The organism is Streptosporangium sp. H16 (assembly GCF_051918855.1).
Classification (GTDB): Bacteria; Actinomycetota; Actinomycetes; order Streptosporangiales; family Streptosporangiaceae; genus Streptosporangium.
Window position 1 is genome coordinate 170273 of the sequence record NZ_JBPXMD010000012.1, and the last position, 91254, is coordinate 261526.

Annotated in this window: 77 protein-coding genes (1 of these 77 running past the window's edge); 41 read left to right on the forward strand and 36 right to left on the reverse strand. The window is 70.1% G+C overall.

Going from position 1 to position 91254, the window contains the following annotated elements:
• Positions 1 to 1280, forward strand: partial view of an extracellular catalytic domain type 1 short-chain-length polyhydroxyalkanoate depolymerase gene (locus tag ACTOQ2_RS21730; protein WP_440101712.1) — the 3' portion only. It extends 61 nt beyond the left edge of the window; 1280 of the gene's 1341 nt are visible here — the last part of the coding sequence; the start codon falls outside the window, past its left edge; it ends in the stop codon at positions 1278 to 1280.
• Positions 1281 to 1375: 95 nt separating this feature from the next.
• Here ACTOQ2_RS21730 and ACTOQ2_RS21735 read toward each other — a convergent pair whose 3' ends face one another.
• Positions 1376 to 2392: a hypothetical protein gene (locus ACTOQ2_RS21735; protein ID WP_440101714.1), complete on the reverse strand. Its 1017-nt coding sequence runs from the start codon at positions 2390 to 2392 to the stop codon at positions 1376 to 1378.
• 200 nt (positions 2393 to 2592) lie between these two features.
• Between ACTOQ2_RS21735 and ACTOQ2_RS21740 the strand changes: the two genes are divergently transcribed.
• From ACTOQ2_RS21740 to ACTOQ2_RS21750, 3 genes are read left to right on the forward strand one after another with little or no spacing between them, the layout of a single operon-like run.
• Complete coding sequence (locus ACTOQ2_RS21740) at positions 2593 to 2946, forward strand: response regulator (RefSeq protein WP_440069222.1); 354 nt, start codon at positions 2593 to 2595, stop codon at positions 2944 to 2946.
• Positions 2947 to 3001: 55 nt separating this feature from the next.
• Positions 3002 to 4792: a histidine kinase gene (locus tag ACTOQ2_RS21745; RefSeq protein WP_440101715.1), complete on the forward strand. Its 1791-nt coding sequence runs from the start codon at positions 3002 to 3004 to the stop codon at positions 4790 to 4792.
• Between the two features lie 40 nt (positions 4793 to 4832).
• A complete protein-coding gene (locus ACTOQ2_RS21750) occupies positions 4833 to 5477 on the forward strand; it encodes a LuxR C-terminal-related transcriptional regulator (protein WP_440101717.1) in 645 nt (214 codons plus the stop codon).
• 105 nt (positions 5478 to 5582) lie between these two features.
• Here ACTOQ2_RS21750 and ACTOQ2_RS21755 read toward each other — a convergent pair whose 3' ends face one another.
• From ACTOQ2_RS21755 to ACTOQ2_RS21765, 3 genes are read right to left on the reverse strand one after another with little or no spacing between them, the layout of a single operon-like run.
• Positions 5583 to 6407 carry a carbohydrate ABC transporter permease gene (locus ACTOQ2_RS21755; protein WP_440069227.1) on the reverse strand — a complete coding sequence of 275 codons (825 nt, stop codon included), beginning with the start codon at positions 6405 to 6407 and terminating at the stop codon, positions 5583 to 5585.
• Positions 6404 to 7324 carry a carbohydrate ABC transporter permease gene (locus ACTOQ2_RS21760; RefSeq protein WP_440101718.1) on the reverse strand — a complete coding sequence of 307 codons (921 nt, stop codon included), beginning with the start codon at positions 7322 to 7324 and terminating at the stop codon, positions 6404 to 6406. Before ACTOQ2_RS21760 ends, ACTOQ2_RS21755 begins: the two co-directional genes overlap by 4 nt.
• Position 7325: 1 nt before the next feature.
• Complete coding sequence (locus ACTOQ2_RS21765) at positions 7326 to 8645, reverse strand: ABC transporter substrate-binding protein (RefSeq protein WP_440101719.1); 1320 nt, start codon at positions 8643 to 8645, stop codon at positions 7326 to 7328.
• Between the two features lie 297 nt (positions 8646 to 8942).
• Between ACTOQ2_RS21765 and ACTOQ2_RS21770 the strand changes: the two genes are divergently transcribed.
• The 10 genes from ACTOQ2_RS21770 to sppA all read left to right on the forward strand — a co-directional run bounded on the left by ACTOQ2_RS21770 (position 8943) and on the right by sppA (position 23439).
• On the forward strand, positions 8943 to 9653 hold the full coding sequence (locus ACTOQ2_RS21770) for a FadR/GntR family transcriptional regulator (protein ID WP_440101721.1): 711 nt from the start codon (positions 8943 to 8945) through the stop codon (positions 9651 to 9653).
• An 82-nt stretch (positions 9654 to 9735) separates the two neighbouring features.
• On the forward strand, positions 9736 to 10881 hold the full coding sequence (gene dgoD, locus ACTOQ2_RS21775) for a galactonate dehydratase (protein ID WP_440101722.1): 1146 nt from the start codon (positions 9736 to 9738) through the stop codon (positions 10879 to 10881).
• 186 nt (positions 10882 to 11067) lie between these two features.
• Positions 11068 to 12036: a sugar kinase gene (locus ACTOQ2_RS21780; protein ID WP_440101724.1), complete on the forward strand. Its 969-nt coding sequence runs from the start codon at positions 11068 to 11070 to the stop codon at positions 12034 to 12036.
• Entirely contained in the window at positions 12033 to 12626 is a 594-nt protein-coding gene (locus ACTOQ2_RS21785) for a bifunctional 4-hydroxy-2-oxoglutarate aldolase/2-dehydro-3-deoxy-phosphogluconate aldolase (RefSeq protein ID WP_440069240.1), read from the forward strand. Before ACTOQ2_RS21780 ends, ACTOQ2_RS21785 begins: the two co-directional genes overlap by 4 nt.
• A gap of 202 nt (positions 12627 to 12828) precedes the next feature.
• Positions 12829 to 13503: a hypothetical protein gene (locus ACTOQ2_RS21790; RefSeq protein ID WP_440101726.1), complete on the forward strand. Its 675-nt coding sequence runs from the start codon at positions 12829 to 12831 to the stop codon at positions 13501 to 13503.
• 3 nt (positions 13504 to 13506) lie between these two features.
• On the forward strand, positions 13507 to 14751 hold the full coding sequence (locus ACTOQ2_RS21795) for a copper amine oxidase (protein WP_440101727.1): 1245 nt from the start codon (positions 13507 to 13509) through the stop codon (positions 14749 to 14751).
• Between the two features lie 360 nt (positions 14752 to 15111).
• A complete protein-coding gene (gene glgB / locus ACTOQ2_RS21800) occupies positions 15112 to 17427 on the forward strand; it encodes a 1,4-alpha-glucan branching protein GlgB (RefSeq protein ID WP_440101729.1) in 2316 nt (771 codons plus the stop codon).
• A gap of 279 nt (positions 17428 to 17706) precedes the next feature.
• Positions 17707 to 19305, forward strand: coding sequence for a glycosyl hydrolase family 18 protein (locus tag ACTOQ2_RS21805; protein WP_440101731.1), 1599 nt, complete (start codon positions 17707 to 17709; stop codon positions 19303 to 19305).
• Positions 19306 to 19452: 147 nt separating this feature from the next.
• Positions 19453 to 21567: a S8 family peptidase gene (locus ACTOQ2_RS21810; RefSeq protein ID WP_440101732.1), complete on the forward strand. Its 2115-nt coding sequence runs from the start codon at positions 19453 to 19455 to the stop codon at positions 21565 to 21567.
• A 168-nt stretch (positions 21568 to 21735) separates the two neighbouring features.
• Positions 21736 to 23439 carry a signal peptide peptidase SppA gene (gene sppA / locus ACTOQ2_RS21815; RefSeq protein ID WP_440101733.1) on the forward strand — a complete coding sequence of 568 codons (1704 nt, stop codon included), beginning with the start codon at positions 21736 to 21738 and terminating at the stop codon, positions 23437 to 23439.
• 92 nt (positions 23440 to 23531) lie between these two features.
• Here the strand turns inward: sppA and ACTOQ2_RS21820 are convergent, their stop codons facing one another.
• Positions 23532 to 24002, reverse strand: coding sequence for a flavin reductase family protein (locus ACTOQ2_RS21820; RefSeq protein WP_362845177.1), 471 nt, complete (start codon positions 24000 to 24002; stop codon positions 23532 to 23534).
• A gap of 728 nt (positions 24003 to 24730) precedes the next feature.
• Positions 24731 to 24910 carry a hypothetical protein gene (locus ACTOQ2_RS21825; RefSeq protein ID WP_440101734.1) on the reverse strand — a complete coding sequence of 60 codons (180 nt, stop codon included), beginning with the start codon at positions 24908 to 24910 and terminating at the stop codon, positions 24731 to 24733.
• A gap of 70 nt (positions 24911 to 24980) precedes the next feature.
• On the opposite strand from ACTOQ2_RS21825, the gene ACTOQ2_RS21830 reads away from it, so the two are divergent.
• Positions 24981 to 32447 (forward strand): LamG-like jellyroll fold domain-containing protein, encoded by a 7467-nt coding sequence (locus ACTOQ2_RS21830; protein WP_440101736.1) that lies wholly within the window; start codon positions 24981 to 24983, stop codon positions 32445 to 32447.
• An 8-nt stretch (positions 32448 to 32455) separates the two neighbouring features.
• A complete protein-coding gene (locus ACTOQ2_RS21835; protein WP_440101737.1) occupies positions 32456 to 32965 on the forward strand; it encodes a hypothetical protein in 510 nt (169 codons plus the stop codon).
• Between the two features lie 123 nt (positions 32966 to 33088).
• On the opposite strand, the gene ACTOQ2_RS21840 is transcribed toward ACTOQ2_RS21835, so the two are convergent.
• Complete coding sequence (locus ACTOQ2_RS21840) at positions 33089 to 34357, reverse strand: helix-turn-helix domain-containing protein (protein ID WP_440101738.1); 1269 nt, start codon at positions 34355 to 34357, stop codon at positions 33089 to 33091.
• A 684-nt stretch (positions 34358 to 35041) separates the two neighbouring features.
• Between ACTOQ2_RS21840 and ACTOQ2_RS21845 the strand changes: the two genes are divergently transcribed.
• Positions 35042 to 35386, forward strand: coding sequence for a hypothetical protein (locus ACTOQ2_RS21845; RefSeq protein WP_440101739.1), 345 nt, complete (start codon positions 35042 to 35044; stop codon positions 35384 to 35386).
• The gene (locus ACTOQ2_RS21850) at positions 35343 to 35933 is read left to right on the forward strand and encodes an ATP-binding protein (protein ID WP_440101741.1); all 591 of its coding nucleotides are present in this window, start codon (positions 35343 to 35345) and stop codon (positions 35931 to 35933) included. Before ACTOQ2_RS21845 ends, ACTOQ2_RS21850 begins: the two co-directional genes overlap by 44 nt.
• A 135-nt stretch (positions 35934 to 36068) precedes the next feature.
• On the opposite strand, the gene ACTOQ2_RS21855 is transcribed toward ACTOQ2_RS21850, so the two are convergent.
• Positions 36069 to 37103 carry an ion channel gene (locus ACTOQ2_RS21855; protein ID WP_440101743.1) on the reverse strand — a complete coding sequence of 345 codons (1035 nt, stop codon included), beginning with the start codon at positions 37101 to 37103 and terminating at the stop codon, positions 36069 to 36071.
• A 126-nt stretch (positions 37104 to 37229) separates the two neighbouring features.
• On the opposite strand from ACTOQ2_RS21855, the gene ACTOQ2_RS21860 reads away from it, so the two are divergent.
• The 3 genes from ACTOQ2_RS21860 to ACTOQ2_RS21870 all read left to right on the forward strand — a co-directional run bounded on the left by ACTOQ2_RS21860 (position 37230) and on the right by ACTOQ2_RS21870 (position 38800).
• On the forward strand, positions 37230 to 37412 hold the full coding sequence (locus ACTOQ2_RS21860) for an IS3 family transposase (RefSeq protein WP_440101745.1): 183 nt from the start codon (positions 37230 to 37232) through the stop codon (positions 37410 to 37412).
• Positions 37413 to 37629: 217 nt separating this feature from the next.
• On the forward strand, positions 37630 to 38061 hold the full coding sequence (locus ACTOQ2_RS21865) for an ATP-binding protein (protein ID WP_440101811.1): 432 nt from the start codon (positions 37630 to 37632) through the stop codon (positions 38059 to 38061).
• 106 nt (positions 38062 to 38167) lie between these two features.
• Positions 38168 to 38800 (forward strand): hypothetical protein, encoded by a 633-nt coding sequence (locus ACTOQ2_RS21870; RefSeq protein WP_440101746.1) that lies wholly within the window; start codon positions 38168 to 38170, stop codon positions 38798 to 38800.
• A gap of 39 nt (positions 38801 to 38839) precedes the next feature.
• Here the strand turns inward: ACTOQ2_RS21870 and ACTOQ2_RS21875 are convergent, their stop codons facing one another.
• From ACTOQ2_RS21875 to ACTOQ2_RS21895, 5 genes are all read right to left on the reverse strand, one after another.
• The gene (locus ACTOQ2_RS21875; protein WP_440101748.1) at positions 38840 to 39175 is read right to left on the reverse strand and encodes a helix-turn-helix domain-containing protein; all 336 of its coding nucleotides are present in this window, start codon (positions 39173 to 39175) and stop codon (positions 38840 to 38842) included.
• Between the two features lie 91 nt (positions 39176 to 39266).
• Positions 39267 to 40190: a glycine betaine ABC transporter substrate-binding protein gene (locus ACTOQ2_RS21880; protein WP_440101750.1), complete on the reverse strand. Its 924-nt coding sequence runs from the start codon at positions 40188 to 40190 to the stop codon at positions 39267 to 39269.
• A 35-nt stretch (positions 40191 to 40225) separates the two neighbouring features.
• Positions 40226 to 40897: an ABC transporter permease gene (locus ACTOQ2_RS21885; RefSeq protein WP_440101752.1), complete on the reverse strand. Its 672-nt coding sequence runs from the start codon at positions 40895 to 40897 to the stop codon at positions 40226 to 40228.
• Between the two features lie 133 nt (positions 40898 to 41030).
• Positions 41031 to 41693, reverse strand: a complete 663-nt coding sequence (locus ACTOQ2_RS21890) for an ABC transporter permease (protein WP_440069268.1) — start codon at positions 41691 to 41693, stop codon at positions 41031 to 41033.
• Complete coding sequence (locus ACTOQ2_RS21895; protein ID WP_440101753.1) at positions 41686 to 42873, reverse strand: ABC transporter ATP-binding protein; 1188 nt, start codon at positions 42871 to 42873, stop codon at positions 41686 to 41688. Before ACTOQ2_RS21895 ends, ACTOQ2_RS21890 begins: the two co-directional genes overlap by 8 nt.
• 301 nt (positions 42874 to 43174) lie before the next feature.
• Between ACTOQ2_RS21895 and ACTOQ2_RS21900 the strand changes: the two genes are divergently transcribed.
• Complete coding sequence (locus ACTOQ2_RS21900) at positions 43175 to 45343, forward strand: hypothetical protein (RefSeq protein ID WP_440101754.1); 2169 nt, start codon at positions 43175 to 43177, stop codon at positions 45341 to 45343.
• 64 nt (positions 45344 to 45407) lie between these two features.
• On the opposite strand, the gene ACTOQ2_RS21905 is transcribed toward ACTOQ2_RS21900, so the two are convergent.
• Positions 45408 to 46391 carry a helix-turn-helix domain-containing protein gene (locus ACTOQ2_RS21905; RefSeq protein WP_440101756.1) on the reverse strand — a complete coding sequence of 328 codons (984 nt, stop codon included), beginning with the start codon at positions 46389 to 46391 and terminating at the stop codon, positions 45408 to 45410.
• A 482-nt stretch (positions 46392 to 46873) separates the two neighbouring features.
• On the opposite strand from ACTOQ2_RS21905, the gene ACTOQ2_RS21910 reads away from it, so the two are divergent.
• Positions 46874 to 47959 carry a glycoside hydrolase family 19 protein gene (locus ACTOQ2_RS21910; RefSeq protein WP_440101813.1) on the forward strand — a complete coding sequence of 362 codons (1086 nt, stop codon included), beginning with the start codon at positions 46874 to 46876 and terminating at the stop codon, positions 47957 to 47959.
• 208 nt (positions 47960 to 48167) lie between these two features.
• Here the strand turns inward: ACTOQ2_RS21910 and ACTOQ2_RS21915 are convergent, their stop codons facing one another.
• From ACTOQ2_RS21915 to ACTOQ2_RS21935, 5 genes are all read right to left on the reverse strand, one after another.
• A complete protein-coding gene (locus ACTOQ2_RS21915) occupies positions 48168 to 49340 on the reverse strand; it encodes a lipid-transfer protein (RefSeq protein ID WP_440101757.1) in 1173 nt (390 codons plus the stop codon).
• Between the two features lie 98 nt (positions 49341 to 49438).
• Positions 49439 to 49849, reverse strand: coding sequence for a MaoC/PaaZ C-terminal domain-containing protein (locus tag ACTOQ2_RS21920; RefSeq protein WP_440069281.1), 411 nt, complete (start codon positions 49847 to 49849; stop codon positions 49439 to 49441).
• On the reverse strand, positions 49849 to 51024 hold the full coding sequence (locus ACTOQ2_RS21925; protein ID WP_440101758.1) for a bifunctional MaoC family dehydratase N-terminal/OB-fold nucleic acid binding domain-containing protein: 1176 nt from the start codon (positions 51022 to 51024) through the stop codon (positions 49849 to 49851). Before ACTOQ2_RS21925 ends, ACTOQ2_RS21920 begins: the two co-directional genes overlap by 1 nt.
• Positions 51021 to 52175 carry an acyl-CoA dehydrogenase family protein gene (locus tag ACTOQ2_RS21930; protein WP_440101759.1) on the reverse strand — a complete coding sequence of 385 codons (1155 nt, stop codon included), beginning with the start codon at positions 52173 to 52175 and terminating at the stop codon, positions 51021 to 51023. The genes ACTOQ2_RS21925 and ACTOQ2_RS21930 overlap by 4 nt, the downstream gene beginning before the upstream one ends.
• Positions 52175 to 53260, reverse strand: a complete 1086-nt coding sequence (locus tag ACTOQ2_RS21935) for an acyl-CoA dehydrogenase family protein (RefSeq protein ID WP_440101761.1) — start codon at positions 53258 to 53260, stop codon at positions 52175 to 52177. Before ACTOQ2_RS21935 ends, ACTOQ2_RS21930 begins: the two co-directional genes overlap by 1 nt.
• A 298-nt stretch (positions 53261 to 53558) precedes the next feature.
• Here ACTOQ2_RS21935 and ACTOQ2_RS21940 point away from each other — a divergent pair, with 298 nt between their 5' ends.
• The 4 genes from ACTOQ2_RS21940 (at position 53559) to ACTOQ2_RS21955 (ending at position 57453) form a co-directional block, all read left to right on the forward strand.
• Positions 53559 to 54167 carry a TetR family transcriptional regulator gene (locus tag ACTOQ2_RS21940; RefSeq protein ID WP_440069352.1) on the forward strand — a complete coding sequence of 203 codons (609 nt, stop codon included), beginning with the start codon at positions 53559 to 53561 and terminating at the stop codon, positions 54165 to 54167.
• Between the two features lie 275 nt (positions 54168 to 54442).
• Positions 54443 to 55600 carry a steroid 3-ketoacyl-CoA thiolase gene (locus ACTOQ2_RS21945; RefSeq protein ID WP_440101763.1) on the forward strand — a complete coding sequence of 386 codons (1158 nt, stop codon included), beginning with the start codon at positions 54443 to 54445 and terminating at the stop codon, positions 55598 to 55600.
• Between the two features lie 121 nt (positions 55601 to 55721).
• Entirely contained in the window at positions 55722 to 56741 is a 1020-nt protein-coding gene (locus tag ACTOQ2_RS21950; RefSeq protein WP_440101764.1) for an MBL fold metallo-hydrolase, read from the forward strand.
• Between the two features lie 37 nt (positions 56742 to 56778).
• Entirely contained in the window at positions 56779 to 57453 is a 675-nt protein-coding gene (locus ACTOQ2_RS21955) for a FadR/GntR family transcriptional regulator (RefSeq protein WP_440101765.1), read from the forward strand.
• A gap of 1 nt (position 57454) precedes the next feature.
• On the opposite strand, the gene ACTOQ2_RS21960 is transcribed toward ACTOQ2_RS21955, so the two are convergent.
• From ACTOQ2_RS21960 to ACTOQ2_RS21990, 7 genes are all read right to left on the reverse strand, one after another.
• Complete coding sequence (locus tag ACTOQ2_RS21960) at positions 57455 to 58639, reverse strand: RNA polymerase sigma factor (protein ID WP_440101767.1); 1185 nt, start codon at positions 58637 to 58639, stop codon at positions 57455 to 57457.
• A 50-nt stretch (positions 58640 to 58689) separates the two neighbouring features.
• The gene (locus ACTOQ2_RS21965) at positions 58690 to 59046 is read right to left on the reverse strand and encodes a YciI family protein (protein WP_440101768.1); all 357 of its coding nucleotides are present in this window, start codon (positions 59044 to 59046) and stop codon (positions 58690 to 58692) included.
• Between the two features lie 111 nt (positions 59047 to 59157).
• On the reverse strand, positions 59158 to 59391 hold the full coding sequence (locus tag ACTOQ2_RS21970; RefSeq protein ID WP_440101770.1) for a CGNR zinc finger domain-containing protein: 234 nt from the start codon (positions 59389 to 59391) through the stop codon (positions 59158 to 59160).
• Entirely contained in the window at positions 59381 to 59830 is a 450-nt protein-coding gene (locus ACTOQ2_RS21975; protein ID WP_440101772.1) for a hypothetical protein, read from the reverse strand. Before ACTOQ2_RS21975 ends, ACTOQ2_RS21970 begins: the two co-directional genes overlap by 11 nt.
• Complete coding sequence (locus tag ACTOQ2_RS21980) at positions 59820 to 60422, reverse strand: hypothetical protein (protein WP_440101774.1); 603 nt, start codon at positions 60420 to 60422, stop codon at positions 59820 to 59822. The genes ACTOQ2_RS21975 and ACTOQ2_RS21980 overlap by 11 nt, the downstream gene beginning before the upstream one ends.
• Positions 60423 to 60514: 92 nt before the next feature.
• Positions 60515 to 61450 carry an aldo/keto reductase gene (locus ACTOQ2_RS21985; RefSeq protein WP_440101775.1) on the reverse strand — a complete coding sequence of 312 codons (936 nt, stop codon included), beginning with the start codon at positions 61448 to 61450 and terminating at the stop codon, positions 60515 to 60517.
• Between the two features lie 277 nt (positions 61451 to 61727).
• Complete coding sequence (locus ACTOQ2_RS21990; protein WP_440101777.1) at positions 61728 to 62741, reverse strand: ABC transporter permease; 1014 nt, start codon at positions 62739 to 62741, stop codon at positions 61728 to 61730.
• A gap of 140 nt (positions 62742 to 62881) precedes the next feature.
• Here ACTOQ2_RS21990 and ACTOQ2_RS21995 point away from each other — a divergent pair, with 140 nt between their 5' ends.
• Positions 62882 to 63988, forward strand: a complete 1107-nt coding sequence (locus tag ACTOQ2_RS21995) for an RNA-guided endonuclease InsQ/TnpB family protein (RefSeq protein ID WP_440101778.1) — start codon at positions 62882 to 62884, stop codon at positions 63986 to 63988.
• Between the two features lie 120 nt (positions 63989 to 64108).
• Here the strand turns inward: ACTOQ2_RS21995 and ACTOQ2_RS22000 are convergent, their stop codons facing one another.
• From ACTOQ2_RS22000 to ACTOQ2_RS22020, 5 genes are all read right to left on the reverse strand, one after another.
• Complete coding sequence (locus ACTOQ2_RS22000; RefSeq protein WP_440101779.1) at positions 64109 to 65605, reverse strand: sugar ABC transporter ATP-binding protein; 1497 nt, start codon at positions 65603 to 65605, stop codon at positions 64109 to 64111.
• Positions 65605 to 66663 carry a sugar ABC transporter substrate-binding protein gene (locus ACTOQ2_RS22005; RefSeq protein ID WP_440101780.1) on the reverse strand — a complete coding sequence of 353 codons (1059 nt, stop codon included), beginning with the start codon at positions 66661 to 66663 and terminating at the stop codon, positions 65605 to 65607. The genes ACTOQ2_RS22000 and ACTOQ2_RS22005 overlap by 1 nt, the downstream gene beginning before the upstream one ends.
• 65 nt (positions 66664 to 66728) lie before the next feature.
• On the reverse strand, positions 66729 to 67475 hold the full coding sequence (locus ACTOQ2_RS22010) for an SDR family NAD(P)-dependent oxidoreductase (RefSeq protein WP_440101782.1): 747 nt from the start codon (positions 67473 to 67475) through the stop codon (positions 66729 to 66731).
• Positions 67468 to 68853 (reverse strand): L-fuconate dehydratase, encoded by a 1386-nt coding sequence (locus ACTOQ2_RS22015; RefSeq protein ID WP_440101783.1) that lies wholly within the window; start codon positions 68851 to 68853, stop codon positions 67468 to 67470. The genes ACTOQ2_RS22010 and ACTOQ2_RS22015 overlap by 8 nt, the downstream gene beginning before the upstream one ends.
• Complete coding sequence (locus tag ACTOQ2_RS22020) at positions 68850 to 69695, reverse strand: fumarylacetoacetate hydrolase family protein (RefSeq protein WP_440101785.1); 846 nt, start codon at positions 69693 to 69695, stop codon at positions 68850 to 68852. The genes ACTOQ2_RS22015 and ACTOQ2_RS22020 overlap by 4 nt, the downstream gene beginning before the upstream one ends.
• 467 nt (positions 69696 to 70162) lie before the next feature.
• On the opposite strand from ACTOQ2_RS22020, the gene ACTOQ2_RS22025 reads away from it, so the two are divergent.
• From ACTOQ2_RS22025 to ACTOQ2_RS22035, 3 genes are all read left to right on the forward strand, one after another.
• Positions 70163 to 73396 (forward strand): glycosyl hydrolase family 95 catalytic domain-containing protein, encoded by a 3234-nt coding sequence (locus ACTOQ2_RS22025; RefSeq protein ID WP_440101786.1) that lies wholly within the window; start codon positions 70163 to 70165, stop codon positions 73394 to 73396.
• Between the two features lie 514 nt (positions 73397 to 73910).
• The gene (locus ACTOQ2_RS22030) at positions 73911 to 75116 is read left to right on the forward strand and encodes a cytochrome P450 (RefSeq protein WP_440101787.1); all 1206 of its coding nucleotides are present in this window, start codon (positions 73911 to 73913) and stop codon (positions 75114 to 75116) included.
• A 204-nt stretch (positions 75117 to 75320) separates the two neighbouring features.
• Positions 75321 to 75773 carry a DNA-binding protein gene (locus ACTOQ2_RS22035; RefSeq protein ID WP_440101788.1) on the forward strand — a complete coding sequence of 151 codons (453 nt, stop codon included), beginning with the start codon at positions 75321 to 75323 and terminating at the stop codon, positions 75771 to 75773.
• Positions 75774 to 75900: 127 nt separating this feature from the next.
• Here the strand turns inward: ACTOQ2_RS22035 and ACTOQ2_RS22040 are convergent, their stop codons facing one another.
• A complete protein-coding gene (locus tag ACTOQ2_RS22040; RefSeq protein WP_440101790.1) occupies positions 75901 to 76785 on the reverse strand; it encodes a helix-turn-helix domain-containing protein in 885 nt (294 codons plus the stop codon).
• 139 nt (positions 76786 to 76924) lie between these two features.
• On the opposite strand from ACTOQ2_RS22040, the gene ACTOQ2_RS22045 reads away from it, so the two are divergent.
• Positions 76925 to 77617 carry an SDR family NAD(P)-dependent oxidoreductase gene (locus ACTOQ2_RS22045; RefSeq protein ID WP_440101792.1) on the forward strand — a complete coding sequence of 231 codons (693 nt, stop codon included), beginning with the start codon at positions 76925 to 76927 and terminating at the stop codon, positions 77615 to 77617.
• 213 nt (positions 77618 to 77830) lie between these two features.
• Here the strand turns inward: ACTOQ2_RS22045 and ACTOQ2_RS22050 are convergent, their stop codons facing one another.
• Positions 77831 to 79039: a macrolide family glycosyltransferase gene (locus tag ACTOQ2_RS22050; RefSeq protein ID WP_440101794.1), complete on the reverse strand. Its 1209-nt coding sequence runs from the start codon at positions 79037 to 79039 to the stop codon at positions 77831 to 77833.
• A gap of 354 nt (positions 79040 to 79393) precedes the next feature.
• Positions 79394 to 80422, reverse strand: coding sequence for a GDP-mannose 4,6-dehydratase (locus tag ACTOQ2_RS22055; RefSeq protein ID WP_440084449.1), 1029 nt, complete (start codon positions 80420 to 80422; stop codon positions 79394 to 79396).
• A 296-nt stretch (positions 80423 to 80718) separates the two neighbouring features.
• On the opposite strand from ACTOQ2_RS22055, the gene ACTOQ2_RS22060 reads away from it, so the two are divergent.
• The 6 genes from ACTOQ2_RS22060 to ACTOQ2_RS22085 all read left to right on the forward strand — a co-directional run bounded on the left by ACTOQ2_RS22060 (position 80719) and on the right by ACTOQ2_RS22085 (position 88486).
• Complete coding sequence (locus tag ACTOQ2_RS22060; protein ID WP_440069327.1) at positions 80719 to 81963, forward strand: glycosyltransferase family 4 protein; 1245 nt, start codon at positions 80719 to 80721, stop codon at positions 81961 to 81963.
• Between the two features lie 39 nt (positions 81964 to 82002).
• Complete coding sequence (locus ACTOQ2_RS22065) at positions 82003 to 82716, forward strand: class I SAM-dependent methyltransferase (RefSeq protein ID WP_440069329.1); 714 nt, start codon at positions 82003 to 82005, stop codon at positions 82714 to 82716.
• Positions 82717 to 82745: 29 nt separating this feature from the next.
• Complete coding sequence (locus ACTOQ2_RS22070; RefSeq protein ID WP_440101815.1) at positions 82746 to 83798, forward strand: prenyltransferase; 1053 nt, start codon at positions 82746 to 82748, stop codon at positions 83796 to 83798.
• 590 nt (positions 83799 to 84388) lie between these two features.
• Entirely contained in the window at positions 84389 to 85309 is a 921-nt protein-coding gene (locus ACTOQ2_RS22075) for a DUF1702 family protein (protein ID WP_440101795.1), read from the forward strand.
• 25 nt (positions 85310 to 85334) lie between these two features.
• Complete coding sequence (locus ACTOQ2_RS22080) at positions 85335 to 87371, forward strand: CRTAC1 family protein (protein WP_440101797.1); 2037 nt, start codon at positions 85335 to 85337, stop codon at positions 87369 to 87371.
• Positions 87368 to 88486 carry an enediyne biosynthesis protein UnbU gene (locus ACTOQ2_RS22085; protein ID WP_440101799.1) on the forward strand — a complete coding sequence of 373 codons (1119 nt, stop codon included), beginning with the start codon at positions 87368 to 87370 and terminating at the stop codon, positions 88484 to 88486. The genes ACTOQ2_RS22080 and ACTOQ2_RS22085 overlap by 4 nt, the downstream gene beginning before the upstream one ends.
• Here ACTOQ2_RS22085 and ACTOQ2_RS22090 read toward each other — a convergent pair.
• Positions 88422 to 89069 (reverse strand): class I SAM-dependent methyltransferase, encoded by a 648-nt coding sequence (locus ACTOQ2_RS22090; protein ID WP_440101800.1) that lies wholly within the window; start codon positions 89067 to 89069, stop codon positions 88422 to 88424. The genes ACTOQ2_RS22085 and ACTOQ2_RS22090 overlap by 65 nt on opposite strands.
• Before the next feature lie 76 nt (positions 89070 to 89145).
• Here ACTOQ2_RS22090 and ACTOQ2_RS22095 point away from each other — a divergent pair, with 76 nt between their 5' ends.
• From ACTOQ2_RS22095 to ACTOQ2_RS22105, 3 genes are read left to right on the forward strand one after another with little or no spacing between them, the layout of a single operon-like run.
• Positions 89146 to 89610, forward strand: a complete 465-nt coding sequence (locus ACTOQ2_RS22095) for a pyridoxamine 5'-phosphate oxidase family protein (protein WP_440101802.1) — start codon at positions 89146 to 89148, stop codon at positions 89608 to 89610.
• Positions 89611 to 89619: 9 nt separating this feature from the next.
• A complete protein-coding gene (locus tag ACTOQ2_RS22100) occupies positions 89620 to 89814 on the forward strand; it encodes a ferredoxin (protein ID WP_362696938.1) in 195 nt (64 codons plus the stop codon).
• A gap of 12 nt (positions 89815 to 89826) precedes the next feature.
• Positions 89827 to 90912 carry an alcohol dehydrogenase catalytic domain-containing protein gene (locus tag ACTOQ2_RS22105; RefSeq protein WP_440101804.1) on the forward strand — a complete coding sequence of 362 codons (1086 nt, stop codon included), beginning with the start codon at positions 89827 to 89829 and terminating at the stop codon, positions 90910 to 90912.
• Positions 90913 to 91032: 120 nt separating this feature from the next.
• Here ACTOQ2_RS22105 and ACTOQ2_RS22110 read toward each other — a convergent pair.
• A partial coding sequence (locus tag ACTOQ2_RS22110; protein ID WP_440101806.1) for a sugar phosphate isomerase/epimerase family protein occupies positions 91033 to 91254 on the reverse strand: 222 nt, incomplete at its 5' end.

The following is a 91254-nucleotide window of genomic DNA, read 5'->3' on the forward strand; positions in this document are numbered from 1 at the left end:
CGACCTCGGCAGCGTCCTCGGCGTCCTCAGCGTCCTCAGCGTCCTCGGCGTCCTCCGCCTCCCTGGTGGAGGTCACCGGCTTCGGGACGAACCCCAGCAACCTGCGGATGCACCTCTACGTCCCGGATCGGATGGCGCCCCGGCCCCCCATCCTGCTGGCGGTGCACTACTGCACCGGTTCGGGCCCGGCCTTCCACTCCGGCACCCAGTTCGCCTCGCTGGCCGACCGGTACGGGTTCATCGTGATCTACCCGTCGGCCACCCGCAGCGGGAACTGTTTCGACGTCTCCTCCCCCGAGGCGCTCAGGCGCGGCGGCGGGAGCGACCCGGTCGGGCTCATGTCCATGGTGACCTACGTCCAGCAGCGTTACACCGCGAACTCCTCACGGGTCTACGTGACCGGCGCCTCCTCCGGCGCGATGATGACCGAGGTCATGCTGGGCCTGTACCCGGACGTGTTCCAGGCCGGAGCGGCCTTCATGGGCGTGCCCTTCGGCTGCTTCGCGAGCTCCTCGGGATGGAACAGCGAGTGCGCCAACGGCACGATCGTGAAAACCCCCCAGGAGTGGGGCAACCTAGTGCGGGCCGCCTACCCCGGATACACCGGCGCCCGGCCCCGCGTCCAGCTGTGGCACGGCACCGAGGACTCCACCCTGCGCTATCCGAACCTGGGTGAGGCGGTCAAGCAGTGGACCAACGTCCACGGCCTGAGCCAGACGCCGACCTCCACCGACACCCCCCGGGCGGGCTGGAACCGCAGCCGCTACGCCGACTCCACGGGCACCGTCAAGGTCGAGTCCTACAGCCTGCCGGGTGTCGGGCACAGCCTGCCGCAGAGCGGGATGGCCGAGTCCGCGATCCAGTTCTTCGGCCTGGACACCTCCGGTCCCTCCCCCACCCCCACACCTACTCCCACACCTACTCCCACGCCCACGCCCACGCCGACCCCCACGCCCACGCCCGGCACCTCCTCCTGCCGGGTGACCTACAGCGCCAACAGCTGGAACACCGGTTTCACCGCCAACCTGTCCGTCACCAACACCGGCACCTCGGCGATCAACGGCTGGGAGCTGAGGTTCACCTTCCCCGGGAACCAGCAGGTCACCCAGGGCTGGAGCGCCACCTGGACACAGTCCGGCCAGGTCGTGACCGGCCGCAACGCCCCCTACAACGGCACCCTGAACCCCGGGCAGTCCGCCGGGATCGGTTTCAACGCCTCCTACAGCGGCACCAACGCCGCCCCCGGCTCGTTCACCCTCAACGGCTCGCCGTGTAGCTGACCCTCGTACCCTCGCACGCAAACAGTGGGCCGGGGAGTCGACGGAGCCGATCGGCTCCGTCGACTCCCCGGCCCGCCCCCGTGCGCTCCCGGCCGTCAGGCACGCCTCGCGGCGGCCTGGGCGTTGTCGGCCCGGACCTGGTTCCGGGTCGCCGGGGTCACGCAGACGCGGTCGGCGGGAGTGGTCTCACGCCACACGTACCCCTGCTTGCAGGTGTCGGGACCGTAGGGCCCGCCGCCGGCGCGCCTGGCGGCGGCCTGGGCGTTGTCGAGCCGGGTCTGGTCCCGGGTCGCCGGGGTCACGCAGACGCGGTCGGCGGGGGTGGCCTCGCGCCAGACGAACCCCTGCTTGCAGGTGTCGGGACCGTAGGGCTTCTTCTGCGAGCCGCCCGGGTAGTACGGCGGATACGCCGGAGCGGTCCACCTGAGCTCGGTCCAGGGCGAGTAGCGGCTCCCGGAGATGCCGCCGGACCAGGAGCCCTTCACCTTGAACACGTAGGTCCGCCCCGGGACCAGCGTTCCGGTGGTCGCCCTGGTGGCCCTGCCCGACAGGTCCCACTGGGTGCCGGGGTCGTACCGGAACAGCACCTTGTTGTACTGGGAGCTGCCGTTCACCCACTGGACCGTCGCCCGGTAGTCCCCGTAGGTGACCCTCAGGCCGTACGGAGCGGGGACCGCGCGGAGCTGGCCGGTACCCGGCGGGTAGGAGGGGGCCTGGCCCGGGGGGATGGGGATGGGGTCGCTGGCGGCGCACTGCGAGACGCCGGGCCACAGGTAGCAGACGGTGACGCGTGGGGCCTGTCCCGCGTAGGACTTCACCCGGGCGGCGGAGATCGTGTGCGAGGTGGTGGCTCCGTTGTCGGTCCAGTGGCCCTCCGCGTAGGCGCCGAAGTGCACGGTCACCGACTGTCCCGGCACGCTGCCGGAGAAGAAGGTGTCCGGCCCCCACCGCACCCGGAGCCCGCCGTCGTCAGGCGTGATGCTGATGATCCTCGGAGGGCGGCGGTCGTCGGCCGAGTGCGCCGCGGGGGACGCCGCCACCGTGGTCAGGCCGGAGGCGAGGGCGCCGAGCAGGGCGACCTCAAGGGACCTTCTCGCGATCTTGCGGTTCATGTGCTCTCCTCTTTTTCCTCGGTGGGATCCGTGTTCTCCGTGGTTCTCGTCCGGGACGGGAAGTGCCGCCGGCCCGTCCTCCGGACCGTTCCAGAGTCCCCGGAGCCGGGCGCCCGCACATCGGTGCCACCACGTAATCGGAGCCGCGAATATGTGCCCGCACTGATGCGGGCGTCCCGGGTTCCGCGCGACAGTGGCCTATGGCCACCAGACGCCTGCTGATCGTCGACGACGATCCGGCCTTCCGCGAGGTCGCCCGCGCGCTGCTCGACGGGGAGACGTTCCGGGTGGTCGGCGAGGCGGAGACCGCCTCGGCCGGGCTGGCCGAGGCGGCGAGGCTGCGACCGGAGGTGGTGCTGCTGGACGTGCGGCTGCCCGACGTCAGCGGCTTCGAGGTGTGCCCGGCGCTGGTCGGGGGCGGTGCCGACGTCGTGCTCAGCTCGATCCGGGAGGCGGCCGACTACGGGCCGCTGGTGGAACGCTGCGGCGCACGCGGGTTCGTACCGAAAAGGGCGCTGTCGGTGGAGGAGCTGCTCCGTGTCCTGGACGGCTGACCACCTCGGGCGTTATCGCGTTGACCCCGGGAGGGCGCCGGGTGAGACTTCTCCCGTGAAGCCAGGGGCAGCGGGCGACCCGGCTGGATCACGGCGCTGGTGGCACGGGGACGGTGCCATGTGGGCGGTCGCCCTGTGCGGAGCGGCGCTGGGCGGGTGGACCACCCTGATCGCCGCAGGCGTGCCGGACGCGGACATCTTCCGGGTGACGGTCCACACCGTCGCCGGAGCGCTCTTCCTCGTCTCGGGGATCGTGGCGCACCACCGGCGCGCCACCAACAAGGTCGGCCTGCTGATGATGGGGGTGGGCATCGGTTTCTTCTCCGAGGACCTGCAGCTGTCGCCCGTGGCGTGGGTTCACACCGTCGGCCAGCTGACCCTGGCGGCGTCCGGCCCGTTCCTGGCCCACCTGGTGCTCGCGTTCCCCACCGGGCGGCTGGAGTCGCGCCCGCAGCGGCTGCTGGCCGCGATCGCCTACCTCGGGGCGGCGGGCAACGGCCTGCTCAACGCGCTCTTCGTGGACATGCACGCCCGCATCCCCGGCAACGCGCCCGGCCTGCTGCTCATCACCGACAGCCTGGTCATGGAAGACGTCATGAGGGCAGGGGCGCGGCTGACGGCGATCGTCGTGTCGGCCGGTCTGGTCGTGGTGCTGGCCCGCCGATGGCTGAGCGCGCGGGCGTTGATGCGCTCCCTGCTGGCACCGGCCATCGCCATCATGCTGAGCAGCGGCCTGCTCTCCGTGGTCGGGCTGGTCTTCCACGAGGACCGGGAGCTCCGCACCGCGTTCGTCTACGTGTACGACCTTCTCTTCGCGGCGTTACCCCTGGCCTTCCTGGCCGGGATGATCTACTTCTACCTGGGCCGGGGTGCGGTCGACCGGCTGCTGCGGCGGCTGCGCGATCCGAAGGAGGCCGGCGAGATCGAGGATCTGCTGGCCCGCTCGCTGCGTGACGAGTCGCTGCGGGTGGCCTTCCTGACCGGCACGGGCCCGGCCGGCCGGCACGGCGAGCCCGGCCTGGTGGACCGGCACGGCGTGCCCCTGGACCCGGCGCCGTCCCAGGCCGTCACGCCCATCGGCGGCGGTGACCACCGCCAGGCCTTCCTCGTGCACGACCCGCTGCTGTGTGAGGACCCGCACGTCCTGGAAACGGTCGCCGCGGCGGCCGGGCTCGCCCTGGCCAACCGGTCGCTGGCCGCGCAGGTGGCCGCGCAACTGGCCGAGGTACGCGCCTCACGGGCCAGGATCGTGGAGGCGGCCGACGCCGAGCGGCGCCGGATCGAGCGCGATCTGCACGACGGCGCCCAGCAGCGTCTCGTCACCGCGCTGCTCAAGGTGAACCTGGCCCGGCGCAGGCTCCAGCACGGCGACCCGGCCGTACCCGACGTGCTGGCCTCGGCCGCCGAGGGGCTGACCGCGGCGCTGGCCGAGATCAGGGAACTGGCGCAGGGCCTGCACCCCGCGCTGCTGACCGAGGCGGGGCTGGCCGTCGCGCTGGAGGAGCTGGCCGCACGGCTGCCACTGCCCGTCGAGACCGACCTGGGGCCGCTGCCGAAGTTCGCGCCGAACGTCGAGTCCGCCGCGTACTTCGTGGTGGCCGAGGCGCTGACCAACGCGATGAAGCACGCCGAGGCCGGCCTCGTCCGGGTCGGCGTACGGCACGCGGACGGCGTGCTGGCGGTGTCGGTCAGCGACGACGGCCGGGGCGGCGCGGACCTGGCGGGCGGTTCGGGCCTGCAGGGACTGGTCGACAGGGTCGCCGCGCTGGGCGGCGATCTCACCCTCGTCAGTCCCGCCCGGGGCGGGACCACGATCAAGGCGGTGCTTCCCGTTGACGCCTGCTGACCTTGCGTTGACGCCCGGCGGCGGTAGATCCCCGCGGGTCGTGCTCGCCGACGACTCCGTCTTCCTGCGGGAGGCCATCGCCGGGGCGCTGCGCGGCGAGGGCGTGGACGTGGTCGCCGAGGTCGGCGACGTGCGGAGCCTGCACGCGGCGGCGGCCGAACACGCCCCGGACGTGGCCGTGATCGACATACGGATGCCGCCGGACTTCCAGACCGAGGGGCTCCGCGCCGCGCTCGACCTGCGCCGCGAGCGTCCGGGCACCGGCGTGCTGATGCTGTCGGCGCATCTGGAGACGCGCTACCTGTTCGCCCTGCTCGACGGGGAGCCGCGCGGCGTCGGCTACCTGCTGAAGGATCGGGTCGCCGGGATCGACGCGTTCGTCGAGGCCCTGCGCCGCGTGCACGCGGGTGGCTGCGTGGTCGATCCCGAGGTGGTCGCCACGATGCTCGCCCACCGGCCCAGCCGGACCGGGTACCTCAGCGCGCGCGAGTTGGAGATCCTGGGGCTGATGGCCGAGGGGCTGTCCAACCAGGCCATCAGCGAACGGCTCCATCTGGCGCCGCGGACCGTCGAGGCGCACATCCGGCACGTGTTCGTCCGGCTCGACCTGCCGCCCGCGTCCGACTACCACCGGCGGGTCCAGGCCGTGCTCGCCTACCTGCGGCGGAACGGCCCGCCCAAGTAGGACACGAGAGCCGGCAGGTCACTCCCGGTGGAACACGACCGGCTCCGCGGTCCGGTGCCACGGCGCCCCCGCGCTCCGCCGTGACACCGTGGAGCACCCACCGCGTCACTTGACCGCTCCGATCGCGAGGCCCGAGATGAAGTGCCGCTGGAACCGCAGGAACACCAGCAGCGTCGGCACCGCGGCGATGATCGTGCCGGCCGCGATGACGTTCCAGGAGGAGACGAACTGGCCCTGCAGCCCGAGCAGCGCCGGGGTGACCGGCATCCTGGTGTCCGTACGCAGCACGGTGATCGCCCACAGCAGGTCGTTGAAGATCCAGGTGAAGGAGAGGGCACCGAGCGCGGCCAGCGCGGGCCTGGTCAGCGGCAGCACGATGCGCCAGAAGACCTGCGCGACGCCCGCGCCGTCGATGGTGGCCGCCTCCTGGATCGCGGCGGGCAGCTCGCGCATGAAACCGTGCAGGACGAAGGTGTAGAAGCCGAGGCCGAACGCGACGTGGACGGCGACCAGCGCGGCGAGCGTGTCGTACGTGCCGGTGAGCTCGGCGAACTTGGAGACAGGGATGAGCAGGATCTGCGGCGGCAGCAGGTTGCCCGCGAGCATGACCAGCAGCAGCGTGCGGCGGAACGGGATGCGGTAGCGGCCCAGCGCGAACGCCGCCATCGCCGCGAGCAGCAGGCTCAGCGCCACCGCGGGCACGGTCACCAGGAAGCTGTTCACCAGCGACTGGAGCTGGCCGCCGTCGCTCCACGCCTGGCGGTAGGTGTCGAACGTGAACGAGCGGGGCAGGCTGCCCACGCCGTTGGCGGCCACGTCGTCGAAGGTGCGCAGCGAGGTGAGCACCACCCAGATGATCGGTGACAGCCAGAGCAGCGACAGCAGCGTCATGCCCCCGTGGAAGGCACCGGTCCGAAGTCCCCTTGTCATGATTCCTCCCGGAACGCACGGACCAGGTAACCGAGGATCACGACGAGCGCGAGCGCGAAGATGACCACCGCGATGGCCGAGCCGTAACCCAGGCGCAGGCTCTGGAACGCCGCCGAGTACATGTAGGTGCTCAGCAGCTCGGACGAGTGGTACGGCCCGCCCCTGGTGAGCGCCCATACGATGTCGAAGGAGCGCAGCGAGTCGATGACGATCACCGAGAGCACGACGGCGTTGACCCCGCGCAGCTGCGGGAGGGTGACGTTCCTGAGCCGCTGCCAGCCCCCGGCCCCGTCCACCTTGGCCGCCTCGTACAGGGCCGGGTCGATCGCCTTGAGTCCGGCCAGGTAGAGCACCATGACGTAGCCGATCTGCCGCCAGAGAGCGGGCAGGATCACCGCGTAGAGCGCGGTGTCCGGGTCGGCGAGCCAGGGGCGGCTCAGGTGCTCCAGCCCGACCGCGGTGAGGACCTGGTCGGCCAGCCCGTCCGGCTGGTAGAAGACCCGCCACACCAGCGCGGTCACGACCAGCGAGAAGACGACCGGGGTGAACAGCGCCGCCCGGTAGAAGCCGACGCCCCGCCGGTCGCGCTGCAGCAGCAGCGCCATGCCGAAGCCGCCGAGCACGGAGAGCCCGCCGAAGAGCACCAGCCACAGCACGGTGTTGCCGAGCGCGCCCCGGAAGATCGGATCGCCGGCGAGCTCGGTGAAGTTGGCCAGGCCGACGAACTCGGGCGGGGTGAGCCCGTCCCAGCGCGTCAGCGACAGGTAGAGGCCCTGAACCGCGGGCCAGAAGACCCAGACGCTCTCCACCACGAAGGGCACCAGGACGAACACCGCGAGCAGCGGGGACAGGCGCTGAACCGATCGCCGCCGCTTCGCCGGTCCGGCAGGGGTCGCCTGCAAGGAGGTGGCCGTCACGTCAGCCCTTGAAGACCTTCTGCGCGGCCGTCTGCCATTCGCTCAGGATGGTGTCGATCTCGTCCGGCTCGTCCATGAACCTGGTCAGCGCCGTGTCGGCGGTCGGCTGCAGGGCGTCGCTGGAGTCGCGGTTGAAGAACTGGGTGAGGTCCGCGGCCTCGTCCAGCATCGCCTTGCCCTTGGCGACGAGCGGCGAGTCGGCCGCCTTGGCCTTGGGGTTGGCCGGGAGCACGATGCCGGAGCTGCTCGCGATGTAGAGCTCCTGCGCCTCGGCCGAGGCCAGGTAGGTGAGCAGGGCCTTGGCCCCGGCCGGGTTCGCCGACCTCGCGCTGGCGAAGAAGCCGTCGGTCGGCGCCTCCTCGACGATCGGCACCCCGGGATCGATGATGGGGAAACGGAAGAAGTCCAGGTCGTCGAGGGCGTCCTTGGGGGCGGCGTCGGCGAAGAAGGTGCCGATGAGGAACATCCCCGTCTTGCCTCCGAGCAGGGCGGTGGTCGCCTCCTGGAACGGGTACGCCTTGCCCTTCGGGTCGAAGTAGGGCAGCGCCTCGCGCCATTTGGCGAAGACGGCCTTCACCTTGGGGTCGTCGAAGCGCTGCTCGCCCGCGAGCAGCTCCCGGTGGAAGCCGGCCCCGTTGATCCGGATGTTGAGGTAGTCGAACCAGATGGAGGCCACCCACGGGGTGTCGCCCAGGCCGATGCCGATCGGCGGGATCCCCTTGCCCTTCAGCGTCTCGCACAGGGTGAGGAACTCGGCCCAGGTCTTCGGCTCCCGCACTCCCCACTTGGCGAAGTTGGACTTGCGGTAGAAGAAGCCCCACCAGTAGTTGTTCATCGGCACGAAGATCTGCTTGCCCTCGCCGTCGGTGGACAGCTCGCGCAGCGCCGCGGGGTAGTCGCCCATCGAGCCCCACACGTCGGAAACGTCGAGCAGCAGGTCCTTGTCGGCGTAGTTGTTGGCGACCGAGCCCGCGTACCAGGTGTACAGGTCGGGCGGGTTGGCCGAGGTGAGGTAGGTCGGCAACTGGGTGCGGTAGGTCTCCGAGGCGACCGTGTTGAGCGTCGCCGTCCCCTTGCCCAGCGCGTTGAACCCGTCGACGATCTTCTGCATCGCCGCCTTGGCCTGCGGCGAGGAGAGGTTGGACTGGAGGGTGACCGGCCCGGCCGGGGCAGTGCCGGACGAGGTGGCGGCGGCCGTCGCGGCGGGCTTCGTCGCGGAGGTGGCGCAGCCGCTCGCCAGCCCGGCGGCACCGAGCGCGCCCAGGCCGGCGAGCCCCATCTGCCCGAGGAACCGGCGGCGACCGGGGTCGAAGTCGCTCAAGGGTGTTCCCTCCTTCGTCGACACGTTACGTGACATTCGCTTTGTGTCGGTCATGTGAACGTCGTGAGCAGAAGGTTGCATCGGCCCTCGTCGGCTGTCAATATATTTCATAATTAATGATTTAACTGAGATCGGCGGGGCCGCGGCGGTCGCCGCCGTCGCGTTCCTCGCGTCGCCGGACGCGGCCCCCGCGACCGGCGCCGGTCCCGTTGTGGACGGCGGCCGGACCGCGGTGAAAGCCTCGGCCTGAGACATCGATCACCAACAGCGATCATCAACAGGGAAGGCGCGAGAACCTTGGCACGGTACGCACATCGCGGCGTCCACGGGCAGACCGTCGAGATCGTCGCACGGCGAATCCTCAGCGGCGGGATCGCCGAGGGCGAGACGCTCAACATCGTGGCTCTGCAGGAGGAGCTGGGTGTGAGCCTCACCGCACTGCGCGAGGCACTCAAGGTGCTCTCCGCCAAGGGCATCGTCGACGCCCGGCAGCGGCGCGGCACCTTCGTGCGGCCGCGCACCGACTGGAACCTGCTCGACGGCGACGTGATCCGCTGGCAGTTCGACGAGCACACCGATCCCCGGCTGCTGGACGAGCTGCACGAGGTACGCACCATCGTGGAGCCGGCCGCCGCCCGGCTGGCCAGTGACAGGGCCACGGAGGCGGACCTCGCCGCCCTGGACGCGGCGCTCGACGCGATGGCCGCCGCCGACGGCGACCCCGTCGCGGCCGTCGCCGCCGACCTGCGCTTCCACCGCGCGCTGCTCGCCGCCACGCACAACGAGCTGCTGGAGCGGATGGAGATCGTCATCGAGACCGGCCTGGCCGAACGTGACCTCCTCGTGCACGGCGGCGAGCACCACGACGACCCGGTGCCCAGCCACCGGGCAGTGGTCGAGGCGATCCACGGCCGCGACCCGGACGCCGCCGAACGCGCCATGCGGGGGCTGCTGGCCAAGGCCGTGCACGACGTGGCCAGGGTCCGCCGATCGAAGGAAGAACAGTGAGGACCTCGCAGGACTCGAAGCTCCCGGACTCCACCCGGACGCCGGAGAACCCCCAGGACTCGAAAGACGTGAAGGAAGCGCAGTGAAGATCGAGCGAGTCGAGACCTTCCTCGTCCCGCCGCGCTGGCTCTTCTGCCGCGTGGAGACCGACGAGGGCATCGTCGGCTGGGGCGAGCCGGTCGTCGAGGGCCGCGCCGAGGTGGTGCGGGCGGCGGTGGAGGTGCTCGCCGGATATCTCGTCGGCGAGGATCCCCTGCGGATCGAGCACCACTGGCAGGTGCTCACCAAGGGCGGCTTCTACCGGGGCGGCCCCGTGCTCTCCAGTGCCGTCGCGGGCCTCGACCAGGCGCTGTGGGACATCGCGGGGCAGGCGTACGGCGCCCCGGTCCACGCGCTGCTCGGCGGCCCGGTGCGCGACCGCGTCCGGGTGTACTCCTGGGTGGGCGGCGACGAGCCCGGCGAGGTGGCCGCGGAGGTCGCCGCCCAGGTCGAGGCGGGTTTCACCGCGGTCAAGATGAACGCCGGCGGCCGCCTCTCCCCCCTGCCCACCTCGTCCGAGATCGACGACGTGGTGCGACGGCTCGCCGCCGCCAGGGAGGTGCTCGGCGACGAGCGCGACGTGGCCGTGGACTTCCACGGCCGGGCGGGCGCGGCGGCGGTCCGCCGCATCCTCCCCGAACTCGCGGCGCTGCGGCCGCTGTTCGCCGAGGAGCCGCTGCTTCCCGAGCAGGGCCACGCCCTGCACGACGTCGTCACCTGCTCGCCGATCCCGATCGCCACCGGCGAGCGGCTGTACGGCCGCGCCGAGTTCCTCGAACCGCTGCGGGCCGGTGTCGCCGTGGTGCAGCCGGACCTCTCCCACGCGGGCGGCATCTCCGAGGTACGCCGCATCGCGGCCCTCGCCGAGACCTACGGGGCCCTCCTCGCGCCGCACTGCCCGCTCGGCCCGATCGCCCTGGCCGCGAGCGCGCAGGTCGCCTTCGCCACGCCCAACTTCCTCATCCAGGAACAGAGCGTCGGCATCCACTACAACGAGGGGGCGGACCTGCTCGACTACGTCGTCGACCCCGAGCCGTTCCGCTTCGTCGACGGGCACCTGCGCCGGATGGACGCCCCCGGCCTGGGCATCACCGTGGACGAGCGGGCGGTCCGCCGCGCCGACCGCACCGGCCACGCCTGGCGCAACCCGGTCTGGCACCACGACGACGGCTCGTTCGCCGAATGGTGACCGAACGGCTCGCCCCGGTCCCGCCGCGCCGACGTCCGCGTCCGCGTCCGCGTCGAGCCGAGGCCCGGCGCCGCGTTCGGCCTGACCGGCGCGGAACCGGCCGGCGCGGAACCGTACCCGCCTCCGGAGCGGTGACCTGGCGGCTCACCGTCTTCGCGTCCCACACCGACCACAAGGACGAATGCCATGCGAATGCCTGATGCCCAGGTATCCGACATCCTCACCCTGGGCGAGACGCTCGTCAGCCTGTACGTGCAGGGGCAGCGCCTCGACAGCGCGTCCTGCCTGGCCAAGTCGATAGCCGGGGCGGAGGCGAACGTCGCCATCGGCCTGGCCAGGCTCGGCGCGCGGCCCGCGATGATCTCGCGGGTCGGCCCCGATCCCTTCGGCGTGGAGGTCCACCGCACCCTGCGCGGGGAGGGCGTGGACGTCGGCCACGTGAAGACGGGCGGGTCCCCGACGGGGATGATGGTCAAGGAGGTGCTCGGCCCGCATCTCACGAACGTGTACTACTACCGGGCCGGATCCGCCGCGACCGAGCTGACCGGCGCCGACGTGCCCGGCGAGCTCGTCGCGGCGGCCCGCCGCGTCCACGTCACGGGCGTCACGCTCGCCCTCGGCGAGGGGCCCGCCGAGGCCGTGCGCACCCTCGTCGGCCTGGCCCGCGACCACGGGGTGCCGGTGAGCTTCGACCCGAACATCCGCCGCAAGCTGTGGACGCTCGAAGAGGCCGCGGCGGCCTGCCGCACGCTGCTGCCGGACGTCGACGATCTGCTCCTCGGCGAGGACGAGGCGCTCGCCATCAGCACGACCACCACCTGCGCGGACGCGCTGGGCGCCCTGGCCGACCTCGGCGTCCCCCGGGTCGTGATCCGTCGCGGCGAGCGCGGGTGCGTCGCCGTCGAGCGGGGCGGCGAGCCGATCGACCTGCCCGCCCACCCGGCCCCGGCCGTCGTCGACACCGTCGGAGCGGGGGACGCGTTCACCGCGGGCTACCTGTTCGAGCTGCTCCGGGGCCGGTCCTTCGCCGACGCCCTGCGGACCGGGTCGTGGACCGCCGCCCAGGTGGTGGCCCACCGAGGTGACTACGAGGGGTTCCCCCGCCTGCACGAGTATGACGCCTTCGTTTCAGGACAGGAAGGATTCGATCGATGATCGACCTGGTCAGATCCCATCGGCTGGTAGGGATCATCCGCAAGCGGAGCGAGGACGAGGCGCGCGCCGCCGCGACCGAGGTGCTGGCCGCGGGTGTGCGGCTCATCGAGATCACCATGACCACCCCCGGCGCGCTACGGCTCATCCGCGAGCTGGCCGGCGCGTGGCCGGACGCCGTGGTGGGCGCCGGGACCGTGCTCACGGCGCGGGCGACGGAGGAGGCGATCGAGGCCGGTGCCCGCTTCGTCGTCGCGCCCAACGTCGACCGCGCCGTCATCGAGGCCGCGCACCGCGGCGGGGCCGCCGCCATGCCCGGGGCCTTCACCCCCACCGAGGCGCTGACCGCGATGGGTTTCGGCGCGGACGTCGTCAAGCTCTACCCCGCGTCCGGGATCGGCCTGGCGGCCTTCGGCGACCTGTCCCGCGCCCTCGACCAGGTGCCCTTCATGCCGACGGGCGGGGTGACCGTACGGGACGCGCCGGAGTGGATCCGCGCGGGGGCGATCGCCGTCGGCATGGGCGACGCCCTCACCCGGGCGAGCACCGGCGAGCTGGCCGGCCTCCTGGCCGGGCTCGGCGGCACGGGCTGACCGGACGAGCCTCGCGGTGTCACCGACGGGACGGCCGGGAAGATCCCGGCCCGCCCTGACCCTCCGGGCCCAGAATGCGGACAAAAATCCATTAACACCAACAAGATAAATCAAAAGTGCAATACGCCTTTGGACCCGCCGGGACACTCCCCGATCGCTACTCTTCGCAATGAAAAGTCAACGGTGAGTAAAGAGGGCGTTCATGGGGCGAAGACTGATGGTGATGACGGTCGCGGGGGCGGGGGTGGCCGTCGTCGCCGGGGCTGTGCTGTTCCTCTCCGGCGAGCAGGGATCCCAGGCCGCGAGGTCCACCCTGCAGATGCCCGCGCGGGAGGACCCGCTGACCGGCCAGGAGGTCGCCCAGGCCACCACGATCGCGTCGGCGGGGTCCAGATCGCACATGGCCGCCGGGCGGATCAAGCTGCTCTACGTGGAGCGCGACGACGACAAGGACTCCTCCGACCACCGCCGCGCCGACGCGTACCTCTACGACTACGGCAACGACAGGCTCATCGTGCGGACCGTCGACCTCGGCCGCGGCGAGATCGTGCGGGAGACCGTGGCGCGGGGGGTGCAGCCGCCGCCGTCGAAGGAGGAGGAGACGACGGCCGCCGGCCTCCTGCTGTCCCACCCGGGATACGGCAAGGTCACGCGCGACGCGTTCGCCAGGGCCGGGGGCGGCCGGCTGGGGTCGGCGGCGGACCTGGGGCTGCGCGGGCTGATCTTCACCCCGTTCGGCGAGAGCGGGCCCGCCAGGCAGTGCGAGGTCCACCGGTGCCTGCGGCTGTTCGTCCGGCTGCCCGACAGCACCTGGCTGGACACCAGCCGGATGGTCGTCGACCTGTCCGCCAAGAAGATCCACACCCTGGAGTGGTAGCCCGTGTTCCTCCGTCTCACCCTCTCCTGCGCCCTGCTCGCCGGAGGGCTCGCCGCACCGCCCTCCGCACCCGGTGCGCCGATACCTCCGCTGCCGCCGCTCACGTCGGCCAGCGCGCCGCCACCGTCCAGCGCCCCGGCGGAGGCGCCGGCGACGGCACCGGGGACCGCCGCGCGACCTGCGGCTACCCCCTGCAACGCGCCGTACCGCGTCGACAAGACCCTGCCCAACGGGGCGCGCTGGCAGCTCTGCTGGGAGATGCGCAACGTCGAGGGGCTGACCCTGACCAGGATCGTCTACACGCCGAGGGGCCAGCGGCCGATCACCGTGCTGCGCAGCACCTCGCTGGCCCAGATCCACGTGCCGTACGACAGGGGCCGTCCCCGCTACCACGACATCGGGTCGCTGGGCTACACCGCCATCCCGCTGCGGGCCGCCGACTGCCCGCTCGGCGAGCGTCGCGAGCAGTTCGTCTGCGTGACGACCAGGGCTCGCGGCCACGCGTACCTGAAGGCGCTCCCCGATCAGCTGAACAAGACGGCTCAGGGGCGTGACCTGGTGGTGTTCGCCGCCTTCCAGGTCGGCTGGTACACCTACCTGGCCGAATGGGCCTTCTCCGACGACGGCGCGATCACCCCGCGGGTGGGGGCCACCGGGTCGCTCGCCGGGTTCGCCACCACGCCCGAGCACGGCTGGCCGATCGGGGTGGGCGCGAGCGGGTTCGAGGCGAGCCACACCCACAACATCTTCTGGCGCCTGGACTTCGACGTGGCGGGCCGGGCGGACGACGTCGTGGAGCAGTACGACTTCAGCGGCTCCGGCACCGCGAGCCGGAAGATCCTGCGGACGGCCTTCACGGAGGAGGCCAAGGCCGTCAGCGAACCGATGCGCTGGTGGCGGGTGGTCGACAGGAAGGTGCGCAACGCCGACGGGCACCGCGTCTCCTGGGAGATCAACAACTCCGACACCGCCCAGTACCGGGGCCCCGCCGACGAGGCCTTCACCCGGGCCGATCTCTACGTCACCGACTACCGCTCCTGCGAGCGGCTGGCGACGGTCAACCCGGCTCCCGGGTGCGCCCGGTCCGTCGACCGCTACACCAACGGGGAGCGGCTCGCCGACCCGGTGCTGTGGGTCAACGTCGGCTACCACCACGTCCCCCGCGACGAGGACGCCGACCCCATGCCGAGCCACTGGCAGGGATTCCGCATCACCCCGCGCGACGTCACCGCCAAGAACCCGCACTGACCGCGCCCGGCCGTTCCCCGCCGCGTCGTTCCGGGCCTTTGCCGGCCGCGTCGTCGTTCCCAGCGGTTCCCGGCCGCGTCGTCGTTCCCGGCGGCTCCCCGCCGTGGCGTTCCCGGCGGTTCCCCGCCGTGGCGGGAGACACCGGTCACCGGCGGCGGCCCGAACCCGCGCACGACGCGGCCCATGATCGGATACGGTCGGCGAACGAGGTGTGACCGGCCCCACATAACCGACAATCGTGACTTTAATCTCGCTTGGATCCGCACGTTTTACCAACACGCATGGTGATAGCGGACAGGGGCATGGGATGGGTCACCCGAGTAGGGCAAGGTAGGGGCTATCGATCTACGGGAGTAAGCCATGAACGCGCACTTGGACCTGGACCGGCTCGCGGGCGGAGCGCACCACGATCCGCACTCGATCCTCGGGTCGCACCTGGGTCCCGAGGGCGTGACGATCCGGACGCTGCGGCCCCTGGCGCAGAGGGTCGAGGCGCTCGTGGACGGCGAGGCCCACGACATGAGGCACGTGGCCCACGGCGTGTTCGCGGTGACCCTGCCCGGGATCGACAAGATCCCCGACTACCGGCTCCGGATCACCTACGCCGGTGCCGAGCCGTACGAGACCACGGACCCCTACCGGCACTGGCCCACGCTGGGCGAGGTGGACCTGCACCTCATCGGCGAGGGGCGCCACGAGCGGCTCTGGGAGACCCTCGGCGCGCGGGTCATGCGGCACGAGGACGTGGACGGCACGGCCTTCGCCGTGTGGGCGCCCAACGCGCGCGGCGTCCGGGTCATCGGCGACTTCAACCACTGGGAGGGCGGCGCGCACCCCATGCGCTCGCTCGGCAGGTCGGGCGTGTGGGAGCTCTTCATTCCCGGTCTCGGTCCCGGCGACCGCTACAAGTTCAGCGTCCTCGGCGCGGACGGGGTCTGGCGGGCCAAGGCCGACCCGATGGCCCGGCGCACCGAGGTGCCGCCCGCGACCGCCTCGGTGATCGAGAAGTCGGAATACGTCTGGCGGGACGACGAGTGGATGCGCCGCCGCGCGGGCGGCGACGCCCTGCGGGAGGCCATGAGCGTCTACGAGGTGCACCTCGGCTCGTGGCGGCCCGGCCTGTCGTACCGGGAACTCGCCGTCGAGCTGGTCGACTACGTGGTGGACATGGGGTTCACGCACGTGGAGCTGATGCCGGTGGCCGAGCACCCGTTCGGCGGCTCCTGGGGCTACCAGGTGACCTCCTACTACGCCCCGACGTCGCGCTTCGGCTCCCCCGACGACTTCCGCCACCTGGTCGACAGCCTGCACGAGGCGGGCATCGGGGTGCTGGTCGACTGGGTGCCCGCGCACTTCCCGATGGACGACTGGGCGCTGGCCAGGTTCGACGGCACCCCGCTGTACGAGCACGCCGACCCCGCGCGGGGCGAGCACCCCGAGTGGGGCACCTACATCTTCGACTTCGGCCGCAGGGAGGTGCGCAACTTCCTGGTCGCCAACGCCGTGTACTGGCTGCGCGAGTTCCACATCGACGGGCTGCGCGTCGACGCGGTCGCCTCGATGCTCTACCTCGACTACTCGCGGCGCGAGGGCGAGTGGACGCCCAACGAGTACGGCGGCAGGGAGAACCTCGACGCGGTCGCGTTCCTCAAGGAGATGAACGCGGTCGCCTACCGGGAGGCGCCGGGCATCGTCACCGTCGCCGAGGAGTCGACCGCGTGGCCGGGCGTCTCCCGGCCGGTGCACCTGGGCGGGCTCGGCTTCGGGTTCAAGTGGAACATGGGCTGGATGCACGACACGCTCGCGTACCTCAAGCACGAGCCGGTCTTCCGCCAGTACCACCACCACCAGATGACGTTCTCGCTGATGTACGCGTACTCGGAGAACTTCGTGCTGCCGCTCTCGCACGACGAGGTGGTGCACGGCAAGGGGTCGCTGCTCGGCAAGATGCCCGGCGACGAGTGGCAGCGGTTCGCGAACCTGCGGGCGCTGTTCGCCTTCATGTGGGCCCACCCCGGCAAGCAGCTGCTGTTCATGGGCGGCGAGTTCGGCCAGGGCTCGGAGTGGTCGGAGGAGCGCGGGCTCGACTGGTGGGTGCTCGACTTCGACGGGCACAGGGGGGTGCAGCGGCTGGTCCGCGACCTCAACCGCGTCTACAAGGAGTCCCCGGCCCTGTGGAGCGTGGACGCCTCCCCCGACGGCTTCCGCTGGATCGACGCCGACGACGCGCTGGGCAACGTGTTCTCCTTCCTGCGCTACGCCGAGGACGGCTCGGTGGTGGCGTGCGTGGCCAACTTCTCCGGCGCGCCGCACGACGACTACCGTCTCGGGCTGCCCTTTCCCGGGGCGTGGGAGGAGGTGCTCAACACCGACGCCTACGACTACGCGGGCAGCGGGGTGGGCAACCTCGGCGTCGTCGAGGCCACCGAGGAGCCGCGGCACGGTCTCCCGTACTCCGCCACCCTGCGCGTCCCGCCCCTGGGCGCCCTGTGGCTGCGCCACCCGGGCGAGCTCGCACCCGCCGTGGACGAGCGCGCGGTGGAGATCGTCGAAGCCGCGGAGCGGGAGATCGTACGGGAGCGGCTGCAGGAGCGGGTGGTGACCGAGCTGCCCGCCGCGGACGAGCCGAGGGGACCGGAGGAGCCGGAGGAGCGCAGGGAGGCCGAACCGGCCTGACCGAGCCCCCGACCTCCCCGACAGGGCCTCTGACTCCCTGACGACTCTCTGACAGGCCAGATGCGAAACGGGCCGGACGCGCGGGCGCGCGACCGGCCCGTTTCGCGCTTCACGCTTCCTGCACCCGCGCCGCCGCCCGCCCGGCCGAAAACCTTAAATCGGCCTTATATCCACGAACAAGGCATTGACCGTCGGCGAACGAGAACCTACGCTCAGAAAACTAATAGGAAACTTTCCTATGAATACGGGGACTTGGCACTCTCTGACCTGGAGCGACCCTTGCGACGAATTACCATCGGCTCCTTCATCGCGGCGGCAGCGCTGCTCGTCCCCCTGGGGATCGGCACGGCGACGGCCGCCACACCCGCCACCGCGACCTACTCGACGACTTCGAACTGGGGCTCCGGTTTCGAGGGCAAGGTCGTCGTGAAAGCCGGGACGAGCGCGCTGACCAGCTGGAAGGTCGAGTTCGACCTGCCCGCCGGCACCTCGATCGGCTCGTTCTGGGACGCCGACCTGACGAAGAGCGGCAACCACTACACCTTCGTCAACAAGTCGTGGAACGGCTCGCTCGCGGCGGGCGCCTCGACGAGCTTCGGTTTCAACGGCGCGCCCGGTGGCATCACCGGCGTGCTGAACTGCAAGCTCAACGGCGCCGCCTGCGACGGCGGCGGTACCCCGGACCCGACGCCCACCCCCACGCCCACGGTCACCCCCACGCCGACCCCCACCCCGACGGTCACCCCCACCGTCCCGCCGCCCGGCGGTAAGAAGATCGTCGGATACTTCACCCAGTGGGGCGTCTACGCCCGCAACTTCCACGTGAAGAACCTGGTCACGAACGGCTCCGCGTCGAAGCTGACGCACATCCTGTACGCCTTCGGCAACACCACCGGCGGCCGGTGCACCATCGGCGACTCCTACGCCGACTACGAGAAGGCCTACACCGCGGCCGACAGCGTCGACGGCGTGGCCGACACCTGGGACCAGCCGCTGCGCGGCAGCTTCAACCAGCTCCGCAAGCTGAAGAAGGCCTACCCGAACATCAAGGTCATCTGGTCCTTCGGCGGCTGGACCTGGTCCGGCGGCTTCACCCAGGCCGCGCAGAACCCGGCCGCGTTCGCCGACTCCTGCTACAACCTGGTCGAGGACCCGCGCTGGGCCGACGTGTTCGACGGCATCGACGTCGACTGGGAGTACCCCAACGCCTGTGGCCTGACCTGTGACAGCAGCGGCCCGAACGCCTTCAAGAACATCATCTCCGCGCTGCGCACCAAGTTCGGCCCCAACGCCCTCGTCACCGCGGCGACCACGGCCGACGGCTCCAACGGCGGCAAGATCGACGCCGCCGACTACGCGGGTGCCATCAACAACCTGAACTGGCTCATGCCGATGACGTACGACTACTTCGGCGCCTTCAACGCCCAGGGCCCGACGGCTCCGCACTCGCCGCTGACCTCCTACCCCGGCATCCCGCAGGCCGGGTTCAACTCCGACGCGGCGATCCAGAAGTTCAAGTCCAAGGGCATCCCGGCCGGCAAGCTGCTGCTGGGCATCGGCTTCTACGGCCGCGGCTGGACCGGCGTGACCCAGGCGGCTCCGGGCGGCTCCGCCACCGGCGCGGCCCAGGGCACCTACGAGGCGGGGATCGAGGACTACAAGGTCCTCAAGACCAAGTGCCCGCCCACCGGCACCGTCGGCGGCACCGCCTACGCCTTCTGCAACGGCAACTGGTGGAGCTACGACACCCCCTCCACCATCGCCGGGAAGATGACCTACGCCAAGAACCAGGGTCTGGGCGGGGCGTTCTTCTGGGAGACCAGCGGCGACACCACCAACGGTGAGCTGATCACCGCTATCTCCAACGGCCTCAAGTAATATTTCGACCACTCGACCCTCCGTGTGCGCTACGCCGCGGGGGGTCGAGCTTTTCTCCGAAGATCCTCCAAATCTGGGGCAAAGTATTCACGCGGCGCATACGGCTGCTTAGACTCCGAAACGCCCGTTTTACCCCCCGGAGGACGTGTGCGACTTCGAGCTCTCGTGGCCATGGCGTTGGTTCTCACCATCGCGCCCGCGGTACCCGCCCTCGCCGAGGACACACCGGCGCCGCCGGCGGCCTCCGCGAGCGAGAGCCCACCCGCGGCCCCGGACGGCGGAGCCGGAGGGACGGAGGGCCAGGAGACGCCCGCCGCCACACCGGCCCCGCCCCCCGCCGACGCGACGCCCCCACCGGCGCCTCCGCTGCCGAAGCTGGAGGCGGGACTCGCCTCCGACGACGACGGCGCCCGGGTCATCGTCGAGCTGGCGGCCCCCTCGGAGGCGGCGCCGGTGGCCGGGGAGGCGCGGCAGCTGCCCGACGCCCAGGTCGTCCTCGAACCCGCGGACACCTCGTTCATCGTGGTCGAGGGGACCGGCGAGTCGCTCGCCAAGCTGGCCGAGGACCCGCGTGTCCTGTCCATCCGCCGCGACCGCACGTACTCCCCCACGTCGCTGGGATCGCTGGGCTCGGCGGGCTCACTCGGCTCGGCGGGTTCGGCGGGCTCGCTGGCCACCAGCCTGCAGGTGATCGGCGCGGACAAGGCGCACGCCGCGGGGACCAAGGGTCAGGGCCAGACGATCGCGATCATCGACACCGGGATCGACGCCGCCCACCCCGACTTCGGGGGCAAGGTCGTGGCGCAGGCCTGCTTCTCCGCGACGGACGACGGCGCGCAGTCCCTGTGCCCCAACGGGCAGACGAGCGACCCCGGGTCCGCCGACGCCAACACCGCCGCCTGCGTCCACGAGCAGGTCAACCTGTGTGACCACGGCACCCACGTGGCGGGGATCGCCCACGCCGTCGCACCCGACGCGGACATCGTGGCGATCCAGGTCTTCAGCAGGATCAACGACTGCACCGACGAGGGCGGGGTCTGCCTGACCGCGTTCGAGTCCACGATCTTGCTCGCCCTGGAGCACGTCGCGAAGCTCAAGGACGAGGGCAGGAACGTCGCCGCTGTGAACCTCAGCCTCGGCGGCGGCCTCTACGAGGGAACGTGTGACGCCGAACCCGACCTGGCGGCGATGAGGAGCCGGATCGACGACCTCCGCGCCAAGGGCGTGGCCGTCGTGGCCGCCGCGGGGAACGAGGGCGTGCCCGGCGCCGGGGCTCCCGGCTGCTTCTCCGGCCCGGTGACGGTGGGCGCGACGGGCGACGACGACACCGTCCCCTACTGGTCCAATTACGGCTCCGTGCTCGACCTCTTCGCCCCCGGTCTCGAGATCGACTCCGCGGTGCCCGGCGGTGGCCACCAGGTCTACAGCGGGACCTCGATGTCCACCCCGTTCGTCACCGGCGCTCTGGCGCTGATGGCCCAGAAGGCCCCGGGCACCCCGGACGCGCTGGCCGAGCAGCTCAAGACGACGGGCCGCCCGATCGTCTACGGCACGGTGACCACCCCGCGTCTCGACCTGAACGCCGCGATCGCCGGAGGCACCCCCGGCCCGCCCGTCACCCAGACGCCCCTTCCCGAGGAGCCCGCCGACCCGCCCTCCGACTCCGACGACCCGTCCGACGAGCCCTCGGAGGAACCTTCCGACGAGCCCTCGGAGGAGCCCAGCCCCGAACCCAGCTCGGGTCCCTCCCCCTCGGCCACGCCGAGCGACCCGGTGCCGACGCCGATCCCGCTGCCGACGGTGACGGTCACCGTGACCGTGACCGTCCCCCCGACGAAGGCGGCGGCGCCCACGGTGTGCACGCGCGGCAAGTCCACGAAGACGCTGAGCGCCGAGCAGTGGGCGGTGGAGGTCACCCGGGGCAAGGGCAAGATCTCGGACGCGACGCTCGGCTGCTACCTCGGCCTGGTGACCAAGGCCAGCAAGGTCTTCTCCGAGGTCACGTCCGCCTCCACCCTGGGCGGCGCGTACAAGGTGCTCAAGCCCGCCAAGAAGACGGCGAAGGCCAAGCTGGAGAGCGAACTGCTGGCCTCCTGGCTGAACTGGGCGAACGGCGGCGTGAACTTCACCGCCAAGATCAAGGAGACGGCCACCCTGAAGACGGTCCTCACCTCGGTGGAGAAGGCACGCCTGAAGGGCAGCGCCCCCGCCGCGTCCACCTCGATGCTCAAGAAGCAGGTGAACGCCCGCCGGATGGCGTAGGCGCCGCGTGGACCCCGGGGGTCATGAAGATCCCCGGGGACGGAAAACAGGTGGACGCCCGCCGGACCGCGCGTGGACGCCGGGGTCATGGAACCCCCTGGGGCTGGAAAACAGGTGGACGTTCGCCGAACCGCATAAGCCCGGTATGTGTCGCTTAGGGTGAGGGGCATGGACGCGACCAAGGTGATCATCGACACTGTCGACCGGTTCAAGCAGCGACGTACCGCTCCACTGGTCCTTGAGCTCGACCTCACCGAGGGCCTGACCGACGGCAGTCCCCCGGCCGATCCGCTGAGCGCCGTCCTGGCGATGCGCAAGACAAGCCTGACCGACGTGCTGGCCGGGCTCAAGCGCGCCAGGAAGGACGACCGGGTCAAGGCGCTGATCGTCAAGATCGGCGGCCAGCCGCTGGGGCTCGCGATCGTCCAGGAGCTCCGCCAGGCCGTGATCCACTTCCGGGCCTCGGGCAAGCTGACCGTCGCGTTCGCCGAGACCTTCGGCGAGCTCGGCGGGGGCACCGTTCCGTACTACCTGGGCAGCGCCTTCGAGCGGGTCTACCTCCAGCCGTCCGGCGACGTCGGGCTGACCGGTGTCGCGATGGAGCAGCGCTTCCTGCGGGGCGCGCTGGGCAAGCTCGGCGTCGAGTACCAGATCGGCCAGCGGCACGAGTACAAGACGGCCGCCAACACCTTCACCCAGGACCACATGACCGAGGCCCACCGCGAGTCGATGAGCCGCATCACCGAGTCGATCACCGAGCAGGTCGTGGCCGGCATCGCCGAGGGGCGCGGCCTCGAACCGGCCAGGGTGCGCGAGCTCATCGACCAGGGCCCGTTCATCGGCGCCGAGGCCGTCGAGGCCGGTCTCGTCGACCGGCTGGCCTACCGCGACGAGGTTTACGACGAGGTCAAGGAGGCCGTCGGCGACAACACGCTGCTGCTGTACGTCGGCCGCTACGCCAAGGCGCTGTCCGCCAAGAAGCTGCCGCACCCCGGCGAGCAGACCGTCGCCCTGGTCCGCGGCAACGGCCCGATCCGGCTCGGCCGCAGCGGCCGCAGCCCGCTGGGCGGCGGTGGCGCCATGGGCTCCGACACCATCTGCGCCGCCCTGCGCGCGGCCCGCCGCGACGACAACGTCAAGGCGGTCGTCTTCCGGGTCGACAGCCCCGGCGGCTCGTACACGGCCTCCGACGCCATCTGGCGCGAGGTCGTGCTCACCCGCAAGGCGGGCAAGCCCATCGTGATCTCGATGGGCGACCTGGCCGCCTCCGGCGGCTACATGGTCTCGATGGCCGCCGACGTGATCGTGGCCCAGCCGGGCACGCTCACCGGCTCCATCGGCGTGTTCGGCGGCAAGGCGGTCATCGGCGGACTGCTGGAGAAGATCGGCGTGTCCTCCGAGACCGTCGGCGAGGGCGCCAACTCCGGGATGCTCTCCCCCACCAACGCCTTCTCCGAGGCGCAGTGGGCACGGGTCAACGCCTGGCTCGACCGGGTCTACGACGACTTCGTGAACAAGGTCGCCGAGGGGCGCGGCCTGTCCCGCGAGCGGGCCCACGAGCTGGCCAAGGGCCGGGTCTGGACCGGGGCGGACGCCCTGGAGGGCGGCCTCGTCGACGAGCTCGGCGGCCTGGAGGACGCCCTGGCCCTGGCCCGCAAGAAGGCCGGGCTGCCCGTCGACGCCCCGGTGCGCGTCTACCCCAAGCTCAGCCCCCTGGAGCGGCTGCGCCCCGCGGAGTCCAGCGAGGACAAGGCCGCCGCCACGGCCCGGGTCCGCCTGGAGGCCTGGGGCCCGATCGCCCACCTCGCCGGCGAGCTGGGCCTGCCGTCGTACGGGCCGCTGATGCTCCCCGGCTCGTGGACGATCCGCTGACCATGCCTTTCCTCGTCCTTCGGTGAGGGAGCCGCCGCGCCCGAACGCGGCGCTCCCGCCCGTGAGAGAGGAATGAGCGGCGACCCGCCGGGTCAGCGGTAGCGGCTCCGGTAGCGAGCCAGCGGCAGGACCGAGGCGTCTACGTAGTCGACCCCCAGGACCTTGGCGATGAAGATCGTGTGATCCCCGGCCGGGACGACCTTGACCGTCTCGGCCTCCAGCGCGGTGACGCCGCCGTCCACGACGAGGGCCTCGCTCAGCTCGCCCCGGTGGTGCGGCGTACCCGCGAGCAGCAGCCTCGCACCGGGACGGCCCGCGGTGGCGAAGCGGCTGGCGATCGCCTTCTGCCCCGCAGACAGCACGCTGGCGGCCCAGCGGTCATGGCGGAGCAGCAGCTCGTTGAGGTATCCGGCGTTGTCCAGGCTCACCATCACCAGGGGCGGGTCCAGCGACAGCGAGGTGAAGGTGGCGACCGTCACCCCCACGTCGTCACGCCCGTCCTTCACCGTGACGACCGTCACGCCGGTCACCACCTGGGCCATGGACTCGACGAACTCGTTCATGCGGCCATCATCCCGGAACCGGGCAGGTGCTCGGCCCGGCGCGGTGTGTTGCGAATCACATCGATCCACGATCTCATCATCGCTATTTTTCCTCCGCGACAGGCCGTCTTCCGTACCTTCGCCGCCGCGAGCGCCGACTTCAGGCCGCCCCAAAACCGTGCGACCGGCCTCCCCTTTCCCACCATGTCCGTCGCGAACGCTGCCACGTCTCACCCGGCGTGAGCTGCGCCTTCGAAAAAACTCAAAGGACGGAGCGCGCAAGGCGAACGGTGGGCTATTTCCTCTTTCCCAGCGTGAGCATTTCGGCCCACTCCCTCAACAACCGAGCGTCACCGTAAGGATGCGGGCTTGATATATCGCATTTTCAAACCCGAAATCCATGTCCTATTTGACCCATCCTGCAGATATTGCAGACATAAAGGCTTTATAGGTAATTTCTGATCGTTTGCTGGTGGCGCGCTCCGAACCGTTGACCCTGGCCCTGCTTCGGGCCTGGTGGCGGGCTGGGGTAACGCGGGAGCGGTTGGCTCTCGCGCTGACTTGTTCGGAGGGTGACGGCGTATGCGCCGCAGTTCGTCGTGGTCGTTTTCGGCAGCCATAAGAGCCCGGACGGCAACAACTGTCATGGTGGCGGCGCTGCCGGGCCTGTTGCTGTTCCAGGCGGTTCCGGTATCGGCTGCGGCGGTGCGACCGGCCGCGCTCTTTCAGGGCACCCCTGATACGCCTGATCAGTTGACCGGCTCGGCGGCCGGGTTCCCGTCGCTGGTGGATTCGACGGCTACGGCGACGGCGGTGAAGGTGAAGCCGTCGAAGCGGGATGACGAACGTCCCGAGGGGGCGTTGCGGCCCGAGGGGCGCTTCGTCGATGAGCCCCAGCCCACCACCGCCAAGAGCGCCGAGGCTGACAAGCGTTCCTCTCCTCCTGGCGCCGCGCGGGCTCAGGCGGTGGATTGTCAGTACGGGTGTATTCCGACGATCGTGGATGTGCATCCGTGGAACGAGGCGCAGGTCGGGTCGTTGACGCCGCTGCTGGTGACCTACGCCAAGAGCAACGCCGGCGTGTACGGCATCGACTATCGCTTTGAGATCTGTGACCAGTCGGGGATGTCGGGCACCTGCACCACGTCGGGGTGGCTGAGTGATGTCAACACCTGGCGGGTTCCGGCGGGCAAGTTGAAGTGGGGCAAGGAGTACTGGTGGCAGGTGTCGGCCAAGGATCGCGGCACCTTGGGGGTGAACACGTCGTTGATGTCGTCCATCACCACCGGGGTGCGGCAGCCGATGATCACCTCGCAGTTGTCCGCGCGGGGGGTGAACGGCCAGGAGTTTCATCAGCTGGCCGGGAACTACACCACGGCCTTCACCGATGTGTCGGTCGCGACGGCCGGTGAGCCGTTGTCGGTGGTGCGCTCGTACAACACGCTGGATCCGCGAGTCGATGGGATGTTCGGCGCGGCCTGGTCGACGTTGTGGGACATGAAGCTCGTCTCCGAGGTCGCAGGGGAGGGCTCCTCACTGCTGGCCACCTACCCCGATGGCCGTCAGGTGCGGTTCGCCGCCAACGGGGATGGCACCTTTCAGCCGCCGCCGGGAATGCATGCCACCTTGGCGACGGTCAGCGGTGGTGGCTGGCGATTGATGGACAAGAGCGCCACCTCCTACCGCTTCGACGCCCAAGGGCGGCTGACCAAGATCAGCGATGCCCATGGCCGTAGCCGCGACCTCGTTTATGGAACCGATGGCAAGCTGGCGACGGTGAGCGCCACCGGTGGGCGGGCGTTGCATTTCACCTGGACGGGCGCGCACGTCACGCAAGTGACCACCGACCCGGTAGGTGGCCAGGCGTTGACGTGGACCTACCAGTATGAGGGCGATCGGCTGGTTGGCTCGTGCGCTCCGGTGGCCGCGCCGAACTGCACCACTTACGGATACGGCGCCGGCTCGACCTACCGCTCGACGGTGCTGGACTCCGACCCCTACGGATACTGGCGGCTGGGTGAGGCCTCGGGCACCTGGGCCGCTGACCTGGGATGGGGTGCGGGCCCTGCCACCTACGACAACGTCAACTACGGCCAATCGGGGGCGCTGGCCGGCACGCCGAACACCTCGATCGGCATGGACTTCAGTTTCGTGGAGCTGCCGGAGAACTCGGTCGCTCGTCTGGCCGACAAGTTCTCGGTGGAGCTGTGGTTCAAGACCACGGCGAACGGAATGCTGTTTTCCGGTGCTCTGGAGGAGCTGAGCTTGGCGAACCTGGCCATCTACGTCGGTGAGGATGGAAAGCTGCGCGCCCGCTCCCAGTCGTTCTCCGGTGATAACGCGGCCCCGATCACGTCAACGGGAGTGGTGAACAACGGCCAATGGCATCACGCGGTGCTGAGCGTGGCCGGCAACACCGACCGGCTTTACCTGGACGGGCAACTGGTCGGGTCGCTGGTCGGGCAGGGAGGCCCGCGGTGGCGGGGGCAGGCCCGGATCGGCATGGGATCACTCAGCTGGCACTGGCCCTCGGCCAGTGCGGCGTTTCAAGGCCAGGTTGATGAGGCCGCCGTCTATGACAAGCCGCTGACTGCCCAGGAGATCAGCCGCCACTACGCGGCCCGCGCCCAGACTCCGCACAAGCTCACCACCATCACGTTGCCGTCGGGGCGGGCGTGGGCGACCAATACCTACGACGCCGCCACCGACCGGATCGCCACGCACACCGACCCAAACGGTGGATTGTGGAAGGTCGGCGCCCCGGTCTACGCCTCAGAGACGGGTAAATCAACGGTCACGGTCACCGACCCCAACAACCACACCCTCGCCTACGTCCACGACGCCTGGCGCGGTTACCGCCTGGTCAGCCGTACCGACCAGCTGGGAAAGATCACCAAGTACGCCTACGACACCGGCGGATTCCTCACCAAGGTCACCGACCCGAACGGGGTTGTCACCGAGCAGGTCAACGACGCCCGCGGCAACGTCACCGCCACCAAGACCTGCAAGGCGGTGGGAAACTGCCAGACCACCCATCGGACGTTCTACCGCGACACCGCTGATGAGTTCGACCCGCGCAACGACCGGCTCACCGTGTCACGAGACGCGCGCTCATCCAGCGCCACCGACACCACCTACGCCACCACCACCGAGTACACCATCAAGGGTGAGGTGGCCAAGCAGACCACCCCGGCCACCCCTGACTTCCCCACCGGTCGCTCGACGACGTTCACCTACACCGACGGCACCGAACCCGCCGTCGGTGGCGGCATCACCCCAGCGGGCTTGCGCAAGTCGTCCAAGGACGCCAGGGACAATGAGACGACGTACCGCTACAGCGCCGCCGGGGATCTGGCCGAGCAGACCAGCCCGTCGGGGTTGAAAATCCAGTTCGCCCATGACGCGCTCGGCCGCGTGACCTCACGTACGGAGATCTCGCAGGCTCACCCCGCCGGGGTGGTCACCACCTCCACCTACGACGGGCTGGGGCGTCTGGTCACCCACACCGGCGCCGGGGTGAAGAACGAGATCACCAACGTCACCCACACCGCCAAGACCACCTACACCTACGACACGGACGGCAACAAGCTCACCGAGACGGTCACGGATCTGACCGGCGGTGATCCCGAACGAAAGATCACCTATACCTACGACTCCAGTGGCCGAGTGGAAACGGTCACCGGCCCGGAAGGCGGTGTGGCCCGCGTCACGTGGAACGCCGTGGGAGCCAAAGCCAGCCTCACCGACGAGAAGGGGACGGTCTACGCCTACACCTACACCAAGCGCGGTGAACTGGCTTCTACAACCCTCAAGGGGTGGACCGGCAGCCCGGTAGCACCTCAAGCCGCCCAAGATGTGGTGTTGGAGTCCTTCTCGTACGACCCTGGCGGGCGACTGGCCGGCGATGTGGACGCGATGGGCCGCAAAACCCGCTACACCTACTTCACCGACAACCGCCTGTCGGAGGTCATCGGTGACGACGTTCGGCTGAACGGTTCGACCACGGCGACGGATGTGGTGCTGGAGGCCAACACCTACGACGCGGCCGGAAACATCACCAAGAAGGTGACCGGCGGCGGCAAGGCCACCGAGGAGTACGTCTACGACGCCGCCGGCCGAGTGGCCTCCACCACGTTCGATCCGGCCACGCTCAAGCGCAAGAGCACCTACGAGTACGACGCGGCCGGCAACGTCACAAAGGAATCTTTCACCGGGGCGGGCAGCACCCGGATCGAATCCACGGCCTACACCTACAACGCGGTGAACCTACTGACCCGGCAGACCGTGGAGAACGGCGCGGACGATCTGGTCTCCACCTGGAGCTATGACGACCGCGGCCTGGTCACCGAGACGACGGACCCGCGGGGCAACGCCGCCGGAGCCACGCCTGCGGACTTCACCACCACGCTGCGCTACGACCTCGCCGGACAGCTCGTGGAGTCGAAGTCCCCGCAGGTGAAGATCGACAAGAACGGTTCCGCCGCCGACGGGCGACCCACGGTGCGCTACGGCTATGACAGTGCCGGAGTGCTGACCCACAGCGTCGACGCCGAGGGTCGGACCGTCACTTCGGCGTTCGACAAGGCCGGTCGCCTGACCTCCACCACACTGCCGTCCTACACCCCGCCCGGCGGGGCCGCGCTGATTCCCAAGGTGAGCTACGACTACGACGTGGCCGGTCAGCTGACCAGCGTCACCGACCCGCGGGGTCATGTCACCTCCGCCGAGTACGACGCGCTGGGCCGCCCGGTTCGGGTCACCGATCCGGGCCCGTCCGGGCCGGGCGGCACATGGGTGTCGGAGTACGACCTGCTGGGTGAGAAACGCGCCATGGTCGATCCCACCGGTGCCCGCGTCGAGGCCACCTACGACGATCTGGGCCGCATGATCACTCAGACCCAGATCGAACGTCGGCCCACCACCGCGGCGCACATCACCACAATGACCTACGACAGCGCCGGCAACCTCACCAAGAGCGTCGCCCCCGGCAACAAGAGCACCAGCTACACGGTCAACGCCGCCGGGCAGGTCACCGCCATCACCGACCCGAACACCAACACCTCTGCCATCGGGTACGACTTCCTGGGGCGCTCGGCCAAGGTGACCGACCCGGAGGGCAACGCCACCGAGGCCGAGTACGACCTGGCCGGCCGCCAGATCGCCGCCAAGGATCTCGACGCCACCGGTGCGACGGTGCGCACCTTCGGTTTCGGCCGCGACCCGGCCGGCAATCTGATCAGCAGCACCTCCGGGGAGGGGCACCTCACCCGCCGCACCTTCGACGCGCTGGGCCGGATGACCGCGCTCATCGAGCCGGTCTCCACCGGCAAGTCGATCACCTCGACGTTCGGGTACGACGCCAGCGGAGCACGTACCCGCACCACCGACGGCCGCGGCAACGCGGTATGGACCGGCTACAACACCCTCGGCCTGCCCGAATCGGTCATCGAACCCTCAACTCCGGCCCATCCCAACGCGGCCGACCGGACCTGGACCACCGTCTACGACGCCGCCGGCAACGCCGTCGCCACCCTGCAACCGGGTGGAGTCCGTATCGACCGGACCTTCGACGCCCTGGGCCAGTTGGTGAAGGAGACCGGCAGCGGCGCCTCGGTGGCCGCCCCCGAGCGCAACGTCACCTACGACACCGCGGGCCGCGTCACCTCGATCGGCGACCACACCCTGGAGTACAACGACCGCAGCCTGCTGACCAAGGTCTCCAAGGCCACCAACCAGGTCGCCGCCTACGGCTACGACGCGCGGGGCAACCTCAGCCAGCGCGTCGACACCACCGGCACCGCGAACTACACCTGGGACGACGCCGACCGGCTCAAGACCGCCTCCGACCCGGTCACCGGCCGCACCTTCACCTACGGCTACGACAAGGCCGACCGGCTCACCAGCCAGACCTCGGCCAACCCCGTCAACACCCAGACCTACACCTACGACGCCGTCAACCGGCCCACCTCCCAGACGCTGAAGAACAGCAGCAACGCACAGCTGGCAAAGATCGTCTACGGATGGGACAAGGACGACAACCTCACCACCAAGACCACCACCGGCACCGCGGGAGCGGGCACCAACACCTACGGCTACGACCACTCCGGACGCCTGACCTCCTGGACCGCCCCGGGCGGCGCCACCACCGCCTACGAATGGGACGACTCCGGCAACCGCACCAAGGCCGGGACCGAGACCTTCGTCTACGACGAGCGCAACCGGCTGACCTCCGGCGGTGGCGTCGACTACACCTACACCCCCCGCGGCACCGTGGCGACGGAGACCAAGGCAGGCGCCACCCGCAACCTCACCTTCGACGCCTTCGACCGGTTGATCTCCGACGGAGAGGCCTCCTACGGCTACGACGCGCTGGGCCGGGTGACCTCACGTACCGAGGGAGCCGACCAGCAGCGCTTCACCTACTCCGGCCCGGAAAACGATATCGCCACCGTCTCCGACGGCGCCAACACCATCATGGCCAAGTACGGCCGCGACCCCTTCGGCGGCCTGCTCAGCCTCCAGGAGGGCGGCACCGCCGCACTCGGCGTGATGTCCGACCGGCACGGCGACGTGGTCGGCACCTTCTCCGGCACCGCCCTGGTGGACTCGGTCGCCTACGACCCCTTCGGGAAGGTCACCCACCGCTCCGGCACCGCACGCACGCTGGGCTACCAGGGCGAGTACACCGACCCTGACACCGGCAAGGTCAACATGCACGCCCGCTGGTACCAGCCCGGCACCGGCACCTTCGCCTCCCGCGACACCCCCACCCTGCACCCTGACCCCTCCATCAAGGCCAACCGCTACACCTACGCCAACGCCAGCCCTCTGGTCTACAACGACCCCAGCGGCCAAGACCCGCCAGACACTCACTGCGCCGACGACTGGGACTCCCAGGACAACCCCGACAGTTGGCTACGTCCGCTCGTGCCCGCCCCCGTCGACTCGTCAGGAGACTGCTGGGAAAGCGGCAAATCCGGCAACTCGGGAGGCTCAGGCGGAAACAAAGGAAAAGTCAACAGCAAGAGCAACAGCAGCCCGGTGAACAATCCCTGCCACAACTGTGGTGGCTCCGGGTCGAAGAATCCTCAGCCGAAGAATCCTGAGCCGAAGAAGGCGGACCCGCCGTACAAGCCCGACTTCGACCCGAACAGCAAAGCCTTCGAAGACGACCCGAACAACGCGACCGAAGATCGAAACCCTCCCACCCGTGACGAGGTTTATTGCAACTATGGCGGGGAGCGCCCATCGAACTTCGGTGGCTGCACAAATACAATCAACCTCATTGGCGGCGGTGGAGGTGGCGGAGGTAGCGGGGGAAGCATCTGCCCCGCTGGAACGACCTACGTGTCCGGAGGAGGCTTCAAATACTCCTGCGAAGCAAGTTCGGTAAAGCCGGTAGACTTCACGCCTGATTCGCCCGCGCCCCCGACCCACCCAGAACAGCCCCCAACCATCATCGACGGTCTCGCGGAAGACTGTTCGGAAAGCTTCTTCTGCGACTTCCTTCTCGGGGACGCACTCAACTGCGCGGCCAATCCCTCCCTGGGCAGCTGCGCGATGACGGTGATCGGATTCATCCCTGGCGGGAAAATCGCCACAACAGTTGCCAAGGCGGGCAGCAAGATCGCCAAGGGGGCACAGGGGGCCGCCAAGGTATGCAAGCCCAACAGCTTCGTGGCCGGCACCCTCGTCCTGATGGCCGACGGCACTCAAAAACCGATCGAAGACGTCGAGGTCGGCGAGTACGTGCTCGCCACCGACCCTGAAACCGGCCGCACCGAAGCCAGGGCCGTCACCGTCCTGATCCCAGGCGAAGGCACCAAGAACCTCGTCAGGATCACCGTGGACACCGACGGCGACAGGGGCGACGCCACCGCCCCGATCACCGCGACCGACGAGCACCCCTTCTGGGTCCCCTCCCTGCGCGAGTGGACCGACGCCGGCGAACTCCAGCCCGGCATGTGGCTACAAACTTCAGCCGGCACCTACGTCCAGATCACCGCCATCAAGAAGTGGACCACCACACGCCGCGTCCACAACCTCACTGTCGACGACATTCACACCTACCATGTCCTCGCAGACGACCAGGCTCTCCTTGTCCACAACACAAGTTCCCGCCCTGACTGTGGGCCCATCGACGACGATGCGGGCGCACTGGCAAGGTGTGAACGGGATAACCTAGGCAACGCCCTCGGAAAGAAGCATGCCACTTACTGTGGTGGTTACGATCCTGACGGTAATACATATGCCGGATGCTCTGGAAATCCGACCGGATGCGCCGAAAGCGACATTGAACGCCAGGCAGGTAAAGGACCCGGCGGCGTGAGATTCGAAGGAGCTTTCGGCTGGCGCCAGGGCGAGTGGACCGAAATTCCAGTATGCAAGAGATGCCAGGAAAGATATGATCGGGATCAATTCCCTCCGGGCATAACATTTGATTCAGGAGGGAAGTGGAGCCGATGATAGACAATATGGCAAGAATAGAATTGGGGCGTCACGATTGGAAGTCGCTTAGAGTGATGGGAGGCAAGGCCACTCGCGTACCAGAGAGCCTTCTAGCTCTCATCTCAAGCGAAACCGAGGATGACGCCTGGGCCGCATACTGGGAGCTTGAGAACCATGTCGTAGTTCAAGGACAGCTTTTTGAGGCGTCACAACATGTGGTTCCTGTCCTGCTCGCAGCCCTTGTGGGGGAAATTCCGCAAATAGCTCGCAAATTTATTCTTGAATTACTTTTACAGTTGGTCTCAGGCGAGTCCGACACGGAAGAGATAGAGAGAGGAAACCCGGACCTCGGACCCATCTGTCGCCAAAACGCCCGAGAGGGGATATGGATAATTTATCGAGAGCTATGCTCAGGCCACCATGATCTTTCTAGAGACATTCTTGAATTAATTGATCGAGACGGAGGCAGGCTCACCTACTTCACAGAGGCGCATCCACGTGGAAAGCGAAAAAAGCAGCGAGGAAGAGTTAGTTAGAGAAAAATACCGAGATCTCACGTCTTACCCTTGCAGGTATTTGGCGTAAGATAGGTGAGCGCAGGGCTGGTTTGGTCCATGCTCCTATCCTTGTGCTGTAATTGATCAGCCAGATCGAACATCTCAAAGAATGTGCATGCGTGTGCCGAGGCGGCGGATGCGTTCGCGGTAGCTGTAGCGCTCCAGGTCCAGGAGGGTCCGGATGGCCTGCTGGGCCATGGGATGGTTGCGGATGAGCATGGGGGCGATCTTCTCGGCGCGTTCAAGTGCGGCCAGGGCGTCGTCGCGCTTGCCGCACCACAGCAGTCCTCGGGCGTGGTCGAGATGGTGGTAACCGGCGCGGCTGGCCTGTAGGTCCTTGGGAAGGTGCATCGCCTGCGCTCGTCGTACGGCCTGTGGTCCGTCACCGAGTTCGACGGCGATGGCGACGCCGTGGATGTCGATGTTGGGCTGGTTGGCGGACAGCTCGTAGTAGTTGGTGCGCTGGCGTGAACCAAGCCGGGTGACCGCCTCGGCGGCGAGCCCGTGGCGTGACCACGCCTCATCGGCGTCGTTCTTGCGGGCGGCCGTGATCGCAGCCCTCAGCTGGAGCCCACCCCAGAGCGCCAGCGCCTCCGGATGACCTGCGGTGTACTCGTCCTCGATGTTCGTACATGCCGTGTCGAGCACGGCGAGCGCGTCGTTCCACGAGGTGCTGGCCCACAGGTTCCGGCTCCGCAGATAGGCGAACAGGGTCTCGTGGTAGACGTCCCCCGCACGTTCCCCCGCCCAGCGAATTCGGTTGGTGGCGATTACAGAGAGGTCGGCGTAGCCAAGGTTGTAGGCAACGGTGTCGGCGGCCCGGTAGGCGATCGAGAGCAGGTCAAAAGCCTCACTCTGATCAGAGCCCGGAGAGAGATGGGTCGCCGCCTGTAGTTCGGCGATCAGTGCCGGAGTCTCGTCGGCCAACTCGGCATAGCGCGTCTCTCGCCGTAGCCACATCAGGCGCTCGGTCGCGGCCCGAAGCTCGGGGAACGGCCGTACCGCTCCGGCCCATTCGGGGGCGAGATCGTAGCGTTCCAGCTGGCGGCGGATCTCCGGGATGGCTGAGTGTCCGCGATCCTGGCTTGGGTTGTCACCCCGGTAAGGGCGCGCGGTGAGCTCGTTGGGGTGCATGCGCAGGGCACGGGCGAGGACGTTGACCAGCGCTATGGAGTCCAGGGGAAGGCTGTCGTTCTCGGTCGCCGACACCCAGGACTGGGCGCGGCCGACGCGCCGCGCCAGTTCGTTCTGCGTGATTCCCGCCCGCTTACGAGCGCGCCGCACACGAGTTCCCACACTCTCCGCCGCCGGGTCCGAGTAGGCCATGAGCTCAAGGTAACCCGGCGCGACCTGCTTGACCTCCTTCCGCACCAAAGTATCAGCGGCACTGATGTCTGTGCCTCTCCGCGTTCCTAGCATCACCTTTCGTGAGCGGCGACAGGCGTGGGGGTGACAAGAAACACCCCTGCCCGCCGAACACTCTGTCCGCGACCGGAGCGGCCTTCATGCAGGCGGCCCTCACCTGCACAGGAGAAGCGGCCTTGGCTGAGGACCGCGGACATCCAGGAAACCAAGCCCTGGAACCCCGCAAAAACGGCTCGGCCAGGCGAGTGATGTCGCCTGGCCGAGCCTCGCCCGCACACTGGAGGTGCGAACTGTGCTTAACAGTAGTAGAGCCATCAAGATCGTCTGGGTTCGCCGGCACGCCGAGCGACCGCCTTCGCCTCTGGGCTGCCGCTGGTGTGGTCATCCCCCCTACGCCCACGACGCGGACAGCCTGCCGCACCGCCCCGGTCACCTGTGGGAACAGCCCACCCCCGCCCAGGTCCACACCCGCATGACGGTCCGGCGCCGCCTCGGGCTCTGCGGTCGGCTGCCCGCACCTACCGTCGCCGCCTGCCCGCCGAGCCGTCCTCTCACGGGCGCTCCCCCCAGCCGCGGACACCGCTCGCATTCGGTCTCGACGACAGCCACCCCACCGTACGAACGAGAATCGCCGCCGGGTGGACGGCCCGGGACTGGCAGGCGCGAGGCCTACCCCAGGACGGTGATGGCATGACCTCCGTCGACACCACCTCTCGGCACGAATCCGCCGAGGAGACCGGCGCCGACTCCCAGGCGCCGCACGCGCCGACGCCCCAGTTCACCGGCTGGCACCTCTGGTACGGCAAGGCCACCGACCGCTACTGGGCACTCTCCCCCGCGTGGTGCCGAGAGCGCATCGGCCTGATCGAGGCAGACACCCCCGCCGAACTCGCCGCACAGATACAGAACATCGAGAACTACCGCCCCAAGACAGATGACCCGGTCCCGAGCGGCGAGAGCGACACGACCGAGAGCACGGGAGGTGACCGAGATGGCAGCGCGGCTTCTGGCCGTGCTCGTCGGCGTACTCGCTGACCGCTTCCGCGCGACAGCCGACGGCGCCGTGCGGTCACCGCGCCCGGAGCGAGTCCCTGGCCGGTCGGCGCCACCGGGCCACACGCCCGTCATCTCCCAGCGGTTCGCGGCCACCCCCGACCAGGTCAGACCCGCACGCGTCTTCGTCACCGAACTCCTCGGCGACGACCACCCGCTCCACGACGACGCCGTACTCCTCACCAGCGAACTCGCCACCAACGCCGTCGAGCACTCCAGCGGACCGTTCGATGCCCGGCCCGTCGACACCGGACCGCGCGACAGGGGACCGGGCGACGCGGGACCGGACGACCGGCCACGGGAGTTCGTCGTCACGCTGGCCTTCCTCCCCCAGGGTGTACTGATCACCGTTCAGGACCCCGGCGCCTCGGAGATCCCCTGTACGAGGAGGCCGGGATTGGACGCCACCGGCGGCCGAGGGCTCGTGCTCGTCAACGACCTCGCCACCCGCTGGGGCTTCCACCGCGACTCCAGCGGAACCGTCATCTGGTTCGAACTCCACTCAACGGACGCGGTACCGGTTCGCTGAGCGAGCCCCAGGATTCGACGGGTCGTGTCACCGGTCCATCGGAGAGTGACGCTCGTCCGCATCCTCCCGGTCAGGCCACCCCGCGCGGCACGTTCACGATCGCCGGTCTCGCGCGGCGCGTTCACGACCCCTCGGTCAGGCCGCCCCGCGCAGTGTGTTCACGATCTCGTCGGGGGTGAGGCGGCGGGAGGCGACGTAGTACAGGACGGCCCCCGTCGGCAGCCGGGTCTGCCAGCCGGGATTGACCAGCAGCGTGTCACCGGCGCGCGCGGCGAGCATCGTGGCGCCGTGGTGCCGGCCGAGGGAGGTCTGGCAGTGGTCGACCAGCACCGACCCCAGGGACTTCGGCAACCGCACCGAATAGGTGTCGGCGCCGCCGTGGGTCATCAACTGCGTGTAGATCTCGGTGATGCCGGGATCCTTCAGCTCCTCGGTGATCATGTGAGGGCTGTGCCACTGGACGCAGCGTACGGCCTCGTTGACATAGCGGAGGTGCCGGACCCTGCCGAGATCGCGCAGCGCGACGACGAGATGGGCTCCTTCGACGACGTGGTCGGCGGTGACCGCGACCGCGAGCGCCTCGTTGTCGTCGCGGGCATCGACCAGCATGCTGTGCGCCCGCTGCACGCCGGCCCGGCGCAGCACGCCGTCGTCGGTCAGATCTCCGCGTACGAACGTGACGTCGCGGTCGGGCATCGGGTGGGTCGGCACGTCGTCCCAGGCGCAGAGCACGATGCGGCTCGAACCATCGGCGATCAGCTCATCCACCATCTGCTCGGTCCGTCCCGGCGTGTAGCCGAGCAGCACGATGTGACCCGACATCTCCACCGTAATGGCACCCTGCATTCTTCGTCCCTTCGCCTTCTCCAATGCGGTCGACAGCCTGGCGAACACCGTCGTCAACGTCGCGATGCCGCCGACGATGACGTACGCGCCGACGACGTGGCCCGCCGCCGACTCCGGGTACAGGTCGCCATAACCGACGGTCGCGGCGGTGACCACGAAGTACCACCAGTAGTTGGCGGGCTGGACGATCGCACTGTCGGCGGGTTCCGCGAGCGTCATCAGGGGCCAACTCGTCAGGAACACGATGCTGAGGACGAGAACCGGCGTCCACCACGTCCCCAGCATCGTGATCCGGGCCAGCAGGCGAGCTAACAAGATCGGCACGCTGCCTCCCGCACGACACGCTTCGGTGCGGCCACCTTAACCAGACAAACAACCCTAAAGAAGCTTCATGGCATACGAATTTGCTGGACAGTGCATGGTCAGTTCGGTAAAAGGCCCTGTCATCTCATGGCGCCCTGGACTCGCTTCTGGAGCGCGACGAATAAATCTTTTTCATCCTCAGGCGGTTTGTGCGACGCGATCTTCGAATACCTGGAGATCTTCCACAACCGGCAACGACGACACAGTGCTCTAGGGATGCTCACCCCTATCGAGTACGAGATGCTCTATCCGAACGTCCAGTCGGCATGAGAGTCAACCAAGCCGACTCCACCGAACTCGGGGTACATCAAGCGGCGAGAGCGACACGACCGAGAGCTCGGGAGGTGACCGAGATGGCAGCGCGACTTCTGGCCGTGCTCGTCGGCGTACTCGCTGACCGCTTCCGCGCGACGGCCGACGGCGCCGTGCGGCCACCGCACCCGAGGCGAGTCCCCGGCTGGTCTGCGCCCCCGGACCACACGCCCTCATCTCCCAGCGGTTCCCGGCCGCCCCCGACCAGGTCAGGCCCGCGCGCGTCTTCGTCGCCGAACTCCTCGGCGACGACCACCCGCTTCACGACGACGCCGTACTCCTTACCAGCGAACTCGCCACCAACGCCGTCGAGCACGCCGGCGGACCGCTCGATGCCCGGCAAGTCGATACCGGACCACGCGACGCGGAACCGGGCGACCGGCCACGGGAGTTCGTCGTCACGCCGGCCTTCCTCCCCCACGGCGTACTGATCACCGTCCAGGATCCCGGCGCCTCGGAGATCCCCTGTACGAGGAAGCCTGGGTTGGCCGCCACAGGTGGCCGAGGACTCATGCTCGTCAACGATCTCGCCACCCGCTGGGGATTTCACCGCGACTCCGCCGGAACCCTGATCTGGTTCGAACTCGGATCGACAGCGCGGCGCTGAGTCGCCGGGCGAGCGCGAGGGGAAGAACAGCGCCGGACAGGACGCGATCGACCTTTCGTACCAGAACGACCTGCCAGCGAAAAAGGATGTTCGGTAGCGTGAAGTGATGTTCTTCGATCCCGTACCAACGGAGCAGGAACCCTCCTTCGGCCGGCCCGAGCTCCCTCCCTGGTCCGCTCCCCCCTCCGTGGAGACCGGGGCCGTGCTCGCGGTCGAGCGGGTGGTGGCCCGCAGTCCGAACGTCGTGGTGCTGCTGCCGACGATCCGGGTCTTCAGCACCGGCTGCATGCTGGAGGTGGAGGTCGTGTCCCGGCAGGGTGACCTGTCTGCCCAGGACTGGTGGTACCTGCACATGGGCGGCTCCCCGTTCGCCCAGGCGGCTGGACCGCGCGGCGGGGCTCAGCCGCCCGACTCGCTGCTGCGGCTGGGCGTGCGTTTCGCCGACGGCGCGAAGGCCACCACCGTCGAGCAACTGCGGAACAGGATGAGCCCCTTCGGCGAGCCACCGGCCGGGCCCACGCTGGCGTGGTCGCCGGTCGGCAGCGGCATGCGCGGCGGCGAGTTCGGTTTCAGCGATTTCGGGCTGTGGCTGTGGCCGCTGCCCCCGGCCGAGACCTTCGAGTTCGCCGTGGAGTGGCCGCTGGGCGGCATCGAACTGACCATCGTCGAACTCGACGGCGCGGCGATCGTGTCGGCCGCCGGCCGCTCAGCGCACTACTGGCCGGACTTCGACAGGTAAGGCCGGTCGGCTGAGCGAGGTGGAGCGGCGGCGAGTGGGTCACGCGGCGTGAGTGTCGGTGCCGCGCAGAATATAGAGGTCGTCACCGAAGACCGCCGAGATCTGGAGCTGTCCGCCGAGCGCCTGAACATATCGAGCGATGACTTCAACGGTGGACACTTCGCCGCGCTCGATCTGCGAAACCCGGCTCTTGGTCACGCCCATGTATTCGGCCACGTCCGTCTGGGACAGGTTCTGCGCCTTGCGTCGTTCCGCCAGCCTGTGGCCGTCGATGTAAGCCTGGTTGCGGCGCCGCGCTTCGTCCACGGCCTTCTCCCCGCCGGAGTCCGCGACGATGTCCGCACGGATGTCGCTCCACTTGGGAAAGTTCGTCATCGGTCCTTCTCCTCCGCCTCGCGTTCCCAGGACCATCAGCCGATCATGTACGAGACCGCCAGGCCTCGTACATGATCGGCTGGACGAACCGTTAGAGCAGGCCGTTCTGGGTCAGCCAGTCCTTGGCGACCATCTCGGCGTCGTCCTTGTCGACCGCGACGCGCTTCATCAGCGCGACCAGGCCGGCGGTGTCGAGCTTGGCGGAGACCGCGTCGAGGGTGGTCTTCACGGTGTCGTTCACGCCGGCCTTGTTGACCAGGGGCGCGATGTTCTCCGCGGCGAAGGCGCTCTTGTTGTCCTGGAGAGAGACCAGGTCATTGACGATGATCTTCGGGTCGGTGGTGAAGACGTTGCCGACCTGGACGGTGCCGTCCTTGATGGCGTCGGCGGTGGCGTCGCCGGTCTTCTTCCACTCCTTGAACTCCAGGCCGTAGGTGTCCTTGAAGTTCTTCTCCTGGCGGGTCTGGAACTCCGGCGGGCCGCCCACCGAGTAGTTCTTGGCGACCTTGACCAGGTCCTCGATCGTGGTGAGACCGTCCTTGGTGGCGGTCTCCTTGGTGACGGTCAGCGAGTTGTTGTCCTCGGCCGCGGCGGGGGTGAGGACCTCCAGCTCGGCGGGGAGCTTCTCCTTGAGACCGGCGACGACGTCGTCCTTCGACTTCGCCGTGGTCGTGTTGTCGACGAAGGCGAGCAGGGAGCCGATGTACTCCGGCAGGATGGTCAGGCCACCGCTCTTGATCTGGTCGTACAGGACCTCGCGGCTGCCGATGTTGAACTTCTCCTCGACCTGGACGCCCTTGGCCGCCAGGGCCTGGGAGTAGATCTCGCCGAGCAGGACGTTCTCCGGGAAGTTGGCCGACCCGATGACGACCTTCCCCCCGGCCGCCGGCGCGGAGCCGGACCCGGCCGGAGCCGGGGAGGCGGAGGCGCTGGTGAGCGGATCTCCTCCGCCGCACGCGGTAAGTGTGAGCGCCGCGGACAGGAGGATCGCCGCGGTGCTGATCAGGCGCTTCATGGTGCTGTTCCCTTCCAGAACGGGGGGTAGGAAAACTATCTGATGGCCTGGCGCTCGCTCACCCCCGGGGAGACCGTTACGCGCTGTACCAGGGTGAACCCGAGCTGGACGAGCAGCGCCAGCAGTGCTACGAGGACCGCCCCGCCGATCGTGCTCGGGAAGTTCTTGGTCGCGAGACCGTCGATGATGAAGCGGCCGAGGCCGCCCAGGCCCACGTAGGCGGCCACGGTCGCGGTCGCCACCACCTGGATCGCGGCCAGGCGCAGGCCCAACAGGATAAGCGGCAGCGCGACCGGCACCAGCACCCGGCCGAGGACCTGCCCGCCCTTCAGTCCCATGCCGTACGCGGCGTCGCGCAGGTCGGGGTCGACCCCGCGGATGCCCTCGTAGGTGTTGACCAGGATGGGCGGCACGGCCAGCGCCACCAGCGGGATGAGCACCGGCAGGATGGTGCCGACGCCCATGAACAGGACGATGAGGACCAGCAGGCCGAGCGTCGGCAGGGCGCGGGCCGCGTTGGCGGTGAGGATGACGAGCATCGCGCCCCTGCCGGTGTGACCGATCAGCAGCCCCAGCGGGAGCGCGATCAGCATGGCGAGCAGCAGCGAGAGCCCGGCGAACTCCAGGTGTTCGAGCAGCCGGTTGGGAATCCCGTCGGGTCCCGACCAGTTGGCCGGGTCTCCGAAGAAGTCGATCAGCCAGTTCACACGGCCTCCTCTGCCCGTGCCCCGCTCAGCCAGGCCACGCGAACGGCCAGAAACCCGCTCCGCCGGTCCGTACGAACGGCTCTGAACCCGCTCCGCCGGTCCGTGCGAACGGTCAGGGACCCGATCAGCCGGTTCACGCGGACCCCCTTGCCCGCGACCATGGGGTGAGCAGGCGTTGCGCCAGGATCAGCAACAGGTCGGCGACCCCCGCGAGCACCACGACCAGCACGATGCCGACGACGATCGGGGTGTAGAACTGCCGCTGCCAGCCGTCGATGAACAGGTAGCCGAGCCCGCCCCTGCCGACCAGCGCGCCGACGCTGACCAGGCTGACGCTGGCAACCGTGGCCACCCTGAGCCCGGCCAGCACGACCGGCACCGCGATCGGCAGCTCGACCTGGAGCAGCCTGCGCAGCGGCGTGAAGCCCATCGCCACCGCGGACTGCCGCACGTGGTCGGGGACCGAACTCAGCCCGTCGACGACCGCAGGGATCAGCACCGCCATGGCGTAGAAGGTGAGCGGGACCATCACGGTCGTCCGCGTGGCGAGACCGGTGATCGGGATGAGCACGATGAAGACGGCCAGCGAGGGCAGCGAGTAGATCACGTTCATGACGCCGACGGTCGGCTGGTAGAGCCAGCGCCACCGCACCCCGGCCAGCCCGAGCGGGAGCGCGATGATCAGCCCGACCAGGATCGGCACCAGCGCCATCACGATGTGGTCCTCGAGCAGGCCCTGGATCGTGGGCCAGTTGCGCCCGATCCAGTCCCAGCGGACCAGCGGTTCCTCATCCATCGACACCTCCCGTGGCCGCGCCGGCGCCTCCCGAGGGACCGCCGCTGCCCCCGGCGGGGCCGCCGACACCTCCCGTCGGGCCACCGACGTCTCCCGCGACCCTGGTCAGCGCCTCGTCCAGCGACTCGCGGGTGGCGACGCCCACGGCCCTGCCCGACCCGTCCACCGCGACGGCGTGGCCCGAGGGGGACAGCAGCGTCGCGTCCAGCGCCGCGCGCAGCGAGTCGCGCCCGCTGACGAAGGTCCCGTACGGCGCGAGCTCCGCGTCGGCGAGGGTGCCCGGCTCGGGCAGGTCCTTGACGGCGGCCCAGCCCAGCGGCCGGCCGTCCTCGTCCGTCACGGCCAGCCACGGCTCTCCGGTGGCGCGCGCCGCGACGGCGTCGGTGGAGGCGGGCGCGAGCAGGTCGGCACGGAGCCGCACCCCCTCGTCCGAGACGAACGACAGCCGCCTGATGCCCCGGTCACGGCCCAGGAACTCGCGGACGAAGTCGTCGGCGGGCCGGGCCAGCAGCGTCGCGGGGTCGTCGAGCTGGGCCAGGTGGCCCCCGACGCGGAGCACGGCCACCCGGTCGCCGAGCTTGACGGCCTCGTCGATGTCGTGGGTGACGAACACGATGGTCTTGTTCAGCTCGGCCTGGAGCCGCAGGAGTTCCTCCTGCAGGCTCGTACGGACGATCGGGTCGACCGCGCTGAACGGCTCGTCCATCAGCAGCACGGGCGGGTCCGCGGCGAGCGCGCGGGCCACGCCGACGCGCTGCTGCTGCCCGCCGGAGAGCTGGAAGGGATAGCGGCCGGCCATCTTGGGGTCGAGCCCGACCCGTTCGAGCAGCTCCATCGCCCGGTCGCGCGCCTTCTTCCTGTCCCAGCCGAGCAGCAGGGGCACCGTCGCCACGTTGTCGACGATCTTGCGGTGCGGGAAGAGCCCCGCCTGCTGGATGACGTAGCCGATGCCCCTGCGTAGTGTCGGCGGGTCGATGGTCTTGACGTCGACGCCGTCCAGGAGGATCTGGCCCTCCGAGGCGTCGATCATTCTGTTGATCATGCGGAGGGACGTCGTCTTACCGCATCCCGAGGGGCCGACGAAGACGGTTATCTCCCCGGTTGGCACTTCGAGGCTTAGATTGTCCACGGCGACGGTCCCGTCGGCGTAGCGCTTGGTGACACCGTTGAATGTGATCATGCGCAACCTCTTGTTTTCGCAGGGTTACGGCCCCCCTGCCCCAACCGTCCCCATGATCCCGCACGGGTCAGCCTATGCCCCCCTTCTCCGATCTGTCTTCCCGGCTTTCCCGAACCGGCTCCGAAGCAGATCCACAAGTGTATTTCTCAACAAAAGGGCATTGAGTAGTGCGAGAGGTGCCCATGACTTGACATGATTACCCACATCGCTGGAGTCGATCCCTCTGGCACCGTACGTCACAGGCCTCACAGCCACCCCGACTCTCCACCACGCTCGCCGAACCACCAGAGGAACCGGTCCAGTGACCCAACCGCTCCTCGGTCAACGCTCGCGCGTCGAACTCATCGCCGAGCTCTATGACCGCCACGCAGCAGGGCTGTTCGCCTACTCCCACGACCAGCTGGGCAACGCGGACTCGGCCTCCGACGTCCTGGTGGCCGTCCTCTCTGGCGTCTCGGACGCCGAACCGCCGCGTGCCGCGCTGTACGCGCTCGCCCGCCGCGAGATCTTCCTGCGCGACATCGTCTACTCGCCCCCCGCCATCGGTCTCGACCCGGCCGCGGCCCTCGTCGAGCGCGTCCTGGGCGACCTGCGCACGCACCAGCGTGAGGTGCTGTACCTGTCGGGCGTGTGCGAGATGGACGCCTCCGAGCTGTCCTGGGTGCTCGACGTGGCCGTCGACACCGCCGACGAGCTGACGGTGAGCGCCTGCCGCCGCTTCGCCCAGTCGCTGGGCTACGCCCTGGCCTCGGTCAAGGTCCCGGAGAACATGACGGAGGTGTTCGGCGCCCTCGCCGTCGCCCCGGTCCGCGACGTGCTCAACCTCGCCCCCTGGGCCACTCCCCCGGCGGGACTTCGCGCCGCCGTGCTCGGGCCCCATGCACCACCCGCCGTTCCGGTCGCCAGACGGTCGATGTCCCCCCTGGTCAGGCAGCTGTGGCCGACGACGCCCGCGTGGCCACTGCCGCTCGCGGAGACCGGCGTCCCGACCGGTCCGCCGATCGGCGCCTCGGCCTTCCCCATGCCGGACCTGCCGGACCACATGGCGGAGGACCGCTTCCCCGATCCCTTCGCACCGAGGGATCCCGACGCCGTCTCCACCCACGAGGCGACCACGGAGCCGATGCCCAGGCTCGGCGACTCGGTGCTCACCGCCCTGGACACCGAGGCCCTGCGGCCACGCCGCCGCCTCCAGCGCCCCCGGCCGCGCCGGGCGGCACCGCTGCCGGCCCCGATCCCCGGGGACGTGCTGGACGACGCCCCCGGGCGGGAGGACTTCTTCCGCCCGCTCACCCCGGAGGCACGGGCGGCCCGCGTCCGCACCGACAGGCTCGTCGCCGCCGCCCCCCGCACCGAGGCCCCGCCCGCCCCCCGCACCGAGACGCCGGCCGCGGACCACATCGAGACGCCGCTCGCCGACCACGTCGGGATCCCGGCCGCCGACCGCACCGGGACGCCGTCCGCGGAGACGCCGCAGAGCCCTGTTCCCGCCGCCGAGACCCCCCGCACCCCGCTCACCGTCGTCCCGCCCCTCGGCACCCCCGGGGCCCTCGGCGGGACCCCCGGGCATCCCGGCGACGTGCTGGACGACGGCCTCGGCGATGTGCTGGACGACGCGCGTCCCCTTCCCGGCTGGCCCCTGCAGACCGACCAGCTCGACGCCCTCGCCGACCGTGAGCGCCACCGGCCCGCTCCCTCGCCCGCCCCCTTCGGGGAAGCGGGGCGGCACGCGTCTCCCGTCGGCGACCGCCCCCGGCTCTCGCTCCCCGTCTGGACCGCGCGGACGGACGCCCCCGCGTCCCCCGAGGTGTCGCCGGTGGAGCGCGCCGAGCCCCCGTTCCCCACCTCGGCCCACCGGGCCGCCGGCCCCGTCCGGCCCCCCTCCGTCGACTGGTTCGCCGATGCCGCTCCCTCCGGCGTCCAGACCGGTGAGGCCCCGCCCGCTCCCTCCCGCGCCCAGACTCGGGAGGCCCCGACCGCCCTTCCCGTCTGGTCCCCACGGACCGACCACCTCCGCACCCCCGCCGGTCGCGCCCAGTTGCGCCTGCCCCGCTGGGTCATGCGCGAGGACCAGCCCGGCGACGCCCCCGACCGGACCGCCCCGCCGAACCACACCCTGACGCCGTACGACGCGCCGCTGGACGACGCGGCGACCATGCCGGGAAACGGGTTCGCGGCCATACCCTCGGCACCCTCGGCACCCCCGGCACCCTCGGCAGCCCCGACGCCCCTGGCCTCCGCGCTGTCCGCGCCGTCCGCGCCGCACCCGGCGCCCGGGGAGACCGGTACGGGGCTCTCCTCCTCCGGCCGGACGTCCCGCAAGCGCGGAGGAGACCGGGCACCACGCAGCCACAAGGCGATGAAGAACGCGACCCATCACGACTGGGCCTGGGAGGTGATCGGCTTCGTCATCGCGGTGACGATCGCCATGATCGTCTTCTTCGCGGTACCGATGATGTCCACCCCGTAGGCCCTCCCGGAATCCCCAGGGCCTTTCCGCACTCCCGCCCGGCCGCGCCGGTGTGGACGGGTGCTCAGAGCCAGCGTTCGGTGGCGGCGCGCCAGGCCAGCTGCATGCGGGTCTGGGCGCCGGTGAGTTCCATGATGTTCGAGACGCGCCGCTGCACGGTCCGCTGACTGACGCCCAGCCGGGTGGCGATCGACTTGTCCGGTACGCCCGCGACCAGCAACGAGACCAGGGAGAGGTCGTCGGAACCGAGCGGGCAGGGCGTCGTCCCCTCGGCGATGGCACCGTCCTCGGCGATCCGCAACGGCGTCGCCCGCTCCCAGCAGCCCTCGAAGAGGGCGATCAGCGCCTCCAGCAGCTGGTCGCCACGGACCAGCGCCGCCGTCGGTTCCGAGGTTCCCTCCTCCCGCGCCACCGGGATCACGGCGACCTCCCGGTCGACGACCGTCAGCCACACCGGCAGGCAGGGCGCGACCCTGGCCTGCTCGCCCAGTTTGACCGCGTACGCCACGTTGGCAGGCATGCCCTGCTCCTCCAGCAGGGGCCCCTCGTAGATCACCCGATACCCGACCCCGCGGCGCAGCGCGTCCGGCTCGGCGAGGTTCTCCTCCGCGGGCGGCACGACCGCGCGGCCCTGCCGAAGGCAGAGGACCTCGTGGCGGGCGTCCTCCTGCAGGTGGTCGAGGTACTCCCGGAGCACGACACGGTTCGGCAGGACCTCGACCAGCCGGCCGGCGTCGCGGCGGCGGGCACCGTCCCGGTACTCCTCCGAGAGCCGGTCCACCTCGCGCCGCGCCCAGTCGAGCGCCTGCTGGTGACGGAGGAGCTGTGAACCCAGCACGATGTCCGGCGCCACGGCCGTGAACCGCCGCCTGCCTGGACCGACCGTCCTGACCAGCCCTCTGACCCGCATGGACACCAGCACCGTCTCGGCCGTCTCGGCGTCGATGCCCAGGTTCCCCACGAGGTCGGCGACCTCCGCCTCCGCGGTGGCGACCAGGAACCGGTAGACGCGCTCCTCCACGGGATCGAGTCCGAGGGATTCCAACATGACGCACATGATGACATCCGAAACGCCAGCGAAAGTTACATTCACCGTCTAACCGGACTTATACCGCCATTGTGAACTAACCGGGCGCAGGTCATATCGGGCGTGAAACGCACCCGCTCGCGACGACGGAAATCGCCGGCGATCGGGGTTGTGACAACGATCTGTCAAGGCTAGTATCACGGCAACTCTTAGGAAACTTTCTTAAGAGAAAGTTAAGGCGGGAGCCTTTGTGGCCCCTGGGAAACCGTTCGAACCCACCAAGAGCTGCGCGAACTTCAATCACACGATCGTCGTCACCCGCAGGTCCGGCCACCCGGGTGTCTCACACCGTCCGGCACCCGCAACGTAACCGGTAATGCGGAGCTTGCCGTCCTTACTCGTCCTGACTGGGTTTGCAAGCCTCTCGCGCGAGCCACTCGCGCCCCGGTCGCACAGAATCCCGAACCTCTGCGGCCCCCACCGCACGAAGGAGTGATCAAGTGTTGAGACAGCGCATCATGGCCGCCCTCGCCGCCCTGGCGGTCACGGGCGTGCTCGCGGTAGCCCTGCCGATGGCCTCAGCGTCCTCAGCGTCCTCCGCCGCCGCGGCGGCCTGCGTGACCCCGTGGAACTCCTCGGCGGTCTACACCAACGGCATGACCGCCTCCCACAACGGCCGTAACTGGTCGGCGAAGTGGTGGACCCAGAACGAGGCCCCCGGCACCGCCGACGTGTGGGCGGACCAGGGCGCGTGCGGCGGCGGCACGACGCCTCCCCCGGGCAACTGCAGCCACCCGAACTGGGCGGCGGGCACCTGGTACCCCGCCGGGAGCATCGTCAAGTACACCAACGGCCGGTTCTACCGCGCCAAGAACGAGAACCCCGGCTACGACCCGGTGATCAGCACCTGGTACTGGGAGCCGTACACCTGCGGCGGCACGACGCCTCCCCCCACGAACCCGCCCACCTCGGGCTTCGTCGTGAGCGAGGCCCAGTTCAACCAGATGTTCCCGAGCCGGAACTCGTTCTACACCTACAGCGGCCTGACCGCGGCGCTGAGCGCCTACCCGGGCTTCGCGAAGACCGGCAGTGACACCGTCAGGAGGCAGGAGGCGGCCGCCTTCCTCGCCAACGTCAACCACGAGACCGGCGGCCTGGTCCACGTCGTGGAGCAGAACACCGCGAACTACCCGCACTACTGCGACACGAGCCAGCCGTACGGCTGCCCCGCGGGCCAGGCGGCCTACTACGGGCGCGGTCCGATCCAGCTGAGCTGGAACTTCAACTACAAGGCGGCGGGCGACGCGCTCGGCCTCAACCTGCTCGGCAACCCGTACCTGGTCCAGAACGACGCGGCGGTGGCCTGGAAGACCGCCCTGTGGTACTGGAACACCCAGAACGGCCCTGGCACCATGACGCCGCACAACGCGATGGTCAACAGCCGTGGCTTCGGCGAGACGATCCGCAGCATCAACGGCAGCCTGGAGTGCAACGGCAGGAACCCCGCGCAGGTGCAGAGCCGGATCAACGCCTACCAGCGCTTCGTGCAGATCCTCGGCACCACCCCCGGCGGCAACCTGAGCTGCTGAGCCGTCGGACGGCCGGCCGGACAGCCGGTCATCCGACGGCCGCCGCGCGCCCGGCCTCCACCCCGGGCGCGCGGCCCCGCGGACCGTCCCCGCGGGACGCGCGAACCCATGAGGCGGCGGCTCACACGGGCGACCCCACCTGGACGCCTTCGCACCGGCCGCGCGGCCCCGGACCGTCCCGCGGGGCGCGGACCCGCGAGGCACCGCGTCACTCCGACGACAGGACCAGCCCGCTGGTCGGCACACCCGTGCCGGCGGTGACCAGCACGTTCCGCACCCCGGCCACCTGGTTGGCCGAGGTGCCCCTGATCTGCCTGACGGCCTCGGCGATGCCGTTCATCCCGTGGATGTAGGCCTCCCCCAGCTGGCCGCCGTGCGGGTTGACCGGGAGACGGCCGTCGATCTCGATGCCGCCCCCGGCCACGTAGTCGCGGGCCTCGCCGCGCCCGCAGAAGCCCAGCTCCTCCAGCTGGGTGAGGACGAACGGGGTGAAGTGGTCGTACAGGATGGCCGTCTGCACGTCCGAGGGTCCGAGCCCCGACTGCTTCCAGAGCTGGCGGCCGACCACCCCCATCTCCGGCAGGCCGGTCATGTCGTCGCGGTAGTAGCTGGTCATCATCATCTGGTCGGCGCCCGATCCCTGGGCGGCGGCGGTGATCACGGCGGGTGACCTGCGCAGGTTCCTGGCCCGCTCGGCGGAGGTGACCACCAGCGCCACCGCGCCGTCGCTCTCCTGGCAGCAGTCGAGCAGGTGCAGCGGCTCCACGATCCACTTGGACGCCTGGTGCTCCTCCAGGGTGATCGGGCGACCGTGGAACCACGCGGCCGGGTTGGTGGAGGCGTGCCTGCGCATCGCCACCGCCACCCGGCCGAAGTCCTCGGAGGTGGCCCCGTACGCGTGCATGTAACGCCGGGCGAACATGGCAACCCAGGCGGCGGGGGTCATCAGCCCGTACGGCACGTGCCAGCTCATCTCCAGGCCCTGGGACGAGGGCTCGCCGCCGATGCGGGCGTCGGGCTGGCCGAACCTGTTCCCCGAGCGCTCGTTGAACGCCCGGTAGCAGACCACGGTCTCGGCGACCCCGGTGGCGACGGCCATCGCCGCGTGCAGCACGGTCCCGCACGCGGCGCCGCCGCCGTAGTGGACGCGGGAGAAGAACGACAGGTCGCCGATGCCCACCTCGCGGGCCACGGCGATCTCCTGGTTGGCGTCCTGGGTGTAGGTGACGAGGCCGTCCACGTCCGAGGGCGCGAGACCCGCGTCGTCGAGCGCCGCGAACACCGCCTCGGCCGCCAGCTGGAGCTCGGACCTGCCCGACTGCTTGGAGAACTCGGTCGCGCCGATCCCGGCGACGACCGTGCTCCCGGAGAAGGAGACCACGGTGGTGGGGGCCTTTCTGTGTTGCCGCGTGTCCGCGTGTCCGCGTGTCCGCGTTGCCGCGTCCGCGTGTCCGCGTTCTCGCCGCCGCTGGGGCGCGGTCAGCGGGAGGGGAGGGCGAACCTGACGGTGCCCGAGACGTGGTCGCCGAGGCTGACCCCGCCGCGGACCTCGACGGTGAACTCGCCGTCCTCGCAGGCGACCACGCTGCCGGTGAAGGCCAGCCTGTCGCCCGCGTACGCGGGGACGCCGAGCTTGACGTTGATGCCACGGATGATCGCCTCGGGTCCGGCCCAGTCGGTGACGTAGCGCTCGACGAGACCCATGGTGGTCAGGATGTTGAGGAAGATGTCCTTCGACCCCTGCGCCCTCGCACCCTCGACGTCGTGGTGGACGGGGGTGAAGTCCATGGTCGCGAGCGCGGTCGACACGACCACGGTGGGGCTCAGATCGATCGCGAGCTCGGGAAGCGGAGCTCCGACCCGCACCTCGTCGTCGGTAAGTGTCCGCATCACGCCTCCAGGGGGACCCACATGGGCAGGATCAGCTCGTCGTCCATCCGGCGGTACGTCAGGCGCACCGGCATACCGATACCCACCCGCGAAGCGTCGCAGTCCACCACGTTGCCCACGATCCGCACACCTTCCGGCAGTTCCACCACGGCGACCACGAAAGGTGTCCGGTGTCCCGGAACCGGCGGGTTGTGGTGGACGACGTAGCTGTACACCTCGCCCTCGCCGCTCGCCGTCACGAACGTGCGGGCGGCCGAGCGGCACGAGGGGCAGACCGGTCCCGGCGGGTGGCGGAGCTCGCCGCAGTCGGCGCACTTCTGGATCCGCAGCTCGCCCGCGGCGACCCCCTCCCAGAAGAAGGCGGTGTCGGCGTTGACCGCGGGTCTCAGCGGGTACGGCGTGCGCGGGGACGCGTCCCCGCGCGTCGCGGTCGCGTCCTGAGCGGTCGCGTCCTGAGCGGTCGCGTCCTGAGCGGGCCCGTCCTGAGCGGGCGCGGTCTGGAAGGGCGCGGCCTGAGAGGGCGCGTCCCTCGCGGGCGTGAGCCCGTTCCCGCCGGTCGTGGTCGCGTCCTCGCCCGGCCCCTGGGCCCGCTCCCTGGGCAGGAACTTCAGTACCCGGAACAGCATGTCGGCCACGGCCTCGCCGCCGGCGTACCAGGTGACGTTCCAGGTGACGAAGTAGCCCTCACCGAGCGCGGTCCGCTTCGGCCCGGTGATACCGGTCAGCCGGGTGGCCGGAACCAGGGACTCGCCGAGCCTCACGTAGCGGTGGTAGGTCTGCTCGCAGTTGGTGGCGACCACGCCGGTGTAGCCGTTGCCGTCCAGCATCGCGAGCACGGCGTCGACCGGCGTGCCCGGCCGCTTCCTCCTGCTCCCGTCCACGCCGGGCATGGTCCAGACCTGGATCATCGCCGGTGGGGCCACGATCCCCCCGTGCACTCCGGCGGCGGCGGCCTCGGGGTCGGTGTAGAGCGGGTTGGCGTCGCCCATGGCGTCGGTCCAGTGCCGGATCATCGGGAGGTTCACCGGGTCCGCCTCCGCGACGCCGAGCACCTCGCCCTCGGCGATCTGCCGCTCGGCCAGGGCGGTGAGCCGTTCGTGCAGGGAGGGGGACTCCGCCGTCGCGGAGGACGGATCCGTCGGAGTGGTCGGGTTCGTCGCAGGGGTCTCGGTCATCGGGGCGGCCTCGGCAGGCTCAGGCCGAGCATGGCGATGAGCTCGCGCTGGACCTCGTTGACCCCGCCGCCGAAGGTGAGCACCAGCCCGCCCTTGGCGCCGCGGTCGACGCGCCGCATCAGGTCCGCGGTGTCCGGGTCCGACGGGTCGCCGAAGCGGGCCAGGACCTCGCCGACGATCCTGCCGACGTCCTGCAGCCGCTCGGAGCCGTACACCTTGGTGGCCGAGGCGTCGGGGGCGCCCAGCCAGCCGAGGTCCATGTTGGCCGCGACCTGCCAGTTCAGCAGCTCGTTGGTCCGGAAGTAGGCGTAGACCTGGCCGAGCGCCCTGCGGACCGCGGGCTCCTCGATCGTGCCGGTGCGGCGGGCCCAGGCCAGGAACCGGTCGTAGGTGTGGGCGAGGTTGCCCGCCGGGCCGAGCGTGACCCGCTCGTGGTTGAGCTGGTTGACGATCAGGTCCCAGCCCTTGTTCTCCTCCCCCACGACCATCTCCACCGGCACCCGCACGTCGGAGTAGTAGGTGGAGTTGGTGTGGTGGTTCCCGTCCATCGTGATGATCGGGGTCCACGAGTAACCGGGGTCGGAGCAGTCGACGATCATCATCGTGATCCCGCGGTGCTTCTTCGCGTCCGGGTCGGTGCGGGCGGCGAGCCAGATGTACTGGGAGTAGTGGCCGCCCGAGGTGAAGATCTTCTGCCCGTTGACGACGTAGTGGTCGCCGTCGCGGACCGCGGTGGTGCGCAGGGCCGCCAGGTCGGTGCCCGCCCCGGGCTCGCTGTAGCCGATCGCGAAGTGACACTCCCCGGCCAGGATCTGCGGCAGGAAGAACTCCTTCTGCGCCGCCGTCCCGTACTGCATGAGGGTCGGGCCGACGGTCTGCACGGTGATGATCGGGTACGGCACCTCGGCGCGGGCGATCTCGTTGGCGAAGATCTGCTGTTCCAGCGGGCCGTACCCGCCGCCGCCGTACTCCTTGGGCCAGCCGAGCCCGAGCTTGCCGTCGCGGCCTAGGGTACGGCAGTGCTCCATGTAGGCCTGGCCGAACGGGTCGGTGGAGATCCGCGCGCGTCCCTCGGCGGTGAGACAGGACTGGAAGTACTCGCGCAGCTCGTCGCGGAGCCTCTTCTGGTCGGGAGTCAGGTCGATCAGCATCAGACGAGCGCTCCGATCGTGTCGAGCCGGGCTTCCACCCCGCCCAGCAGGTGGGCGTGGTGCTTGCCCCAGGCGAAGTAGCGGTGCAGCGGGTAGGTCACGTCCACGCCGATCCCGCCGTGCAGGTGCTGGCAGGTGTAGAGCGCCCGCAGCGCCTGGTCGGTCGCGGTCAGCGCGCCGACGGCCAGGTCCGCCTCGGCCTCCTCGTCGGCGCGCTCGGCCAGCCGCCACGCCCCGGACCACACGGCCACGTCCAGGGCCCGCCCGGCGATGTAGACGTCGGCGATCTGCACGGTGACCGCCTGGAACTCGGCCAGCGCCCGGCCGAACTGCTTGCGCGTCCTGATGTACTCGGTGGTGAGCGCCAGCGCCCCGGCCAGCACGCCGGAGGTGACGGCGATGTTCCCGGCCAGCGCCAGCCTGCGCAGGCCGTCGGCCGCCGTACCGTCCTCGGCCCCGACGAGCTCGCCCGGGGTGGCCTCCAGGGCGAGCGCGGCGGCGGGTTCGCCGGTGGAGGTCGGCACCGGCCGCAGGCCCGCCCGGGCCGGGTCCACCAGGAACAGGCCGACCCCGGCGGCAGTGGCGGCGGGGACCAGGATCCTCGCCGCCTGGGCGGCGTAGGGCGTCGTGCCCTTGGCGCCGTCCAGCACCCATCCGGCGCCGTCCCTGCGGGCGGTCGTGACCGGCGGGGCGGCGAGGTCGCGACCCGGCTCGGAGGGGGCGACGGCCAGTGAGATCTCGCCGTCGGCCAGCGGGGCCAGTGCCTCGCGCTGCTCCCGGGAGCCGTACCTGGTGATCACCTGCGCCGCGACCAGGCTCTGCTCGGCGGGGACCGGGGCCACGTGGGCGCCGATCTCCCGCAGGACGACCGCCATCTCCACCGGTCCGAGCCCCGCGCCTCCGGCCTCCTCGGGCAGGACGGCACCGAGCAGCCCGGCCCCGGCGAGGGAACGCCACAGGGCGGTGTCGTAGAACGCGCCGCTCTTCTCGTGGGCTTCGAGCCTGGTCGAGGTCACCTCCTTGCCGAGGAGGTCGACCGCGAGTTCGCGCAGGTCGGTCTGTGTCTCGTCGAGATTGAAGTCCACTGGCACTCCAGGGTTTCTGTCGGCCGCTTCGCCCTTCCGGAAAGTAGAACAGATTCTATTCTGTGTCCAGAGCCAGCTAATCGCAATAAGTCACTGCATAACCGCCGCACCGCATATGCCATGTAAGCGTGGGGCATCTTTGTGACTGGCGAGTAACCCATCGGAGTATCCTGAAATCAGATAACGTGTTCTCATGCGCACCTCGCATGTGACCACCGATACGCCGGTCACCCCGCACCGGACCGGAAGGCACGCCCCGAGCGACGCCGATCCGGCCACGACCGAGGGGGCATCCGGCATGCAGAGCGAATCGGCGTCCACAGGTGTCCGCACCAGGAGCCAGCACCAGCGGCGCAAGCGCATCGTCCAGGCCGCCGCCGCCCTCGCCTCACGGGGCGGCGTCGAGGCGATGCAGATGCGGACCGTCGCCGAGCGTGCCGGGGTCGCACTCGGAACGCTCTACCGATACTTCCCCTCCAAGATGGATCTCGTCGTCGCCGTCGTCGGCGAGGAGATCGAACTCCTGGAGACCAGCATCGAGCGCCGCCCGCCCAGCGCCACCACGGCCTCGGGCCGGGCCGTCGACGTCCTGATGCGCGCCACCCGGGGCCTGATGCGCGAGCCCGAGCTCGCCGACGCGCTCATCCGCTCGTTGATCATGGCCGATGTCGACATACCGTTCGGCGACCGCATGGCGGGTCTGCTGCTCCGCGTCGCCGGGGACGACCTCACCGTCGAGACCGCCACCGAAGAGCAGTTCGCCCTGGCGGGCTCGCTGTCCAGCGTCTGGGTGCACGAGCTCATGGAGATGCTCAGGGGCCGGCGCACGTACGAGCAGATCCAGCGCCGCATCGAGATCGCCGCCGGACGCCTGCTGGCCGACTTCCGGCCCTCCCCCTCCGGCTGAGTCCGCTCCCGCCCCACCGGACGCCTCGTTCAACCGGACGCCTCGTTCCACCGGAGGCGCTGCTCGCCGGAGGCCCCGTGCCATCGGAGGCGCTGTTCGCCGGAGCTCCCTGCCACCGGAAACCCCGCCGCTCCTTCCGCCTGAAACTAGAACCCGTTACAGTCGCTAGCGGAAGCGACTAGAGCGACGTTCTGGAGCGACGCGCGAACGGGCGGACCGGCGGGAACGGCCGCCCGGCGGCCGCGGGCTCCGACCCGGATGGCGAGGAGATCGTTATGGGTGCGGTGATCGTCGAGGCCGTGAGGACCCCGATCGGCAGGCGCAACGGATGGCTCGCCGGGCTGAAGCCGCAGGCGGTCCTCGCCGCGGCGCTCAACGGCCTGATCGGCAGATCAGGCATCGATCCCGCCGCCGTGGAACAGGTTTTCGCCGGATGCGTCACGCAGGCCGGAGAGCAGGGCGGCCATGTCGGGCGGCACGCCTGGCTCTACGCCGGACTGCCGTACCAGACGGGCGTGACCACGGTCGACGCGCAGTGCGGCTCCTCACAGCAGGCGGTGCACCTGGTCGCGGCGCTCATCCAGGCCGGGGTCATCGACGTCGGCGTGGCCTGCGGCGTCGAGGTGATGAGCCGGGCGCCGCTCGGCTCCAACGTGCTGCCCGCCAATCCCCGGCCCGACGACTGGGCCATCGACCTGCCCGACCAGTTCACCGCCGCCGAGCGGATCGCGCGGCGGCGCGGGCTGACCCGCGAGCGGCTCGACCGCTTCGGTGCCAGGTCCCAGCGTCTCGCCGCGGAGGCGTGGGCCCAGGGGCGCTTCGACCGGGAGGTCGTCGCGGTGACCGCGCCGGTCCTCGGCCAGGGCGGGGAGCCCACCGGCGAGACCCGCGTCGTCGACCGAGACCAGGGACTGCGCGAGACCACCGTCGAGGGGCTGGCCGGGCTCAGGCCCGTCGTGGGCGAGGACGGCATGCACACGGCGGGCACCTCCTCGCAGATCTCCGACGGCGCGGCGGCGGTGCTCCTCATGAGCGAGGAGGCCGCCGCCCGGCACGGCCTGCGGCCCCGGGCGCGCGTCCTCGCCCAGGCGCTCGTCGGCTCCGAGCCGTACTACCACCTGGACGGGCCGGTGGACGCGACCGCCAGGGTGCTGGCCGCGACCGGGATGAGCACGGCCGACATCGACAGGTTCGAGGTGAACGAGGCTTTCGCCTCGGTGGTCTTATCCTGGTCATCGGTGCACAAGCCAGACATGGAACGGGTCAACGTCAACGGCGGCGCCATAGCGCTCGGCCATCCGGTCGGAGCGACCGGATCCCGACTGATCACCACCGCCCTGCACGAGCTTGAGCGGTCCGACTCCTCGACCGCGCTGGTGTCGATGTGCGCGGGCGGGGCGCTCGCGACCGCGACCATCCTGGAGCGCCTCTGAACGGCATCGCCGCCCCGGGGCGGCCGTGAACGGCGCCGATCCCCTGGAGCGTCTTGAGCGGCGTCGCACAAGGAGCACCACCATTGAAATCCCTCCGCAGGCCGCACAAGGAGCACCACCGTTGAAATCCCTCCGCAGGCCGTACAGCGAGCAGCGCCCGTTCGACACCGGCGGCGGGGTGTGGAGCGTGCCCGTCCCGATCCCGGGGAACCCGCTCGGCTACACGCTCGTCTACGCGATCGAGTCCCCCGCCGGTCCCGTGCTGGTCGACGCGGGCTGGAACGCCCCCGAGGCGTGGCTGGCACTGCGCGACGGGCTGGGGGCGGTCGGCATGGACGTCCGCGACGTGCGCGGGGTGGTCGTGACCCACTTCCATCCCGACCACGCCGGGCTGGCCGGTCAGGTCAGGGATGAGTCCGGCGCGTGGATCGCCATGCACGAGGCCGACGCCGCGCTGATCGGGTTCATGCGGAACTTCCAGGGGGACGCGCACCGCGACTTCCAGGCCGACATGCTGCGCCGGGCGGGAGCGGGCACCGTCGAGGTGGAGGAGGTGACGGGGAACCGGCCGCAGCCGCCCGCGGTACCCGACCGCGTCCTCACCGACGGCGACCTGATCGACCTGCCGGGGCGCAGGCTCCGGACGATCTGGACGCCCGGTCACACGCCCGGCCACGTCTGCCTGCACCTTGAGGACGCCGACCGGATCTTCACCGGGGACCACGTGCTGCCGGCGATCACGCCGCACATCGGGATCTACCCGTACGACCGTGCGGACGTGGATCCGCTCAGCGACTTCCTGGAGTCGCTGGAGAAGGTGAAGAGCCTGGGCCGGCTCGAAGCCCTCCCCGCCCATGAATGGATATTTCAGGACACGGGGGCTCGGGCGACGGAGATCACCGTCCACCACGAGGAGAAGCTCCGACGGCTGGCCGCCCTGCTCGCCGAGGCTGAAGGGCCTCTCACTATTTGGGAGATAGCTGGACGTATGACCTGGAATCGCCCTTGGGAGGACTTTCCCCCCGTACTGCGCGGGATGGCGGCAGGAGAGGCCGCGGCCCACCTACGCACGCTGGAGGTTCGCGGAATCATCCGCCGCGTGATGGGAGTGGATCCGGTCCGGTTCGCCATACACTCATAGACATCGGATGTCTGGCGCGACCTGAGGACGGTGCAGAGTGGCGGTCACCGACGCCGCTATCGACAAGATCAAGCAGATGATCCTGTCTGGCGAGCTCGCCCCGGGCAGCAGGCTGCCCAAGGAGGCCGACCTGGCCGATCGGCTCGGCCTGTCGCGCAACTCGCTGCGCGAGGCCGTCAGGGCCCTGGCCCTGATCAACGTGCTGGACGTGCGCCAGGGCGACGGCACGTACGTGACCAGCCTGGAGCCGAGGCTGCTGCTCGACGCGATGTCGTTCGTGGTCGACTTCCACCAGGACGACACCGTGCTGCAGTTCTTCCAGGTCCGGCGGATCCTGGAGCCCGCGGCGACCGCGATGGCGGCGACGAGCATGTCCGAGTCCGAGGTCGCCGAGCTGCGCAAGATCCTCGACGAGCTGCCTCCCGACCCGAGCGTCGAGCAGCTGGTCGCCAACGACCTGGAGTTCCACCAGCGCATCGCGGCGGGCTCGGGCAACACGGTGCTGTGCTCCCTCATCGAGAGCCTCTCGGGGCCCACCACCAGGGCGAGGATCTGGCGGGGCCTCACCCAGGAGAACGCCCTGGAGAAGACCCGCGAGCAGCACACCGCGATCTGCGACGCCATCGCCGCCCGCCAGCCGGAGGTGGCACGGGCCTGGGCCACGGTCCACATCGCCGGCGTCGAGGAGTGGCTCCGCAGCGCCCTCGCCTGACTCAGGTGAGCGCCTGACGGGTGCGCCGCAGGAAGTCGCGCTCGGCCGCGTTGCCGGTGCGGGCGATCGCCGCCTCGTAGGCCCGCGCCGCCTCGGTGGTGCGGCCCAGGCGCCGGAGCAGGTCGGCGCGGACGGCGTGGAACAGGTGGTAGCCGTCGAGGTCGAGGCCGTCGACCAGGGTGAGCGCCGCCCCCGGCCCCTCGACCTCGGCCACCGCGACCGCGCGGTTGAGGGCCACCACCGGGTTGGGGGTCAGGGCAAGGAGCAGGTCGTACAGCGCCAGGATCTGCCACCAGTCGGTGAGGGCCGCGGTCGGCGCGTCGCTGTGGACGGCGTTGATCGCGGCCTGGATCTGGTACGGACCCGGCCGGTCGCGCCGGAGGCACCACCGGACGATGGCCTGGCCCTCGGTGATCAGGTCGCGGTCCCAGCGGCCCCGGTCCTGGTCCGCCAGCAGCACCAGGTCGCCGTCCGGCGTGGTGCGGGCGGCCCGGCGGGAGTCGACGAGCAGCATGAGCGCGAGCAGCCCCATGACCTCGGGTTCGCCGGGCATCAGCTCGGCCAGGAGCCGTCCCAGCCGGATGGCTTCCGCGCAGAGGTCCTCGCGGACCAGCCGCTCGCCCGAACTCGCCGTGTGACCCTCGTTGAAGATGAGGTACACCACGGCCAGGACGGCCCGCAGCCGGTCCGGGAGATCGGCCTCGGCCGGGACACGGTACGGGATCCCCGCGTCACGGATCTTGTTCTTGGCCCGGACCAGGCGCTGGGCCATGGTCGGCTCGGGCACCAGGAAGGTCCTGGCGATCTCGGCGGTGGTGAGCCCGCCCAGCAGCCGCAGGGTCAGCGCGACCCTGGCGTTGGCGGCGAGCGCGGGATGGCAGCAGGTGAAGATCAGGCGGAGCCGGTCGTCGCGCACGGCGCTCTCCTCCAGCGGTTCGTCCCCGGCGTGCAGCAGGGCCGCCTGGGCGTGGCGATCCTGGCGGGTCGCCTCCCGCCGGAAGCGGTCGATCGCCCTGTTGCGGGCGGTGGTGATGATCCACCCCGCCGGGCTCGGCGGCAGGCCGGTGGAGGGCCACCGGCCTGCCGCCACGGTGAACGCGTCCTGGACCGCCTCCTCGGCGAGGTCGATGTCACCGAGGAGGCGCACCAGGACGGCGACCGCGCGACCGTACTCGGCACGGAACACGCGGTCGATCTCCGAAGCCTCCGAAGCGGGAACGTCCGGCATGCCGGGTGTCAGCCGTCCACCTCGCCCTGGAACGGCCGCACCTCGATGGGCAGGAGACCGATCGCCACGGTGAGCCTGCGGCCCCATTCGAGTGCCGCGTCAAGGTCGGGCGCCCTGATGACCGTGAACCCGCCGAGGTGTTCCTTGCCCTCGGCGTACGGGCCGTCGGTCATGAGCGTGTCACCGTCCTTGACCCGGATCACGGTCGCCGTGTCCGGAGGGTGCAGGCCCCCGGAGAAGACCCACACGCCGGCGGCCTGCATCTCCTGTTCCAGGATCTCCAGGTTCCGGGCGATCGGCCCCAGCACCTCGGGGCCGGGAGAACCTCCGTCGGGCTGGTACACGCTGAGCAGATACTGTTTCATCGCGCCTCCTGGACCGGTGCGACCCCGTGGCCGCCTTCCTACCCATCACACGAACGGCATCCGGCGGGATCGACACCGGGTGCGACCACCCTGCGAAGAATTTCCGCGCTCTCAGGGCCGGGAGTCGTCCGCGTCGGCCGCGGAGTGCCGGCGGTAGTGGCGCGCCGCTCGGGCCCGGTTGCCGCACGACGGCTTGCACCACTCCTGCCGGCCGTGCTTCTTGACGAAGTAGCGGACGCAGCGCGGCGCGGTGCAGGCCCGCAGATCCTCACGCCGGGGGCCGGTCAAAAATCCGATGGAACACACCAGACCGGTGCCGACGTAATCGTGGTGGTCAGTTCTCACGCCCACGCCGACGAGACGGCTTCGCAAGATCACGACAACGAGCCACCAGATCGTCGATTTCCGTCAGGTTCGGGCCGGCGCCGTCACCATCACAGCAAGCGGGCTCGGTGCGCTCGCCCACCGGCGGTTCGTGCAGCCCGCACACCTGCCACAGCGAGGTGTAGACGTCATGTGTGCGGTTGCGCTCGTCATGAGGTCCCAACATCAGAATCCATGAACGACCCAGGCCCTCGAACGCGACCACGACGCGCATGGCCGCTCTCAAGTGCTTGACGCACAGACGGTTCACCGGAAGCTCTCCGGTGAGTCGATAGCCGAGAGCCGCGCAACCTCGCGCTTCCAGATCACCGACGAAAGCGACGAAGGCTCTCAGGTCCGCTCCGCGCAACGTCTCGGCCTGCTTCTCCGCGAGAACGGAGAGATAGACCTCAGTCTTCATCAGCGGCCGGTTCCGAGTTCCTGGAACCCCACTCCGCCCGGATCTCCCGCCACGGGCGGCCCTCGTCCTGGCTCATCTGCTGAAGACCGTCAGCCAGCTGGTCACTCTCCAGAAGCTCCTGGTCCTGCAGGCGGTGCCAGACGGCCTCGGCGAGATTGCGGGTACGGCCGACCCGGCGCAGGTCCTGGACAAGGGTCGCCACGGCGTAAAGGCGTTCGGCCTCAAGCATCAGTCGTGGCTTTCCCCTGACCTGCGTGAGCAGCCCTTCCGCGACCCATGCGCGAACCGTCTTCTCGTCAACACCAAGGATCTTGGCAGCGACCGTCGCTCGCACCGGCTCGGCATAAGCGAGCAGGTCGTGAACGACTTCCCTGACCGTGTCACGAGTGTCGGCCTCGTGGGTGCTGGCGGCCACTCCGTCCAGTCGCTGCGCCTGGTCGAACAGGGCCAGTGCGGCCCGCTCCTCGACCTCTTTCCTGCGAAGGGTCTGCGTCGCACCGGCCCTCTCGTGATCACTCCCCGCCGACGCCGCCCGATACTTCCGTTTTTTGACCGCTCCCGCCGAAGCTTTCCCGGGCTTGGCATCAACCATGAGGAGGCCTCCTTTCCCGCCTCATACTACTCCCTGATTCTGCTCCAAAATCGGGAATCAGCAGGATCTCGGGCTCCCCTGCTGCGGTGCGTTCAGGGGATGAGGCCCTCGGCGGCGAGGTCGGCCCACAGGTCCTCGGGGACGGGTTTGGCGGTCAGGTCCGCGTTGCGGGTCACCTCGGCGGCGGAGCGGGCGCCGATGACCACGCTGGCGACGGCGGGGTGGCGCAGGGGGAAGGCGAGGGCCGCCTGGGGGAGGGTGACGCCGTGGCGCTCGCAGACGGCGGCGATGCGGCGGGCCTGGTCGAGGAGCGGGCCGGGGGCGGGGGCGTAGTCGTAGGTGCCCGCCGGGTCGTGGGTGGCCAGCAGGCCGCTGTTGAACACCCCGGCGGCGAGCACCGCGACACCGCGCTCGGCGCACAGCGGCAGCAACTCGTCCTCGCCCGACTGGTCGAGGAGGGTGTAGCGCCCGGCGAGCATGACCATGTCGACATCGGTCTCGCGGACGAACCGGGCGAGCATCCCCGTCTGGTTCATGCCGGCCCCGACGGCCTTGACGACACCCTGGTCGCGCAGCTCGGCCAGGGCCGGGTACGCCTCGGAGACGGCCTGCTCCCAGTGGTCGTCCGGGTCATGGATCAAGGCGATGTCGACCGCGTCGAGACCGAGCCGCTCCAGGCTCTCCTCCAGCGACCGCAGCACCCCGCCCCGCGAGAAGTCCCACACCCTGCGCAGGTCGGCGGGGACGTCGAAGCCCTGGTCGTCCCGGCCGAAGGGGCCCTCGCCGGTGGCGGGCACGAGCAGGCGGCCGACCTTGGTGGACAGGGCGTAGGAGTCGCGGGGCCGCTCCGCCAGGGCGGCGCCGAGGCGCCGCTCCGACAGGCCGAGCCCGTAGTGGGGCGCGGTGTCGAACAGACGGATCCCCGCCTCGTAGGCCGCGTCCACCGCCGCGCGCGCCGTGTCCTCGCCGACCTCCGAGAACAGGTTCCCGATCGGGGCCGTACCGAAGCCGTATCTGCTGACCTGCACCGCTTGCTCCGTTCTGTACGGCTTCATGGCTCTCATGCCGCTTGATGCATTTGTATCGCTTCGTGTCTCGCGGGTGGTCATACATTTCCACACGTGTCCGTGCGGGCTCCACCACCCGTAAGGCCTCATGGTTTCGCGCAGGCCTCGCGCCCGTACGGCTTCACGTCCCCGTACGGGCCGCGCGTCCACGCGGCTCAGGCCCCGTCGAAGGCTCCCGCCCTTGTCAAAGGCTCACGGCCCTGCGCCAAAGGCTCACGCCCCCGTCGAGGCGGCCGCGTCAGTCTTGGGCCTTGCCGCCCGCCAGGCGGCTGATCATCAGGGCGACCAGGATGATCGAGCCGTAGACGAGCTGCTTCCACTCGCCGGGGACGCCCTTCAGGGTGAGGATGTTCTCGACGAGGCCGATCACCAGGACGCCGGTGAGCGCGCCGAGGATCGTCCCCTTGCCGCCGTCCATGCTGACGCCGCCGATGACGGCCGCGGCGAAGGCCATGAAGATCCAGCCGACGCCCTGGTTGGCGCTGATGCCGCCCAGCCGGCCGGTCTCCAGCACTCCGGCGAGCGCGGCGACGATCCCGCCGATGACGAAGACGACCCAGACGACCCGCTCGACCCTGATGCCGGCCGCGCGGGCGGCGTCGGCGTTGCCGCCGATGGCGTAGAGCGAGCGGCCGGCCCGGAAGTAGGCGAGGGCGACGATGGCCACCGCGAAGAGGACGCCGGTGATCCAGATGGCCGCCGGCAGGCCGAGCCAGCGGGCGCTGCCGAGGTAGAGGAACGACTCGGGCAGCTCGAACAGGCTCTTGCCCTGGGTGAGGCCCAGCTGGAGGCCGTGCACGACGATCATCATGGCCAGCGTGACGATGAAGGCCGACAGCTGGAACCGCAGGATCAAGAAGCCGTTGAAGGCGCCGATCAGGCCGCCGACCAGCAGGCACAGCGGGATGGCCAGGATGGCGGGCAGCTCCAGGCCGAACCCTCCGGCCGCCACCGGGATGACCAGCATCACGCCGACGGCGGGCGCCATGCCGACCGTGGACTCCAGCGACAGGTCGAACTTGCCCGCGATCAGGATCAGCGCCTCGGCGAGGACCACCAACGCCAGGGCCGACTGCTGCTGCAGCACGTTGGTCAGGTTGCCCGTGGTGAGGAAGACCGGGTCCACGAAGGAGCCGGCGATCAGCAGAACGACGATCACCGGGACCAGGGTGAGGTCACGGAACCGCCCGAGCTGGATGCGGCGGCCCTGCGGGGCCGCCAGCACGGGCGGGGGGGTCTTTGTCGTGGTCATCAAATAACTCCCGTGGATACTCCGGCCTTCAGGCCGGGGAGGAAACGGGAGCGGGGAAGCGCCCTGGCGCCCTGGCGTGCCTGGACCCGCACCACCCGCCCCAACCGCCGCCTAACTGATCTTGCAGTATTGTGTGAGGCGTGGCGCAGATCGTGAAGCGGGCCTACAAGTTCCGCCTCTACCCGACGAACGAGCAGGCAGCGGAGCTGTCTCGCACGTTCGGCTGCGCCCGCCTCGTCTACAACAAAGCCCTCGAACACCGCAGCCGCGCCTACACCCTGGAAGGCCGCAAGGTTACCTACGTGCAGTCGTCGGCCGCGCTGACAGAGTGGAAGAAGACCGAAGATCTGGCGTTCCTGAACGAGGTGTCGTCGGTCCCGCTTCAGCAGGCGCTCCGCCACTTGCAGGCGGCGTTCGCGAACTTCTTCGCCAAGCGCGCGAAGTACCCGACGTTCAAATCCAAGAAGAAGTCGCGGCTCAGCGCCGAGTACACCCGCTCGGCGTTCACCTACCGAGACGGTCAGATCACCCTCGCGAAGATGAACGCGCCTTTGAACGTCGTATGGTCGCGTCCGCTGCCCGAGGGCGCGCAGCCGTCCACGGTGACCGTGACCAAGGACGCCGCTGGGCGCTGGTTCGTGGCGATCCTGTGTGAAGACCGCGTCACCCCGCTCCCCCCGACCGCGAACGTGGTCGGGGTGGATGCGGGTATCACGGCGTTGGCGACGCTCTCCACCGGAGAGAAGATCGTCAATCCGAAGCATGAGCGGGCCGACCGCCGCAAGCTCGCCAAGGCTCAGCGCACCCTCGCCCGCAAGGAGAAGGGGTCGGCCAACCGGGCCAAGGCCAAACTCAAAGTCGCCCGCATTCACGCCCGCATCACCGATCGCCGCCGCGATCACCTGCACAAGGTCACCACACGTCTCGTCCGTGAGAACCAAACGGTCGCGATCGAAGACCTCACCGTGCGCAACCTGGTGAAGAACCACAAGCCGGCCCGCGCGATCTCGGATGCCTCGTGGCGCCAGATGCGGTCCATGCTGGAGTACAAAGCGCAGTGGTACGGGCGGGAACTGCTGGTCGTGGACCGCTGGTTCCCGTCGTCGAAGCTGTGTTCGGCGTGCGGCACCATCCAGCGGTCCATGCCGCTGGGTGTCCGCGACTGGGTGTGTACCTGCGGCGCGTCCCATGATCGGGACGTGAACGCCGCGAAGAACATCCTCGCCGCCGGGCTGGCGGAGAGGTGAAACGCCTGTGGAGCTGACGTAAGACCTCACAGAGAGTCCTCTCTGGCGGGCAGTTGGCGGTGAAGCAGGAACCCTCACGGGCGACCGTGGGAATCCCCGCCCTTCAGGGCGAGGAGGATGTCAAGAGTGGTCGATGCCTTCCATCGCCGCCACCAGCTCGTTGTCGGTCCAGCCGCGCGGCACGTCCTTGACGATCCTGCCGTGGAACATGACGAGGACGCGATCGCAGATTCGCAGGTCGTCGAGCTCGTCGGAGACCAGTACGGCCCCCGCCCCCCGCTCGGCCGCGTCCTCCACGGCGCCGAGCAGGGAGTGCTTCGCCTTGACGTCCACCCCGGCGGTCGGGTTGATGACCACGAGCGCGTTCGGGTCGTCGGCGAGCGCCCTGGCCAGCACCACCTTCTGGGCGTTGCCGCCGGACAGGTCGGCCACCTGCTGGTCGGGGCCCGTCGTCTTGATGTCCAGCAGGTCGATCATCCGGGTGCCGCGCTCGCGGCGGCGGGCCGGGGAGACCACGCCGTAGCGGCCGAGCTTGTGGGCGATCGGGATGGTCGCGTTCTCGGCGATCGACAGCAGCGGCACGAAACCCTGGTGGTGCCTGTCCTGGGGGACGAACCCGAGCCCGGCGCGGAGCGCGGAGGGCACGTCGCCCTGCCTGATGTCGGTGCCGTTGACGGTCACCGTCCCGGTGTCGGCCCGGTGCAGGCCGACCAGGGTCTCGGCGAGACCGACCTTGCCGCTGCTGCCGGAACCGGCGAGACCGACGATCTCCCCCGCCCTGACGGCGAGGTTCACGTCCTCGTAGCGCCCGGCGAGGCTGAGCGACCGCGCGGACAGCACCACGGGGGCCGAGGGGGCGACCGTCCGGGTGCGGTACTCGTAGGCGGCGGTGGCCTCGCCGGTCATCGCGTCCACGAGCCGGTCGTGGGGCAGGTCGCCGACCGGGGCGGTGACGATGTGCCGGGCGTCGCGGAACACCGAGACGCTCTGGCAGATCTCGTACACCTCCTCCAGGTGGTGGGAGATGAACATCATCGTGACGCCCTGCTCCCGCAGGGAGCGCATCCGGTCGAAGAGCCGCTGGATGGCCGGGCCGTCGAGCTGCGCGGTGGGCTCGTCCAGGATGATGAACCGGGCGCCGAACGACAGCGCCCTGGCGATCTCCAGCAGCTGGCGCTGCTCGACCCCCAGGTCTCCGGCCATGGTCTCCGCATCGACGTCCACGCCGTACTGCTCCAGCAACTGGCGGGCCCGCGTGCGAAGGCTCCGCCAGCTGATCATGCCCCGCTCTGTCTGGCGGTTCAGGAAGAGGTTCTCCGCGACGGACAGGGTGGGGATGATCGTCGACTTCTGGTAGACGCACGCGACCCTCTGCCGCCAGGCGTCCCGGTCGGCCGGCGGCGGCGCGGGCCGCCCGGCGAAGCGGACCTCGCCCTCGTCGGGACGCTGGAGCCCGGTCAGGATCGACACCAGCGTGGACTTGCCCGCGCCGTTCCTGCCGACGAGCGCGTGCGTCTCCCCCTCGGTGATGGCGATCCCGGCACCGTTGAGCGCGGTGGTCGGGCCGAAGCGCTTGGTGATCCCAAGCGCCTCGACTGCCTTGACGGAAGATGTCATCACTTGACCTGGTTACCCCAAAAAGCCTGGTCGTCCACGTTCTCCTTGGTGACCAGGGGAGCGGGGAGCTGGTCCTCGAGACCGTTCGGCAGCTGGATGATCGTGCTGTCGTGGTCGGTCGGGCCGGGCTGGAAGGTCTTACCCTCGGCCGCGGCCTTGGCGTAGAAGAGCGCGTACTTGGCGTAGAGGTCGGCCGGCTGGGAGACCGTGGCGTCGATCTCGCCCTTGCGGATCGCCTCGAACTCCTGCGGGATACCGTCGTTGGAGATCACGAAGACGTGCTTGGGGTCCTCCGGCGGCACGATCAGGCCCTTGGCCTTGAGCACCTGGAGGGTGGGGGCCAGGTGGACGCCTCCGGCGTGCATGTAGACGCCCTTGATGTCCGGGTGCTGCTCGAGACGGGTCTGGAGCATGGAGGCGGCCTTCGTGCCCTCCCACTCGGTCGGCTCCTCGAAGACCGTGATGCCGGGGAACTTGTCCTTCATGCAGCCGCGGAACGCCTCGGCCCGGTCACGACCGTTGATCGACGAGAGCGCGCCCATGAGCTGGACGACCTTGCCCTTGCCGCCGAGCTTCTCGCCGAGGAACTCGCACGCCTTCGTGCCGTACGCCTTGTTGTCGGCCCGCACGACCATGTAGACCTTGCCCTTGTCGGGGCGGGTGTCCACGGTGACGACGGGGATGTTCCTGCCCTCCAGCGACTGCAGCGTGGAGGCGATGGCACCGGTGTCCTGCGGGGCCATGACGATCACCTTTGCGCCCTGGCCGGTCAGGGCCTGGACGTTGGCGACCAGCTTGGCCACGTCGTTCTGCGAGTTCGTCGGCGGCATCAGGTCGACGCCCAGCTCGGTCGCCATCTGGGGGACGTACTTGTTGTACGAGTTCCAGAAGTCGGAGTCGGCGCGGGGGAAGTCGATCCCGACCTTGGCGCCCGCGGGAGCGGCGGCCGCGTCAGCGCCGGGCTGGGCCGCGGTGGTGGGCTCCGACGATCCGCAGGCGGAGAGGGTGAAGGAGATCGCGAGCAGTGCCGCACCTGTCGCCGCGGGTCCGATTTTCATACCGTTGCCTCGATTCAAAGCTGTGTGGGGGGTGAATCGTTTCTCGACCGATACGGGGATCCCGGTCATGACTTCGGCCGGAGCCTGAGCCCCTGCATCCCGCCGTCCACGGCCAGGACCGTGCCGGTGGTGGCCGCCGCGAGCGGGCTCGCGAGGTAGGCGATCGCCGCGGCGACCTCCGGGGCGCTCACCAGGCGGCCCATCGGCTGGCGGGCCTCCAGGGCCGCCCGCTCGGCCTCCGGGTCCTCGGCCGCGTCGAGCAGGCGCTGCACCCAGGGGGTGTCGGCGGTGCCGGGGTTGACGCAGTTGACCCGGATGCCCTCGCGGACGTGGTCGGCCGCCATCGCCAGGGTCAGCGACTGGATGGCCCCCTTGGACGCGCTGTAGAGCGCCCGCTGGGGCAGTCCCGCCGTCGCCGCGATCGAGCAGGTGTTGACGATCGCGGCGTGCGCCGAGCGGCGCAGGTGCGGCAGGCTCACCCGGGTGACCCGGACGATGCCCAGGACGTTGACGTCCAGGACCCTGGACCACTCCTCGTAGGGGTTGTCCTCGATCGTCCCGGCGGCGCCGATCCCGGCGTTGTTGACCAGGATGTCCAGGCCGCCGAGCCGCTCGACGGCCTGGGCGACGGCCGCGTTGACCGCCTCCTCGTCGGTGACGTCCGCCCTGACCTCGACGAACGGGCCATCGGAGACGTTGATGTCGAGGGAGGCCACCCTCGCGCCCCGCTCGGCCAGCAGGGTGGCGGTGGCCAGGCCGATGCCGGAGCCGCCACCGGTGACCAGGGCGCGCAGACCGTCGAACTCACCCATTGAGGGACCTCCATACCGGACCGTTGGGATAGGTGTGGTCAATGATGGAGGCGGCGTGCATGGCCGCCCCGAAACCGGGCCGGATCGGCGCGGCGTAGGCGCCGTTCTCGATCACCACGGGATCGACGAAGTGCTCGTGGAGGTGGTCGACGTACTCGATCACCTTGCCCTCCATCGAGCCGCTGACAGCGACGTAGTCGAACATCGACAGGTGCTGCACCAGCTCGCACAGGCCGACCCCGCCCGCGTGCGGGCAGACCGGGACGCCGAACTTGGCGGCGAGCAGCAGGATCGCGACGTTCTCGTTCACGCCCGCGACGCGGGCCGCGTCGATCTGCAGGTAGGAGATCGCGCCGGCCTGCAGGAGCTGCTTGAAGACCATGCGGTTCTGGACGTGCTCGCCGGTGGCCACCGGGATGGGCGCGATGCCCCGGGCGATGGCGGCGTGGCCGAGCACGTCGTCGGGGCTGGTCGGCTCCTCCACCCAGTGCGGGTGGAACTCCGCGAGGGCGTTCACCCAGGCGATGGCGGAGTCGACGTCCCAGCGCTGGTTGGCGTCGATCGCGATGGGGAAGTCCTCGCCGCAGGTCTCGCGGGCGATGCGCATCCGCCGCCTGTCGTCCTCCAGGTCGGCGCCGACCTTCAGCTTGATCTGGGTGAAGCCCTCGTCCATCGCCTCCTTGCACAGGCGGCGCAGCTTGTCGTCGCCGTAGCCGAGCCACCCCGGGGAGGTCGTGTAGGCCGGGTAGCCGTGCTCGCGCAGGTGGGCCACGCGCTCGCGCCTGCCGGGCTCGGCGGCGCGCAGGATCTCCAGCGCCTCCTGCGGGGTGAGCGCGTCGGTGAGGTAGCGGAAGTCGACCAGCTCGACGAGCTCCTCGGGGGACATCTCGGCCAGCAGCAGCCAGAGCGGCCTGCCCGCCCGCTTGGCCTTGAGGTCCCAGAGCGCGTTGACCACGGCGGAGATCGCCATGTGCATGACGCCCTTCTCCGGGCCGAGCCAGCGCAGCTGGGAGTCGTGGACCATGTCCTTCCAGAGGGCGCCCATGTCCTCGACGTCCCTGCCGAGCACGTACGGCTCCAGGGCCCTGATCGCGGCGGTCTGCACCTCGTTGCCGCGCCCGATGGTGAAGGCGAAGCCGTGGCCCTCGAACCCGTCGTCGGTCCGCAGGATCAGGTAGGCGGCCGAGTAGTCGGGGTCGGGGTTCATCGCGTCGGAGCCGTCGAGCTCCAGCGAGGTGGGGAAGCGGATGTCGTGGGTCTCCATCGAGGTGATGCGGTACGCGCCGATCCCCGCCGGCACCCCCTCCGCCGCCTCCGCCGCCCCGGCCACGACGGCTTCGACCGGCGCGTCCTCGCGGGTGTCGATCCTGTCGTTCATGCCTGCCCCACGGTCTGTCGCTGGCTCCCGAGGCCGTCGATCTCCAGCTCCACGATCTGCCCGGCGCGCAGGTACGGCGTGCCGGGCAGGCCGAGCGCGACGCCCGCCGGGGTGCCGGTGTTGATGAGGTCACCGGGTTCGAGGACCATGAAGCGGCTGAGATAGCGGACGACCTCCGCCACCGTGAAGATCATGTTCTTGGTGTCGCCGTTCTGGAACCGCGTGCCGTCCACCCACAGGCGCAGACCCAGGGCCTGCGGGTCGGCGATCTCGTCGGGGGTGACCAGCCAGGGGCCGAGCGGGTTGAAGGTCTCGCAGGACTTCCCCTTGTCCCACTGGCCGCCGCGCTCCAGCTGGAACTCCCGCTCGGAGACGTCGTTGGAGATGGCGTAGCCCGCGATCTTGGACAGCGCCTCCTCGTGCGTCTCGACGTAGCGGGCCGTCTCGCCGATGACGACGGCCAGCTCGACCTCCCAGTCGGTCTTCACGCTGCCCCTGGGGATGAGCACCTCGTCGTCGGGCCCGACGATCGTGTTGGGAGCCTTCATGAAGATGATCGGCTCGGCCGGGATCGCGGCGTTCGTCTCCTCCGCGTGGTCGCGGTAGTTGAGCCCGACGCACACGATCTTCCCTGGTCGCGCGATCGGGGCGCCGATCCGCAGCCCCTCGGCGTCCAGCACGGGAAGCTCGTCCCGCTCCAGCGCCTCTCGGACACGAGCCACTCCCCCGGAAGCGAGGAAAGCCCCGTCGATCTCGGCTTCCGAGATTTCGCGGAGGTTACCGGCCCCGTCCAGGACGGCCGGTCGCTCCTGGCCGACGGGTCCCACTCGCAGCAGCTTCACACCGCACCCTTCGTTGATACATCGGATGTCTTGTCTCGTGATGCTGAACGACGCCGAACCTCGATGTCAACCCCTCACGGGCCGATACGTCCGATCCGTTATCGAGGAGAAACCGCAGCTGACAGGGGTAATGCTCGATCGTGTCCTAATTTTGACCTCCAGTCATCGGGTTTCCTCGCGTGGACGGAAACAGGGATCATCTGGGACGTTCGCGGTGGTGAGAGGCACAAAAGCGATCAACTGTCGAGAAACATCGGAGGATGAGGCTTGTTACGGCGGAATTTCGGTGCTATCTCCTTGAAACAGTCCCGCCCTGTGATCGGAGGAATCCGTTGCCCCGCCCCCCACGACGTCGTCTCGGCGTCGCACTCCTCGCCGCCCTCACCCTCGCCACCGGGTTATACGGCCAGAGCTCGGCCAACGCGGAGCCGTCAGCAAATATGACCATGCCAAATACACCCGATGACTTGACGCTCTGGTACGACAAGCCCGCCACCGACTGGGAGACCCAGGCGCTGCCGATCGGCAACGGCGCGCTGGGCGCCATGGTGTTCGGCGGCGTGAACAGCGAGCAGATCCAGTTCAACGAGAAGTCCCTGTGGACCGGTGGCCCCGGCGCGAACGGCTACGACTTCGGCAACTGGACCTCCCCCAGGCCGAACGCGATCGCCGAGGTCAGGGCGCAGATCGACCGCGACGGCAGGATGTCCCCCGAGGCGGTGGCGGCCAAGCTCGGCCAGCCCAAGAGCGGCTTCGGCGCCTACCAGACCTTCGGGGACCTCTGGCTGGACATGCCCGAGACCCCCGAGACCCCCGAGAACACCGAGAACACCGCCACCGGCTACCGCCGGGAGCTGGACCTGCGCGACGCGGTCGCCAGGGTCGGCTACACCGCGAACGGGGTGACCCACTCCCGCGAGTACTTCGCCAGCCATCCCGGCAACGTCGTCGTCGGCAAGCTCTCCGCCGACAAGCGCGGCAAGGTCTCCTTCACGCTGCGCACCTCCTCGCCTCGTGACGACAAGCAGGTCTCGGTCTCCAAGGGCCGCCTCACCGTCAAGGGCGTGCTCGCCGACAACGGCATGAGGTTCGAGTCGCAGGTCCAGGTGATCACCCAGGGCGGCACCCGCACCGACGGCACCGACAAGATCACCGTCACGGGCGCCGACAGCGCGGTGTTCGTGCTGTCGGCGGGCACCGACTACTCCGACGTCTACCCGGCCTACCGGACCGTGGACCCGCACGCCAAGGTGACCAAGGCGGTCGACAGGGCCTCCCGCAAGTCGTACGAGGAGCTCAGGTCCGAGCACCAGGCCGACTACCGCAAGCTGTTCGACCGGGTCGAACTGGACCTCGGGCAGAAGACCCCGGCCATCCCGACGGACAGGCTGCGCGCGGCGTACACCGGCGGCGCCTCGACCGACGACCGGGCGCTGGAGGCGATGTTCTTCGCCTACGGCCGCTACCTGCTGATCGCCTCCTCCAGGGAGGGGTCGCTCCCGGCCAACCTGCAGGGCGTGTGGAACAACTCCACCAATCCCCCCTGGTCGGCCGACTACCACGTCAACATCAACCTGCAGATGAACTACTGGCTCGCCGAGCAGACCAACCTCGCCGAGACGACCGAGCCGTACGACAGCTACATCCGGTCGATGGTCGCCCCCGGGCAGAAGACCGCGAAGGAGATGTTCGGGGCGCGCGGCTGGGTGGTGCACAACGAGACCAACCCGTTCGGCTTCACCGGCGTGCACAACTGGGCCACCTCGTTCTGGTTCCCCGACGCGGCGGCATGGGTGACCCAGCAGATGTACGACCACTACCGCTTCAGCGGCGACACCAAGTACCTGCGCAAGACCGCGTACCCGGTGATGAAGGGCGCGGCCGAGTTCTGGCTGGACACCCTCTACACCGACCCGCGTGACGGCAAACTGGTGGTCTCCCCCAGCTACTCCCCCGAGCAGGGCGACTTCACGGCGGGCGCCTCGATGTCCCAGCAGATCGTCTTCGACCTGCTGACCAACACCCTGGAGGCCGCGAAGGAGCTGAAGACCGACAAGGCCTTCCAGGCCGAGGTGAAGGCCGCGCTGGACAGGCTCGACCCGGGCATCAGGATCGGTTCCTGGGGACAGCTCCAGGAGTGGAAGGAGGACCTGGACGACCGGGGCAACACCCACCGGCACGTCTCCCACCTGTTCGCCCTGCACCCCGGACGGCAGATCACGGCCGGCACCCCGGAGGCCGAGGCGGCCAAGATCTCGCTCACCGCGCGGGGCGACGGCGGCACCGGCTGGAGCAAGGCGTGGAAGGTCAACTTCTGGGCCCGCCTGCTGGACGGCGACCACTCGCACAAGATGCTCAGCGAGCAGCTCAAGGGCTCCACGCTGGACAACCTGTGGGACACCCACCCGCCGTTCCAGATCGACGGCAACTTCGGCGCGACCTCCGGCATCGCCGAGATGCTGGTGCAGAGCCAGCACGACACGGTCCACGTACTGCCCGCGCTGCCGTCGGCCTGGCCCACTGGGTCGGTCACCGGCCTGCGCGCCCGGGGCGACGTGACCGTGGACGCCTCGTGGAAGGACGGCAACGCCGACAGGGTCACCGTGCACGCCGGGACGTCCGGCCCCCTCAAGGTCCGCGCCGCCATGATCGGCGGCCGCTACCACGTCGAGGACGAGCGTGGCCGGACGATCACCCCGCGCCGCGACGGTGACGTCGTCACCATCGACGCCAAGGCGGGCAGGTCCTACACGCTCGTCAACGAGGTGACCGTCAAGATCACCGCCCCGGTCGTCGCGGGCGCCGGCGAGTCGATCCCGGTCACCGTCACCGTCACCGCGACCGGCCGGGAGAACGTGCCCGCCGGCACGCTGGCCCTCGCCCTGCCGCAGGGCTGGACCGCCGTCCCCACCTCGATCGAGGTGCCCGCCGTCTCGCCGGGCGGCCCGAAGACCTTCTCGTTCTCGGTGGCCGTCGGTCCCGCGAACGGGACCAGGTCAGCGCGGGTCGCGGCGGAGCTGTCGGGCAGCGGCTGGAAGGCCGGCAGCTCGGCGGCCGTCGGCCTCAACCCGTGCGTCTCTCCCCCGGCGGACCGGGCCGTCGTCGCCTGGGACCCGACGTCGGGCACGACCGTCACCGACACCTCCGGCAGCGGCAGGAACGCCACCGTCGTCGGCGGCACGACCTACGACACCGAGGCCCCGAGCGGCAGCGGGCTGGTCCTGAACGGCTCGACCTACCTCACCACAGGGAACACCCTGCTGGGCTACCTGCCCGAGGCGACGTTCGCGGCCGAGGTCAAGATCGAGGGGACCGGCTACCGGCGGCTCTTCGACTCCCAGCCCGGCGGCAACCCGGGCACCGACGGGATCATCGTCGACCTCACCCCCTCCAACACCCTGCGCTTCATCGGCGCCGGGCAGAACGTGGGGCTGAGCGGGACGATCCCGACCGGCCGCTACATCGACCTCGTCGTCACCATGGACCGCAACGGCGTGATCAACGCCTACGTCGACGGCACCCGGGTCGGCGGCGGCACGGCCACCAACGACGGCATCACCGGCTGCACCTCCCGGCCGCTGCGCTTCGGCGCCGACCAGGACGGCGGCCAGCGTCTGAGCGGCGCGGTCGACCGCATGGCCATCCTGCCCAGGGCCCTGACCGCCGCGGAGGTGGGCACCTGGCGCGACATCGCGTTCTGATCCCGGCGCTCCCGTACGCGGTCCGCCCCCGGTTCCCCCGTCTCCTCCGTAGGAACCGGTTCTGAATCCCCGTGAGGCCCGGGACGCACCCACGCGTCCCGGGCCTCACGGCCGTTCGGGGTGGCCGAGAGCCGCCGTGCGGAGGGTCGAAAGCGTCGCGCGGAGCGCCCGGCGGGCATCGCGCGGAGTGCCGGAGGTCGTCACGCGGAGTGCCCTCCGGCCACCGCGCGAGGGGCCCGCGGCCGTGGTCCGAGGTCCTGACTTGACGGGGTTCCCCTCCCGTAATAGAACACGTTTCAGAAAGATGGCTCGCCGAGCGCCCGATCAAGCGCTTGACGAGTCGGCGTGCCCCGGACGGAAGGCGGGAACATCGGAAAGTCCCGCGATCGCCACGTTCGCGATGGATTCTCAGCGAACGGGTGGGGTACGCCGCTGACCGCACCCCCAAGGCCGTACCGACAATGAACCGCGTCATCGCGTCACGAGAACGCCGACCCGGCTCGCAGGAGGACCAATGGATATCGATCTGGTCGACCAGGACTTCTATTGGCGGAACGGCGCGCCGTACGAGCAGCTGGCCTGGCTACGGGCGAACGCGCCGGTCTACGCGCACCCGGGCGACACCGAGCGGGGCTGGCCCGGCTTCTGGGCGGTCACCAAGCACGCCGACGTGGTGCAGGTCTCCCGCCGCTCCGACCTGTTCTCGTCGAGCAGGAAACTCGCGCTCTTCAACGAGATGCCCGAGGACCAGATGGCCCTGCAGCGGATGATGATGCTCAACCAGGACCCGCCGGACCACACCCGGCGGCGCTCCCTGGTCAACCGGGGTTTCACCCCGCGCATGATGGGCGCCCTGGAGCAGCACATCCGCGACATCTGCCACGAGCTGGTGGACGAGGCCAAGGGACGCGGCTCGGTCGACTTCGTCAGGGACATCGCCGCCCCGCTGCCGCTGTACGTGATCTGCGAGCTGCTCGGCGCCCCCGTCGAGGACCGCGACAAGATCTTCAACTGGTCCAACCAGATGATCGGGGCCGAGGACCCCGACTACGCGGCCGACCCCGAAGAGGGCACGAACGCGGCCATGGAGGTCTACGCCTACGCCAACACCCTGGCCGCCGAGCGGCGCGCGCAGCCCCGCGAGGACATCGTCACCAAGCTGATCATGCCCGACGCAGCCGGGGAGACGCTCACCGAGGAGGAGTTCGACCTGTTCGTGCTGCTGCTCGTGGTGGCGGGCAACGAGACCACCCGCAACGCGGCCTCGGGCGGCATGCTCGCCTTCTTCGAGAACCCCGAGCAGTGGCGGCGGCTGGTCGCCGACCGCGCCCTCGCCCGCACCGCGGCCGACGAGATCGTCCGCTGGGTCTCCCCGGTGAACCTCTTCCGCCGTACGGCCACCGCCGACACGACGATCGGCGGGCAGGAGGTTAAGGAGGACGACAAGATCGTGGTCTTCTACAGCTCCGCCAACCGGGACGAGGAGGTGTTCGCCGACCCCGGCGTCTTCGACATCGGCCGTGACCCCAACCCGCACATCGGCTTCGGCGGCGGCGGGGCCCACTTCTGCCTGGGCAACCACCTCGCCAAGCTGGAACTGCGGGTCCTCTTCGAGGTGCTGGCCGAGCGGCTGCCCGGCCTGGAGCAGGCCGGTGAGGCCCGCCGCCTGCGGTCCAACTTCATCAACGGCATCAAGGATCTGCCGGTCTCCGTCGCCTGAGGTCCGGCGACACCGGAAGCGCACGCCGAGGACGACATCTGGGAAGGTCACGCGGGGCCGCTCGCCCCCGTGGCCTTCTCAGGTCGTCCACACCGGATCCCAGGCTCGTCTCGGCCGCGGGGGAGGACGTCACGCCCACCGTTTAAACATTATGTTTAACTCATCATGTTGACAACACTTTGTGAATCGAGCCATCCTGATGGCATGCCCGCGAATCACGACGGATCATCCGACCCCTTCACGCCCTCCGACCCGGGCCTGACCCGGGCACACCGCGAGTACGCCTCCCTCTCGCGCATCGCCGAGCGCCACGCGGCCGGCGAGGGCCAGCGCCTCCGGCAGGTCCACCCCACGGTCCTCGGACCCCACGAGGCCGTCAGGCTCGTGACGTTCCTCCTGAGCGGCAGCGCCCATCGCGAGGAGGGCGAGCCGGAGGTGGACCACGCCGACATCACCGCCGCCCTGACCCTCCTGCCCAGGGCCCGCGCGGAAATGGACGAGCTGGAGGCGTCGCTCCTCCTCACGGCGCGGGGCCGCGGTCTCACCTGGCAGGAGATCGCGTTCGGCCTCGGCCTCGCCACCCCCCAGGCGGCCAAGCAACGCTACGAGCGCCTGGCGGGCCGCACCACCGCCCAGCCTGCCCGCAAGCCGGTCTAAGCGACCACCTCGCGGGTGCCGATGATCCCGGGCGTCGTCTCACAGGTGCCTCCACCTCGGGACTCCGGCGGGAAGTCTTGTCCGCTCGCGCCGTTTCGCTCCGCATCGGCCTCGCGCCTCGCCGGGTTCACCCGAACGCGGCGCCGTCCGTCTCACGTGCCGGCCTGCCGGAGCTCTTGTTCTTGTCCGAGGTCGGCAGGCCCGCGGAGGCCAGCAGAGCCAGCTTGTCCGCATCGCTGGACCCGGCTTCCGGGTGATACACGACGAGCATCAGGCCCTCGGTTCCGCCTATGCCCAGTCGTTCCCGGTTGAGGGTCAGTTCCCCGACCTGCGGGTGGTTGATCCGCATCAGCGACCCGCGCTGCCCGCGGACCTCGTGGCGGGCCCAGAGCCGGCGGAAATGGGGACTCGCCAGTGAGAGCTCTCCGGTGAGCTCGATGAAGCGAGGATCGTCGATGTCGTTGCCCACGGACTGCCGCAGGTTCGCAACGAGGCATTCCGTGACGTCTTTCCAGTCAGGGTGCAGAGCCTGCTCGGCCGGGTCCAGGAACATGTCCCTCAGCTGGTTGCCCCCTGCGGCGAGACCGGGAGAGAGCGCCCTGGCAAGACTGTTCGAGGCCAAGATGTCGAAGTACCGGCCTTCGATGAAAGCGGGCTGGACGAGGGAGTCCAGGAGCTTGAGGGCGCCGGGCGGCGGGATCTCCCTGGGCGGCCGGCGTCTGCGCCGCCGGGGTGCCTCCGAGACCAGGGTCCGCAGATGGGCGATGTGGTCGTCGTCGAGGTGGAGCACGCGAGCGATCGACTCGAGCACCTGCGCGGACGGGTTGCGATCGCGGCCCCGTTCCAACCGCAGGTAGTAGTCGGCGCTGATGCCGGCGAGCATGGCGACCTCCTCGCGCCGCAGCCCGGGCACACGCCGCACACCGACGCCGGGGATGCCCGCCTGCTGAGGCGTCACCAGCTCGCGCCGGGCACGGAGGTACGCGCCGAGGGCGTTCGTCGTCGCGCTCATGAGGCCGGCCCAGGACTCCGCGAGGCGGACAGAGGGGGCCCTGTCACACCCCCGGCTCGAGAGGGCTCTGGTCGAGGCGAGTAGCTCCGCATAGCGTGCTCAACGGTCCGCTCGGGCCACGTATTTCGAGAGGTGAGACATGACCGTCACACTGGTCACCGGGGCCAACAAGGGCATCGGTTTCGAGACAGCCAAACAGCTTCTGGGGCTTGGGCACGTCGTCTACATCGGGGCGCGTGACGTCGAGCGAGGCGAGAAGGCCGCGGCGGCGCTCGGCGCACGATTCGTGCAGCTCGACGTGACCGACGACGCGTCGGTGAGCAACGCGCTGGCGACGATCGGTTCGGCCGAGGGCCGGCTCGACGTCCTGGTGCACAACGCGGGCATCCTGGAGAACGGAGCCCTGGACGGCCCCACGGCCCTGCGGTCCTTCGACACCAACGCGGTGGGAATCGTGCGCGTCACGGAGGCGGCGATCCCCCTGCTGCGCAGATCCTCGAATCCCACCGTGGTCACCGTCTCGAGCAGCGCCGGGTCGTTCTGGGCGGTGAACAACCCCGACCGGCCGGAGTTCCACCTGAGGGCTGCGCTTTACTCCGCGTCCAAGGCAGCGGCCACCATGCTCACGGTCCAGTACGCCAAGTCTCAGCCGGGCATCAAGTTCAACGCGCTCGAGCCGGGCTTCACCGCCACCGACATGACCGCCGGCCTGTCCTTCGAAGGCGGAAGATCACCGGAAGAGAGCGCCAGAACCGTCGTGCGTCTGGCGACTCTCGGCGCGGACGGCCCGACAGGAACGTTCCAGGACGAGGCCGGGGAACTGCGCTGGTGAGCGCGCAGGAACGATCGAGGGGTTCGGGGTGTTCGCCGACGAGTCCGGACGGGTGACGCGTCGTAAGACCTCGGAAGAGGTCTGGGCCGTGCCGGAGCCACTGCCGGAGCCGGAGAAAACCGGGGCGAACCGTGCCGAATCTGCGCCCGTCTGATGAGCCCGCCCGCGGAGCGCGCCGGCGGCGGGCCGGGCGTCGCCCGCCCGGCCCGCGCCTCAGGACGGGCGAACCTCCCCTCGACGCCGGAGCAGTTCCTCGATCAGGTCGGCCGCGCGGACGGTGCCGCCCTCGCCCCGGACCTCGTCCCGGAGCTTCGCCAGCCGCGCCGCCACCTCCGGGTCGGAGGTGAGGTCGAGCAGGGCGGCGCGCAGCGCCTCGGGGGTGGCCTCCTCGGTGTCGATCCGGCGGCCGACCCCGAGCTCCACGAGCCTGTCGGCGTTGCCGAACTGGTCGGCGGCCTGCGGGACGGCGATCATCGGGACGCCGCAGTACAGGCCCTCCTGGGTGCCGCCCATGCCCGCGTGGGTGACGAACGCGTCGGCCTGTTCCAGGATCGAGAGCTGCGACACCCAGGAGTGCACCTCGACGTTGGCGGGGATCACCCCGAGTTCCGCCCGGTCCACGAACTTCCCGACCTGGAGGACGACGTGCCAGCCGGGCAGGTCGCCGAAGGCCGCCAGGCAGGAGCGGTAGAAGCCCGGCAGGTTGGTGAAGGCCGACCCCAGGGAGACGAGCAGCACCTTCTCCGCGCCCTCGGGGCGGATCCAGGGCTCCTGGTGGGAGCGGGTGGCGAAGCAGGGCCCGGTGAAGGTGATCCGGGCGGGATCGACCCGGTCGGCGTTGGGCTGCATGACCTTCGGGATGAGCGCCAGCGCCCGCGGCGGGCGGCCCCCGAAGTCGTCGGAGTCGATGCCGTGGATGCCGTTGTCGCGCAGCCACTCCTCGAACCGCCGGTAGTGCTCGGCCCCGCCCGGGGCCCTCCTCAGCTCCTCGATCATCGGCGCCATGTCCTCCCGGTAGCCCTCCCAGCCCACGTAGGTCGGCGAGAGCTGCATCAGGGGGATGTCCCAGTTCTCCGCGAGCACCCGGGCCGTGTAACCCCCGATGTCGTAGAGGAACAGATCGGGCCGGTCGTTCTCGTACGCGGCGCGGAGCTGCGGCAACATCGAGATCGCGTCGCCGAGGAAGACGTCGAGCTGGGCGATCGGGTCCTCCGGCCACTCGGCGGTGTCGCCCATGGGCAGGGTCGAGGTGTACGGGACGAGCTCGGCCCCGGCTCCGGTGATCACCTCGGCGAAGGAGGGGTCGTTGGCATAGGTCACCCGGTGCCCGCGCGCCACCAGCTCCCTGATCACCTCGATGCTCGGGTTCACGTGGCCCGGCGCGGGGATGCTGACCATCGCGATGTGCGCACGTCGGGACATGGTTTCTCCTCTGTCGAACTCTTCGGGGCTCTTGAGAAACGATACGTTCCGTCTCGTCAATGGGTACAGCATCGCCTCTGTCGCACACACTGTCAAGACGAGACGTTCCGACTCGCCTAGCGGGCGAGAGCCCGCCGGGTCAGGCCGGGCGGGAACGCCCGAGTCACTTCGGCACCGCTTCGGGGCCCCGTCGACGCCGCTTCGAGGTCACCCGGAGCCACCCCGGGGCCGGGGCGGGGCCGGGGCGAGGCGGGGTCTCTCCGGGCCGGCCCACGAACGGGAAAAGGCCCCGGGGACGGAAAAAGACCCCGGGCGCAGGAAGCCCGGGGACGGGAGGCTCGGGAACGGGGAGGCTCAGGGCCAGGAGGAGTCCTGGTCGGGGTCGCCGCCCTCGGAGAGCAGCTTGACGTCCGACTCGACCATCATCGCCACGAGTTCCTCGAAGGTGACCGTGGGCTCCCAGCCGAGCTGGACGCGGGCCTTCTTCGGGTCGGCGCACAGCAGGTCGACCTCCGCCGGACGGTGCAGGTTCTGGTCGGTGACCACGTACCGCTCCCAGTCGAGCCCGGCGGCGGTGAAGGCGGCCTCCACGAGGTCGCGGACGGTGTGGGTGCGGCCGGTGCCGATCACGTAGTCCTCCGGCGTGTCCGCCTGGAGCATCAGGTGCATCGCGCGGACGTAGTCTCCGGCGAACCCCCAGTCGCGCCGTGCCTCCATGTTGCCCAGGCGCAACTCGGAGGCGAGGCCGAGCTTGATCCTGGCCACGCCGAGCGTCACCTTCCTGGTGACGAACTCGGCTCCCCGGCGCGGGGACTCGTGATTGAACAGGATCCCCGACACCGCGTACATGCCGTACGACTCGCGGTAGTTCTGCGTCAGGAAGTGCCCGTACGCCTTGGCCACCCCGTACGGCGAGCGGGGGTGAAAGGGAGTGATCTCGGTCTGCGGGGTCTCGCGGACCTGGCCGAACATCTCCGAGGAGGAGGCCTGGTAGAACCGGATCTGACCCGAGCCCGCCGCCGTACGCGAGGAGGAGATGCCCGAGCAGACCCGGATGGCCTCGAGCATGCGCAGCACGCCCATGCCGGTCACCTCCGCGGTGAGCTCGGCCTGCTCCCACGACATGGGGACGAAGGAGATGGCACCCAGGTTGTAGACCTCGTCGGGCTGGACCTTCTCGACGGCGGAGATCAGCGAGCCCTGGTCGAGCAGGTCGCCCCGGACGAGCTGGACGTCCTGGAGAAGCTTGCGAAGCCGCGATACGCGGGGGTTGGCCTGCCCTCGGGCGAGGCCGGAGACCTCGTAGCCCTGACTGAGCAGGCACTCGGCCAGATAGGAACCGTCCTGCCCGGTGATACCGGTGATCAGCGCGCGCCTGGCCAACGCGTCCTCCTCGCTTGCGGGGGCGGCGACCTATGCCTGGTCTTGTGCCGTTTGATGGCGAATGTACCCGCACACCCCCCGGCGGGCACCAGCACCCCACGGCACAGCACGCCTAGAACGCGTTACACCGAATCACGCTCGGTAAGGCTAACTTCCCAGTTCGCACCCTGTGAAGCACGATCTAGGAACAATTCCACATCAAGTGGAACAGAGCTCATGAATGGTAGGGTCCGAGGACTAAGGTCATCTTTCACGGTACCTGTCCCCTTTTCGGACAGGTTGAGAAGGGGGTTGCCGTGCCGGGTGCTGAATCACTGCGCGTCGCGCTGCTGTCGTACCGCAGCAAGCCGACCTGTGGTGGGCAGGGCGTCTACCTGCGTCATCTCAGCCGCGAGCTGGTCGCCCTCGGGCACAGCGTGGAGGTCTTCTCCGGCCAGCCCTACCCGGAGCTCGACGAGGGCGTCGTCCTCACCAAGATCCCCAGCCTGGACCTGTACCGCGACGAGGACCCCTTCCGCACCCCCGGGCTGCGGGAGTACCGCGACTGGATCGACCTGCTCGAGGTCGGCACCATGTGGACCGCCGGATTCCCCGAGCCGCTCACCTTCAGCCTGCGGGCGTACCGCGAACTGAAGAAGCGCGTCGGCGACTTCGACGTCGTGCAGGACAACCAGACCCTCGGCTACGGCGTGCTCGGCATCCAGAAGCTGTTCCCGGTGGTCGGGACCATCCACCACCCGATCAGCGTGGACCGGCGCATCGAGCTGAAGGCCGCGACGCTGCGCAAGAAGATCCCCATGCGGCGCTGGTACGGCTTCGTGCGCATGCAGGCCAAGGTCGCGCCGCGGCTCAACCCGATCCTGACCGTCAGCGAGTCGTCCCTCGCCGACATCCACCGCGACTTCAACGTGCCGCAGAAGAACATGCGGCTCATCCCGCTGGGCGTCGACACCCGCTACTTCCACCCGCGCCCGGAGATGCCCAAGCGGCCCGGCTCCATCGTCGCGGTGGCCAGCGCCGACTCCCCGATGAAGGGCGTCGCGACGCTGCTGCGGGCGGTGGCGAAGCTCGCCACCGAGCGCGACGTCAACCTCACCGTGGTCAGCAGGCCCACCCCCGGCGGCCCGACCGAGAAGCTCGTCGCCGAGCTGGCGCTGCAGGACCGGGTCAGGTTCGTCCACGGCATCTCCGACACCGAGCTGGGCGAGCTGATCGCCACCTCGGAGATCTCGGTCGTCCCCTCCCTGTACGAGGGCTTCTCCCTCCCGGCCGTCGAGCACATGGCCTGCGGCACCCCGCTGGTCGCCAGCCGCACCGGGGCGCTGCCCGAGGTCGTCGGCGACGCCGCCGTGCAGGTGGCCCCGGGCGACCCCGAGGAGCTGGCCGCGGTGCTGCGCCGCCTGCACGACTCCCCCGAGGAGCGGGCGGCGGTGGGCCGCAAGGGCTACGACCGGGTGATGGAACGCTTCACCTGGAACGTCGTCGCCAAGCGGACCGTGGAGGCCTACCACGAGGCCATCCAGGCCCGCCGCGCGAAGTGAGCGACATCCCGAACGACCACCTGTGAAGAGGAGCGGCGAGTGCTGACTGTCGACTTCGACCGGCTGCCCGTGGGACCGGGGAACCGAGTCCTGGACCTGGGCTGTGGCGGCGGACGGCATGCCTTCGAGGTACTGCGGCGCGGTGCCGACGTGGTGGCCTTCGACATGGACGCCAAGGAGCTGGAGGGCGTGGCGAGCATGTTCGCCGCGATGGACAAGGCCGGGGAGGTGCCGCCCGAGGCGACGGCGGACACCGTGACGGGCGACGCGCTCGACATGCCGTTCGAGGACGGCAGCTTCGACCGGGTGATCGCGGCCGAGGTGCTGGAGCACATCCCCGACGACATGGCCGCGATGCGCGAGATCTTCCGCGTGCTCAAGCCGGGCGGCCAGGCGGCCGTCACCGTGCCGAGCTTCCTGCCCGAACGGATCTGCTGGGCACTCGACGAGGCGTACCACACCGCTCCCGGCGGGCACGTCCGCATCTACACGCTGGCCGAGCTGAGCGCGAAGCTCAAGTCGACGGGCTTCACCATCGGCCCGCACCACCACGCCCACGGCCTGCACGCGCCGTACTGGTGGATCAAGTGCGCGGTCGGCGTCGGCAACGACGACCACCCGCTCGCCAAGGCGTACCACGAGCTGCTGGTCTGGGACATCATGAAGCGTCCCGCCGCCACCAGGATCGCCGAGGCGGTGCTCAACCCGCTCATCGGCAAGAGCGTGGTGCTCTACGTCCGGAAGCCTGCGTGAGCTCTGAGGGAGAAGCGGTGAGCGGCTCCATGGGGTGGGAAATGCAGTGGGAACAGGTCGTCCGGACCGCGTGGAGCATCGCGGCGGTGCAGGAGCCCGACGGCGGCGTCCCGTGGCCCGAGGGGCACGTGGACGCCTGGAACCACATCGAGTGCCTGATGGCGATGAGCGTGGCGGGGCTCACCGACCCGGTCCGCCGGGGGTACGACTGGCTGGTCCGCACGCAACGGGCCGACGGTTCCTGGCCGATGAAGCTGGTCGGCGGCGAGGCCGTCGAGCAGGGCGGGGAGTCCAACCACGCCGCGTACGTCGCGGTCGGCGTCCGGCACGAGCTGCTGGTGACCGGGGACGAGGAGTTCGCGCGGCGGATGTGGCCGGTCGTCCGGGCGGCGCTGGACTTCGTGGTCGGCCTGCAGACCACCCGGGGTGAGATCGTCTGGGAGCGCGCGGCCGACGGCAGGCCCGCCGGGTACGCCCTGCTGACCGGCTGCGCCTCCGTCCACCAGGGCCTGCGCTGCGGCGTGCTGCTCGGCGAGCACCTGGGCGATCCGCAACCCGACTGGGAGCTCGCCGCCGACCAGCTCGGCCACGTGCTGGCCGCCCACCCCGAGGCGTTCGCCGACAAGAGCCGCTTCTCGATGGACTGGTACTACCCGATCCTGGGCGGTGCGGTACGCGGCCCGGCCGCGGAGGCGCGGCTGGCCGAGGAGTGGGACACGTTCGTGGAACCGGACCTCGGCATCCGCTGCGTCTCCGACCAGCCGTGGGTGACCGGCGCCGAGACGTGCGAGCTGGTGCTGGCCCTCGACGCCCTGGGCGACCGGGAGCGGGCGTCGAAGCTCTTCTCGGACATGCAGCACCTGCGGCACGAGGACGGCTCGTACTGGACCGGCTGGCAGTTCGTGAACGAGAAGCACTTCCCGCACGAGCGCTCGGCCTACACCGCGGCCGCGGTCGTGCTCGCCGCCGACGCGCTGGCCGGGCACACCCCCGCCTCGGGCATCTTCCGCGACGCGGGCGCGTACGTGACCGACAGGCCCACCGCCGCCTGCGGCTGCAGCCACGCCCGTTCCAGAAGCTAGTCCCCGGTCCCGCGCCTCCCGTCACGACCCGTCCACGACTCCGGCCTCGACCACGGCCGTGGAGAGGTCGTGCGGAGCCCCGGCCGGGGCTGCGGCGTTTTCTTTGCACGGAATCAGAAACGCGGTGCTTGAAGGGCCGGAGGCGGCTCACTACGTTCGGGTCCGTGAGTAACGCGGAGGGCACTCGGACGGTGGCTCAGAGCGACGACGCCGAGACGGCCGACGCGAGAACCGGCACCGAGGCCGTCGACCCGCCGGGCCTCCCTGCGACCTCCCACATCCCGGACCTCCCGGCGCCTTCCGGCACGCCGGGCGCTTCGGGTCCTCCCGATCACGCCTACCTCCCACCCCTGCCGGAGGCGCCGGAAGCGCCGGCTTCTCCCGCCCCTCCTGACCTCCAAAACTCCCCGGCCTCCCCGGCCTCCCCGGCCTCCCCTCCGCCCCACCGCGAACCCCCGCGTCCTTTCGAGCCCCCGCACCCGTCCGAAGCCTCGAACAACCCGCCCGAGCCCTCGGACCCGCCGCAGGCGCCGGATCCGTCCCTGCCTCCGGAGCCCCGGGAGTCCCTCACCCCGGCCAGGCCGAAGGGCATGGCCCGGCTGCTGTGGCAGGACCCGGCCCGGATGGGGTTCGGGGTGCGGCGGTTCCGGCTGGGGCCGGCGCGCGAGCTCCTGGAGGGCGCGGGCGGGGCGTTCGTCTCCGGCTTCAACGCGGTGGTCGCCGGGGAGACCGAGCGGATCGACGACCTCCGCGAGGACCTGCGCGGTTTCGCGTACGAGGGCGCGGGCATGGCCTGCGCCACCCTCGACGTGCTCACCCTCACCGGCGGGCGCCGGCTCAGGGAACTGCTGAGCGGGCAGGGCCTGCGCCACCCGCACCTCATCCACATGGGCACCGGCCGGGCGTACGCCCGCATGCGGCTGCGGCCGATGTGGGGCGTCCACTCGGTGCATCCGCTGCTGCGCTGGCTGGCCCACGACGGCTTCGGCTTCCACCAGGGTTTCTTCTCCTCCGACCGGACGGTGGGACGCCAGCGCACGGCCGGGCTGATGGACCGGACGCGGCGGGCGATCTTCGACCAGGGGCTGGGGCGGATGCTCTGGTTCCACGAGTGCGCGGGGGCGGGCGACGTCGTGCTGCGCGTCGCCGAGTTCCCCGCGGGACGTCGCGCCGACCTGTGGAGCGGGGTGGGCCTGGCCGCCACGTACACCGGGGGCGCGAGCACCGCGGACCTGGGGCGGCTGGCCGCGGCCGCGGCCGAGGACGGCTTCCGCGCCCACCTCGCCCAGGGCTGCGCCCTCGCCTGCGCCGCCCGGCTGATCTCGGCCGTCGTCCCCGAGCACACCGTCGCCGCCGCCCCCGTGCTGTGCGGGACCGAGGTGGACGAGGCGGCGGGCTGGACCGACACCGCGCTCGTCGCGCTGGGCCACAACGCACACAGCGACGACCACTACCAGGCCTGGCGAGCGGGGATCCGGAAGGCCTGGGCACGGCGCGACCGCGATTCATGACGCTCATGACCACTCATGACCACTCATGACCACGATGCGGAGGGCGGTGGGAACGGTGCCGGGGGTTCGCAGGTACGCGGCGGGAGTCCTGGCCCTGGTGGCCGCGACCGCCGGGTGGAGGCTGACCGCCCTGCCGGACACCTCGGCCGTGGAGGCGTCCGCCGACTTCTCCTTCCACGCGAGGCGGCTGGGCCCGCCCGCGGAGCCCGGTGACCGCGTCCTGCGGCCGGTCGCGCCGGGGTACGCGAACCTCAGGAGCCGCGTGTCGTCGCTGGGTGCCGGGGTGGCCCTGTTCGACGTGGACGACGAGGTCGTCGCCGACGACCTGTGCCTGGTCGACCCCCGCCGCGACACGGTGACCGTCAGGCCGGCGCCGGGGACCTCCCGCGGCTACCGGCCGTTCACGCTGGTCCCCCCGCAGCGTGGGCGGCACGAGGCTCCGACCGGGTGCCTGCCCGCCGACCTCGACCAGGACGGCTGGGAGGACCTGGTCGTCTACTACTGGGGCCGCTCCCCCTCCCTGTTCCTGCGCGTGCCCGGGGCGCCCCCGTCCGGCGCGGCCTTCCGCCACCGCGCGCTGACCGGCGAACCGGAGATCTGGAACACCAGCGCCGCCACGGCCGGTGACTTCGACGGGGACGGCCGCCTCGACCTGGTCTTCGGCAACTACTTCCCCGACGGCGTGAGGGTGCTGGGCGGCGGCGCCGACCGCGGCGACGCCGTGATGCCCGACTCGCTGTCCGCCGCGGCCAACGGGGGCGGCGACCGGCTCTACCGGGCGACGGGACCCGCGGTGTTCACCGAGGCCGAGGGGGTGTTCGACGAGGTCGAGGGCGGTGCGGGAGGCGGGGGCTGGACCCTCGCGCTGGGCACCCAGGACCTGGACGGCGACGGGCGGCCCGAACTGTACGTGGCCAACGACTTCGGCCCCGACCACCTGCTGGTCAACGAGTCGGTGCCCGGCAGGATCCGGTTCGCCGAGGCCCGGGGCACCCGGCACCTGACGACTCCCCACTCCCGGGTCCTCGGCCGCGACTCGTTCACGGGGATGGGGGTGGCCTTCACCGACCTCAACGCCGACGGCAGGCCGGACATCCTGGTGAGCAACCTCACCGGGAACCACGCGTCGCACGAGAGCAACTTCGCCTTCGTCTCACGACCCGGCGGGCTCCACAAGGGTCACGCGCCGTACGACGACCTCGGCGAGGAGCTGGGGCTGAGCCGCAGCGGCTGGTCCTGGGACGTCAAGGCCGCCGACTTCGACAACGACGGCGTCGACGAGATCATGCACGCGACCGGGTTCGTCAGGGGCGAGGTCGACCGGTGGGCGCGGCTGCGGGAGGCGGCCTCGGCCAACGACCTGCTCCTGTCCCGCCCCTCGCTGTGGCCGGACCTGCGGGCCGGGGACGACCTGTCGGGCCGCGACACCAACACCTTCTTCACCAGGGGCCCGGACGGCCGCTACATGGACGTGGCGCGGCGGGCCGGTGTCGGCGGCGACAGCGGTGACGACGGCGACGGTGACGGTGACGGTGACGGTGACGGTGACGGTGACGGTGACGGTGACGGCGGCACGGTCAGCCGGGCGTTCGCCGTGGGCGACGTCGACGACGACGGGCGGCTGGACTTCGCGGTCGCCAACCAGTGGTCCGCGTCGGTGCTCTACCGCAACCACGGCCCGACGGCCCCGTTCGTGGGCCTGCGGCTCCGCCTCCCCGCGGGCGACTGCGGCACGGCCACCGAGACACTCCCCGCGCGGACGCCCACGGGGCAGGCGCGACCCGGGCCGACACGGCCCGCCATCGGAGCCGTCGCCACGGTGCGCCTGCCCGGCGGGGTCACGCGCAGCAGGCAGCTCTACCCCGCCAACGGCCACAACGGCGTCTCCGCGCCCGAGCTGCTGTTCGGCCTGGGCGACGACCTGCCGGGCGCCACCGTCCCCGTCGAGATCTCCTGGAGGGACGCCTGCGGCGGCGCCCGTACCGCGTCGCTGTCCCTGGAGCCCGGCTGGCACCGGATCCTGCTGGCCGGCGGCCACGCCGCGGAGGTCCGGCGGCCGTGAACGCCGACCCGAGGCGAGACGGACGGAACCGGAACGACCGGGACCGGGACCACCGCGATCTGGACCACCGGAAGCGGGACGAGGCGTTCCGGCGGCTGGCGGAGTCCCTCACCCTGATCACCGTGCTCGGGCACACCGTGCTCGGGTTCGAGCAGTCCTGCCTGGCACCGGTGGTCGGCGTGCTCACCGGCGTGACCGCCGAGTTCGCGCTGGAGACCGTGGAGGCGTGGTCGCGGCGGCGCCCGGCCCGCTACCTCGGGGTGCCCCGCGCCCGGGTCGCCGGCTTCTTCCTGCCCTCCTACGTCTGCGGCCTGCTCTGCGCGATGCTGCTGTACGGCAACGGGCACCTGATGCCGGTCGCGCTGGCCGTCCTCGTCGGCGTCGGCGGCACGTACGTCTTCCGCGTGCGGGCGCCGCCGGCACCACAGGCGCCGCGGGTCCCGAAGGCGCGGGAGACGCCGGAGACGGCGAGAGAGGCCGGCGGGGCGGGGCGGGCCGCCGAGGACGCGCCGGGCAGGCCGTTCCTGAACCCGGCGGCCTTCGGGGTCGTCGCCGTGCTGCTGCTGTTCCCGTGGGTCGGGCTCGCTCCGGCGTACCAGTTCACCGCGTGGGTCTCGGGGCCGTTCGACCTGGTCGTGCCGCTGGCCGTGCTGGCCTGGGGAACGGCGGTGAACGCCAGGCTCGCGGGGAGGCTGCCGCTGGTCCTCGGCTGGGTCGGCGGATTCGCCCTGCAGGCGCTGGTCAGGGGAGGGCTGACCGACGTGTCGGCGGCCGGCGCCCTGCTGCCGATGACCGGGACGGCCTTCGCCCTCTACACCGGATACATGATCATCGATCCTGCCACGTCCCCGGCCAGGCCGCGCGACCAGGTCGTGTTCGGCCTGGCCACCGCGGCGGTCTACGGGCTGCTCGTCCAGTTCCACGTCGTCTTCGGGCTGTTCCTCGCCCCGGTGGTCGTCGGTGCGGGCCGGAGCCTCCGGGTGGCCCTTCGCGACCGCCTCCACCCGCCCGGCGCCGGCGGTCCGGTGGCGGGCGGGTCGTACGAGGAGCTCAGCCGATACCGGGACCGACCCGTTCGAGCACCCGCAGCGAGCCCTCCTGCCGGACCTCCTTGAACGCGCCGGAGGCGAGCACCCGCTGGTAGACGCGGTAGGGAGCCTGCCCGCCCTTGGCCGGGTCCGGGTAGATGTCGTGGAAGACCAGGGCACCGCCCGGCATGACGTGCGGCGCCCAACCCTCGTAGTCCTTGGTCACCGGATCCTCGGAGTGGCCGCCGTCGATGAAGAGCATCGCCAGCGGGGTGTTCCACAGCGCGGCGACGCGCTCGGACCTGCCGACGATCGCGACGACCTCGTCCTCCAGACCGGCGGAGGCGATGGTGGCCCGGAACGTGGGCAGCGAGTCCATCTTGCCGAAGCGGAGGTCCATCAGCGTGGGGTCGTGGTGGGCCCAGCCCGGCTGGATCTCCTCGGAGCCCCGGTGGTGGTCGACGGTGAAGACGACGGACCCGGCCTGCCGGGCCCCCGCCCCGAGGTAGACGGCGGACTTCCCGCAGTAACTGCCGATCTCGCAGATCGGGCCGCGCGGGCCGTACTCAGCCGCGATCTCGAACAGCGCGATCCCCTCCTGGTGTGGCATGAAACCCTTGGCGCGCTGGGCGGCGTACAGCAGGTCGGCCGGCATGGTGGCGATGCTCATCGCAGCAGACTACCGAGACCGAACAACATTCCGAATGCCCTTGCCCGACCTTGTGGAACGTGTTCTACTTTGCACCGTGAACCAGCGCGCCCGCATCGTGATGTCCGACGACGAGGTGACGGCTTTCGTCGGAGAGTCACGGAAGCTGCAACTCGGCACGATCAACCCTGACGGGACACCGCACATGGTGACCATGTTCTACGGGCTGACCGAGGGCAAGATCTCGTTCTGGACCTACGGCAAGGCGCAGAAGACACTCAACATCCAGCGCGACGCCCGGGTGAGCTGCCTGATCGAGGCCGGGGACGAATACTCCGACCTGCGCGGCGTCCTGGTCTACGGGGTCGCGCGGAGGATCGACGACCCCGAGGGCATCCTCGACGTCGGTATGAACGTGGCCAGACGGATGGCCGGGATGCCCGACGCGGAGGAACTCCTCACGGAGTACGTGGCCTACACCGGCCGCAAAAGGGTCGCCTTCGTGGTCGAGCCGAATCGAGTGATCTCCTGGGATCACCGTAAGCTCGCCATTCCCGGTTAGGAGGCCCGTATGAAAATCAACGTCGACTATCTGGTCTGCGAGGCCAATGCGATCTGCATGGGACTCGCCCCGGAGGTCTTCGAGCTCGACGACGACGACCAGCTGCACCTGCTGCTGCCTGAGCCGCCGCCGGAGATGATGGACCGCGTCCGGCACGCGGTCCGGTCCTGTCCCAAAGCCGCCCTCTCCCTTGAGGAGAACTAGGAGGACCCCCCCATGCGTGGTGCGCTTCTGCATGCCGTCGGCGACGACAAGCTCGACATCCGCGACGACTTCACCCTCGCGCCGGTAGGCCCGACGGATGTCCGCGTCAAGATCAGGGCCACCGGTGTCTGCCATTCGGACCTGTCGGTGATCAGCGGCGTGCTGCCCATGCCGCTGCCGGTCATCCCCGGTCACGAGGGCGCGGGCGTGGTCGTCGAGGTCGGCGACCACGTGACCTCGGTCCAGCCCGGCGACCACGTCATCCTCAACTGGACCCCGGCATGCGGCAGCTGCGCGAACTGCCTGGTGAACCAGCCGTTCCTGTGCATGACGTACGTGATGGACAGCTTCGTCAACGCCCGCTTCCGCTACGGCGGCGACACCCCGGCGTTCGGCATGGCCGGGTGCGGCAGCTGGTCCGAGGAGGTCGTCGTGCCCTGGCAGGGCGCGATCAAGGTCGATCCCGACGTACCGTTCGAGGCTGCGGCCCTGATCGGCTGCGGGATCACCACCGGTGTGGGCGCGGCGCTGAACACGGCCAAGGTGCGGGCGGGCTCGACCGTCGCCGTGGTCGGCGCGGGCGGCATCGGCCTGTCGGTGATCCAGGGGGCCCGCATCTCCGGCGCCACCACGATCCTCGCGATCGACCCGCTGGAGTCCAAGCACGCCCTCGCCAAGAAGGTCGGCGCGACCCACGCCATCACCCCGGACCAGCTCATGGACGCGGTCGGCACGCTCACCGGCGGCGCCGGGTTCGACTACGGTTTCGAGGCCGTCGGCAAGTCCGCCGCCATCATGACGGCCTGGCAGGCCACCCGCCGGGGCGGCGACACGATCGTGGTGGGCGCGGGCGCGATGGACGACACCGTCCCGCTGAGCGCCTTCAACCTGCTGTTCGAGGGCAAGAACATCCTCAGCTCGCTGTACGGCGGCTCGGACGTCCGGCGCGACTTCCCGTTCTTCGCGGGGCTCTACAAGGCGGGCAAGCTCGACCTGGAGAGCATGATCAGCTCTCGTATCAAGCTGGCCGACCTCAACGACGCCGTGGCGGCGCTCAGAGGCGGCGAGGTGCTGCGCCAGATCGTCGTCATGGACTGAGGCGCGTCCGGTCCGATCCTCGGCCGGGCCACCGGGCCGCCCACCTGAGCGGGGCGGCCCGGTGGCCCGGCCGTGTTCACCGTGCGTTCACCGTGCGCGTCTCAGCCTTCGGCCGGGGGTTCAGTCCGAGGAGAAGGCGGCGTCGAAGGCGGTGGCGGGCGGGGTGATGGCGTTGAGCTTGCGGATGACGGCCAGCGCGTCGGGGGCGCCGTCGAGGCGGTCCATGCCGGCGTCCTCCCACTCGATGGAGATGGGTCCGGCATAACCGATGGCGTTGAGGGCGCGGAAGCAGTCCTCCCAGGGCACGTCGCCGCGTCCGGTGGAGACGAAGTCCCAGCCGCG

Bases quoted from the DNA above. Each gene is read 5' to 3' on its own strand.
- ACTOQ2_RS21835 (WP_440101737.1), top strand. From the start codon at position 32,456: ATGGCAAGAATAGAATTGGGGCGTCACGATTGGAAGTCGCTTAGAGTG.
- ACTOQ2_RS21850 (WP_440101741.1), top strand. From the start codon at position 35,343: ATGGCAGCGCGGCTTCTGGCCGTGCTCGTCGGCGTACTCGCTGACCGC.
- ACTOQ2_RS22010 (WP_440101782.1), bottom strand. From the start codon at position 67,475: ATGGGTGAGTTCGACGGTCTGCGCGCCCTGGTCACCGGTGGCGGCTCC.
- ACTOQ2_RS21860 (WP_440101745.1), top strand. From the start codon at position 37,230: ATGGCGCCCTGGACTCGCTTCTGGAGCGCGACGAATAAATCTTTTTCA.
- ACTOQ2_RS22045 (WP_440101792.1), top strand. From the start codon at position 76,925: ATGACCGTCACACTGGTCACCGGGGCCAACAAGGGCATCGGTTTCGAG.
- ACTOQ2_RS22015 (WP_440101783.1), bottom strand. From the start codon at position 68,853: ATGAACGACAGGATCGACACCCGCGAGGACGCGCCGGTCGAAGCCGTC.
- ACTOQ2_RS21940 (WP_440069352.1), top strand. From the start codon at position 53,559: ATGCAGAGCGAATCGGCGTCCACAGGTGTCCGCACCAGGAGCCAGCAC.
- ACTOQ2_RS22035 (WP_440101788.1), top strand. From the start codon at position 75,321: ATGCCCGCGAATCACGACGGATCATCCGACCCCTTCACGCCCTCCGAC.
- ACTOQ2_RS21780 (WP_440101724.1), top strand. From the start codon at position 11,068: ATGCGAATGCCTGATGCCCAGGTATCCGACATCCTCACCCTGGGCGAG.
- ACTOQ2_RS21875 (WP_440101748.1), bottom strand. From the start codon at position 39,175: ATGACGAACTTTCCCAAGTGGAGCGACATCCGTGCGGACATCGTCGCG.
- ACTOQ2_RS22000 (WP_440101779.1), bottom strand. From the start codon at position 65,605: ATGACATCTTCCGTCAAGGCAGTCGAGGCGCTTGGGATCACCAAGCGC.
- ACTOQ2_RS21790 (WP_440101726.1), top strand. From the start codon at position 12,829: ATGGGGCGAAGACTGATGGTGATGACGGTCGCGGGGGCGGGGGTGGCC.
- ACTOQ2_RS21965 (WP_440101768.1), bottom strand. From the start codon at position 59,046: ATGAAACAGTATCTGCTCAGCGTGTACCAGCCCGACGGAGGTTCTCCC.
- ACTOQ2_RS21845 (WP_440101739.1), top strand. From the start codon at position 35,042: ATGACCTCCGTCGACACCACCTCTCGGCACGAATCCGCCGAGGAGACC.
- ACTOQ2_RS21740 (WP_440069222.1), top strand. From the start codon at position 2,593: ATGGCCACCAGACGCCTGCTGATCGTCGACGACGATCCGGCCTTCCGC.
- ACTOQ2_RS22030 (WP_440101787.1), top strand. From the start codon at position 73,911: ATGGATATCGATCTGGTCGACCAGGACTTCTATTGGCGGAACGGCGCG.
- ACTOQ2_RS21975 (WP_440101772.1), bottom strand. From the start codon at position 59,830: ATGAAGACTGAGGTCTATCTCTCCGTTCTCGCGGAGAAGCAGGCCGAG.
- sppA (WP_440101733.1), top strand. From the start codon at position 21,736: ATGGACGCGACCAAGGTGATCATCGACACTGTCGACCGGTTCAAGCAG.
- ACTOQ2_RS22040 (WP_440101790.1), bottom strand. From the start codon at position 76,785: ATGAGCGCGACGACGAACGCCCTCGGCGCGTACCTCCGTGCCCGGCGC.
- ACTOQ2_RS22105 (WP_440101804.1), top strand. From the start codon at position 89,827: ATGCGTGGTGCGCTTCTGCATGCCGTCGGCGACGACAAGCTCGACATC.
- ACTOQ2_RS21880 (WP_440101750.1), bottom strand. From the start codon at position 40,190: ATGAAGCGCCTGATCAGCACCGCGGCGATCCTCCTGTCCGCGGCGCTC.
- ACTOQ2_RS22090 (WP_440101800.1), bottom strand. From the start codon at position 89,069: ATGAGCATCGCCACCATGCCGGCCGACCTGCTGTACGCCGCCCAGCGC.
- ACTOQ2_RS21920 (WP_440069281.1), bottom strand. From the start codon at position 49,849: ATGCGGACACTTACCGACGACGAGGTGCGGGTCGGAGCTCCGCTTCCC.
- ACTOQ2_RS21785 (WP_440069240.1), top strand. From the start codon at position 12,033: ATGATCGACCTGGTCAGATCCCATCGGCTGGTAGGGATCATCCGCAAG.
- ACTOQ2_RS22075 (WP_440101795.1), top strand. From the start codon at position 84,389: ATGGCCCGGCTGCTGTGGCAGGACCCGGCCCGGATGGGGTTCGGGGTG.
- ACTOQ2_RS21945 (WP_440101763.1), top strand. From the start codon at position 54,443: ATGGGTGCGGTGATCGTCGAGGCCGTGAGGACCCCGATCGGCAGGCGC.
- ACTOQ2_RS21905 (WP_440101756.1), bottom strand. From the start codon at position 46,391: ATGTTGGAATCCCTCGGACTCGATCCCGTGGAGGAGCGCGTCTACCGG.
- ACTOQ2_RS21930 (WP_440101759.1), bottom strand. From the start codon at position 52,175: ATGCTGATCGACCTGACTCCCGACCAGAAGAGGCTCCGCGACGAGCTG.
- ACTOQ2_RS21990 (WP_440101777.1), bottom strand. From the start codon at position 62,741: ATGACCACGACAAAGACCCCCCCGCCCGTGCTGGCGGCCCCGCAGGGC.
- ACTOQ2_RS21925 (WP_440101758.1), bottom strand. From the start codon at position 51,024: ATGACCGAGACCCCTGCGACGAACCCGACCACTCCGACGGATCCGTCC.
- ACTOQ2_RS21890 (WP_440069268.1), bottom strand. From the start codon at position 41,693: ATGGATGAGGAACCGCTGGTCCGCTGGGACTGGATCGGGCGCAACTGG.
- ACTOQ2_RS21735 (WP_440101714.1), bottom strand. From the start codon at position 2,392: ATGAACCGCAAGATCGCGAGAAGGTCCCTTGAGGTCGCCCTGCTCGGC.
- ACTOQ2_RS22080 (WP_440101797.1), top strand. From the start codon at position 85,335: ATGACCACGATGCGGAGGGCGGTGGGAACGGTGCCGGGGGTTCGCAGG.
- ACTOQ2_RS21820 (WP_362845177.1), bottom strand. From the start codon at position 24,002: ATGAACGAGTTCGTCGAGTCCATGGCCCAGGTGGTGACCGGCGTGACG.
- ACTOQ2_RS21870 (WP_440101746.1), top strand. From the start codon at position 38,168: ATGTTCTTCGATCCCGTACCAACGGAGCAGGAACCCTCCTTCGGCCGG.
- ACTOQ2_RS22005 (WP_440101780.1), bottom strand. From the start codon at position 66,663: ATGAAAATCGGACCCGCGGCGACAGGTGCGGCACTGCTCGCGATCTCC.
- ACTOQ2_RS21895 (WP_440101753.1), bottom strand. From the start codon at position 42,873: ATGATCACATTCAACGGTGTCACCAAGCGCTACGCCGACGGGACCGTC.
- glgB (WP_440101729.1), top strand. From the start codon at position 15,112: ATGAACGCGCACTTGGACCTGGACCGGCTCGCGGGCGGAGCGCACCAC.
- ACTOQ2_RS21980 (WP_440101774.1), bottom strand. From the start codon at position 60,422: ATGGTTGATGCCAAGCCCGGGAAAGCTTCGGCGGGAGCGGTCAAAAAA.
- ACTOQ2_RS22070 (WP_440101815.1), top strand. From the start codon at position 82,746: ATGGGGTGGGAAATGCAGTGGGAACAGGTCGTCCGGACCGCGTGGAGC.
- ACTOQ2_RS22100 (WP_362696938.1), top strand. From the start codon at position 89,620: ATGAAAATCAACGTCGACTATCTGGTCTGCGAGGCCAATGCGATCTGC.
- ACTOQ2_RS22050 (WP_440101794.1), bottom strand. From the start codon at position 79,039: ATGTCCCGACGTGCGCACATCGCGATGGTCAGCATCCCCGCGCCGGGC.
- ACTOQ2_RS21755 (WP_440069227.1), bottom strand. From the start codon at position 6,407: ATGACAAGGGGACTTCGGACCGGTGCCTTCCACGGGGGCATGACGCTG.